Annotated in this window: 97 protein-coding genes (1 of these 97 running past the window's edge); 45 read left to right on the forward strand and 52 right to left on the reverse strand. The window is 62.0% G+C overall.

Annotation, left to right across the window (positions count from 1 at the left end):
• From serC to P7A97_RS11675, 14 genes are all read left to right on the forward strand, one after another.
• Positions 1–1,069: the 3' portion of a 3-phosphoserine/phosphohydroxythreonine transaminase gene (gene serC, locus P7A97_RS11610; RefSeq protein WP_277690101.1), read on the forward strand. The gene continues 17 nt to the left of window position 1, outside the view; 1,069 of the gene's 1,086 nt are visible here — the last part of the coding sequence; its start codon lies off the left edge, out of view; it ends in the stop codon at positions 1,067–1,069.
• On the forward strand, positions 1,069–2,166 hold the full coding sequence (gene pheA, locus P7A97_RS11615) for a prephenate dehydratase (protein ID WP_277690103.1): 1,098 nt from the start codon (positions 1,069–1,071) through the stop codon (positions 2,164–2,166). Before serC ends, pheA begins: the two co-directional genes overlap by 1 nt.
• A 26-nt stretch (positions 2,167–2,192) precedes the next feature.
• The gene (gene hisC / locus P7A97_RS11620; RefSeq protein ID WP_277690104.1) at positions 2,193–3,302 is read left to right on the forward strand and encodes a histidinol-phosphate transaminase; all 1,110 of its coding nucleotides are present in this window, start codon (positions 2,193–2,195) and stop codon (positions 3,300–3,302) included.
• The gene (locus tag P7A97_RS11625) at positions 3,295–5,538 is read left to right on the forward strand and encodes a bifunctional prephenate dehydrogenase/3-phosphoshikimate 1-carboxyvinyltransferase (RefSeq protein WP_277690105.1); all 2,244 of its coding nucleotides are present in this window, start codon (positions 3,295–3,297) and stop codon (positions 5,536–5,538) included. Before hisC ends, P7A97_RS11625 begins: the two co-directional genes overlap by 8 nt.
• Positions 5,535–6,200: a (d)CMP kinase gene (gene cmk, locus P7A97_RS11630; protein ID WP_277690106.1), complete on the forward strand. Its 666-nt coding sequence runs from the start codon at positions 5,535–5,537 to the stop codon at positions 6,198–6,200. Before P7A97_RS11625 ends, cmk begins: the two co-directional genes overlap by 4 nt.
• 142 nt (positions 6,201–6,342) lie before the next feature.
• Positions 6,343–8,022 carry a 30S ribosomal protein S1 gene (gene rpsA / locus P7A97_RS11635; RefSeq protein ID WP_277690107.1) on the forward strand — a complete coding sequence of 560 codons (1,680 nt, stop codon included), beginning with the start codon at positions 6,343–6,345 and terminating at the stop codon, positions 8,020–8,022.
• A gap of 167 nt (positions 8,023–8,189) precedes the next feature.
• Positions 8,190–8,474 (forward strand): integration host factor subunit beta, encoded by a 285-nt coding sequence (gene ihfB, locus P7A97_RS11640; RefSeq protein WP_277690108.1) that lies wholly within the window; start codon positions 8,190–8,192, stop codon positions 8,472–8,474.
• A 29-nt stretch (positions 8,475–8,503) separates the two neighbouring features.
• A complete protein-coding gene (locus tag P7A97_RS11645) occupies positions 8,504–8,761 on the forward strand; it encodes a lipopolysaccharide assembly protein LapA domain-containing protein (RefSeq protein ID WP_277690109.1) in 258 nt (85 codons plus the stop codon).
• Positions 8,762–8,849: 88 nt separating this feature from the next.
• Entirely contained in the window at positions 8,850–9,803 is a 954-nt protein-coding gene (locus P7A97_RS11650; protein WP_277690203.1) for an NAD-dependent epimerase/dehydratase family protein, read from the forward strand.
• The gene (locus P7A97_RS11655; protein ID WP_277690110.1) at positions 9,800–10,807 is read left to right on the forward strand and encodes a glycosyltransferase family 4 protein; all 1,008 of its coding nucleotides are present in this window, start codon (positions 9,800–9,802) and stop codon (positions 10,805–10,807) included. Before P7A97_RS11650 ends, P7A97_RS11655 begins: the two co-directional genes overlap by 4 nt.
• A 30-nt stretch (positions 10,808–10,837) precedes the next feature.
• On the forward strand, positions 10,838–12,835 hold the full coding sequence (locus P7A97_RS11660) for a nucleoside-diphosphate sugar epimerase/dehydratase (RefSeq protein ID WP_277690111.1): 1,998 nt from the start codon (positions 10,838–10,840) through the stop codon (positions 12,833–12,835).
• 86 nt (positions 12,836–12,921) lie between these two features.
• A complete protein-coding gene (locus tag P7A97_RS11665) occupies positions 12,922–13,239 on the forward strand; it encodes a ComEA family DNA-binding protein (RefSeq protein WP_277690112.1) in 318 nt (105 codons plus the stop codon).
• A gap of 93 nt (positions 13,240–13,332) precedes the next feature.
• Entirely contained in the window at positions 13,333–14,223 is an 891-nt protein-coding gene (locus P7A97_RS11670; RefSeq protein ID WP_277690113.1) for an NAD(P)-dependent oxidoreductase, read from the forward strand.
• Positions 14,220–15,005, forward strand: coding sequence for a TIM barrel protein (locus tag P7A97_RS11675; protein WP_277690114.1), 786 nt, complete (start codon positions 14,220–14,222; stop codon positions 15,003–15,005). Before P7A97_RS11670 ends, P7A97_RS11675 begins: the two co-directional genes overlap by 4 nt.
• A 38-nt stretch (positions 15,006–15,043) precedes the next feature.
• On the opposite strand, the gene P7A97_RS11680 is transcribed toward P7A97_RS11675, so the two are convergent.
• From P7A97_RS11680 to P7A97_RS11700, 5 genes are all read right to left on the reverse strand, one after another.
• On the reverse strand, positions 15,044–16,060 hold the full coding sequence (locus P7A97_RS11680) for an AbrB family transcriptional regulator (RefSeq protein ID WP_277690115.1): 1,017 nt from the start codon (positions 16,058–16,060) through the stop codon (positions 15,044–15,046).
• The gene (locus P7A97_RS11685; RefSeq protein WP_277690116.1) at positions 16,053–17,561 is read right to left on the reverse strand and encodes a tripartite tricarboxylate transporter permease; all 1,509 of its coding nucleotides are present in this window, start codon (positions 17,559–17,561) and stop codon (positions 16,053–16,055) included. The genes P7A97_RS11680 and P7A97_RS11685 overlap by 8 nt, the downstream gene beginning before the upstream one ends.
• A 4-nt stretch (positions 17,562–17,565) precedes the next feature.
• Positions 17,566–18,006 carry a tripartite tricarboxylate transporter TctB family protein gene (locus tag P7A97_RS11690; RefSeq protein ID WP_277690117.1) on the reverse strand — a complete coding sequence of 147 codons (441 nt, stop codon included), beginning with the start codon at positions 18,004–18,006 and terminating at the stop codon, positions 17,566–17,568.
• A gap of 147 nt (positions 18,007–18,153) precedes the next feature.
• Positions 18,154–19,128 carry a tripartite tricarboxylate transporter substrate binding protein gene (locus tag P7A97_RS11695; RefSeq protein ID WP_277690118.1) on the reverse strand — a complete coding sequence of 325 codons (975 nt, stop codon included), beginning with the start codon at positions 19,126–19,128 and terminating at the stop codon, positions 18,154–18,156.
• Positions 19,129–19,158: 30 nt separating this feature from the next.
• On the reverse strand, positions 19,159–20,409 hold the full coding sequence (locus P7A97_RS11700; RefSeq protein WP_277690119.1) for an OprD family porin: 1,251 nt from the start codon (positions 20,407–20,409) through the stop codon (positions 19,159–19,161).
• Between the two features lie 208 nt (positions 20,410–20,617).
• On the opposite strand from P7A97_RS11700, the gene P7A97_RS11705 reads away from it, so the two are divergent.
• Together P7A97_RS11705 and P7A97_RS11710 are read left to right on the forward strand one after the other, a co-directional pair.
• Entirely contained in the window at positions 20,618–21,289 is a 672-nt protein-coding gene (locus P7A97_RS11705) for a response regulator (RefSeq protein WP_277690120.1), read from the forward strand.
• A complete protein-coding gene (locus P7A97_RS11710) occupies positions 21,282–22,673 on the forward strand; it encodes a sensor histidine kinase (RefSeq protein ID WP_277690121.1) in 1,392 nt (463 codons plus the stop codon). The genes P7A97_RS11705 and P7A97_RS11710 overlap by 8 nt, the downstream gene beginning before the upstream one ends.
• 19 nt (positions 22,674–22,692) lie before the next feature.
• On the opposite strand, the gene P7A97_RS11715 is transcribed toward P7A97_RS11710, so the two are convergent.
• The 4 genes from P7A97_RS11715 to P7A97_RS11730 form a co-directional block, all read right to left on the reverse strand.
• Positions 22,693–22,968, reverse strand: a complete 276-nt coding sequence (locus tag P7A97_RS11715) for a hypothetical protein (protein ID WP_277690122.1) — start codon at positions 22,966–22,968, stop codon at positions 22,693–22,695.
• A 15-nt stretch (positions 22,969–22,983) separates the two neighbouring features.
• A complete protein-coding gene (locus tag P7A97_RS11720) occupies positions 22,984–23,448 on the reverse strand; it encodes a hypothetical protein (protein WP_277690123.1) in 465 nt (154 codons plus the stop codon).
• Positions 23,449–23,584: 136 nt separating this feature from the next.
• Positions 23,585–24,421 (reverse strand): HDOD domain-containing protein, encoded by an 837-nt coding sequence (locus tag P7A97_RS11725; protein ID WP_277690124.1) that lies wholly within the window; start codon positions 24,419–24,421, stop codon positions 23,585–23,587.
• A 110-nt stretch (positions 24,422–24,531) separates the two neighbouring features.
• Positions 24,532–25,473: a folate-binding protein YgfZ gene (locus P7A97_RS11730; protein ID WP_277690125.1), complete on the reverse strand. Its 942-nt coding sequence runs from the start codon at positions 25,471–25,473 to the stop codon at positions 24,532–24,534.
• A gap of 117 nt (positions 25,474–25,590) precedes the next feature.
• On the opposite strand from P7A97_RS11730, the gene P7A97_RS11735 reads away from it, so the two are divergent.
• Positions 25,591–25,845 carry a succinate dehydrogenase assembly factor 2 gene (locus tag P7A97_RS11735; RefSeq protein WP_277690126.1) on the forward strand — a complete coding sequence of 85 codons (255 nt, stop codon included), beginning with the start codon at positions 25,591–25,593 and terminating at the stop codon, positions 25,843–25,845.
• The gene (locus tag P7A97_RS11740; RefSeq protein ID WP_277690127.1) at positions 25,829–26,281 is read left to right on the forward strand and encodes a protein YgfX; all 453 of its coding nucleotides are present in this window, start codon (positions 25,829–25,831) and stop codon (positions 26,279–26,281) included. The genes P7A97_RS11735 and P7A97_RS11740 overlap by 17 nt, the downstream gene beginning before the upstream one ends.
• On the opposite strand, the gene nadB is transcribed toward P7A97_RS11740, so the two are convergent.
• Positions 26,250–27,866: an L-aspartate oxidase gene (gene nadB / locus P7A97_RS11745; protein WP_277690128.1), complete on the reverse strand. Its 1,617-nt coding sequence runs from the start codon at positions 27,864–27,866 to the stop codon at positions 26,250–26,252. The two genes, P7A97_RS11740 and nadB, sit on opposite strands and share 32 nt — an antisense overlap.
• A 334-nt stretch (positions 27,867–28,200) precedes the next feature.
• Here nadB and rpoE point away from each other — a divergent pair, with 334 nt between their 5' ends.
• From rpoE to pdxJ, 12 genes are all read left to right on the forward strand, one after another.
• Positions 28,201–28,782, forward strand: a complete 582-nt coding sequence (gene rpoE, locus P7A97_RS11750) for an RNA polymerase sigma factor RpoE (protein ID WP_277690129.1) — start codon at positions 28,201–28,203, stop codon at positions 28,780–28,782.
• Between the two features lie 31 nt (positions 28,783–28,813).
• Complete coding sequence (locus P7A97_RS11755; RefSeq protein ID WP_277690130.1) at positions 28,814–29,395, forward strand: RseA family anti-sigma factor; 582 nt, start codon at positions 28,814–28,816, stop codon at positions 29,393–29,395.
• A gap of 8 nt (positions 29,396–29,403) precedes the next feature.
• Positions 29,404–30,330, forward strand: coding sequence for a MucB/RseB C-terminal domain-containing protein (locus P7A97_RS11760; protein WP_277690131.1), 927 nt, complete (start codon positions 29,404–29,406; stop codon positions 30,328–30,330).
• Positions 30,327–30,770, forward strand: a complete 444-nt coding sequence (locus P7A97_RS11765) for a SoxR reducing system RseC family protein (protein ID WP_277690132.1) — start codon at positions 30,327–30,329, stop codon at positions 30,768–30,770. Before P7A97_RS11760 ends, P7A97_RS11765 begins: the two co-directional genes overlap by 4 nt.
• A 34-nt stretch (positions 30,771–30,804) precedes the next feature.
• Positions 30,805–32,226: a DegQ family serine endoprotease gene (locus P7A97_RS11770; RefSeq protein WP_277690133.1), complete on the forward strand. Its 1,422-nt coding sequence runs from the start codon at positions 30,805–30,807 to the stop codon at positions 32,224–32,226.
• 148 nt (positions 32,227–32,374) lie between these two features.
• Positions 32,375–34,174, forward strand: a complete 1,800-nt coding sequence (lepA, locus tag P7A97_RS11775; RefSeq protein ID WP_277690134.1) for a translation elongation factor 4 — start codon at positions 32,375–32,377, stop codon at positions 34,172–34,174.
• Between the two features lie 5 nt (positions 34,175–34,179).
• Positions 34,180–35,031, forward strand: coding sequence for a signal peptidase I (lepB, locus tag P7A97_RS11780; RefSeq protein WP_277690135.1), 852 nt, complete (start codon positions 34,180–34,182; stop codon positions 35,029–35,031).
• Between the two features lie 106 nt (positions 35,032–35,137).
• A complete protein-coding gene (locus P7A97_RS11785) occupies positions 35,138–35,515 on the forward strand; it encodes a DUF4845 domain-containing protein (RefSeq protein ID WP_277690136.1) in 378 nt (125 codons plus the stop codon).
• The gene (rnc, locus tag P7A97_RS11790; protein WP_277690137.1) at positions 35,512–36,201 is read left to right on the forward strand and encodes a ribonuclease III; all 690 of its coding nucleotides are present in this window, start codon (positions 35,512–35,514) and stop codon (positions 36,199–36,201) included. The genes P7A97_RS11785 and rnc overlap by 4 nt, the downstream gene beginning before the upstream one ends.
• Positions 36,194–37,093 carry a GTPase Era gene (gene era / locus P7A97_RS11795; RefSeq protein WP_277690138.1) on the forward strand — a complete coding sequence of 300 codons (900 nt, stop codon included), beginning with the start codon at positions 36,194–36,196 and terminating at the stop codon, positions 37,091–37,093. The genes rnc and era overlap by 8 nt, the downstream gene beginning before the upstream one ends.
• 3 nt (positions 37,094–37,096) lie before the next feature.
• On the forward strand, positions 37,097–37,795 hold the full coding sequence (recO, locus tag P7A97_RS11800) for a DNA repair protein RecO (protein ID WP_277690139.1): 699 nt from the start codon (positions 37,097–37,099) through the stop codon (positions 37,793–37,795).
• Positions 37,788–38,534, forward strand: coding sequence for a pyridoxine 5'-phosphate synthase (pdxJ, locus tag P7A97_RS11805; protein ID WP_277690140.1), 747 nt, complete (start codon positions 37,788–37,790; stop codon positions 38,532–38,534). Before recO ends, pdxJ begins: the two co-directional genes overlap by 8 nt.
• Positions 38,535–38,541: 7 nt before the next feature.
• On the opposite strand, the gene P7A97_RS11810 is transcribed toward pdxJ, so the two are convergent.
• The 4 genes from P7A97_RS11810 to P7A97_RS11825 all read right to left on the reverse strand — a co-directional run bounded on the left by P7A97_RS11810 (position 38,542) and on the right by P7A97_RS11825 (position 41,057).
• Positions 38,542–39,567 carry a GGDEF domain-containing protein gene (locus P7A97_RS11810; RefSeq protein ID WP_277690141.1) on the reverse strand — a complete coding sequence of 342 codons (1,026 nt, stop codon included), beginning with the start codon at positions 39,565–39,567 and terminating at the stop codon, positions 38,542–38,544.
• Between the two features lie 107 nt (positions 39,568–39,674).
• Positions 39,675–39,857 carry a hypothetical protein gene (locus P7A97_RS11815; RefSeq protein WP_277690142.1) on the reverse strand — a complete coding sequence of 61 codons (183 nt, stop codon included), beginning with the start codon at positions 39,855–39,857 and terminating at the stop codon, positions 39,675–39,677.
• Between the two features lie 72 nt (positions 39,858–39,929).
• Positions 39,930–40,139, reverse strand: coding sequence for a cold-shock protein (locus P7A97_RS11820; protein ID WP_277690143.1), 210 nt, complete (start codon positions 40,137–40,139; stop codon positions 39,930–39,932).
• Between the two features lie 228 nt (positions 40,140–40,367).
• Complete coding sequence (locus P7A97_RS11825) at positions 40,368–41,057, reverse strand: endonuclease I family protein (protein ID WP_277690144.1); 690 nt, start codon at positions 41,055–41,057, stop codon at positions 40,368–40,370.
• A gap of 168 nt (positions 41,058–41,225) precedes the next feature.
• Here P7A97_RS11825 and P7A97_RS11830 point away from each other — a divergent pair, with 168 nt between their 5' ends.
• The 4 genes from P7A97_RS11830 to P7A97_RS11845 all read left to right on the forward strand — a co-directional run bounded on the left by P7A97_RS11830 (position 41,226) and on the right by P7A97_RS11845 (position 45,970).
• Positions 41,226–42,017, forward strand: a complete 792-nt coding sequence (locus P7A97_RS11830; protein ID WP_277690145.1) for a protein phosphatase 2C domain-containing protein — start codon at positions 41,226–41,228, stop codon at positions 42,015–42,017.
• Positions 42,018–42,029: 12 nt separating this feature from the next.
• On the forward strand, positions 42,030–43,697 hold the full coding sequence (locus P7A97_RS11835; RefSeq protein ID WP_277690146.1) for a serine/threonine-protein kinase: 1,668 nt from the start codon (positions 42,030–42,032) through the stop codon (positions 43,695–43,697).
• Between the two features lie 17 nt (positions 43,698–43,714).
• Complete coding sequence (locus tag P7A97_RS11840; protein ID WP_277690147.1) at positions 43,715–44,572, forward strand: FHA domain-containing protein; 858 nt, start codon at positions 43,715–43,717, stop codon at positions 44,570–44,572.
• Positions 44,573–44,677: 105 nt separating this feature from the next.
• Positions 44,678–45,970, forward strand: a complete 1,293-nt coding sequence (locus P7A97_RS11845; RefSeq protein WP_277690148.1) for a phospholipase — start codon at positions 44,678–44,680, stop codon at positions 45,968–45,970.
• 3 nt (positions 45,971–45,973) lie between these two features.
• Here the strand turns inward: P7A97_RS11845 and P7A97_RS11850 are convergent, their stop codons facing one another.
• From P7A97_RS11850 to P7A97_RS11885, 8 genes are all read right to left on the reverse strand, one after another.
• Positions 45,974–46,825: a transporter substrate-binding domain-containing protein gene (locus P7A97_RS11850; RefSeq protein WP_277690149.1), complete on the reverse strand. Its 852-nt coding sequence runs from the start codon at positions 46,823–46,825 to the stop codon at positions 45,974–45,976.
• Between the two features lie 76 nt (positions 46,826–46,901).
• Positions 46,902–47,237, reverse strand: a complete 336-nt coding sequence (locus tag P7A97_RS11855; protein WP_277690150.1) for a DUF2025 family protein — start codon at positions 47,235–47,237, stop codon at positions 46,902–46,904.
• Between the two features lie 357 nt (positions 47,238–47,594).
• A complete protein-coding gene (locus tag P7A97_RS11860; RefSeq protein WP_277690151.1) occupies positions 47,595–47,726 on the reverse strand; it encodes a hypothetical protein in 132 nt (43 codons plus the stop codon).
• 125 nt (positions 47,727–47,851) lie between these two features.
• Positions 47,852–48,256 carry an NUDIX domain-containing protein gene (locus P7A97_RS11865; protein WP_277690152.1) on the reverse strand — a complete coding sequence of 135 codons (405 nt, stop codon included), beginning with the start codon at positions 48,254–48,256 and terminating at the stop codon, positions 47,852–47,854.
• Entirely contained in the window at positions 48,253–48,441 is a 189-nt protein-coding gene (locus P7A97_RS11870) for a hypothetical protein (RefSeq protein WP_277690153.1), read from the reverse strand. Before P7A97_RS11870 ends, P7A97_RS11865 begins: the two co-directional genes overlap by 4 nt.
• Positions 48,442–48,450: 9 nt before the next feature.
• Positions 48,451–49,152: a YebC/PmpR family DNA-binding transcriptional regulator gene (locus P7A97_RS11875; RefSeq protein ID WP_277690154.1), complete on the reverse strand. Its 702-nt coding sequence runs from the start codon at positions 49,150–49,152 to the stop codon at positions 48,451–48,453.
• A 208-nt stretch (positions 49,153–49,360) separates the two neighbouring features.
• Positions 49,361–49,747 carry a DUF3597 domain-containing protein gene (locus P7A97_RS11880; RefSeq protein WP_277690155.1) on the reverse strand — a complete coding sequence of 129 codons (387 nt, stop codon included), beginning with the start codon at positions 49,745–49,747 and terminating at the stop codon, positions 49,361–49,363.
• Between the two features lie 59 nt (positions 49,748–49,806).
• A complete protein-coding gene (locus tag P7A97_RS11885; RefSeq protein ID WP_277690156.1) occupies positions 49,807–50,130 on the reverse strand; it encodes a hypothetical protein in 324 nt (107 codons plus the stop codon).
• A 221-nt stretch (positions 50,131–50,351) separates the two neighbouring features.
• Between P7A97_RS11885 and P7A97_RS11890 the strand changes: the two genes are divergently transcribed.
• The gene (locus P7A97_RS11890) at positions 50,352–50,768 is read left to right on the forward strand and encodes an HPF/RaiA family ribosome-associated protein (protein WP_277690157.1); all 417 of its coding nucleotides are present in this window, start codon (positions 50,352–50,354) and stop codon (positions 50,766–50,768) included.
• 65 nt (positions 50,769–50,833) lie between these two features.
• Here P7A97_RS11890 and P7A97_RS11895 read toward each other — a convergent pair whose 3' ends face one another.
• The 3 genes from P7A97_RS11895 to P7A97_RS11905 form a co-directional block, all read right to left on the reverse strand.
• Positions 50,834–51,115 carry a peptidylprolyl isomerase gene (locus P7A97_RS11895; RefSeq protein WP_273812676.1) on the reverse strand — a complete coding sequence of 94 codons (282 nt, stop codon included), beginning with the start codon at positions 51,113–51,115 and terminating at the stop codon, positions 50,834–50,836.
• Between the two features lie 32 nt (positions 51,116–51,147).
• A complete protein-coding gene (locus P7A97_RS11900; RefSeq protein ID WP_277690159.1) occupies positions 51,148–51,729 on the reverse strand; it encodes a GNAT family N-acetyltransferase in 582 nt (193 codons plus the stop codon).
• 80 nt (positions 51,730–51,809) lie between these two features.
• On the reverse strand, positions 51,810–52,400 hold the full coding sequence (locus P7A97_RS11905) for an NAD(P)H-dependent oxidoreductase (protein ID WP_277690160.1): 591 nt from the start codon (positions 52,398–52,400) through the stop codon (positions 51,810–51,812).
• 150 nt (positions 52,401–52,550) lie between these two features.
• Between P7A97_RS11905 and P7A97_RS11910 the strand changes: the two genes are divergently transcribed.
• A complete protein-coding gene (locus P7A97_RS11910) occupies positions 52,551–52,856 on the forward strand; it encodes a putative quinol monooxygenase (RefSeq protein ID WP_277690161.1) in 306 nt (101 codons plus the stop codon).
• 318 nt (positions 52,857–53,174) lie between these two features.
• The gene (locus P7A97_RS11915) at positions 53,175–53,630 is read left to right on the forward strand and encodes a hypothetical protein (protein ID WP_277690162.1); all 456 of its coding nucleotides are present in this window, start codon (positions 53,175–53,177) and stop codon (positions 53,628–53,630) included.
• 206 nt (positions 53,631–53,836) lie between these two features.
• On the opposite strand, the gene P7A97_RS11920 is transcribed toward P7A97_RS11915, so the two are convergent.
• Positions 53,837–54,676: a class I SAM-dependent methyltransferase gene (locus tag P7A97_RS11920; protein ID WP_277690163.1), complete on the reverse strand. Its 840-nt coding sequence runs from the start codon at positions 54,674–54,676 to the stop codon at positions 53,837–53,839.
• 123 nt (positions 54,677–54,799) lie between these two features.
• On the opposite strand from P7A97_RS11920, the gene P7A97_RS11925 reads away from it, so the two are divergent.
• Complete coding sequence (locus P7A97_RS11925; RefSeq protein WP_277690164.1) at positions 54,800–55,648, forward strand: CAP domain-containing protein; 849 nt, start codon at positions 54,800–54,802, stop codon at positions 55,646–55,648.
• Positions 55,649–55,862: 214 nt separating this feature from the next.
• Here P7A97_RS11925 and P7A97_RS11930 read toward each other — a convergent pair whose 3' ends face one another.
• Both P7A97_RS11930 and P7A97_RS11935 read right to left on the reverse strand, forming a co-directional pair.
• On the reverse strand, positions 55,863–56,516 hold the full coding sequence (locus tag P7A97_RS11930) for a peroxiredoxin (protein WP_277690165.1): 654 nt from the start codon (positions 56,514–56,516) through the stop codon (positions 55,863–55,865).
• 64 nt (positions 56,517–56,580) lie between these two features.
• Positions 56,581–57,003 carry a helix-turn-helix domain-containing protein gene (locus P7A97_RS11935; protein ID WP_277690166.1) on the reverse strand — a complete coding sequence of 141 codons (423 nt, stop codon included), beginning with the start codon at positions 57,001–57,003 and terminating at the stop codon, positions 56,581–56,583.
• Between the two features lie 65 nt (positions 57,004–57,068).
• Here P7A97_RS11935 and P7A97_RS11940 point away from each other — a divergent pair, with 65 nt between their 5' ends.
• Positions 57,069–57,557, forward strand: coding sequence for a DUF2938 domain-containing protein (locus tag P7A97_RS11940; RefSeq protein ID WP_277690167.1), 489 nt, complete (start codon positions 57,069–57,071; stop codon positions 57,555–57,557).
• On the opposite strand, the gene P7A97_RS11945 is transcribed toward P7A97_RS11940, so the two are convergent.
• The 21 genes from P7A97_RS11945 to nirB all read right to left on the reverse strand — a co-directional run bounded on the left by P7A97_RS11945 (position 57,550) and on the right by nirB (position 77,176).
• Positions 57,550–57,999 (reverse strand): hypothetical protein, encoded by a 450-nt coding sequence (locus P7A97_RS11945; RefSeq protein WP_277690168.1) that lies wholly within the window; start codon positions 57,997–57,999, stop codon positions 57,550–57,552. The two genes, P7A97_RS11940 and P7A97_RS11945, sit on opposite strands and share 8 nt — an antisense overlap.
• 62 nt (positions 58,000–58,061) lie before the next feature.
• Entirely contained in the window at positions 58,062–58,436 is a 375-nt protein-coding gene (locus P7A97_RS11950) for an STAS/SEC14 domain-containing protein (RefSeq protein ID WP_277690169.1), read from the reverse strand.
• Positions 58,437–58,537: 101 nt separating this feature from the next.
• A complete protein-coding gene (locus tag P7A97_RS11955; RefSeq protein WP_277690170.1) occupies positions 58,538–60,553 on the reverse strand; it encodes a U32 family peptidase in 2,016 nt (671 codons plus the stop codon).
• An 89-nt stretch (positions 60,554–60,642) separates the two neighbouring features.
• Complete coding sequence (locus P7A97_RS11960; RefSeq protein WP_277690171.1) at positions 60,643–61,170, reverse strand: DUF2062 domain-containing protein; 528 nt, start codon at positions 61,168–61,170, stop codon at positions 60,643–60,645.
• Positions 61,171–61,354: 184 nt separating this feature from the next.
• A complete protein-coding gene (locus P7A97_RS11965; protein WP_277690172.1) occupies positions 61,355–61,654 on the reverse strand; it encodes a hypothetical protein in 300 nt (99 codons plus the stop codon).
• Positions 61,655–61,774: 120 nt separating this feature from the next.
• Complete coding sequence (locus P7A97_RS11970) at positions 61,775–62,467, reverse strand: GNAT family N-acetyltransferase (RefSeq protein ID WP_277690173.1); 693 nt, start codon at positions 62,465–62,467, stop codon at positions 61,775–61,777.
• A gap of 49 nt (positions 62,468–62,516) precedes the next feature.
• Positions 62,517–63,194, reverse strand: a complete 678-nt coding sequence (locus tag P7A97_RS11975) for a histidine phosphatase family protein (protein ID WP_277690175.1) — start codon at positions 63,192–63,194, stop codon at positions 62,517–62,519.
• Between the two features lie 384 nt (positions 63,195–63,578).
• On the reverse strand, positions 63,579–64,286 hold the full coding sequence (locus tag P7A97_RS11980) for an anti-sigma factor (protein WP_277690176.1): 708 nt from the start codon (positions 64,284–64,286) through the stop codon (positions 63,579–63,581).
• Positions 64,283–64,813, reverse strand: a complete 531-nt coding sequence (locus tag P7A97_RS11985; RefSeq protein ID WP_277690204.1) for a sigma-70 family RNA polymerase sigma factor — start codon at positions 64,811–64,813, stop codon at positions 64,283–64,285. Before P7A97_RS11985 ends, P7A97_RS11980 begins: the two co-directional genes overlap by 4 nt.
• A gap of 268 nt (positions 64,814–65,081) precedes the next feature.
• Entirely contained in the window at positions 65,082–65,618 is a 537-nt protein-coding gene (locus P7A97_RS11990; protein WP_277690177.1) for a DUF3455 domain-containing protein, read from the reverse strand.
• A gap of 101 nt (positions 65,619–65,719) precedes the next feature.
• On the reverse strand, positions 65,720–66,352 hold the full coding sequence (locus P7A97_RS11995; RefSeq protein ID WP_277690178.1) for a DUF502 domain-containing protein: 633 nt from the start codon (positions 66,350–66,352) through the stop codon (positions 65,720–65,722).
• Between the two features lie 208 nt (positions 66,353–66,560).
• A complete protein-coding gene (locus P7A97_RS12000; RefSeq protein WP_277690179.1) occupies positions 66,561–67,412 on the reverse strand; it encodes a DMT family transporter in 852 nt (283 codons plus the stop codon).
• 125 nt (positions 67,413–67,537) lie between these two features.
• Complete coding sequence (locus P7A97_RS12005) at positions 67,538–67,903, reverse strand: lysozyme inhibitor LprI family protein (RefSeq protein ID WP_277690180.1); 366 nt, start codon at positions 67,901–67,903, stop codon at positions 67,538–67,540.
• A gap of 90 nt (positions 67,904–67,993) precedes the next feature.
• Positions 67,994–68,770, reverse strand: coding sequence for a hypothetical protein (locus P7A97_RS12010; RefSeq protein WP_277690181.1), 777 nt, complete (start codon positions 68,768–68,770; stop codon positions 67,994–67,996).
• A 673-nt stretch (positions 68,771–69,443) separates the two neighbouring features.
• On the reverse strand, positions 69,444–69,971 hold the full coding sequence (locus P7A97_RS12015; RefSeq protein WP_277690182.1) for a M23 family metallopeptidase: 528 nt from the start codon (positions 69,969–69,971) through the stop codon (positions 69,444–69,446).
• 27 nt (positions 69,972–69,998) lie between these two features.
• Positions 69,999–70,997: an AraC family transcriptional regulator gene (locus P7A97_RS12020; RefSeq protein WP_277690183.1), complete on the reverse strand. Its 999-nt coding sequence runs from the start codon at positions 70,995–70,997 to the stop codon at positions 69,999–70,001.
• Between the two features lie 251 nt (positions 70,998–71,248).
• Positions 71,249–72,334, reverse strand: coding sequence for a molybdenum ABC transporter ATP-binding protein (gene modC, locus P7A97_RS12025; protein WP_277690184.1), 1,086 nt, complete (start codon positions 72,332–72,334; stop codon positions 71,249–71,251).
• A gap of 2 nt (positions 72,335–72,336) precedes the next feature.
• Complete coding sequence (gene modB, locus P7A97_RS12030; RefSeq protein ID WP_277690185.1) at positions 72,337–73,017, reverse strand: molybdate ABC transporter permease subunit; 681 nt, start codon at positions 73,015–73,017, stop codon at positions 72,337–72,339.
• 187 nt (positions 73,018–73,204) lie between these two features.
• Positions 73,205–73,957 (reverse strand): molybdate ABC transporter substrate-binding protein, encoded by a 753-nt coding sequence (modA, locus tag P7A97_RS12035; RefSeq protein ID WP_277690186.1) that lies wholly within the window; start codon positions 73,955–73,957, stop codon positions 73,205–73,207.
• A gap of 298 nt (positions 73,958–74,255) precedes the next feature.
• Complete coding sequence (gene nirD / locus P7A97_RS12040) at positions 74,256–74,618, reverse strand: nitrite reductase small subunit NirD (protein ID WP_277690187.1); 363 nt, start codon at positions 74,616–74,618, stop codon at positions 74,256–74,258.
• Entirely contained in the window at positions 74,618–77,176 is a 2,559-nt protein-coding gene (gene nirB, locus P7A97_RS12045) for a nitrite reductase large subunit NirB (protein ID WP_277690188.1), read from the reverse strand. The genes nirD and nirB overlap by 1 nt, the downstream gene beginning before the upstream one ends.
• A gap of 701 nt (positions 77,177–77,877) precedes the next feature.
• On the opposite strand from nirB, the gene aceK reads away from it, so the two are divergent.
• From aceK to P7A97_RS12070, 5 genes are all read left to right on the forward strand, one after another.
• Entirely contained in the window at positions 77,878–79,605 is a 1,728-nt protein-coding gene (aceK, locus tag P7A97_RS12050) for a bifunctional isocitrate dehydrogenase kinase/phosphatase (protein ID WP_277690189.1), read from the forward strand.
• 129 nt (positions 79,606–79,734) lie between these two features.
• Complete coding sequence (locus tag P7A97_RS12055; RefSeq protein ID WP_277690190.1) at positions 79,735–81,300, forward strand: PAS domain-containing methyl-accepting chemotaxis protein; 1,566 nt, start codon at positions 79,735–79,737, stop codon at positions 81,298–81,300.
• 52 nt (positions 81,301–81,352) lie between these two features.
• Positions 81,353–81,949: a DTW domain-containing protein gene (locus P7A97_RS12060; RefSeq protein ID WP_277690191.1), complete on the forward strand. Its 597-nt coding sequence runs from the start codon at positions 81,353–81,355 to the stop codon at positions 81,947–81,949.
• Between the two features lie 166 nt (positions 81,950–82,115).
• A complete protein-coding gene (locus tag P7A97_RS12065) occupies positions 82,116–82,709 on the forward strand; it encodes a flavodoxin family protein (RefSeq protein ID WP_277690192.1) in 594 nt (197 codons plus the stop codon).
• Positions 82,709–82,978 (forward strand): DUF2798 domain-containing protein, encoded by a 270-nt coding sequence (locus tag P7A97_RS12070; protein WP_277690193.1) that lies wholly within the window; start codon positions 82,709–82,711, stop codon positions 82,976–82,978. Before P7A97_RS12065 ends, P7A97_RS12070 begins: the two co-directional genes overlap by 1 nt.
• Here P7A97_RS12070 and P7A97_RS12075 read toward each other — a convergent pair.
• The 3 genes from P7A97_RS12075 to P7A97_RS12085 form a co-directional block, all read right to left on the reverse strand.
• Positions 82,944–84,302, reverse strand: coding sequence for an HlyD family type I secretion periplasmic adaptor subunit (locus P7A97_RS12075; RefSeq protein WP_277690194.1), 1,359 nt, complete (start codon positions 84,300–84,302; stop codon positions 82,944–82,946). The genes P7A97_RS12070 and P7A97_RS12075 overlap by 35 nt on opposite strands.
• Before the next feature lie 15 nt (positions 84,303–84,317).
• The gene (locus P7A97_RS12080) at positions 84,318–86,465 is read right to left on the reverse strand and encodes a type I secretion system permease/ATPase (protein WP_277690205.1); all 2,148 of its coding nucleotides are present in this window, start codon (positions 86,463–86,465) and stop codon (positions 84,318–84,320) included.
• A gap of 64 nt (positions 86,466–86,529) precedes the next feature.
• Positions 86,530–87,885, reverse strand: a complete 1,356-nt coding sequence (locus P7A97_RS12085) for a TolC family outer membrane protein (protein ID WP_277690196.1) — start codon at positions 87,883–87,885, stop codon at positions 86,530–86,532.
• A 457-nt stretch (positions 87,886–88,342) separates the two neighbouring features.
• Here P7A97_RS12085 and P7A97_RS12090 point away from each other — a divergent pair.
• Positions 88,343–91,235: retention module-containing protein (locus P7A97_RS12090; protein WP_277690197.1), on the forward strand; the 2,893-nt coding region annotated here is incomplete at its 3' end.

Consider the following 91,235-nt stretch of genomic DNA (forward strand, 5'->3'; position numbering starts at 1 on the left):
TAACTTCTGCGCCGGCCCGGCCGCGCTTCCCACCGCCGTGCTGGAGCGTGCCCAGGCGGAGATGCTCGACTGGCAGGGCAAGGGTTTGTCCGTGATGGAAATGAGCCACCGTAGCGACGAGTACGTGGCCATCGCCGAGAAGGCCGAACAGGATCTGCGTGACCTGCTGAGCATTCCTAGCGATTACAAGGTGCTGTTCCTGCAGGGCGGGGCCAGCCAGCAGTTCGCCGAGATCCCGCTCAACCTGCTGCCGGAAGATGGCGTGGCCGACTATATCGAGACCGGTATCTGGTCGAAGAAGGCCATCGAGGAGGCGCAGCGTTACGGCAGCATCAACGTTGCGGCCAGCGCCAAGGGCTACGACTACTTTGCCATTCCCGGGCAGAACGAGTGGCAGCTGTCGAAAGACGCTGCCTATGTACACTACGCCAGCAACGAGACCATTGGTGGCCTGCAGTTCGACTGGATCCCCGAGGTGGGCGATACCCCGCTGGTGGTGGATATGTCCTCGGACATCCTCTCCCGTGAGATCGACGTCTCCAAGTTCGGCCTGATCTACGCCGGCGCGCAGAAGAACATCGGCCCGAGCGGCCTGGTCGTTGCGATCATCCGCGAAGACCTGCTGGGCCGCGCCCGCAGCGTCTGCCCGACCATGCTCAACTACAAGGTCGCCGCCGATAACGGCTCCATGTACAACACCCCGGCCACCTATTCCTGGTACCTCTCCGGTCTGGTCTTCGAGTGGCTGAAGGAGCAGGGCGGCGTGACCGCGATGGAGCAGCGCAACAAGGCCAAGAAGGACCTGTTGTACAAGGCCATTGATGCCAGCGATTTCTACAGCAACCCGATCCAGCCGAGCGCCCGCTCCTGGATGAACGTGCCGTTCCGCCTGGCCGACGAGAAGCTGGACAAGGCTTTCCTGGCTGGCGCTGAAGCGCGCGGCCTGCTCAACCTCAAGGGGCATCGTTCGGTGGGCGGCATGCGTGCCTCCATCTACAACGCCACCGGCCTGGATGCCGTGGAGACCCTGGTGGCCTACATGGCCGAGTTCGAGAAGGAGCACGGCTGATGAGTGACGTCGATCAGCTCAAGGCGCTGCGGGTTCGCATCGACAGCCTCGACGAAAAGATCCTCGACCTGATCAGCGAGCGAGCGCGCTGCGCCCAGGACGTGGCGCGGGTCAAGATGCAGTCCCTGCCGGAAGGCGAGAAGCCAGTGTTTTACCGCCCCGAGCGCGAAGCCTGGGTGCTCAAGCACATCATGGAGCTGAACAAAGGCCCGCTGGACAACGAGGAGATGGCGCGGCTGTTCCGCGAAATCATGTCCTCCTGCCTGGCCCTGGAGCAGCCGCTCAAGGTCGCATACCTTGGCCCGGAAGGCACCTTCAGCCAGGCCGCGGCGATGAAGCATTTCGGCCACTCGGTAATCAGCGTGCCGATGGCCGCCATTGACGAGGTGTTCCGCGAAGTGGCTGCCGGGGCGGTCAACTTCGGCGTGGTGCCGGTGGAGAACTCCACTGAGGGTGCGATCAACCACACCCTGGATAGCTTCCTCGAACACGACATGGTGATCTGCGGCGAGGTGGAGCTGCGCATCCACCACCACCTGCTGGTCGGTGATACCACCAAGCCTGACAAGATCACCCGTATCTACTCCCACGCCCAGTCCCTGGCCCAGTGCCGCAAGTGGCTGGATGCACACTACCCGAACGTCGAGCGCGTAGCGGTGTCGAGCAACGCGGATGCGGCCAAGCGGGTGAAGAGTGAGTGGAATTCGGCGGCGATCGCCGGCGATATGGCGGCCAATCTCTACGGTCTGACCAAGCTGCAGGAGAAGATCGAGGATCGCCCGGACAACTCCACGCGCTTCCTCATAATCGGCAGCCAGGAAGTGCCGCCGACCGGCGACGACAAGACCTCGGTCATCGTCTCCATGCGCAACAAGCCGGGCGCCCTGCACGAGCTGCTGGTGCCGTTCCACACCAACGGCATCGACCTGACCCGTATCGAGACTCGCCCGTCGCGCAGCGGCAAGTGGACCTACGTGTTCTTCATCGACTTTGTCGGCCATCACCGTGATCCGCTGATCAAGGATGTGCTGGAAAAGATCAATGGTGAAGCCGTCGCCTTGAAAGTGCTGGGCTCCTACCCGAAAGCGGTTCTATGAGCCGAGTGACTGTTTGAGGTGAACAGATGAGCTGCGATTTTCTCGCCCAGGCCGTGCCGGGCGTGCAGAAACTTTCGCCCTATGTACCGGGCAAGCCGGTCGATGAGCTGGCTCGCGAGCTGGATCTCGACCCGGCCGGCATCGTTAAGCTGGCCAGCAACGAGAATCCGCTGGGCCCGTCGCCCAAGGCGCTGGAAGCCATTCGCGCCGAGTTGGCCGAGTTGACCCGCTATCCCGACGGCAATGGCTTCGAGCTGAAGTCCAGGCTGGCGGCGCGCTGTGGCGTGACACCGGCCCAGGTGACTCTGGGCAACGGCTCCAACGATATTCTCGACCTGGTCGCCCGCGCCTGGCTGGCGCCGGGCCTCAATGCCGTATTCAGTCAGTACGCCTTCGCCGTCTACCCCATCGCCACCCAGGCGGTCGGCGCTCAGGGCAAGGTGGTGCCGGCCAAGGATCACGGTCACGATCTGGAGGCCATGCTGGCGGCCATCGACGCCAATACCCGCGTGGTCTTCGTCGCCAATCCGAACAATCCGACAGGTACCTGGTTTGGTCCGGACGCGCTGGAACGCTTCCTCGCTCGTGTGCCGGAGAACGTGCTGGTGGTGCTGGACGAGGCCTATATCGAGTACGCCGAGGGCGACGAACTGCCGGACGGCCTCGACTACCTGGCGCGTTACCCGAACCTGCTGGTCTCGCGCACCTTCTCTAAGGCCTATGGCCTGGCTTCGCTGCGTGTCGGTTATGCACTGAGCTCGCCGCAGGTGGCCGACGTGCTCAACCGTGTGCGAGCTCCGTTCAACGTCAACAGCCTGGCCCTGGCTGCCGCCTGCGCGGCGCTGGACGATGCGGACTACCTGGCAGCCAGTCGCCGCACTAACGACGCCGGTATGGCGCAGCTGGAGGACGGTTTCCGCAAGCTGGGTCTGCAGTGGATTTCCAGCAAGGGCAACTTCATCGCCGTCGACTTCGGTCGCGACGCTGCGCCGATCAATCAGGCGTTGCTCAAGGCGGGAGTCATCGTGCGGCCGGTGGCCGGCTATGGCATGCCGACCTTCCTGCGCGTGTCCATCGGTACTGAGGCGGAGAACGCTCGTTTCCTCGCGGCGCTGGAGCAGGTTCTTCGTGGCTGATGCAATGCCGTTGCAACATGCGTCGGGCAAGCTCGGCCGCCTGGTGGTGGTGGGGCTTGGCCTGATTGGCGGCTCCTTCGCCAAAGGCATGCGCGAGAAGGGGCTGTTCAGTGAGGTGGTGGGTGTCGATCTGGACGCGGAGTCGCGGCGCCTGGCGGTCGAGCTGGGTGTGGTTGATCGCTGCGAAACCGAACTGGCGGCCGCCTGTCAGGGCGCTGCGGTGATCCAGTTGGCGGTACCTATCCTGGCCATGGAAAAGCTGCTGGGCCACTTGGCGCAGTGCGATCTGGGTGATGCGGTGCTCACCGATGTCGGCAGCGCCAAGGGCAATGTGTTGCGTGCGGCGCGCCTGGCCTTCGACGGCAAGGTGGCGCGCTTTGTCCCCGGCCATCCGATCGCTGGCTCCGAGCAGAGCGGGGTGGAGGCGGCCAACGCCGAGCTGTTCCGTCGCCACAAGGTGATCCTGACACCGCAGGAGTCCACCGACAGCGAGGCGCTGGCGCTGGTTGATGGCCTGTGGCGCGCCCTGGGGGCGGACGTGGAACATATGGAGGTGGAGCATCACGACCAGGTGCTGGCGGCCACCAGCCACTTGCCGCACCTGCTGGCCTTCACTCTGGTGGATTCGCTGGCCAAGCGCAGCGAGAACCTGGAAATCTTTCGTTACGCCGCCGGTGGCTTCCGCGATTTCACGCGGATCGCCGGTAGCGATCCGGTGATGTGGCACGACATCTTCCTCGCCAATCGCGAGGCCGTGCTGCGTACCCTCGACGCATTTCGCGATGACCTCGACGCCCTGCGCGGCGCGGTCGACGCAGGGGACGGGCATCAGTTGCTGGGCGTGTTTACCCGCGCTCGGCATGCCCGCGAGCATTTCAGCAAAATTCTGGCCCGCAGGGCCTATGTGGACGCTATGCATTCGAACGACCTGATCTACCTCGCCAATCCCGGTGGTTCTCTCTCCGGCCGTATCCGTGTTCCGGGCGACAAGTCCATTTCGCACCGCTCGATCATGCTCGGCTCGCTGGCTGAAGGCACCACCGAGGTGGAAGGCTTCCTCGAAGGTGAGGATGCGTTGGCCACCCTGCAGGCTTTCCGCGACATGGGTGTGGTCATCGAGGGGCCGCACCACGGCAAGGTGACCATTCATGGCGTCGGCCTCAATGGCCTCAAACCGCCGCCTGGCCCGCTTTACCTGGGCAATTCCGGCACGTCCATGCGCCTGCTCTCCGGCCTGCTGGCGGCGCAGCCGTTCGATACCGTGCTGACCGGCGACGCCTCGCTGTCCAAGCGTCCGATGAACCGCGTGGCCAAGCCGCTGCGCGAGATGGGCGCGCTGATTGAGACCGCGCCAGAAGGCCGTCCGCCGCTGACTATTCGTGGTGGTCGCCGCCTGGGTGGCATGACCTACGAGATGCCGATGGCCAGTGCCCAGGTGAAGTCCTGCCTGTTGCTGGCGGGGCTTTACGCGGCGGGCTCCACCACAGTAATCGAGCCGGCGCCGACCCGCGATCATACCGAGCGCATGCTGCAGGGCTTCGGCTATCCGGTGGTGGTCGATGGCAATCAGGCTACCGTCGAGTCCGGTCACAAGCTGAGTGCCACCCATATCGAGGTGCCGGCGGATATTTCCTCCGCGGCATTCTTCCTGGTGGCGGCCAGCATCGCTGAGGGTTCCGAGCTGGTGCTGGAGCATGTCGGCATCAACCCGACCCGTACTGGCGTGATCGACATCCTCAAGTTGATGGGGGCCGATATCTCGCTTGAGAATCAGCGCGAAGTGGGTGGTGAGCCGGTAGCGGATATTCTTGTGCGTGCCGCCAAGCTCAAAGGCATCGACATTCCCGAGGATCTGGTGCCGCTGGCCATCGACGAGTTCCCGGTGCTATTCGTCGCGGCTGCCTGTGCAGAGGGGCGTACGGTGCTGCGTGGCGCGGAAGAGCTGCGGGTGAAAGAATCCGACCGTATTCAGGTCATGGCTGACGGACTGATTGCTCTGGGTGTTAAGGCCGAGCCAACCCCGGATGGCATCATCATTGAAGGTGGCGCTATCGGTGGTGGTGAGGTGTGGAGCCATGGCGACCATCGTATCGCCATGTCCTTCAGCGTTGCCTCATTGCGTGCCGCGGCGCCGATTCGCATTCACGACTGTGCCAACGTCGCCACCTCATTCCCTAACTTCCTTGGTTTGGCGGCTCAAACCGGCATCCGCGTGGCGGAAGAGGGCAACTCATGAATGCCATGGTGATCACCATCGATGGGCCCAGCGGTTCGGGCAAGGGCACCATCGCTAGCTTGTTGGCCGGCAAGCTGGGTTGGAATCTACTCGACTCCGGCGCGCTCTATCGTCTGTTGGCGTTTGCTGCCAGCAACCACGGTATTGACTTGACCAATGAGGAGGCGCTGAAGACTTTGGCTGCGCATCTGGATGTGCAGTTTATCGACAAGCGCATCATCCTTGAGGGTGAAGAGGTTACCGACGCTATTCGTAACGAGCAGGTAGGTGCTGGTGCTTCCATGGTCGCTTCGCTTCCTGCGGTGCGTGAAGCGCTGCTGCAGCGCCAGCGTGCTTTCCGGGAGTTGCCTGGTCTGGTGGCGGATGGTCGCGACATGGGAACCGTGGTGTTTCCGGATGCGCCATTGAAGATTTACCTGACGGCTAGCGCAGAAGAACGTGCCCGCCGTCGCTACCTGCAGTTGAAAGGCAAGGTGGAAGGTGTTAGCCTGTCGAGTCTCCTAGACGAGATTCGTGCTCGTGACGAGCGTGATATGCAACGCGCGGTGGCTCCTCTGAAGCCTGCGGCCGATGCTATCCAGCTGGATTCCACGGAGCTCAGCATCGAACAAGTCTTGGAAAGAATTCTCAGCGAGGTCGCCAGTCGCGATCTCGCCGGGTAAGCCAGGCCGCAATGTTGCGGCCGACAAGGAGGCAGGCGGGAGACCAGTCATAGTCCCGCAGGCCTCTTTTTACATGAACGAACCCACATTGTCTGGAGTGTGGTTTGGGCAGTTTCCCTGCCCTTGATCGACAGGAATCAACATGAGCGAAAGCTTTGCAGAACTATTTGAAGAAAGCCTGAAATCCCTTGACATGCAGCCGGGTGCCATCATCACCGGTATCGTGGTCGACATCGACGGTGACTGGGTTACCGTGCATGCCGGTCTGAAGTCCGAGGGCGTCATCCCGCTCGATCAGTTCTTCAACGAACAAGGCGAGCTGACCATCAAGGTCGGTGACGAAGTCCACGTTGCTCTGGACGCGGTTGAAGATGGCTTCGGTGAAACCAAGCTGTCCCGCGAAAAAGCCAAGCGCGCTGAATCCTGGCTGGTTCTGGAAGCTGCGTTCAACGCTGAGGAAGTGGTCAAGGGCGTTATCAACGGTAAGGTCAAAGGCGGCTTCACCGTTGACGTTAATGGCATCCGTGCGTTCCTGCCGGGCTCCCTGGTTGACGTCCGTCCGGTGCGTGATACCACTCACCTGGAAGGCAAAGAGCTGGAGTTCAAGGTCATCAAGCTGGACCAGAAGCGCAACAACGTTGTCGTTTCCCGTCGCAGCGTGCTGGAAGCCGAGAACAGCGCCGAGCGCGAAGCTCTGCTGGAATCCCTGCAGGAAGGCCAGCAGGTCAAAGGTATCGTCAAGAACCTCACCGACTACGGTGCGTTCGTTGACCTGGGCGGCGTCGATGGTCTGCTGCACATCACCGACATGGCCTGGAAGCGCATCAAGCACCCGTCCGAGATTGTCAACGTTGGCGACGAGATCGACGTCAAGGTTCTGAAGTACGACCGCGAGCGCAACCGCGTATCCCTGGGCCTGAAGCAGCTGGGCGAAGACCCATGGGTTGCTATCAAGGCTCGTTACCCGGAAGGCACCCGCGTGACCGCCAAGGTCACCAACCTGACCGACTACGGCTGCTTCGCCGAGCTGGAAGAAGGCGTCGAAGGCCTGGTGCACGTGTCCGAGATGGATTGGACCAACAAGAACATCCACCCGTCCAAAGTCGTTAACGTCGGCGACGAAGTGGAAGTTCAGGTTCTGGACATCGACGAAGAGCGTCGTCGTATCTCCCTGGGCATCAAGCAGTGCAAGTCCAACCCATGGGAAGACTTCTCTGGCCAATTCAACAAGGGCGACAAGATCTCCGGCACCATCAAGTCGATCACCGATTTCGGTATCTTCATTGGTCTGGATGGCGGCATCGACGGTCTGGTTCACCTGTCCGACATCTCCTGGAACGAAGTAGGCGAAGAAGCCGTGCGTCGCTTCAAGAAGGGCGACGAGCTGGAAACTGTGATCCTCTCCGTTGATCCGGAGCGTGAGCGCATTTCCCTGGGCATCAAGCAGATGGAAGACGATCCGTTCTCCAACTACGCCTCCCTGAACGAGAAAGGCACCATCGTGCGCGGTACCGTCAAGGAAGTAGACGCCAAGGGCGCTGTTATCAGCCTGGGCGGTGAGATCGAAGGCGTTCTGAAGGCTTCCGAAATCAGCCGTGACCGCGTTGAAGACGCGCGCAACGTGCTGAAGGAAGGCGACGAAGTCGAAGCCAAGATCATCAGCATCGACCGCAAGTCCCGCGTTATCAGCCTGTCCATCAAGTCCAAAGACGTCGAAGACGAAAAGGATGCGATGAAAGAGCTGCGTAACAAGCAGGAAGCTGAAACCACCGGTCCGACCACCATTGGTGATCTGATCCGTGCGCAGATGAATCAGAACTAAGTTCAGGTACATCTGTGGAAAAGGGCGACTTCGGTCGCCCTTTTTCGTTTTGTCTCATTCTGCCGGGCTTCGTTTTCCTCTTGACATTTGGGCTACCAAAACATCGGTGGGCGTGCTAAAAACACCCCTACTAGATGATCTAGCCGCTTGAAAAAGAAGGGAAAACCATGACCAAGTCGGAGTTGATCGAGCGCATTGTTACTCACCAGGGGCTGCTGTCATCCAAAGACGTGGAGCTGGCGATCAAGACCATGCTGGAGCAGATGTCTCAAGCTCTGGCGACGGGCGATCGTATCGAAATCCGTGGCTTTGGTAGTTTTTCTCTACACTACCGCGCCCCACGTGTTGGTCGTAATCCTAAAACTGGCGAGTCGGTACGCCTGGATGGCAAGTTCGTGCCGCACTTCAAACCGGGAAAGGAGCTACGGGATAGGGTCAATGATGATGAGTGACTTTTGCCTGGATTTGCAGGAAGCTGCTTATGTTGAGCAGCATTAGACGTGTCTTGCTGGGTGCCGTCCTGATGATTTTGGGGGCGGCTATAGTGCTGCTAATCCTGCAAAACCCGCAGCATGCACAGTTTAATTTTCTCTACTGGACAACACCTGTTTTGCCATTTTCTATCTTTCTGGCCATGGCTTTTGGGCTTGGTTCGCTGGTTACTTTGTTGTTTAGCTTGAGTTTGCTTGGTCGCAATAGCCTACTCAAGCGGCGGCGCTCTCAGTCTTCATCCTCTTAAAAGCTGAGTAAGATCTTCGCTGAGTTAAGTGTTGTTTCTGTGCAGCTTTTTTATATCCTTTTTTAGAATGCTCGGCGAGTACATGGCCATGAATCGGGTGCTTGTAACTGGAGCCTCCGGTTTTGTCGGAAGTGCTTTGGTTTCCAGGTTAAAAACAGAGCCTGGTATTGATGTCGTTTCCGCTTTACGCAAAGCGCATGATGACAGTTGTTTAGAGCTGGGCGATTTGGAGAGGCCGCAATTTTCCACGAACCAGCTTAAGGGCTTCACCTCGGTAGTACATACCGCTGCTCGTGTGCATGTGATGCGTGATCAGGCGAGTGATCCGCTTGCCGAGTTTCGTCGGATAAATACCGCCGCTACCCTGGCACTTGCCGACGCGGCTGCGAAAGCGGGTGTTCGACGCTTTATCTTTATCAGTTCGATCAAGGTCAATGGCGAAACAACGCGCATGGGCGCCCCATTTCGTGCCGACGACCTACCGGCTCCCCAGGATCCATATGCTATCTCCAAGCTGGAGGCGGAGCAGGGGCTATTTCAGTTGGCGCAGCGCACGGGGCTTGAGGTCGTCGTTGTGCGTCCTCCGCTGGTATACGGGCCTGGTGTGCGGGCTAACTTTCAGAGCATGATGCGCTGGCTGCGGTTCGGTGTGCCTTTGCCTCTGGGGGGGATTGAGAACCGCCGCAGTTTGGTGGCTTTGGATAATCTCGTTGATCTGCTCGTGTGCTGCTTGGGTCATCCGGCCGCTGTAGGCCAGGTATTTTTGGTCAGTGACGGCAAGGATCTTTCGACTACAGAGTTGCTCAAACAGTTGGGCGCTGCGTTGGGTACGGTACCGCGGCTTTGGGGCTGGACAGGGCCGATGCTCAAATCGTGTTTGTTGCTCATGAATCAGGACGCATTGGTTCGGCGACTATTTGGGTCCCTGCAAGTGGACATCAGCAAGACACGAACACTGCTAGATTGGAATCCTCCAGTAGACACGTACAAGGCCCTAACTCAGACAGCCGAGCATTTCTTGAGGCAGCGGGAACAGATATGACGCTGCTGCTTATGTTCTTCTTTGTCGGCTCGGCTTCTTGGCTGGGTACTTGGCTGCTACGTGCTTATGCTCTGCGTCGCCGCATTTTGGATATTCCCAATCAGCGCAGCTCTCATTCCAGGCCGACCCCGCGAGGCGGTGGAATGGCCATAGTGCTGAGTTTTCTGCCGACTCTGCCCATATTGGTCTTAGGCGACTGGCTTACTCCCGCACAGGCAATAGCCCTGCTAGGGGGCGGCGGTGTTGTAGCTTTGGTCGGGTTTCTCGATGATCATCGCCATATACCTGCGCGCTGGCGCTTACTGGCTCATGTTTTATCTGCTGCTTGGGCGATCTACTGGCTGGGCGGGGTACCTGACCTGCAGCTGGGCGATACTGTTTTCAGCCTTGGTTGGGTGGGCGTACCACTAGGCATTCTGTATTTGGTCTGGCTGCTCAACCTTTATAACTTTATGGATGGCATAGACGGGATTGCTGCTGTCGAGGCCATCACCACCTGTTTGAGCGTTGCTGCCATCGCGGCGCTGTTAGGTAGCTGGCAGCTGGCTTTGCTCCCCGCCCTGTTAGCGACTGCGGTAGCGGGCTTTCTCTATTGGAACTTTCCTCCGGCGAAGATTTTCATGGGGGATGCCGGTAGCGGCTTTCTCGGTTTCATATTGGGAGTTCTCTCCCTGTCGATGGCTTGGGAGCGCCCAGAGTTGCTGTTTTCTTGGTTGATTCTGCTAGGCGTTTTTCTGGTAGATGCCAGTTGTACCCTGCTACGTCGTTTTTTACGCGGTGAAAAGGTTTATGAGGCGCATCGCAGCCATGCCTACCAACACGCTTCACGCATGGTTGGTAGTCATTTGCCGGTCACCTTGGCAGTGGCGTTGATTAATCTTTGCTGGCTACTACCTTTGGCCATATGGGTGGCGCTGGGAGGAAATGCCGTATTGTTGCTGATACTGGCATACGTACCATTGCTGGGGCTTGCCTTTAAGTATCGTGCAGGCCTTGGCGAGTAATTGTTGAATTTGATCAGGGGCATGGAGCCTATGAGTTTTCGCGCATGGCTGGTGAGCTGGCCTCGTCGCTACAAGCGGTTGCTTCAGGTGGGTGCCGATGTCCTCGTTTCTTGGCTGGCACTCTGGCTGGCTTTCTGGGTTCGATTGGGCTCCGATAAGCTGATCAACCCCTTCGGCGATCACTACTGGTTATTTTTGGCTGCCCCGGCCATTGCTATCCCTGTCTACGTCCGCTCCGGCATGTACAGGGCTGTATTGCGTTACATGGGCAATGATGCCCTGGTGAGTATCTTCAAGGCCGTCACGGTCTCTTCACTATTAATGGCATTGCTGGTGTATTGGTACCGTGATGCGCCTGCCATGGTCCCACGCTCCTTGGTGTTCAATTACTGGTGGCTGAGCTTGATCCTTGCCGGGGGGATGCGGTTGCTGATGCGGCAGTATTTCCTGGGGGACTGGTTCAACGGGCTCTCCGGGATGAGCATGGCAGGCTCTAGAGAGGATAGCTTGCCCCGTGTTGCCGTTTATGGGGCCGGGACGGCAGGTAACCAATTGGTTGCTGCGTTGCGTATGGGGCGCTCGATGCGCCCTGTTGCCTTTATCGATGACGATGGAGCTATCGCCACTCAGGTTATCGCAGGGCTCAAGGTCTACAAGCCCAAGCATATTGCGCAGATGATCAATGAGACTGGGGCCCAGGAAATTCTCTTGGCCTTGCCGTCCGCGAGTCGCTCCAGACGCAAGGAAATACTGCAGTACCTGGAGTCTTTTCCGCTGCATATTCGTTCGGTGCCTGGAATCATGGATCTGGCCAACGGCAAGGTCAGGGTCGACGATATCCAGGAAGTTGATATCGCTGATCTGTTAGGTCGTGATCCCGTACCGCCGCAGCCTGAGTTGTTCGAGCGTTGCGTGCGGGGCAAGGTGGTCATGGTGACCGGTGCTGGCGGCTCCATCGGCTCCGAAATATCTCGTCAGGTGATTGGTACACAGCCCAAGGTGCTGGTCTTGGTTGAGCATGCCGAGTTCAATCTGTACAGCATTCACGCCGAGTTGGAGGCCTCGATTCGCAGGGAATCGCTACCGATTCGGCTCGTACCGATACTGGCTTCGGTGCGTAACCAGCAGCTTATGCAGCATGTGATGCGGGCCTGGGGCGTGAACACTGTTTACCATGCGGCTGCCTATAAGCATGTACCCATGGTCGAGCACAACATCGCCGAAGGCGTGCGCAACAATGTGCTGGGTACTCTGGGGGCGGCGCAGGCAGCACTCAAAGAGGGAGTGGAGCACTTTGTGCTGATCTCCACGGACAAGGCCGTTCGCCCAACCAACATCATGGGCAGCAGCAAGCGCCTGGCAGAGTTGGTACTTCAAGGATTGAGCAAAGAAAGTGCCCCGGTGTTGTTCGGCGATCCCTCCGAATTGCATCAGGTCAATAAAACCCGCTTCACCATGGTGCGTTTCGGGAACGTGCTGGGTTCTTCCGGCTCTGTCATCCCCCTGTTCCGCGAGCAAATCAAGAAAGGGCAGGCCGTCACGGTCACCCATCCGTCTATCACCCGCTACTTCATGACCATCTCCGAGGCCGCCCAGTTGGTGATTCAGGCGGGAGCCATGGGGCAGGGTGGGGATGTTTTTGTGCTGGACATGGGGCAGCCGGTCAAAATCCTCGATCTCGCCGAGAAGATGATCCACCTCTCGGGCCTAAGTATTCGTTCTGAACGTAACCCACATGGCGACATCGAGATCGAGTTCACCGGCCTGCGGCCGGGAGAGAAGTTGTACGAGGAATTGCTGATTGGCGACAACGTCAGCCCTACCGAGCATCCGATGATCATGCGCGCCAGCGAAGAGCATCTCTCTTGGGAGGCCCTGAAGTCGGTTCTGGATGAGCTGCTGGCGGCCTTGCAGCGGGACGATTACGACAGGGTCAGGCAACTGTTGCGCGAGACAGTAAATGGCTATGCGCCGGAAGGTGAAATAGTCGACTGGATTCATGTGCAGAACCGCACAAAAGATCGATAGTGGCGGTTTGACAGCTATTGGTGGATGGCTAGCTTTGTTCGTGCGTGATGGGAATCGCGCTCATACTCACGAAATGGAGCTTTACCATGGCCAAGATGCATGTTGCTGCACTGCTGTTCTCCTGCTTGACCGCTTTCTCTTTCAATGCCACTGCCGTCGAGTCAAAGGCCCCGCCAGAGCCGGTTGTTGAAGCTCAGCAAGTCGCCTCCCAGGTCAACCTCAACACGGCAGATGCCGCCACGCTGCAGGCCGAGCTGGTCGGTATTGGCCAAGTCAAGGCTCAGGCGATAGTCGATCACCGAGACACCAATGGCCCTTTCGCTTCGGTGGATGAGCTGCTGGAGGTTAAAGGTATCGGCCCGGCGACGCTGGAGAAGAATCGGGCGCGCCTTAGCGTCAATTGACGCAGCCCTGCCAGGAGAAGCCGGTCACTGACCGGCTTTTTTGCTTTATGCGCGGGCTACAATGCCGGCTCTTATTCGAGCAGGAGTTCGCGCGTGCCATCTTCCCTCCCTTCTCTCGGCTTCGTCGGTATTGGCTTGATGGGGCTGCCCATGTGCCGGCGGCTACTGGCTGCTGGTCATCCGCTGCATGTGTGGAATCGCTCGCCGGACAAATGCTCCGAACTGCAGGCGCTTGGTGCGGTTATCGAGCACACCCCTGCTGCTTTGTGCGCCGAGGTCGATCTGGTCATGCTGTGCCTGGCGGATACGGCGGCCGTGCGCTCGGTGGTGTTCGACGCCGATGGTATCGCTGAACGTGCCAAGCCTGGGCAGCTGCTGGTGGATTTTTCCAGCCTGGAGCCTGCGGCCACTCGCGAAATGGCTGCGGCGTTGGAGTCGCGCACCGGCATGCGCTGGGTAGATGCACCCGTCTCCGGCGGTACTCCAGGCGCCGAGGCAGGAACTCTGGCGATCATGGCTGGTGGCCGCGAGGAAGACATCGAGCGTATCCGCCCGATATTAGCGCACCTGGGCCAACGCTTGACCCGCATGGGCGACGTGGGTGCGGGTCAGGTCACCAAGGTCTGCAACCAGATGCTGGTGGCGTGCAATGCCCTGGTGATTGCCGAGGTGGTGGCGTTGGCCGAACGGGCGGGAGTTGATGCTGCATTGTTGGCACCGGCTCTGGCTGGCGGCTTTGCCGACTCCAAGCCGCTGCAGATTCTGGCGCCGCAGATGGCCGACAGTCAGTTCGAGCCGATCAAGTGGCATGTACGCACCTTGCTCAAGGACCTGGACACCGCCGTCAAGCTGGCTCGTGAGCAGGGCGGGGCAACGCCGATGAGTGGCCTGGCGGCACAGCTGATGCGTCTGCACGGCAGCCAGGGTTATCTGGAGCAGGATCCTGCAACGCTGGTTCGCCTGTTTCGCGAGGCGTCGCAATGAAGATTTGCGCCAACCTGTCGTTGCTGTTCACTGAGTTGCCGCTGGCGGATCGAGTCCAGGCTGCCGTGGCGGCCGGGTTCGATGGCGTCGAAATCCAGTTTCCTTACGAATTGCCTGCACTGCGCCTGCAGGAGTTGCTGGTACGGGCCGGCTTGCCGTTGGTGCTGATCAATCTGCCAGCAGGCGATCTGATGGCCGGCGGCGCCGGGTTGGCGGCGGTACCCGCGCGGCAAACCCAGTTCGATGCAGCATTGCAGGAGGCGCTGACCTACGCGGCCATGGTGCGGCCACTGTGCGTCAATGTGCTGCCGGGGCGCTTGCTGGAGGGTGTGACGCGGGAGCAGGCGCTGGAGTGCCTGGCCGCCAACCTGAAGAAGGCTGCAGAGGCCTTTTCGCTGCTGGGGATTCGCGTGCTGTGCGAGGCCATCAATCCGCTGGATATGCCGGGCTTTCTGATCAACACCCCGGAGGATCTCGACCAGCTGCTGCGTCGGGTCGATCACCCCAACTGCCAGGCGCAGTTCGATCTCTACCATATGGCCCGGCAAGGGTTGGATATTGCGGCGGGCATCGACCTGCTTGCTGGACGTATCGGCCATGTGCAGTTTGCCGATTGCCCGGGGCGTGGTGCGCCGGGGGCGGGCACGCTGGACTTCGAGCCGCTGTTGCGCCGGCTCAAGGATACTGGCTATCAGGGCTGGCTGGGGGCGGAGTACAAGCCCTCCGGGCCAACCCCGGCAGGCCTGGATTGGCTGCCGTATTGGCGGGCTGTCACGGCATAGACAGACAAGAAGACCCGCCGAAATGGGTCAAAGCGTGCTCAGTGACGGCGTTGCCAGAGCCTGAATAGCGGTTCAGCGAGAAACAGCACGCACATCAGGCGCAGCACCTGCAGCCCGGTGATCAGTGGCACCGAGAGGGCCAGGGCTTCGGCGGTCAGGCTCAGCTCGGCGATGCCGCCGGGCATCATGCCCAGCATCAGCGAGCGCGGGTCGAGTTGGCCCAGCCAGCTCAGGCCCTCGGCGGCCAGTGCGGCGGCAAGCATGGCCAGGCCGGTGGCCAGCAGCAGCACTGCGACGAAACGTGGCGCGCCGCGAAAGAACGCGCGGTTGAAGTGGCAGCCCAAGGCGCTGCCGATCAGCCACTGTCCCAGTTCGCTGGTGCCCTGGGGCAAGCTCAGCGATGTATCCAGCAGCACGACGGCGATGGCACTGAACAGCAGTGGCCCGAGCAGCCAGGGGTTGGGTTGGCGCAGGCGCTGCCAGACCAGGGCGAATAGCGCGCCGCCAGCCAGCAGCGCGGCGAGCAGTGGCAGATCCGTCTCTCCGCCGCTGTGCGTCAGGGCCGGCGGTACGCCCAGCCACCACTGGAACAGCGCCGGCACGCAAAGCACCACCAGCAACAGGCGCAGGCTCTGCGCGGCAGCCACCTGGCTGGCGTTGGCGCCATTGCGCAGGCCCAGGTTGACCATTTCGCTGGCGCCGCCGGGCATGCTGGCGAAGAAGGCGGTGGCCCGGTCATGGCCGCTGCTGCGCAGCAGGGCGATGCCGATCAGGCAGGTGAGGCTGGTGAGCAGGGCGCCGGCGACCAGCAGCCCGGCATGAGCAACTACCTGTTCGACCACGGCCGGGCTGAAATGCAGGCCGATGCCGGTGCCGACCAGCCATTGCCCGGTCTTGCGCGCGCCCGGCACTTCGCACAGGTCGAGCCCGCCCAGGCAGCGCAGCAGGATCACCGCCAGCAGCGAGCCGACCATCCACGGCAAAGGCCAGCCGATCAGGCTGGCCAGGTAGCCGCCGGCGGCGCCGGCGAGCGGGGTGAGTAGCCAGTTAGGCATGCGAGGCGTGCAGGCGACGGCGGTTGCGCCACCAGCGCAGGCCCGGCATGGCCAGCATCAGCGCGGCCAGAGCCCAGAGCACAAGGCTGATCGGGCTGGCCCAGAGGATGCCCAGCTCGCCGTTGGAGATCGACAGGGCGCGGCGCAGGTTGTCTTCCATCAGCTCGCCAAGGACGAAGCCGAGGATCAGTGCCGACAGGGGGAAGTCCATCTTGCGCAGCAGGTAGCCGAACACGCCGAGGCCGATCATCAGCACCAGGTCGAAGGTGGTGCTGTGCACCGCGTACACGCCAACCAGGCTGACGATGATGATCGCCGGCACCAGTACCCAGTTGGGTACGCTGAGCATGCGCGAGAACAGACCGACCAGCGGGATGTTCATCACCAGCAGGATGACGTTGCCGATGAACAGCGAGGCGATCAGGCCCCACACCACGTCGGGCTGCTGCTCGAACAGCAGCGGGCCGGGGGTGATGTTGTACAGGGTCAGGGCGCCGATCATCACCGCGGTGGTGCCCGAGCCCGGCACGCCGAGGGTCAGCATGGGGATCATCGAGCCGCAGGCCGAGGCGTTGTTGGCCGCTTCCGGGGCGGCCAGGCCGCGCAGGTCACCCTGGCCGAAGCGACCCTTGTCACCGGCGATACGCTTCTCGGTCATGTAGGTCATGGCACTGGCGATGGTGGCGCCGGCGCCGGGCAGGGTGCCGATGACGAAACCGGTGAGGCCGCTGCGCACGGCGGTCCAGCCGACCGAGCAGAATTCCTTGAAATTGAACAGCAGGCGGCCGCTGGCCTTGATTGCCTGCTGGCCGCTGGCAGTCTTCTCCAGCATCAGCAGGATCTCGCTGACGCTGAACAGGCCGATCACCACGATGACGAACTGGATGCCATCGGACAGGCTGACGCTGTCAAAGGTGAAGCGGTACACGCCGGTGGTTGCGTCCACGCCGACCGTCGCCAGGCCCAGGCCCATCAGCGCGGCCATCAGGGTCTTGACCGGCTTGTCGCCGACCATGCCGCCGAGGCAGGTGATGGCGAACACCATCAGCACGAAGTACTCGGCCGGGCCGAAGGCCACCGCCCATTTGGCCAGCAGCGGGGCGAACAGCACCACGCCGATGGTGGCGATGGTGCTGCCGATGAACGAGCACACGGCGGACAGCGACAGGGCGATGCCGGCCTTGCCCTGGCGTGCCAGCGGGTAGCCGTCGAGGGTGGTCATGATCGCCGCGGCGTCGCCCGGCACGTTGAGCAGGATGGCGGAGATACGCCCGCCGTACTCGCAGCCCAGGTACACGGCGGCCAGCAGAATCAGCGCGGTTTCCGGCGGCAGGCCGAGGGCAAAGGCCAGCGGCAGCAGCAGGGCCACGCCGTTGATCGGGCCGAGGCCCGGCAGCATGCCGACGATGGTGCCGACGAAGGCGCCGAACAGGGCCATCAGCAAATTGATCGGGCGCAGGGCGACATCGAAGCCCTGGGCCAGGAAGTTCAAGGTTTCCATGTCGTTACTCCACCAGGAAAGAGAGGACGCCCAGCGGCAGCGGTACGTCGAGAGTCAGATCGAACAGCACGTACAGCAACACACCCATGAGCACGCCGGAAATCACACAGGACATTGGGCGCCCGCCGAACAACAGGCCGAGCACGGTGGCGGCCAGGGCGGTACTGGGGATGAAGCCAAGCGGCTCGAACAGCAGGGCGTAGGCCAGCAGTACCAGTACGCAGAGCAGGGCGCGCAGGCTCTGGTGGCGGGTCAGCAGGTGTTCGAGGTGGCTGGGGCGCAGGATCAGCCACAGCGAGCCGGCGGCCATCAGCACCAGCAGCAGCAGCGGGTAGGCACGCGGGCCGACCGGGTCGTAGGAGAACGGTGCCTGAAAACCCCAGGCGATCACGGCCAGTCCGGCGCACAGCAGCAACCAGACCGCGCCGAACAGGCGGTCGTACATGATGGAAGTCCTCGTGAAGATAGGGGCGGGAAGCGTCGCGAGCGACGGAAAGGCAAGGCGGGAGGCGGCGAGGCGAGGGAGTTGGGTTAACCCAATGACCGAGCCGAGCCGCCTGCCAACACCGCCTTTCCTAGCGCAGCAGCTTCCCTATTGGACCAGGCCGAATTCGCCGGCCAGCACCTTGTATTCCTGCACCTGCTTGAGCACGAAGGCCTTGAGCTCGTCGCCGGTCATGGCCAGGGGGAACAGGTCGCGCTGCTCGCGCAGCTGGGCGAAGTCTTCGCGGGCCAGCATCTGGTCGAACTGGCCTTTCCACCAGTTGAAGTCCTCGTCGCTGACTTCCGGACCCATGTAGAAGCCGCGGATCACCGGCCAGCTGATGGCGTAGCCCTGCTCCTTGGCGGTGGGCAGGTTGCTCAGCTTGCCCGGCAGGCGTTCGTCGGAGAGCACCGCCAGCACGCGGATCTTGCCGGCGGCCAGTTGCGGGGTGACTTCGCCGAGGCCGCTGGAGGTGACCTGTACGTGACCGCCGAGCATGGCGGTGAGGGTCTCGCCGCCGCCTTCGAAGGCCACGTAGCGCAGCTTCTGCGGCTCGATGCCGGCGGCGCGGGCGATCAGCGCGGTCTGCATCCAGTCCTGGCCGCCAATGGTGGCGCCAGCGCCGAAGACGATTTTGCCCGGCTCCTTCTTCAGCGCCTGTACCAGATCGTCGAGGGTCTGGTAGGGCGAGTCGGCGCGCACGCTGATGGCGCCGTAGTCGGTGCCGATGCCGGCCAGCCAACGCACGGCGTTCTCGTCATAGCGACCGAACTTGCCCTGGGCCAGGTTGAGCAGCGAGCCGGAGGAGAAGGCGGTGATGGTGCCGGCCTCCTTGGGGCGCTGGGCGACCACCGCGTTGTAGGCCACGGCGCCAACGCCGCCGGGCATGTAGGTGACGCGCATCGGAGCCTTGAGCAGGCCGCTGTCTTTCAGGCCGCTCTGGGCAAGTTTGCAGGTCAGGTCGAAGCCGCCGCCGGGCTTGGCCGGGGCGATGCATTCGGGGCGCTTGGGTTCGGCCAGCAGCTGGCTGCTCAGGGCCAGGGTACCGAGGGCCAGGGCGATACGGGACAGGGCAGTTTTCATCGTCTTTCTCCTGTGGAGTTTTATTGTGGCTTACCAGATGGGCAGGGAGTAACCGACGATCACGCGGTTCTCGTCGGCGTCACGGGCGAAGCTGGAACGGAAGCTGGCGTTGCGCAGACGCACGTAGAGGTCTTTCAGCGGACCGGTCTGCACCACGTACTTGAACTCGATGTCGCGTTCCCACTCGCGGCCTTCTTCCGTGCTGCCGGCGACTTCGGCGTTGTCGCCCTTGATGTAGCGGGTCAGGAAGCTCAGGCCGGGCAGGCCGAGGGCGGCGAAGTTGTAGTCGTAGCGGGCCTGCCAGGAACGCTCGTCGGCGTTGGCGAAGTCGTTGATCTGGACGAAGTTGACCAGGAATGGATCGCTGCCATCGAGGTAGGCGAAGCCGGTGTCGCCGTTCATCTGCTGGTAGCCGAGGCTGACCTTGTGGCCGCTGTGGGCGTAGCCGAGCATGCCGTTCCAGGCCTGGTTGTCGACGGTGCCGGCCTCGGCCGAGCCGCTGTCGTCACTGATCGACACGCGCAGGTCGGCGCTGAAGGTGCCGCCGCCCAGTGGCTGGCTGGCCAGCAGGCCGAAGAAGTGCTGGCGGTAAACGTCTTCCAGCTCGCCATAGAAATAGCGGCCGGTCAGGCCCTTGGCGAACTGGTAGTCGAGGCCGGCGAGTTTCAGGTGGTCGCCGCTCACGCCACTGGCGAAGCGCTTGTTCTTGCTGTTCAGTACCAGGTCTTCGGAGTTGGTCGAGGCGCGGTCGATTACCTGGTTGAAGCGCGCGCCGGTGAAGGTCAGGTTGCTGATTTCCTGGGAGGTCAGCAGGCCGCCTTCGAACACCTGCGGCAGCAGGCGGCTGTCGCTGGCCTTGACCACCGGCAGTTCGGGGATGTGCGAGCCGTAGCGGAACTCGCTCTGAGAAATCTTCACCTTGCCGGTCAGGCCCAGGCGGCCGAATTCGTCCGGGGTGCCGCCGTCGTCCTGCACGGGCAGCAGGTCGGTGCCGGTGCGGCCGCCGCCGGAGTCGAGCTTGACGCCGAGCATGCCGAGGGCGTCGACGCCGAAGCCGACGGTGCCTTCGGTATAGCCGGACTGGATGTCGAGCAGAAAGCCCTGGCCCCACTCTTCGCGCTTGTTCTGCCCGGCGTCTTCACGGAAGTCGCGGTTCAGGTAAATGTTGGTGGTGGTCAGCGTGGCGCTGCTGTCTTCGATAAAGGCGGCCTGGCTGTTGGCGGCGGCGCTGGCGGCCAGGATGGCCAGGGAGAGGCGTGAGGCAGGCAGTGCAATGCGCATTGCGGGTGGTCTCCGATTGTTGTTTTTGTTGTGCCGGAGCAACCACGCGTCCGGCACTCAGTGGGTGGTTCTTGCCACCCTGGCGGCGATCCTAGTGGGCGAAACTTTCACCAGGCTTTCAGGCTGAAAGAAATCGTCGGCGCCCTTCACAGGTGCGGCGCGGCCGTTAAACTCGGCGGCACAACGACAAGAATCCGGAGCGACTGCCGTGCGAATCCTGCTGGTCGAAGACCATCTGCCCCTGGCCGAGAGCGTGGCCCAGGTCCTGCGTGGCGCGGGCCTGACCGTCGATGTGCTGCACGACGGCGTGGCTGCCGAACATGCTCTGGCCAGCGAGGACTACGCCCTGGCGATTCTCGACGTCGGTTTGCCGCGGCGTGACGGCTTCGAGGTGCTGGCGCACACCCGCGCACGCGGCAAGGTGCTGCCGGTGCTGATGCTGACTGCGCGTGGCGAGGTGAAGGATCGGGTACATGGTCTCAACCTGGGCGCCGATGATTACCTGGCCAAACCCTTCGAGCTGAGCGAGCTGGAGGCGCGGGTCAAGGCGCTGCTGCGGCGCAGCGTGCTGGGTGGCGAACAACAACAGCGCTGCGGCGAGCTGGTCTACGACCTGGGCACGCGGCGCTTTAGTCTGAGCGGGCAGCCGCTGAATCTGACCTCGCGCGAACAGGGTGTGCTGGAGGCGCTCATCGCCAGGCCCGGGCGGGTCATGAGCAAGGAGCAGCTGGCCGACCAGTTGTTCGGCCTGGATCAGGACGCCAGTCCGGATGCCATCGAGATTTACATTCACCGCCTGCGCAAGAAGCTCGAAGGCAGCGGCGTGCGCATCGTCACCTTCCGTGGCCTGGGCTATCTGCTGGAGGCGGCCGATGGCTGAGCAGCGCGTCGGCAGCTTGCGCGGGCGACTGCTCTGGCGACTCGCCGCGTTGCTCGCTATTCCACTGCTGCTGGGCAGTCTGAGCGCCTACTGGAACGGTCGGGCCGCAGCCGATGCAGCCTATGACCGCACCCTGCTGGCCTCGGCGCGGGCCATCGCCGACGGCCTGTATACCGACGAGGGTAAGCTGCGCGCCGACGTGCCTTATGTGGCGCTGGACGTGTTCGCCTATGACAGCCAGGGACGCATCTTCTACCAGGTCAGCGATCTCGACGGGCACCTGGTGTCCGGCTACGAGGGGCTGCCGGCGCCCGCGGCGGACACCCCGCGCACCGACGACTACCCGGCGCTGGCACGTTTCTACGACGGCGAGTATCAGGGTTTCGGCGTGCGCGTGGTCAGCCTGCTGCAGCCGGTCAGCGAACCGGGCATGAACGGCATGGCGGAGATCCGCGTGGCCGAGACCGATGTGGCGCGGGTGCGCATGGCCCGTGGCCTGCTGCTCGATACCCTGTGGCGCATGGGCCTGCTGGCACTGGTCAGCCTGGCGCTGGTGTGGCTGGCGGTGAGTGCCGCGCTGCGCCCGCTGGAACGGCTGCGCACGGCGGTCGAGGAGCGTCGTCCGGACGATCTGAGCGCGCTGCCGATGGTGCAGGTGCAGGATGAGCTGCGCCCGCTGGTGGCCTCGCTCAACCACTTCACCGAGCGCCTGCGTCAGCAGTTCGAGCGCCAGGCGCAGTTCATCGCCGATGCGTCCCATGAGCTGCGCACGCCGCTGGCGGCGCTTAAGGCTCGGATCGAACTGGGACTGCGCGAGCGCGAGCCCGAGGCCTGGTACGGCACGCTGGAAAAGGCCGCGCAGAGCACCGATCGCCTGACCCACCTGGCCAATCAGCTGCTGTCGCTGGCACGTATCGAGCGCGCGGCGCGGGCGGTGGAGGAGGGTGGCGCGCAGCAGGTCGAACTTGCGCAGCTGGCCCGCGAACTCGGCATGGCCCTGGCACCTTTGGCGCACCAGCGCGGTGTCGCCCTGGCACTGGAGGCGGAGGCCGAGGTGTTGTTGAGCGGCGAGCCGATGTTGCTGCACGAGCTGATCTACAACCTCGTGGACAACGCCCTGGCGCATACCTCGGCAGGGGGCAATGTCATCCTGCGGGTGCAGGCTCCGGCTGTGCTGGAGGTGGAGGACGATGGTCCGGGCATCCCGCCGCAGGAGCGCGAGCGGGTATTCGAGCGCTTCTACCGACGCAATCCGCAGGGCCCAGGGGCCGGGTTGGGATTGGCGATTGTCGGTGAGATCTGCCGTGCTCACCGCGCGGAGATCGAGTTGGGGCAGGGCGCGCTAGGTGGGTTGCGGGTGCGGGTGAGTTTCCCGACGGCTTAGCGGTTGCCGCTCCATCTGGCTAGTGCGCCAGACTCATGGGCTGCTGAATCTCCAGCAGGTACTGGCTGACCTTGCCGCTGTCCTGCAGTACCTTGAGGCCGCGATTGAAGCGTGCCATGCGCTCGGCATTGCCCGGCACCTTGCGCGATAACAGCAGGTGCAGGCTATCGCTGCGCAGCGGCACGGGGTGAAAGCTAGGCTGTTCACGTTCTTCACGGCTGAATTGGCTGTAGAGCAGGTCGAAGGCCACCACCTTGTCTATCGGGAAGGCATCCAGTCTGTTCGCCAACAGCATGCGCAGGCCCTGTTCCTAATTGCTTAGGCGTTGCACCTGAAGCCGCCCCTGCTGCTCGGCCTGTTGAAAGGCCGGGCCGTAGTCGTAGTCGATGGCTGCGCCGAGACGCAGCGACTCGAGATCGCCGACCTCGCGCCAGTCGATGGGGTGATCCTTGCGGTGAAACAGGTAGTAGCCGCTGTCCACCACGGGTTCGCTGACATAGAAGGCCTGTTCGCGCTCAGTGCTGCGCAGCCAGATGGCGCTGCCGTCACTCTTGCCGCTCTCGGCATGCTGCAGCGCGCGGGCCCAAGGGTAAAACTGCCAGCGTACGCGTATAGCTTCCAGGGCAAAGGCCTCCTCGACGATGCGCGATGCGACACCGTGGTGGGGCAGATTCTGGCCAAGATAGGGACTCCACTCGCCATTGGTCAGGCGGATGTCTTCAATGGCCTGAGCAGGGAGTGCGAGAAATAGCAGGAGCAGCAGGAACGCAGGCATGAGCGCATCCTCATCCAGAGCTTCGCAAGCGAGGACCGTATCCATCGGCCTCGCGCGGCGTACTTCGCGGATCGCCCCCGGCCTGTGGCCGGGTTCGTTGCAAGTCTAGTCAGGATGAAGCTGCGTGGCTGCGTATTTATTGCAGCATGCTGGCGGCGGCTTCCATGGCGGCGGAGAGGTCTTCGTCGGCCTGCATGTCGACATTAGGGTCGAGGCCGAGCTTGGCGAAGGCAGGAATCTTGCTCCAGTCCAGCTGGGTATAGGGGTGCTCACTGCCCAGGTAGCTCTGCAGGGTGGCGACTTGCACGATGTCGACATAGTCAGCTTTGGCCGAGTCGCGGCTGAAGTCCAGATGCTGGCTCGGCACGATGGCGATTGGCTCGGGAAAGTCCCAGGAGCGCAGGATCTTGTCGCCGATGATCGGGTGGATGCGCTCGATCACATGGTTGAGACTGATGGAGTCAGCCAGCAGGGCGTTGTGCTCCTCGGCGTAGGTCAGGATCGGCAGCACGCCGATCTGGTGTACCAGACCGGCGAGAGTGGCCTGATCCGGCATCAGGCGGGTGTAGTGGCGGCACAGAACGTGGCAGATGCCGGCAATTTCGGTGCTCTTGTTCCACACTTCGCGCATCTTACGGTCCACCACGTCGCTGGTAGCCTGGAACATCTGCTCCATGGCCAAGCCGGTGGCCAGGTTGCAGGTGTAGTTGATGCCGAGGCGACCAACGGCCATTTGCAGGTCGGTGATCTCCTTGTTGGTGCGCAGCAGCGGGCTGTTGACCACCTTGATGATGCGTGCGGTCAGCGCCGCATCGTTGCCGATCACCTTGCTCAGAGCGGGAATGCTGATATTCGGGTCTTCCGCGGCCTCACGCACCTTCAGGGCGACTTCAGGCAGGGTCGGCAACACCAGTTCATCGTTCTCGATGGCCTGGATCAGTTCCTCTTGGACTTTTTCGGCAAGCTTGCTCATTTCATGTCTCGGGGCATTCGGCTGCTTCAGTTTAGGTGCTGAGGCAGAACTCTGTTCTGGATGTCCGGTTTTTACCGCGTTTGCAGGGGCTGATGCACCCGCTTTTTCATCTAGCGCTGGATTTCACGATCTGAGTTCAGCTCATAGGGCAAATCGAGCAGCTGCAGGCCAGGGCCTTCGGTGCTGCCGAGGCTCACGCGACCATCATTCTTGGCGTCTTCCTGAAGCACGGCCAGCAACTCGATGCCCTGGCGGGCTTGGGCGGCCAGTACGACCTCGCCGACGCTTGAGCCGTGCACGGGTGAGAATAGCTCGCTGCCCGGCACAGGTAACGCGTCTGCAGTCAGACTGAGACGGTAGAGACGGCGCTTGAGCTTGCCCAGGTACTGCATGCGCGCGACGATTTCCTGGCCGGTGTAACAGCCTTTCTTGAAACTGACGCCGCCCAAGGCCTGCAGGTTGATCATCTGCGGGATGAACAGCTCGCGCGTCTCGCCGAACACCTGGCCGATGCCGTCACGCACCTGGCCGAGCAGCCAGTCGTTGAGAGGTGCCTCATCAAGCTGGGCAGCCAGAAGGCTGCGCAGGGGTTCGCCTTGTGCGGCTGGTGCCCAAAGCTCTGCACGTACGTCGCTGACGCGCAGGGCAAGCAAGTCATTGGCGCGTACCAGGCTGCCAGCGGCTTGCGGTAGCTCCAGGCCAAGCGTCTGGAGAGCGGCGTCGCCACCGCTTAGGCCAAAGCGTACCCAGGCGCTGGTTTCATCGGCCAGGGTTGATTTGGAAAACACGGCATATTTTTTTAGGTCAGCCAACTGGGCTTCCAGCAACTCGTTGGCCATGGCCAACAGGTAGCCATCGCCCTCCTGCAGAATGCGAAAGCTGGACGTCATCCGGCCCTTGGGCGTGCAGCGTGCACCGAGGCTGCTGGTGTTCTCATCGAGATAATTGAGGTTGCAGGTGAGCTGGCCCTGGAGAAATTTGCTGGCATCAGGGCCGCGCACGGCGAGGAGGGCTTCGTGATTCAACAGGGTAAAAAAGGCGGAGTCGGCCATGGACGCTCGCAGGTTGTTCAGGTCAGGGCGTCATCATAGAGATCGCTCGTCGCCTTGTCAGCGTGCCCAGCGGCGGGCGCATCGTTATACTGCGCAACTTTGTACAGGAGCCCGCGCATGGCCGACGAAACCGAACTGAACCGACTCTTCTGGCACAGCCGCCGCGGCATGCTGGAGCTGGATGTGTTGCTGGTGCCCTTTGTTCGCGAGGTTTATTCCTCGCTGGATGCCGAGGATCAGGCTCGCTACCGCAAGTTGCTGGAGTGCGAGGATCAGGACATGTTCGGCTGGTTCATGCAGCGCGGCGAGCCGGAAGACGCCGACCTGCGGCGCATGGTTCGCATGATTCTGGATCGTGTCCAGCCCAAGTGATCACTTCGAGTGCCACTGGCAGGCTTCGCGCCTGCTGCTGGCGTTCTATCTGGCGGCGCTGTGCCTGGCGCTGCTTACGCTTTTGCTGATCGATATATCCCCATGGCTTCGTGCCGGTGGCGCTGCGTTATGTCTGGCTCATGCAGTCTGGGTAGTGCCTCGGCAGATTCTGCTGCGTCACTCGGGGGCTTTCACCGGGCTGCGTCGGGACGGGCAGGGATGGCAGCTCTACAGTACATCTGGCGGCTGGCAAGCCGTGCAGCTGCGTCCGCACAGTCTGGCCCTGCCTCTGGTCGTCGTGCTGTATTTCCGCCTGTCGGGCGAGTGCCGCGTGCGCAGCCTGTGTATTGCGCGTGATGCGCTGCCCCGCGAGGCGCATCGGCGCTTGCGCACGCGCCTGAAGTTCAGCCGGCGTAGGTGGGCGGCGCCAGGATAGTGTCCTGTGCCTCTGTCAGCAGGTTCGGGTAGTCCAGGGTGTAGTGCAGGCCCCGGCTTTCGCGACGCTGCATGGCCGACTCGATCATCAGCTCGGCCACCAGGGCCAGGTTCCTTAGCTCGATCAGGTCGCGACTGACCTTGTAGTTCGAATAGAACTCGTCGATCTCGTCCAGCAGCAGACGCACGCGATGCTGGGCGCGCTGCAGGCGCTTGTTGGTGCGTACGATGCCCACGTAGTCCCACATGAAGCGCCGCAGTTCGTCCCAGTTGTGCGCGATGATCACGTCTTCGTCCGAGTCGGTCACTTGGCTGGCGTCCCAGGCGGGGAGCTGGCCGGGCAGCTCGACCTGCTCCAGCTGGGCGAGAATGTCGTCGGCGGCCGAGCGGGCATAGACAAAACATTCCAGTAGCGAGTTGCTGGCCAGGCGATTGGCGCCATGCAGGCCGGTGAAGCTGGTTTCGCCAATGGCATACAGTCCCGGCACATCGGTGCGGCCGTTTTGGTCGATGACGACACCGCCGCAGGTGTAATGAGCGGCTGGTACGACTGGGATGGGCTGGCGGGTGATGTCGATGCCAAAGCCCAGGCAGCGTTCATAGACGGTGGGGAAATGACTCTTGATGAAGTCTTCCGGCTGGTGGCTGATGTCCAGATAGACGCAGTCGATCCCCAAGCGCTTCATCTCGTGGTCGATGGCGCGGGCGACGATATCGCGCGGGGCCAGCTCGGCGCGCTCGTCGAAACGCTGCATGAAACGCTCGCCATTGGGCAGGCGTAGTAGGGCTCCCTCGCCACGCAGGGCCTCGGTAATCAGGAAATTCTTGGCCTGTGGGTGGTACAGGCAGGTGGGGTGGAACTGATTGAATTCCAGGTTGCCCACGCGGCAGCCGGCGCGCCAGGCCATGGCGATGCCGTCGCCGCAGGCGCCGTCGGAGTTGCTGGTATAGAGGTAGACCTTGGCGGCGCCGCCGGTAGCGAGAACGACGAAGCGGGCGCTATGGGTGTCCACTTCGCCACTGGCGCGGTTCAGTACATAGGCGCCCAGGCAGCGATCGCTAGCCAGGCCGAGTTTGCGTTCGGTGATCAGGTCGACTGCTACGCGCTGCTCGAGCAGTTCGATGTTGTCGCGCTGGCTGGCTCGTGCCAGCAGGGTATTGAATATCGCGGCGCCGGTGGCGTCGGCGGCGTGGATGATACGCCGATGGCTGTGTCCGCCCTCGCGGGTGAGGTGAAACTCGAAGCCGCCGTCTTCGCGGTCGGGTTCTTCGTCGCGAGTGAAGGGCACGCCTTGCTCGATCAGCCACTGGATGGCTTCACGGCTGTGCTCGACGGTGAAGCGCACGGCGTCCTCGCGGCATAGGCCGCCTCCGGCGTTCAGGGTGTCGCCGACGTGAGACTCGACCGTATCGCTATCATCCAGTACGGCAGCGACACCACCCTGCGCCCAATAGGTGGAACCGTTGGCAAGATCGCCCTTGCTCAGCACGGCGATGCTCAGATGATCAGGCAGAGTAAGGGCCAGTGTCAGGCCCGCGGCACCGCTGCCGATGATCAGAACATCATGCTGGAAGTGTTGGCTCATCGACTGTGGTTTCTCTTCAGGTCGCTATCGAGTTGCGCTGCCTAGTATATAGACGGGGTGTTCAGCACAATAGCTGCCTTATGACTGAGAGAGATGTCTTGGAACTTTCTTAGTTGATCAGGTTCCAACGGGAGTTGCCGGGAGCGTGCATGGCCGCTGCTTGGCTGCAGAATAATCAGGCGGTGGCGAGAAGCCACTGCAGTTTTTCGCCAGAGCCGAGAGGCGGTGCGAAACGTGTTCGGAGGGGAGAACTTTTGCGCAGAGCCCGAGTCTATCCAGGCAGGCGAGTGGACTGGCCGCTAGCGAACTCCTTCGAGGCAAATGAGGAGTATCGATGCTAACCCAGGAAGACGATCAGCAGCTGGTCGAGCGGGTGCAGCGCGGCGACAAGCGGGCCTTCGATTTGCTGGTGCTGAAGTACCAGCACAAGATCCTCGGATTGATCGTGCGCTTCGTGCACGACAGTCATGAGGCTCAGGATGTGGCGCAGGAAGCCTTTATCAAGGCGTACCGGGCGCTGGGTAATTTTCGCGGCGACAGCGCTTTCTATACCTGGCTGTACCGCATCGCCATCAATACGGCGAAAAATTACCTGGTGTCGCGCGGTCGACGGCCACCGGACAGTGATGTCAGTGCCGAGGATGCGGAGTTCTACGATGGCGATCACGGCCTCAAGGACATCGAGTCACCGGAGCGCGTGATGCTGAAGGATGAGATCGAAGCCACAGTGCATCGGACTATCCAACAGCTGCCCGAAGACCTGCGTACGGCATTGACCCTGCGTGAGTTCGAGGGATTGAGTTATGAGGACATTGCCAGCGTCATGCAATGCCCTGTTGGCACGGTGCGGTCGAGGATATTCCGGGCGCGTGAGGCCATCGACAAGTCCCTGCAGCCTTTGCTGCAGGAAGCCTGAGACAGCGGCGATAGCCAAGAGAGGAACCACCATGAGTCGTGAAGCCCTGCAGGAATCGCTGTCCGCGGTGATGGATAACGAAGCGGACGAATTGGAACTGCGTCGAGTGCTGGCTGCCAGCGATGACGCTGAGCTGCGCGCTACTTGGTCGCGCTACCAGATGGCTCGTGCCGTCATGCACAAGGAGTTGCTGGAGCCGCGCCTGGATATCGCAGCAGCGGTGTCTGCGGCTCTGGCCGATGAGGCGCTCCCCGTGCGTGCGGCTCGTCCCTGGCGCACGCTGGGGCGTGTCGCGGTGGCCGCGTCGGTGACTCTGGCTGTTCTAGCCGGTGTGCGTTTCTACAATCAGGACGAACTCGCCGGGCCGCAGTTGGCTCAACAGTCGCCGGTTCCGGGACTGGCTTTGCCGCAGGTCCAAGGCCCTGCAGTTCTGGCTGGTTACAATTCGAGCGGCAGCAGTATGCCGCAGCAGTCGGTTGCTGAGCAGTCAGGCTCTGGATGGCACGAGCAGCGTCTTCCTATCTATCTGCGCCAACACGCACAACAGGCGGCTGTGAGTGGTGCTGACTCCGCTTTGCCCTACGCTCGTGCAGCCAGTCTGGAAAGCCGCTGAGAGGTTCCATGCGCGTTCTTCCACTATTCGCTTTGCTCAGCAGTTGCCTGGTAATTTCAGCGCATGCAGCCGAACCCCAGGTATGGTTAGGGCGTCTGGCTGCGGCCGATAAGCAGAGCTTTCAGGGTACCTTTGTCTACGAGCGCAACGGCAGCTTCTCCACTCATGCCATCTGGCATCAGGCTGGTGGGGCATCAGTAAGTGAGCGGTTGCTGCAGCTCGATGGCGCGTCTCATGAGGTGGTGCGTGTCGATGGGCGGCCACAATGCGTGAGTGGTGCTCTTGCCGATCAGGTCGCTGATGTGCAATGGCCGGCACGGCATTTGGACGCTACGCAGCTGGGGCAACATTACGAGATGCGCATGCTCGGTCGCTCGCGTGTGGCAGGCCGGGCGGCTGAGGTCTTGGCTCTGATTCCACGCGACCAGTATCGCTATGCTTTTGAGCTGCATCTCGATGAACAGACGGCGCTACCGCTCAAATCCCTGTTGATTAGCGAAAAGGGGCAGCTGCTTGAGCGGTTCCAGTTCGTTACGCTGGAGTCGGGCGATGATCTCGACGCAGCGATGCTGAAACCCAGTAGTGCATGTCAGGCGGTGAACTACAACAAGGTTGAGGTGCTGGCCTCTGTGTGGAAGGCAGGCTGGGTTCCTCCAGGTTTTCAGCTCAATCGCGCGTTGCAGCGAACGGCCTTGAACTCTTCTCAATCGCTGGTCAGTCTGCTGTATGACGATGGTTTGGCCCGCTTTACCGTATTTATCGAGTCGCTCGATGGTGCCGGTGTCGAGGATGCCCGTACCCAGTTGGGGCCGACTGCGGTGGTGTCTAGGCGAATCAGCACTGGCAGTGGTGACAGGATGGTCACCGTGGTGGGAGAGGTGCCTATGGGGACTGCTGAGCGTGTGGCTCTTTCCATGCAGGAGCCCGCACAGTGATTGAGGAGCAGGGGCGCGTGGTCGCTGTCGAGGCCGGCGCTGTCTGGGTGGAAACCTTGCGTAAAACGACCTGTTCCAGTTGTTCGGCCAGTGCGGGATGTGGTCAGGGTCTGATGGACAAGCTCGGTGTTGGTCGTGGTCGCGGCTTGGTGCGGGCGTTGTGCGGTCTTCAGCTTCAGGTCGGTGATGCCGTGATTATTGGTGTGCGCGAGGACCTGCTGGTGCGCGGATCACTGCTTCTATACCTGCTGCCTCTGACAGGCCTCTTCAGTATGGCCCTGTTGGTGCAGACGCTTGGCGCCAGTGAGCCTGGCATCATCATGGCGGGACTGTCTGGGTTGGCCTTGGGTTGGGCTCTGGTGCGCTGGCGCAGTCGGCAAACTGTGGATGACCCAGACTCGCAGCCCGTGGTGCTGCGAGCGCTGTTGGCGGTTGAGTGAATTCAAGTGTTCTGAGTGGATGGAGCTGAAGTCGATGTTGAGCCTGAAATCCCCGTTGTCCGGTTTGCTGGCGTTGTTCCTTCTTGGGCAGGCGTCTCTGGCCAGGGCCGAGTTACCGGAGTTCACTGAGCTGGTTGAACAGGCCTCACCGGCAGTCGTCAATATCAGTACACGGCAGAAATTGCCTCAGCGTGACGTGGCTGTGCAGGGGCAGATTCCCGACCTGGAAGGGTTGCCGCCCATGTTTCGCGAGTTTTTTGAGCGCAGCATTCCGCAGATGCCGCGTAGTCCGGGCGGTCGTCAGCGTGAGGCTCAATCTCTGGGCTCCGGATTCATTATTTCCGACGATGGGTATGTGCTGACCAACAATCATGTGGTGGCTGACGCCGACGAAATTATCGTGCGTCTGTCGGATCGCAGTGAGCTGGAGGCCAAGCTGATTGGTGCTGACCCTCGCACAGATGTCGCCCTGCTCAAGGTGGATGGCAAGGGTTTGCCGACCGTCAAGTTAGGTCAGTCCGATGAGCTAAAGGTTGGTGAGTGGGTGCTGGCGATTGGCTCGCCATTTGGTTTTGATCATTCGGTGACGGCCGGCATCGTCTCGGCCAAGGGGCGCAGCCTGCCTAATGAGAATTATGTGCCGTTCATTCAGACCGATGTGGCGATCAATCCCGGTAACTCCGGTGGTCCGCTGTTCAATCTGGATGGTGAGGTGGTAGGCATCAATTCGCAGATTTTCACTCGCTCCGGTGGCTTCATGGGGCTTTCCTTCGCCATTCCAATCAGCGTGGCGATGGATGTCGCCAATCAGCTCAAGGTCGATGGCAAGGTCAGTCGCGGTTGGCTGGGGGTAGTGATTCAGGAAGTAAACAAGGATCTGGCGGAGTCTTTTGGTCTGGATAAACCCGCAGGCGCTCTTGTGGCTCAGGTGTTAGAGGGTGGGCCGGCGGCGAAGGGCGGTCTGCAGGTGGGTGATGTGATTCTCAACCTCAACGATCAGCCGATCATCATGTCGGCAGACTTGCCGCACTTGGTGGGCGCGTTGAAACCCGGCAGTCGGGCTGAGCTGGAAGTGGTCCGCGATGGAGATCGTAAAACCATCAAGCTGGATATCGGTGCTTTGCCGGAGGATGGCGATGAGATCGCCATCGGAGACGCCTCTGGCGTCGAGCGCAGCAGCAATCGTCTGGGGGTGTCGGTCGTGGAGTTGAGTGCCGAACAGAAGAAGGCGCTCGATCTTCGTGGGGGTGTGGTGATTAAAGAGGTGCAGAATGGCCCAGCTGCGTTGATTGGTCTGCGTCCTGGTGATGTCATTACGCATCTGAACAATCAGGCTATCGATTCGGCCAAGGCCTTCGATCAGGTTGCGAGCAAGCTTCCTGCCAACCGTTCCGTATCGATGCGTGTGCTGCGTCAGGGGCGTGCGAGTTTCATCACCTTCAAGCTGGCTGAGTAGCCTGGGCTATCTCCAGAGGGCGACTACGGTCGCCCTTTTTTGTGCGCGCAGGATGCGCGGTGTGCGTGACGGCCAAGTCGCCGATCGGGTAGAATCCCCGGCTATTTTTCGGCGGGCAGCCTGCCTGCGCATTTTTGAGTGTTGATCCGTGAGTGACCTGAGTCATATCCGCAATTTCTCCATCATCGCCCACATCGATCATGGCAAGTCGACCCTGGCTGACCGCTTCATCCAGATCTGTGGCGGTCTTTCCGATCGCGAGATGGAGGCCCAGGTTCTTGATTCCATGGACCTGGAGCGCGAGCGCGGCATTACCATCAAGGCGCACAGTGTGACCCTGCACTATCCGGCGCAGGACGGTAAGACCTACCAGTTGAATTTCATCGATACGCCCGGTCACGTCGACTTCACTTACGAGGTCAGCCGCTCGCTGGCGGCCTGTGAGGGCGCGATCCTGGTGGTGGACGCAGGTCAGGGTGTTGAGGCCCAGTCTGTGGCCAACTGCTACACCGCTATCGAGCAGGGCCTGGAGGTCATGCCGGTGCTGAACAAGATGGACCTGCCTCAGGCTGAGCCGGAGCGGGTCAAGGACGAGATCGAGCACATCATCGGCATCGATGCTACCGACGCGGTGCCGTGCAGCGCCAAGAGCGGCATGGGCGTGATTGACGTGCTCGAGCATCTGGTCAAGGTGATTCCTGCGCCGGAAGGCGAAATTGATGCGCCGCTACAGGCGTTGATCATCGACTCCTGGTTCGACAACTACCTGGGCGTGGTTTCTCTGGTACGGGTCAAGCACGGGCGGGTGAAGAAGGGTGACAAGATCCTGGTCAAGTCGACCGGCAAGCTGCACCAGGTCGACAGCGTCGGCGTATTCACGCCGAAGCACACCGAGACTGCCGACCTCAAGGCTGGTGAGGTGGGCTTCATCATCGCCGGCATCAAGGACATTCACGGCGCGCCGGTGGGCGATACCCTGACCCTGTCCACCTCTCCTGACGTCGATGTGCTGCCGGGGTTCAAGCGCGTCAAGCCGCAGGTCTACGCAGGCCTGTTCCCAGTCAGCTCCGACGACTTCGAGGACTTCCGCGAGGCCCTGCAGAAGCTGACCCTCAACGACGCCGCCCTGCAGTACGAGCCGGAAAGCTCCGATGCCCTGGGCTTCGGCTTCCGCATTGGTTTCCTCGGCATGCTGCACATGGAGATCATTCAGGAGCGCCTGGAGCGTGAATATGACCTGGACCTGATCACCACCGCACCGACCGTTATCTTCGAAGTGGAGATGAAGAACGGCGAGACAATCTACGTCGATAACCCGTCCAAGCTCCCTGATCCGGCCGGTATCCTTGATATGCGTGAGCCGATCGTGCGCGCCAATATCCTGGTGCCGCAGGAGCATCTGGGTAACGTCATTACCCTGTGCATCGAGAAGCGTGGTGTGCAGCGCGATCTGCAGTTCCTCAGCAGTCAGGTTCAGGTGTCCTACGACCTGCCGATGAACGAAGTGGTGCTGGACTTCTTCGACCGTCTTAAGTCGGTGAGCCGCGGCTATGCCTCGCTGGACTACAGCTTCGATCGCTTCCAGTCGGCCAACCTGGTGCGCCTGGACGTGATGATCAATGGCGAGAAGGTCGATGCGCTGGCGCTGATCGTGCACCGTGATCGTGCTCACCAGAAAGGCCGTGTGCTGACCGAGAAGATGAAAGAACTGATTCCGCGGCAGATGTTCGACGTGGCGATCCAGGCGGCCATTGGCGGCCAGATCATCGCCCGGACCACTGTCAAGGCGCTGCGCAAGAACGTATTGGCGAAGTGCTACGGCGGTGACGTGAGTCGTAAGAAAAAGCTGCTGGAGAAGCAGAAGGCCGGTAAGAAGCGGATGAAGCAGGTCGGCAGCGTGGAAATTCCCCAGGAAGCCTTCCTTGCCGTACTCAAGGTGGATAGTTAAGTCCTATGTCGTTCAATTTCCCGTTGATTCTGGTGATCGCCGTTGCAGTCTGCGGCGCTCTGGCTCTGTTGGATCTGCTGGTATTGGCCCCGCGCCGACGAGCAGCTATTGCTGCCTACGAGGGCCAGGTAGGCGAGCCTGATGAGCAGGTTCTACAAGGACTCAATCGGGAACCGCTGCTGGTGGAGTACGGTAAGTCGTTCTTCCCTGTGTTGGCGATTGTTCTGGTGTTGCGCTCATTTCTTCTGGAGCCTTTTCAGATTCCATCAGGTTCGATGAAGCCGACTCTGGAAGTGGGTGATTTCATTCTGGTCAACAAGTTTGCCTACGGTATTCGTCTGCCTGTAATCGATACCAAGATCATTGAAGTGGGGAACCCTCAGCGCGGCGATGTGATGGTGTTCCGCTATCCCAGTAATCCGAGCATCAATTACATCAAGCGCGTCGTAGGGTTGCCGGGCGATACCGTCGCCTATACCGCTGACAAGCGTCTATTGGTCAATGGCCAGCCAGTAGCCGAGCAGTTCCTGGGGGAAGAGGAGGGTTCGCTAGGGCGCAGCCTCCTCTATAAGGAAAAGCTGGGTGAGATCGAGCACATGATCCGCAAGCAGCTGCGTCGCAACATCATGCCGGGGCGCCAGTGGACTGTCCCGCAGGGGCATTACTTCATGATGGGCGATAATCGCGACGACTCCAATGACAGTCGCTATTGGCACGATACTCATATCCCCCAAGAGCTTTGGGGCATGGTTCCTGACCAGAACATTGTCGGTAAGGCCTTTGCTGTCTGGCTGAGCTGGCCTGACCCCAAGCTGAACCATTTGCCGAATCTTTCGCGGGTTGGTCTGATTCATTGAATCCGTGATTCTGTGGCGTGCTGTTCAATCCCGAACCGCCTGCTTATATATAGTCATGCCCTTCGCCTACGGGCATTGAAAACAACACTGATAATTGAGGTTGATCATGACATTTGCGCGCTCGCAGAAGGGCATGTCTATGCTGGGGTGGATGGTGGTGCTGGCTTTGGTCGCCTTCTTTGCTAGTACAGGCTTCAAGATGTTTCCGCATTACATGGACTATTGGTCTTTGGAAAAGGCCATCATGAGTGTTGAGACTGACCGTGCTTTAGATATCAATACGGTTCAGGACTTTTACTCTCATGTGAGTAAAAGCATGCAGATAAATAGCATTCGTGACCTGGACTTGAAAGAAATTCTCGATATCAAAACGGAGGGAGGCGACTTCTTGGTTCATTTGAAATATGAAAAGAGAGAGCCGCTGATCGAAAACCTCGACCTCGTTGCCAACTTCGATAAAGAATTCCGAATCAGAGCCCAGTGAGCCAGTCCCTTTCCCGTCTAGAGCGTCAGCTCGGCCATGTCTTCCAGAACCAGGAGCTGATGCTCTTGGCACTTACCCACCGTAGCTTTGCCGGGCGCAATAATGAGCGCCTGGAATTTCTTGGCGATGCCATTCTCAATTTTGTGGCGGGCGAGGCCCTGTTCGAGCGTTTCCCGCAGGCGCGCGAAGGGCAGCTCTCGCGCTTGCGTGCGCGTCTGGTCAAGGGCGAGACTTTGGCAATACTCGCGCGCGGTTTCGATCTCGGCGATTACTTGCGTCTAGGCTCCGGCGAGCTCAAGAGTGGCGGGTTTCGGCGGGAGTCGATTTTGGCCGATGCGCTGGAAGCTCTGATCGGTGCCATTTATCTAGACGCTGGTATGGATGTGGCGCGTGATCGGGTGCTGGCCTGGTTAGCGGGTGAGCTTGATGGGCTCACCTTGGTTGATACCAACAAGGATCCCAAGACCCGCCTGCAGGAGTTCCTGCAATCGCGTGGCGCGGAGTTGCCGCGCTACGAGGTGGTGGATATTCAGGGCGAGCCGCATTGCCGTACTTTCTTCGTGCAGTGTGAGATCGCGCTGCTTACCGACAAGACCCAAGGGCAGGGCGCCAGTCGCCGTATCGCCGAACAAGTAGCCGCTGCTGCCGCGCTGGTGGCCCTGGGCGTGGAGAACAGCCATGACTGATATTCCTACTCGTTGCGGCTACGTCGCCATCGTCGGCCGCCCCAATGTGGGTAAGTCGACTCTGCTGAACCATATCCTCGGGCAGAAGCTGGCGATCACTTCGCGCAAGCCGCAAACCACGCGTCACAACATGCTCGGTATCAAGACCGAGGGTGAGGTGCAGGCCGTGTATGTCGACACTCCTGGCCTGCACAAACATAACGACAAAGCGCTTAATCGCTATATGAATCGCAGTGCTTCGACCGCCCTTAAGGATGTCGATGTGGTGGTGTTCGTGGTGGACCGTACGCGCTGGACCGACGAAGATCAGATGGTGCTGGAGAAAGTCCAGCATGTGAAATGCCCGATTCTGTTGGCGGTGAACAAAGCTGATCGTCTGGAAGACAAGAGCGAGTTATTGCCGCACCTGGAGTGGCTGGCCGGCCAGCTGCCGCAGGCCGAGGTGGTGCCGATCTCCGCTCTGCATGGGCAGAACCTCGATACCCTGGAGCGCTTGGTGGCAGACAACCTGCCGGAGTCGGAGCACTTCTACCCGGAAGACCAGATTACCGATCGCTCCAGCCGCTTCCTGGCAGCCGAACTCATTCGCGAAAAGATCATGCGTCAGCTTGGTGCTGAGTTGCCCTACCAGATCACCGTTGAGATTGAGGAGTTCAAGCAGGAAGGGCGTGTGCTCCACATTCACGGCCTGATTCTGGTCGAGCGTGATGGGCAGAAAAAAATCATCATTGGCGACAAGGGTGAGCGGATCAAGCGCATTGGTCAGGAGGCGCGCAAGGATATGGAAGTGCTGTTCGACTCCAAGATCATGCTCAACCTCTGGGTCAAGGTGAAGGGTGGTTGGTCCGACGACGAGCGAGCCCTACGCTCGCTGGGCTACACCGACTTCTGATCCATGCTTTCCGGCGCGCTTCCGGCCTTCGTCCTGCACAGCCGGCCCTACAAGGAAACCAGCGCGCTGGTCGATTTTCTTACTCCCCGAGGGCGCCTGCGCGCCGTGTTGCGCAATGCGCGAGGCAAGGCAGGCAGCCTGGCGCGACCGTTTGTGCCGCTGGAGCTTGAACTGCGTGGTCGTAGCGAGTTGCGCAATGTCGGGCGGCTTGAACCTGATGGCGTCTCCTACTGGCTTCAGGGGCAGGTTCTATACAGTGCCATGTATCTCAATGAGCTGCTGTTGCGCCTATTGCCGGCGGAAGATCCGCATCCCGCGTTGTTCGAATATTACGCTCTGACGCTGCAGGCGCTGGCGGCCAACCCGCCGCTGGAGCCGCTGTTGCGTGCTTTCGAGTGGCGTTTATTGGACGAGCTGGGCTATGGTTTCGCCCTTGCTTTCGATATGGCTGGCCAGCCGATAACCGCGGACGGACTCTATCGCCTGCAGCCGGATGCTGGCCTGGAACCCGTGGCGCATTTACAGCCCGGTCTTTTTCAGGGCGCCGACCTGCTGGCGATGGCTGATGCCGACTGGTCTTCCCCGGGCGCTCTGGCCGCAGCCAAGCGCCTGATGCGTCAGGCTCTGGCTCCTCATCTGGGTGGTCGACCACTGGCCAGCCGCGAACTTTTCATGACTTTCAAGGAACCTGCCCGTGACTGAAGCCTCTCGTATTCTGCTCGGCGTCAACATCGACCACGTTGCGACCCTGCGTCAGGCTCGCGGCACTCGTTATCCGGACCCGGTCAAGGCTGCTCTGGATGCCGAGGAGGCAGGTGCTGACGGCATCACCGTGCACTTGCGTGAGGATCGGCGACATATTCAGGAGCGCGATGTGCGCTTGCTCAAGGACGTGTTGCAGACCCGCATGAACTTCGAGATGGGCGTGACCGACTTCATGCTCGATTTCGCCGAGCAGATTCGTCCCGAGCACGTCTGCCTGGTCCCGGAGACTCGCCAGGAGCTGACCACTGAAGGCGGTCTGGACGTGGCGGGACAGGAAGAGCGGATCAAGGCTGCCGTGCAGCGCCTGGCCAAACTGGGCTGTGAGGTGTCGCTATTCATTGATGCCGAGGAGCGACAGATCGAGGCAGCCCGTCGCATTGGTGCGCCGGCTATCGAGCTGCATACCGGCCGCTACGCTGATGCCCGCACGCCCGAGGAGGCTGCTCATGAGCTGGCGCGGATCCGCGATGGCGTGGCCTGCGGTTTGGCCCAGGGTTTGATCGTTAACGCCGGTCACGGCCTGCACTACCACAACGTCGAGCCGGTTGCCGCGATTGCTGGCGTAAACGAGCTGAATATCGGTCACGCCATCGTGGCGCATGCTTTGTTCGTCGGCTTCAAGGCGGCTGTGGCGGAGATGAAGCAGCTGATCATTCAGGCCGCTGCACAGCGCTGATCTGGAGCTATTTGCCGGCTGCTACAGCGTTTAGGGCTTCCTGAGAGCTGTCGATGATGCAGCGGTTGCGTCCGCTGCTCTTGGCTTGGTAAAGGCACTGGTCGGCGCGTTGCAGCCAGTGGCTCCAGGTTTCGTTGCGGCGCAGCATAGCGCCACCGATTGAGACGGTGACCATGCCACCTGGGCTTCGCAGATGGGTGCTGATGCATTCGCGCAGATGATCTGCAGCGGTTTTCAGCCCCTGTGGGTCGGTATCCGGCAGGAGCAGGAGAAATTCTTCGCCGCCGAAGCGGAAAAGGCGGTCCTCTTTGCGTGAGTGGTTTTTGATCAGCTCGACGAACTCGACCAGCACCAGATCGCCTGTGTGGTGGCCGTGCTGGTCATTGATCTGCTTGAAGTGATCCAGGTCCAGCACAAGCACGCCGTACTGGCGCCCGTGGCGGCGCTGGCTGGATACGGCGATTTTCAGTTCTTCGTTCATGGCGCGGCGATTGCGAGCACCCGTCAGCGGGTCGTGGATGGCCAGTACCTGTAACTGATCGCGTTGTGTTCGCGTGCGATAGGCGAAGATGAAGGTCAGTACGCCTGCCATTGCATTGGTGACCAGGAAAGACACCATCTGGTAATGGCTATCGAAAACGCTGCCCGGAACCCAGATTGAGTGAGCGACCAGGCTCGTCAGCACGAGCAGGCTGGCTACTATCGCTTTGCCTGGTGAGACCATGAAGAAGTTGAAGAGGATCAGTGGGTAGATCCAGAACAAGCCGTTGACCCCAAGGTTGATGGCGATCAGGGTTGCGCCCACGGAGAATACGGCGCAGAGGTAAAGGCCTGGTTTCTCTGTGTCGCCGGTGCGCCAGGCGTAGATCACGGCGGCAATCGTGGAGAACACTATGATGCAGTCGGCAATGCCAACCAGGTAGTTGCCGTGGAGCAGGCGGTAGATGGCGTAGGGGCTGATGCCAAGTACGCCGATGATGCCCATCAGGGCAATGATGGATAGCTGGAAGTCGTTGCGTAGACGTTTGAACATCCGCACGGGCTCATAGTTCTTATGAGCGCAAGCATGCAGGGCTTTGGCGGGCGCGGCAAGGAAGTGCTTGGCAAAGTGCCAGTATTTCCGCCGCGCGGCGTTTTAGCTTACTTCTTGCCCAGGCTGATGTGGCGCGAGGGAGCGGACCAGGACTGGCCGCTGACGCCTTTGGCAATCTGCTCAATTTCTCCGCCGGATTTGAGGAAGGCGGCAACCTGTGCCTCCAGAGACTCGCGGGTTTCCACGGCCGGTGCTGGCTTGGCTTGCGGGGTGGCTTTCTTGGCTCTCATGGGTTACCTCGTTGGGAGAATTCAGAGATAAAAAAACCGGCCCGTGGGCCGGTTCTCTTGGAGCCGGGAAGGTCAGATAGCCTGAACTTCGTCGGCTTGCATGCCTTTCTGGCCCTGGACGGCGATGAAGGAAACCTTCTGGCCTTCCTGCAGGCTCTTGAAACCGGTGCTCTGGATGGAGCGGTAGTGAACGAACAGGTCAGCACCGCTTTCCGGGGTGATGAAGCCGAAGCCTTTCTCGTCGTTGAACCACTTGACGGTGCCAGTTTGACGTACGGACATGGGATATCTCCTTGAACAAAGTGAACATAGCACTGGAACAGCCCAGGCCATGACTGAGTGCAAAGAGTAAAGAAACCGAGGTGGGTCGGACCGAGATCTAAACCGGTCGATTTGCGGTGACACATGCAGCACAGTGCGATCACCCTACAGGTAAAGCTGGTTTTTACCTAATGGTTTCTGCTTTTTTCTGGCGGGCGGTCTGGGTGCAGAGTGGCATTGCGGTCGAAATTAACGGCATTGGCGCAGGTCAACCTCGCTCACGAAGGCGTTTCCCCAGCCCATGATGCAGGCGATGCGCTGATTGCGTTGGCGCTCCCAGCTCTGCGCTGGATATGCGCGATTCCAGGCTTCGAACAGCTGGCGCTCCTGCTTCGACAGGCGTAGCCCATAGCGTTGGCTCATGTAGAAGTAGGTACGTGCGATCATGCCGCGTACACGTGCCCGAGGCATGGCCTTGCGTGCCTTGAAGTCGACCACCATGGGGCAGGCTCCGTACTGATGGGGTTGCTGCGGCAGCCAGACAAAGGCGTAGTTGCTGCGGTCGCCATTGATCTCGCCAATCGCCGGCACCAGATTGAACAGATCGGCTTCGGCGCGGCGGAAGGTCTCGTCGTTGCGGGCGCAGTTCTGCCGGCCGCCTTGTTGCCAGCAACGGCGTTGGTGGCCGATGACCCAGGCGGGTACCACATGCTCCCATTCGATGCGTGCGGCGCGCCGGGGATTCTTGCGGGGTTGGTAACCGCAGCTCTGCAAATCCACTCGGTTGCCCTGATAACGGCAGCCACAATAAAACTCGATCGACTGCTGGGCGTAGAGTCGCCAGGCGATCTTCTTGGCTTCGCTGAAGGTGCGTGGTGGGGCGGCGAGGGCGGGCAGGGTGACGCAGAGCAGCAATAGCAGGGCACAGCGCAGGGGCATGGATACGGCATCCCGGAAAAAGCGCGGCATCATACCTGGCACCATGCTGGCGATGGGCTTGCAGCAGCAGAGCAAGCGCCGACTGCTTAACAGTTCGACTGGTCCGGGCTGACAGGCGCGAGCTGGCGCCGCATCATGCGCTCATGTAGTCAGGAGGTCGTTCGCCCCATGAGCCTGTCGCTCACTCAGCAGTCCCTCGGTTATTCGGCGCAGAGCGTCGCCGGTCAGGTGCGCGGGCACAACGAAGATGCCGTGCTGTGTCAGCCTCAGCTGGGGTTGTGGGCGGTGGCCGATGGCATGGGGGGGCATCAGTGCGGCGAGGTGGCCAGCGCGCTGGTGATCGAGACCCTGGGGCGTGAGGTCGCCACCGGCATGGCGCTGGATCAGGCGATTCTCAGTGCCCATCGTCAGGTATTGGCCGCCAGCAGGGATGCAGACGGACGCGCCATGGGCAGTACGGTGGTGGCCGTACAGTTTGTCGACGGCGAGTTCGAGGTGGCCTGGGTGGGTGACAGTCGGGCCTACCGCGTGAGCCTGGAGGGTATCGTACGGCTGACGCGCGACCATAGCTGGGTACAGGCGATGGTTGATGCCGGTGAGCTGAGCGCCGAGCAGGCGCGGGAGCATCCGCGGCGCAATATCGTCACTCAGTGCCTGGGCCTGGGTGAGCAGGAGCTTGAGGTCGGACGAGTGCGCGGCAGCTTGCAAGCCGGTGAGTTGCTGCTGTTGTGCAGTGATGGCCTGACCGGTGAATTGAGCGATGAGCAGATCCAGGCGGTCTGTGCCAGCGCGGCCACCCTCGACGAGCTGGTCGAGCAGCTGGTGGGGCTAGCCAATCAGCTGGGCGGCAGAGACAATATCTCCTGCATCGCGCTGGCTCACTCTCCGGCCGATTCCGCGCAAATCGCCACCCAATCGCGCAATTTCATTCGCCGCTGGCTCACCTCCCGCAAGCACTGACAGATCGACTCGATGAGCAACACTCTGCTTGAAATACCTGGTTATCGCGTACACGGGCAACTGGGCAAAGGGGGGATGGCCGAGGTTTATCTGGCAACCCAGCAATCCCTGCATCGCAAGGTGGCGATCAAGGTGCTGCGTAACGCCGAGGACGAAGCCTTCAGTAAGCGTTTCGTGCGTGAGGCGCACATAGTCGCCTCGCTCAATCATCCGTCGATCATCACCATCTATGACGTCGACCGCCTGCCCGATGAGCGCGACTACCTGGCCATGGAGTTTCTCTCCGGTGGGGACCTGGCGCGGCACAAGGGCGAGCTGTTCGCGCCCGAGCGGGCGCTGCAGATCGTTCGCCAGGTGGCCAGTGGCCTGGCCGTGGTGCACGACAAGGGACTGGTGCACCGTGATGTGAAACCGGCCAACATCCTGTTCCGCGAAGACGGCACGGCCGTGCTGACCGATTTCGGCGTGGCCAAGGATCTGGACATCGACAGCGAGCTGACCCAGTTCGGCGTGGCCGTTGGCAGCCCTGCGTACAGCAGCCCGGAGCAGGCCCAATGCCAGGCGCTGGATGCGCGTAGCGACATCTACAGCCTGGGCGTCATCCTGTTGGAGATGCTGACCGGGACCAACCCTTTCCGCGGCGGCAACTACACCCAGACCGTGGTCAATCATGTGCAGATGGAACTGCCGCCTCTACCGGTCAGCCTCGCGGCGTTCCAGAGCCTGCTGGCGCGCATGCTGGCCAAGGCGCCGGAGCAGCGTTTCAACGATTGCCGTGAGCTGTTGGTGGCCCTGGATGAGGTGGAGCTGAGCGATCTGGACGAGACCCAGTTGCGCCCCGCTGTACCGGTGGCTGTGCCTGAACCTGCGGCGCGTCGTCGCCGCTCAGCCATGCCCTGGCTGCTGGGCCTTAGCGTGCTGGTGTTGATGGGGACGCTGACCTCGACTGTGCTTTACCTCAAGGAGCGCCGGCAGATCGAGGCGCTGCTGGCCCAGGCCGAGCAGCGTTTTGCGACGGGGCAATTGATCGAGCCTGCGCAGGACAGTGCGGAGCATTACTTCAACCAGGTACTGCAGCTCGATGACGACAGTCAGGAGGCGCTGGCCGGTTTGCAGCGCATCCGCACGACGCGCATCGAGGCTTTTATCGCTCTGGCCGAGCAGCGTCTGGCCGATGGTCTGCTGACCGAACCGGCAAGCGATAATGCCGACTATTACTATCGCCAGGCCCTGGCCATCGACGAGCAGCATGCGGCGGCGCTAGCGGGCTTGCAGCGGGTACTGGATGCGCGCATCGAGCGCTACCTGCAACTGGCCGAGCAGAGCATCGCCGACAAGCGCCTGCTGCTGCCCGAAGAGAACAGTGCTGTGCACTATTACCGGCAGATTCTCGGTTGGGCGCCGGATAATCCGGCGGCCATCGAGGGTCTCAACCGCGTGGCGCTGCTGTTCCGCGACATGGCCAACGCCGAGTATCGGCGCAGCGACTTTCCCGGCGCGCTGGCGATGATCGAACGTGGCCTGGAGGCCGAGCCGAATAACCCGGAATTACTGAACATGCAGGCCGAGCATCAGCAACTGCTCGACGCTGCCCGAGCCTCCAGGGCGCGTGCCGCCGCCCGCGAGCAGCGTGAAGGCAACCCCCTCAAGCGCGCGTGGAACAACATCTTCGGTCGTTGATCGACAGGATCCGCATCATGCTCAAACTGCATTTCAAGGACGGGCGCCAGGCCCCGGTCTGGCTGGTCGAGGAACGCATTACCCTGGGGCGCGACCGGCGCAACCAGCTGGTCCTGGACGACGCCGGCATCGGCGCCTTCCACGCCGAAATTCGCCAGGAAGACGGGCTGTACTTCATTGCTGATTGCGACAGCGAACAGGGTACATTCGTCAACGACGAGCGCATCACGTCGCGTTACCAGTTACGCCATGGTGACCACCTGCGCCTGGGCGGTGTGGAGTTGACACTGAGCGACCCCAGCCGCGCCCAGGCGCGTGATGAGGCTACGCAGCGCTGGTTTCTGCAGGTGATGCAGGGCGAGCACGAAGGCAAGAAATTCCACGTCAGCGGCGCGATGACCTTTGGCCGTTCGACGCGCTGCGAACTGTGCTTCAGCGATGCGCAGCTGTCGCGCCGGCACTGTGAGTTCTTTCTGCGCGACGATGTACTGGAAGTGAAGGATCTGGCCTCGGCCAATGGACTGCTGGTCAATGGCGAGAAGGTCAGCCATGCGCAGCTCAAGCCGGGCGACCAGCTGCGCATGGGCTCGGTGGCCCTGCTGGTGATCGGTCCCAAGGTCGAGATCGAGCCCGTGGAGCACGTTGACGAAGACGCTACCCTGTTCGTGCGCGCCGTCGATCTGCCGCTACCCAAGCCGGCCAAACCGCCGCGCTCAGGGGTGGCGGCAGCACCTACCATCAACCCCCTGCATGCGGCAGCTCAGGCGCAGGCACAAACCGCTGCCACGCCAGCGAGCAACAGTCTGCTTCGCGCTGCGGCTGTGGCGCTGGGGCTGGTGCTGGTCATCGCGGCAGGTCTGGTGTTTCTCGCCTGAACCCGCGGTTACTCGATTGGTGAATGTCTCTGGCGCGACCTGACAGTGTCGGGCGCGCGCTGTCTCGTTAGGCTTGCTGCTCTTCGTGCCATTTGAGATGTCTGCGTGAGAGCTTCCGTATTGCTGGCCGGCATCGGCCTGCTGGCCCTGTCCTCCCAGGCGCTGGCCTGGTCCAATCATTCCCTGGGCAGTCTGCTGGCTCTGCGCGATCAGCCGCAGCTGCGCAGGGCGGTAACGGTGGAGCCCCTGGAGGCCTTTCTCGAGCGACAGGCACCTGCCATCGAGCAGTTGCTGGATGAGCAGGAGCGCTACGCCCGCGAGCATTTTGTCTACTATCCGCCGCGCCCTGAGGCGCTGCGCTGGCGGGCTGATGCCAAGGTCGACCGGCGAGCGGCCTTCCTCGCCGCGCTGCGCATCAACCCCGAGGTGCGCCTGGCCAGTTTCATCCAGCAGCTACCGGGGCAGGATGCAGGCGGGCGCCCGGTGCTGCCTAGCGAGCAGGTACTGGTGTTTCGCAAGGTCGGTCCCTGGACGCACTGGCGCTATCTGGCGTTGCAGCCCGGAGAGCAGGTTGCGGCCCTGCAGGTGCTGGCCAGCGCGGCCGACGAACCTGACTACGGCCATGACATCAATCTGTTCAACGACAATCCCGGCGAGGCCGGCCAGCGTTACAACTTCGGCCCGCAGCCTTTTGGCGATGCACGCTTCGAGTATTCCTCGCAGGCGCCTTTCCATATCGGTTACTACCACGAGTCGGCGCTGGTCTACGCAGCAGCGCCTTACCTGGGGCAGACCCTGCCGCACTGGCGCATCTATCAGTACACCGGCCTGGCGCGACTGGCCTTCAGCACGGGGCATGACTACTGGGGTTACCGCTTCCTCGGCTGGGCCATGCATTACCTGCAGGATCTGACCCAGCCTTATCACAGCCGCGTGCTGCCGGGGGTCGATCTGACCGATATGGTGTTGATCGAGGCGAAGGCCCTGGTGGGGCTGAGTGAGGCACGTGACGCGGCGATCAAGCGTGTCGCCGACCGGCACACGGCGGTCGAGCAGTATCAGTTCGAGCGTATGCAGGCTTTGCTGGCACGTGGACAGCAGCGCGTACCTTTGTTGACGGCCTATGCCGAGCCGGAGAGAGATGCCGGGTATCCAGCGTTCGATGTGGACTACGCCGCTGATGTGGTGGCTGCCGAGTCCAATGCGCGTGCCGACGAATTCGATGCCGTGATCGGTCAATGGCTGGCACGTGGCGTGGCCGGTCAGGGTTTCAGCGAGGGCAATCAGCTGCGGCCGGTAACGCCTGACCCGGCACTGGATGCCTTGCTGGTCGAGTTCTTTCGGCACTTCGGCAGCCACAGCCGTAATGCCTTGCGTGGAACCCTTGGCGCAGACTGAGGCTCAGGGGCGATACCACAGCTCCGGGCGCTGCAGGGGCGTCAGTGGTGGCAGCAAGGGGTTGCTCAGTTCGATGACCTGGCGTTGTTGCAGGTGGGCCAGGGCCAGGTCGGCTGCGTGATAGCGCTGGAACAGCGCTTCGAAACTGCCATCGGCAATGGCCAGTTCGAGGCCCTGGCGCACCGTTTCAGCCAGTTCCGGACGCTCGCGGGCGAAGAAGAAGTACAGGGCCGTGGGGTAGTGCAGGACCAGGTGGCGATCCATGACCAGATCGCTGGCGTTGATGTGGGCCAGTTCATCGCGCGCTTCCAGCACCGCCCTGGGGAAGTAGTCGAAGCGATCGGCGCGCAGCATCAGGAACAGGCTGTCGTAGCTGGAGCTGACCTCCACCGGCAGGCCGTGGTGACGCAGGATGTCCGTATCAGGCCAGTCGTGCCCCTGGCCGGCACGCAATTGGCGTAGTTCGGCCAGGCTATTGATGTTGTTCAACAGCTCGCTGCGGTTTTTGCGCACGAAGGCGACACGCCAGCCGTACAGGCCCTTGTCGATGGGGATGCGCACCGGCAGCAGACGCTGCTCGCGCTCGATGCTGGTCATGGTCCAGACCACATCGACTGCAGTGCCTTGCTCCAGGTTAAGCAGGGCACGATCCTGCTCCATGTGGTGGCGCGAGGGTTTGATGCGCAGAGGGCTGCCGGCCTTGTCCAGCGCCAGTTGCAGCAGTGCCAGCGGATAGCGCGGGCGGAACTCTTCGCCCAGTGGCGCGCGCGGATAGCGCAGCTCGCCTGTAGCCGCCAGGCAGGAGGTCGCACTCAGGGACAGAATGAGCAGCCAGTGAGAGAGCCGCAGGAGCATCGATTGCAATCCTTTCAATCGTGGCGTGGCGCGCCGAGGCGCGCATTATGCCAGCCCCAGCTGCTGTTGCCGTGCATTAGCTCCGTACGATCCCTGCCTTGCGTCGTTCGGCGATGATTTCTGGCAGGTCGCTGCGCTGCAGGTATACCCGCAGCGGTTCGGAGATGTTCAGGCGCTCATCGACCCTTTGCTCAAGCAGCAGGCCCAGCCTTGCCCGGCTAAGGGTCATCAGGTCCCCCTGGAGTGGTTGCCAGACGAATTCGCTACAGGGCTGGATGCTGTCTTCTTCCACGTCCATGCCGAAGGAGTCCTCACTGAAACGCACGATATGTTGCTGCTGTTTGCTGTGGTAGCCGACCAGGCCCTGCAACGCATCGGCGGCGCAGCAGATGGTGGACGATGTAATGCTCATACGAACCTCCTGTTGGTGAGTGGGGCTACACGCCAGGCCCATCTTGTTTGCCGGCCATCCTAGGCATGCCCGTTTCTGGGCGTGTTGCTCTGGATCAAGCGGCCGATCAGGCGAGGGTATGAGGGGGATCAAGGGGGGAGAAGGTGGCGCTGCTGTCTTCGCTGCGGCTGTTGTTCTGAACACAAGCGCCGGCCTTTAAGGCGAGCGGCGTGTAGCACCAGCGGGCGTTTTCCGAATGTGGGCCGGTCACGGGGCCCTACTGGCGTGCACTGCTGTCACTTTGCCGGTGTGAATACCGGCAGTTTGGGGGGCCAGGCTGAAACAAAGCACCCGGCGGAAGCCGGGTGCGGGGTTGGGTCAAGGTGAGGGAGCATGGCTGCCCAGCAAGGTGCTGCCGGACTTCTTGTTGCGCTTGGCCATGCGTTTTTCCTGGGCGCTTTTCAGGGGCTTTTTCTTCGCCTCCTTGTGCCTGTCCAGACCTTTGCTCATGGTGATGTCCTCCGCATTGAAGATTCAGCAGAAACAGCGTTTTTCAACGGTCATCACCACCTCCCAGACTGCGCCAGCCTGCGTTGCGTACTGTTTGCAGCATAGTCCCGCGCAGAGCGGCAGGCTTAGCCGCGTGTCAGTTCGCGCAGCCTGGGCAGCACATGCAGTAGCAGCAGAGGTGCCAGGTCGTCGCTGTCATGGCTGGCGGGGCAATGCCAGCGCAGTTCCTCCAACTCGGCGGCGGGGGCTACTGCGTGGGCAAGGGCGGAGATGAATACCTGAGCCTGAATCTCGGTATCGGCTTCGTTGGCGGCAGGCGCGCGGAAGTTGCCCAGTGGCTGCAACTGGTCGCTGGGCAGACTCAGCTGCAACTCCTCATGCAGTTCGCGCAGCAGGCCGGCGATGGCCGACTCACCAGGCTCCAGCTTGCCGCCGGGCAGCATGAAGGCTTGTGTGTCACGCTTGCGCACCAGGAGCAGGCGACCGTCCTGATCCAGCAGGCAGGCGGCGGCGATGGACAGCAAGGTCATGTGTCGCTTAGACGCTGCAGGTCGCGGCGCACCATGGCCGCGTATTCGGGCGGGGAAAGGCGGTACAGCTCGGCGGCCACCCAGTCCAGCCAGCGCGCGCCAAGGTTGGCGCGCTCGGTCAGCAGGCGCCGGGCTTCCGCCTCGGCGCGTGCAGCGTGCTGCTGGTGGAACTGGCTGCGGCTCACGCCGATGGCTTAGCCGGCCAGGCCGACGTAGACGTTTTGCACGTCGTCGTGGTTGTCGAGGGCTTCGAGGAAGGCTTCGACTTCCTCCATCTGCGCGTCGCTCAGGCCGCTCACCGGGTTCTTCGGCACGTAGCCGATCTTCGCCGAGTTGACGGTGAAGCCATGCTCCGGCAGGGCCTTGCACACGGCGTCGAGGTCGGTCATGTCGGTGATGAACAGGGTGTCGCCTTCCTCGGCCGGCTCGAAGTCCTGGGCACCGGCTTCGATGGCGGCCAGTTCCGGGTCGGCGCCACTGTCGGTGGAGGCCTCGATCAGGCCGACGTGGTTGAAGTCCCAGCTCACCGAGCCCGAGGCACCCATCTGGCCCTTGCGGAACAGCACGCGGATCTCGGCCACGGTGCGGTTCAGGTTGTCGGTCAGGCATTCGACGATGACCGGCACCTGGTGTGGGGCGAAGCCTTCGTAGGTGGTGCGCTCGAAGTTGACGGTCTCACCCAGCAGGCCCGCACCTTTCTTGATGGCGCGCTCCAGGGTGTCCTTGGGCATCGAGGCCTTTTTCGCGGCATGCACGGCCACGCGCAGCTTGGCGTTGGTGTCCGGGTCGGCGCCGTTACGTGCAGCGACCATGATCTCCTTGACCAGGCGGCCGAAGATCTTGCCTCTGGCGTTGGCTGCGGCTTCTTTAGGTTTGGCTTTCCACTGTGCGCCCATGGCGGTGTTCTCGCAGGTTGCGTCTAACGGAGCCCCGCACAGGCGAGGCGAACTAAAGGGAGCCGATTCTAACGGGTCTGCTTTCAGAGGGCGATGGTGGACATTGGCAGGTAGAGGCCGGCAGGGGCTCATCGGGCAGTAACGCCGAACGGCGCCTGAGCAGGCGCTTATCGGAGAAAGGCGCAGGTGCGCCTTTCCCGGTATTACCTCAATCGAGCAGGTCGGCCGGCACATTGCCGCCGTTGTCGGCCAGTTTCTGCAATACGGTTTTGTGCAGCCACATGTTCATCTGCGCCGAGTCACCCATTTTCTCGGCGGGGCAACCCAGCTCAGTGGCCAGTTCCTTGCGAGCGCCCAGGCTGCTGTCCAGGCCGAGCAATTTGAGCAGGTCGACGATGGAGACTTTCCAGTTGAGTTTCTCCGGGTGGCTGGCGGCCAGTCCTTCGAGCTTGGTCACCACATCGACTACCGCGATGGCCTGTGGCGCCGGCGCTGCGCTGGGTGCATCGGGCGCGGGGGCTGCGCTTGAGGTGGGGGCCGCTTGCGCTTCGTCGCCAAAGCCAAGCACTTGCAGAATCTTGTTGAACAGGCCCATGGGGGTTCCCTCCATTGTCATGATGTGGAAGGGGAGCTTAGTTCATGGGGCTGTAGTCATCAGTTGATGCGGCGGAATTCATGCAGACCGTTGCTCAGGTGGCCACTGGCCTGGTCGATATTCAGCCGCGACGGGCTTTGGCCGTTGCGCAGGATCAGCGCGCCATGGCGATAGATCGCGGGAATCTGTCTGGTTTCGGGTTGATCGTCGCTCATGGTGAAGCGGGTTTCGTTGACCATGAACTGATCTTCGTTGCGCACGATATTCAGGGTGATAGTGGTCGAGCGGGTGTCCTGCCAGGTGCCGAGGTATTGCTCGCCTGGCTGCTCGCAGCCGCCGAGCAGGGTGCTGGCCAGGAGCATGGATGCGGTGAGTCCTTTCATCTGCATTCCTTGCGTGGATGACTCGATGAGGCTGGAAGATGCCAGATAGAGCGGCTGCTGTCGACCGGGCAGCTCTCTTCAGGTGGCTGTGGAATATTGACCTGGCTCAGTCAAGAGTGTTTCTCGGTGCTTCGGGCTATCCATTTTGCTGCGAGGAGGCGTAGGCTGGAGTCGTCGCTGCAAGGCGACACATGGCTGAACGTTTGAATAAGGAAGGCTTTATGCAAATCCAGGTTCATAGCGATAACCACATCGAAGGCAGCGCCCGTCTCGTCAGCTGGGTCAGCGCCACCATCAACAGCCAACTGCAACGCTTCGAAGAGGAACTGACTCGCATCGTCGTTCACTTCAACGACGAGAATGGCCACAAGACCGGCAGCCACGACAAGCGCTGCCAGATCGAAGCGCGGCCCAAGGGCCTGGCGCCGATCTCGGTGACCCACCATGCCGCATCCCTTGAGCACGCTCTCGATGGCGCCATGGAAAAACTCACCCACGCCCTCGAACACCAGATCGGCAAGCTGCGCCAGCGGCGCGGGCCGAGTCACCGCGATACGCTGGAGGGCGGCAACAGCAGCGCCCAGGACCAGATGCTGGAAGAAGACTTCATGACCCAGCAGCTGCAACGTAGCGCCTAACTATTTCAAAGGCATAAAAAAGCCGCCGGTGGCTCTGCTACCGGCGGCTTTTTGTTGGGCGGCTATCAGTCCTGGCGGCTGGTAACTTCCACCAGGTGGTAACCGAACTGGGTTTTCACCGGACCTTGTACCACGCCGACCGGGGCACTGAAGACGACCTGGTCGAATTCGCGGACCATCTGGCCGGGGCCGAAGGAACCGAGGTTGCCGCCGTCACGGCTGGACGGGCAGGTGGAGTTGTCCTTGGCGACCTGGGCGAAGTCGGCACCACCTTCGATGGCGGCTTTCAGTTCGTTGCACTTGGCTTCGCTGGCAACCAGGATGTGACGGGCAGAGGCGCGGGGCATGGGAGTATCTCCTTTCAAGAAAGGTGCAGAGACTAGCTCAGGGCGAGCCTCGCTGCATCTAACTCCGTCTGTTGGCGTTGCCTTTGCCACTCCTCACGGCTGATCTCCCACACCTGGCTGGGCAAGCGGCCGCAGACATAATCGCTCTCGCCGGTGGCCACCAGGCGCATGCCGCTGCGCTCGGACATGCGTTGCGAGGCGGCGTTGGCCACGGCTTTCGGGGCTTGCAGCAAGGGTTTGTGCAGCGTCCCGAACCAATAGTCGGTGACCGCCGTGCAGGCTTCCTGCATCAGGCCCCGGCCTTGCCACTGCGGGTCGAGCCAGAAGCCGCGGTTGTTGCCGGCTTCTTCGTACAGGCTGATCAGACCGATCACCTGTTCGGGCTGCTCCAGCGGGCGCAGGGTCCAGTGCCACTCGCTGCCGCGCGCCATGCCGGCAAGCGCCACATCACGCACATACTTCAGCGCACCGTCGGCGGGGTAGGGCCAAGGCACCCGGTTGGCCAGGTAGCGGACGATTTCCCACTGCGCAAAGATGCGCTGGATGGCCGGGGCGTCGGCCAACTCCAGCGGTTGCAGGAGCAGGCGCGCGGTGCTGAAGGTGGGGAGGTGCATGGTCTTTCCTTGAGGCGGGGCCTATCCGTGGCAGGGGCGCCCAATCTAGATGCAGAGGGCTGCCCGCTCAAGGGGGATTGTCAGGCCGGCTGACCGAGCACCTGGCTCAGGTGCTGCTGGTAGCGCAGCACATCCGCCTCGATGTTCGGGCGCTTCATCACGTCGACGCAGAGGAAGGTCGGCAGCGCGCTCATGCCAAGGAACTGATTGGCCTTGTGGAAAGGGAAGTAGACCGCGTCCACGCCCTTGGCTTCGAAGAAATCGGTGGGGTCGTCGAAGGCCTGCTGCGGGGCATTCCAGGTCAGCGACAGCATGTACTGCTTGCCGTGCACCAGGCCGCCGCTGCCGTATTTCTGCGAGGCATCGGAGCGGGTGCGGCCATCGTTGGCGTACAGGCTGCCGTGGCCGGCGGTGAACACTTCGTCGATGTATTTCTTCACCGTCCAGGGGGCGCCCATCCACCAGCCGGGCATCTGGTAGATGACCACGTCGGCCCAAAGGAATTTCTCGACCTCTTCGGCAACGTCGTAGCCGCCATCGATAAAGGTCTGCTTGAGTTCGAAGCCGGCGCGGTCGAGGTGGGCGAGGGCTGTGTCGTGCAATGTCGCGTTGTAGCGGCCGTCGGAGTGGGCGAACTGTTTGCCACCGTTGAGGAGCAGGATTTTCTTCATGGCATGGGCCTCCGTAAACAATGGATGGCAGGCTACGGATTCGGCGGGCACAGAAAAACCCAGGCATAGGCAAATGATATTTGCCGAAAAGGCATGAATTTTACGAATAGGCTTGCGCTAGGGTTGATAAAAACCTTAACGGAGTCCGTCATGACCATGCCCTATGGCTTCATCCTGCATGCCCACGTTCGCCCGGAGATGGCCGAGGCCTTCGCCGAACTGTTCCTGGCCTATGTGGCGTCCAGTCGTGCCGAGCAGGGCTGTATTGCCTACCACATGCTGCGCGATGCGCAGGATCCCAATCTGTTCATCTTCTACGAGGTCTGGCAGTCCCGTGAGCATCTGGCGCAGCACAGTGCGTTGCCGCATATGCGCGAGTTCCATGAGCGGCGCATGGAGTACCTGAGTCGTGAGTTCGAGATCCGCGAGATCGAGATGCTCAGCCCGGCGCATTGATGGCTGCTGTTCACCTGACGGCATGTGGTCATGAGAGCGCGTGTTGCAATCATCCTTGTGGCCTAGTCAGGTTGCGGGTTCCACGGCCTGTGGCAGCGCGGGGCGGGTGTATGGCCCTTGGCATTTTGCACCGATGCCATTGGACGGCGCCGGTGGACGGGCACTCCGGACAGGGCGGCAAGGCCCTTCCCGCCAGCGGCAATACACTGCCATGAAAACAGTTGGCGTAATGGCTGTGGCCCAGTATTTTCAAGGCCTGCGTGGAAGTGGCGCGCATCCTGCTTGATAGGCATGCGTTGAATTTTCAGGAACTCGGCCATGACCACTATCAACAGCACTTCGCCGCTGACCAGCTATCTGGCCGGCATCAGCAAGTCGGCTGCCAGCAGTTCGAGCAGTGCCGAAGACAATACCAACAGCGATCCGGTGGCCGAGGTGCGTCGCCTGGCTGCGCAGATGGTGGCGCGCAGCGAGGGCGGCCTCTTGCGTGCGCTGAACAGCAGCAATCAGGCGTCGCCCTCAGCCTTGCGCAGTGATCGGGTCGACCAGAGCAGCGGTTTGAGCGGCTCATCCGCACAGATCCAGCTGCCCGACGTCTCGGTCATGGATCGCGACGATGCCGCCAAACTGCTGGTGCAGGTCGACAAGTTGATCGATGCCGGCCTTGGCGACAGCACCCGCTTCGTCGGCTTCAACGCTGGTCAGCAGACCGACTCGCTGGCGACCTACCGCGACTGGCTGCAGGAACGCGGCGGGATCAGCGTCTACGTTTGAGCCCCGTTAAGGCTCTCCTGACTGTCGTCCATACGGCGTTAAAAGCGGCATCGGCAAGTCGTTTGCGGCTCACGCACCTCAGTGCGGCCCCGCAGGGGCGAGCGAAGCGGGTCATGCTCCGTAAACTCGCGTGCGAGCCCAGCGCGCTTCCTCAGCCGTTTTTGTGGGGCCGCCTAGGCCTTGTCTGGCCTTAATTCAGAAGGCCCTTAGCGGGTTCGTCTCGCCTGCAGCGTATAGCTGAGCGGCACGCGTTCGCGGCCACTGCGCAGGCGCCATTCTTCGTCCGGCCCCATTTCCATCTGCCCTGGCAGCGCTTCCCAGGGCAGGCTGTCGTGCTCTTCCAGTGCGCTGATCTCCAGGCCGTGGCGGAGCAGGGCCGTGACGATTTCGCCAAGACCGTGGTTCCACTCGTGGGTTGTTCGGGCGCTCAAGGGACGAGTGGTTTGCACATAGGTGTGGGCGTCGTCCCAGACCATCGGCGCGACATGCTCGAAGTAGGGGTGGCGAATCACCAGCTCGTCCGCGCGCTCTTCATCCAGGCTGAACATCAGCGGATGTCCTTCACGCAGGAACAGACGCCCGCCCGGCTTGAGCAGGGCGGCCACGCTGCGGGCCCAATCGTCGATGCGCGGTAGCCAGTTCAGCGCGCCGATGCCGGTGTAGACCAGATCGAAACTGGCCGGAGGTAGGGCCGTGGCGGCGTCGTAGACCGAGGCTTCGACATAGTCGATGGCCATCCTGCAGCGCTGTGCCAGCGTGCGTGCCTGGGCCAGCGAGACGGGGGAGAAGTCCAGGCCGCTCATCCGTGCGCCGAGGCGGGCCAGCGACAGGGTGTCGGTGCCGATATGGCACTGCAGGTGCACGGCGCGCAGGTTGGCGATATCCCCCAGGCGCGGCAGGTCGAAGCGCACCACCGATGAAAGGTGGCTGGGGTCGGCGACAAAGACTTCGGCCTGGTAATCCGGTGAGGCGGCGTGCAGCTCGGCGCGATCATCCCAGTTGGCGCGATTCAGAGCGAACGAGTTCAATTCCTGAGACCTGTTCATGTAGGCACTCCATTGCTCGGGAACGCAGACGGTAGTCTGTGGGTCTTCAACCGACAAGCTTCGCATTTCCTGTCGCCTTGGTACGCGGCATGATGGCTCATAAGAAACATTTGGGGGATTTCAATGCATTCAAACCCGTCCGTCTTGGGCTGCGCACTGCTCGTGCTCGGCCTGTTCAGTTCGGCTGTACAGGCCGCCGATGAGGCGCAGCTGATCGAGGCGATCAATGCCTACCGCAATCAGGCCCAGCCTTGTGGCGAGCAGGCGTCGCCGGAATTGCCGCCGCTGGCGGTCGATGCGCGTTTGATCCTGCCGGCCAGCGGTGGTGTGGACCTGCAGGATGCCCTGGCGCGCGCCGCCTATCCCATGGTCAATGTGCAGGCCATCACCCTGTCCGGGCCGCGGGATGCGGCGGCGGCCATGCAGGCGTTGCAGGAGAGCTTCTGCCAGGTGGTGCTGGACCCGCAGTTCGTCGACATCGGTGTCAGTCGCGCCGACCGCGATTGGCGCATCGTGCTGGCGCGGCCATTGCTCGGCGGGCGGCTGGGCAGCAGCCAGGCGGAGGGCGAGAAGCTGCTGGAGCGGGTCAATCGCGCCCGCAGTCAGACCCGCCAGTGCGGCGGCAAGGATTATCCTTCAGCTCCGGCGCTGACCTGGAACGCCACCCTGGCGGGCACGGCCGAGGGTCATAGCCGGGCCATGGCCAATGGCAATTTCTTCGATCATCGCGACCCGGATGGCCGCACCCCGGGTGACCGGGCGGAACTGGCTGGCTATAGCGGCCAGCTCATTGGCGAGAACATCGCCGCCGGCCTGGATGAGGTGGAGAAGGTGGTTAGCGGGTGGCTGGCCAGCCCCGGCCACTGCGCCAACCTGATGAATGCTCAGTACAGCGAGCTGGGCGCGGCCTATGCGGTCGACCCGAAGAGCAACGCGGGGATCTACTGGACGGCGCTGTTCGGTGCGCCGTGAGGCGGATGCCGGCTCGTTGGGCTAGGCAACTGCTCAGACCGCTAATGCTGTTCACATAAGCCAAACTCGGCTCGGTTTGTTCCCTCTCCCTGTGGGGAGAGGGTTAGGGAGAGGGGCAGGGCTATTTCTCGATTGTTCGGCCCTCTCCCCCAGCCCCTCTCCCGTAAACGGGAGAGGGGAGACACGGGCTGGCGCCTAACTGAACGACATACGCTCAGGCCGGTGCCTTGGCGGTACGCAGGTAGGGCAGCTTGATGTCGAGGGCACCGTACTTCTGTTCGGCCTGCTCGTTGTTCAGCGCCAGGGCGACGATTACGTCCTGCCCCACCGCCCAGTTGGCCGGGGTGGCCAGTGGTACGTTGTAGGTCAGCTGCAGGGCATCCAGGGCGCGCAGCACTTCGGCGAAGTTGCGCCCCACGCTCATGGGGTAGGTCATCGACAGCTTGAGCTTCTTGTCGGGGCCGATGATGAATACCGAGCGCACTGTGGCGCTGTCTGCCGGGGTGCGGCCATCCGGCAGGTAGGCCTCGGCCGGCAGCATGTCGAAGAGCTTGGATACCTTGAGGTCGTCATCGGCGATGATCGGGAAATCGGCCGCGCAGCCGCCGAAGTGCTCGATATCGGCCTTCCACTTGCGGTGATCGTCCACACCGTCGACCGAGACACCGATCACCTTGGTATGACGTTTCTGCCATTCACCGGCCAGCTGGGCCACGGCGGCAAATTCGGTGGTGCACACCGGGGTGAAGTCCTTGGGGTGGGAGAACAGGATTGCCCAGCTGTCGCCAATCCAGTCGTGAAACTTCAGGCTGCCCCGATCGGTGTCGGCGGTGAAGTCGGGAACGCTGTCGTTGATGCGAAGTGTCATGTCCATCTGCTCCGTGTGAGTGAACCCGGGAAACTCTATATCAAGCTCGCCAGGCTGCCTGGCGTCAGCGCTCGCCGGTTGGTTTGCGCCTGCTGGAAGTTTTGCTGGCCAGGCTCATCAGGCGCTGGAACTTGGCACATTGCAGGTGATTTTCCGCTGGGCATTCGGCTGCGTGGCGCAAGCCGTCGCGTACAGCGCTGAGGCGGCGGATGGTGCGGTCCAGTTCATCGGCGCGAGACCGCAACTGGCTGCGGTCGATGGCCAGCTGACCGTCGGCGGCGAGCATGCTGGCGATATCGTCCAGGCAAAACCCCACCGCCCGGCCCAGGGCAATCAGTGACAGGCGCTCCAGCACCGACTCGTTGAATACCCGGCGCAGGCCATTACGGCCAATCGAGCGAATCAGCCCGCGTTCCTCGTAGTAGCGCAGCGTCGAGGCCGGCAGGCCGGACCAGTGCGCGACCTTGCCGATATCCATCTCTTTCATCACTTGACCTCAAGTCGACTTGAACTGGCAGGCTGGTTTCCGTTGACTTTACGAGGAGTTGGATCATGTTGCTACAGATCGTTCTGCTGGGTTTGGGTGCCACCCTGGTGATGGATGCGTGGGCGCTGCTGCGCAAGCGGCTTTGGGGGATGGCATCGCTGGACTACGCGCTGGTAGGGCGTTGGTTGGGCCATATGCCGGCGGGGCGCTTTCGTCACCCGGCCATTGCCCAGGCGCGACCAGTGGCCGGCGAGCGGGCGCTGGGTTGGGTGTTCCACTACCTGACCGGGTTGGTGTTTGCCGCGCTGTTCGTCTGGCTGAGCGGCGCGTCATGGTTGTGCCAGCCGCACCTGCTGCCTGCGCTGGGCTTTGGTGCCGTCACGGTGTTGCTACCCATGCTGCTGATGCAGCCGGGTTTTGGCATGGGCATCGCCGCCAGGCGTACGCCCAGGCCCTGGCTGGCTCGGCGTCGCGCCTTGCTGACGCATCTGGTGTTCGGGCTGGGGCTCTATCTCACGGGCTGGCTGCTGAGTCACCTGGGCTGCGTCAGTTGATGTCGCCGCAGAAGATGTCCAGTGCGCCATCGGATGGGGCTGTGCGCAGTACCAGCGCGTGAGGTGTGGTGCGCAGGGTGGCTAGCGTCACGTTGGCGCTGCGCGACAAACGCCAGCCATCGACTGCGCCCAGGCGCGAGGTCGTCAGGGTGCGGTTCAGTGCATAAGCCGGGTTGGCGCCCGGCTGCGCACAGGTACCGGGGTAGATGTAGGCGGCCAGGCGCGGCGGCAGCGTGATACCGAAGGGCACGCCGCTGATGAAGGCCGACAAATCGGTCTGCTCGCCGCGTGCGTTGAGCGTGGCCTGGCCGATCCTGCCGGCATTGTGCGAGGTGGCGACGAGTTGCACCGCGGCGCTGTCCGCGCCGCCTTGGTGCTGGCTGCTGCAGCCACTCAACATGCCGCCCAGCAGTAGAGCGGCCAGATACCCGGATGCGTTCATCACTCGTCCTTCGCCAGAGAGCCTGGCGAAGGAGTTTAGGGGGTATTGCCGTGCACGGGCCGCTATTTGAACGGGCTGAGCAGCCAGGTTTCGGCACTGGCTTCCTGGCTACGCTCGAAAGCCTTGATCGTCAGGCCGGGAATCAGCGCGCCTTCTATCTGGCTGGCCTTGCGTACCCAGGGCTTGTCGGCGATGACCGCCATGCGCTCGAAGCGCCGGGCGAAACGGATCATCTGTGGCAGGCGCGACATTTCAACGCCGATGGCACCGAGCGTCGGCAGCTGGAACTCGCCGATGCGGTAGAGCATGCGGCCGTGTTCGATGCCTTGCGCCTTCTGCTCCAGCTCATCGAGTGCGCTGCGCATCTCGCTGCTGTCGAGCTTGCCGGCGAAGTCCACGTCGAGACGGTTTTCGCCGGTACGGGTTACCTGGAACATGAGCATTCCTCCGTTGGGCTGTAGGTTCACCATACGCCTGTCGGGAGGCTGCGGGGCGGCGCTGGATAACCGGTCGAGCCAGCGCGCCCCAGGCAGGTGCCTCAGTGGCTGTAGCCGCTTGGTTTGTGGCGGATGGTCTTGAGCAGGTCTTCCGGGCTGATGCTGGCGACCATCTTGCTGTGCGCCGCGCTGCCCGGCTGCGGCTGATTGAGGATATGGCCCTTCATCTTGCCGATGATGTGCATCTCGCACGGCTTGCAGTCGAACTTCAGGGTCAGCACCTCGTCGCCCTGGATCAACTGCATCGGCGCGACCTTGGTCTTCACCCCGGTGACACCCTTGGCCTGCTTGGGGCACAGGTTGAAGGAGAAGCGCAGGCAGTGCTTGGTGATCATCACCGGCACTTCGCCTTCTTCTTCGTGGGCCTCGTAGGCCGCGTCGATCAGCTGCACGCCATGGCGGTGGTAGAAGTCGCGGGCCTTCTGGTTGTACACGTTGTAGAGGAACGACAGGTGCGACTCCGGGTACACCGGTGGCGGTGTTGTCTCGGCCTTGCGGCTGCCGCGTGGGTGAGCCGCGACGCGTGCTTCGGTCAGTTTCTCGATGGCCTCGCGGCGCAGGGCCTTGAGCTGCGAGTTGGGCACGAAGAAGGCCTGCGGGGCGTCCAGCGCCACATCCAGCGCGTGGTAGTCGGTGGTGCCGAGCTGGGTCAGCAGGTCGCGCAGGCCATCGAGCGCCTGCTCTGGCTTGTTGGCCACGCCGAACGGGCCGGGCAGGGCGACGTCGACGGCGATGCCTTCCTCGCTGGTGGCGGTCAGCTTGAGCTGCTCTTCGCGTAGGGAAACCTTCCAGCTCACGCCGATACGGCGCTCGGCGCTGGTCTTGAGCAGCGCCTGCTGCCAGTTGTGGTCGAGGTTGCGCGACAGCGGATGGTTGGGGCGCAAACGGAACAGGCCCTCGGGCATCTCGTTGGGCTCGACGCGGTAGCGGTAGCGCTGCTTGCCGTCTTCCTCGAATTCGCCTTTGAGTTCGGCGATATTGGCGCGGAAGCCCACCACCTCGCGCTTGACCAGCACGTTGAGGCCGTCGCCGTTGGACAGCGGAGTGTCGGTGACGGCGATCAGGTCGCGTTTGCCCACCTTCTCGACATGGCCTACCGGCAGGCCGGTGAAGGTCGGCGAGTCGAAGGCGCCGATGTCGATCTTGCGATCCTGGACGAAGTAGTCGGTGCTGCCGCGGTGGAAGGTCTTGTCCGGATCGGGCAGGAAGAAGTGTGCGGTGCGGCCGCTGGAGGCGCGGGCCAGGTCCGGGCGGTCTTCGAGGATGGCGTCGAGCTCGCGGCGGTAGTGGGCGGTGATGTTCTTCACATAGCCCATGTCCTTGTAGCGCCCCTCGATCTTGAACGAGCGCACGCCGGCCTCGACCAGCGCGCGCAGGTTGGCGCTCTGGTTGTTGTCCTTCATCGACAGCAGGTGCTTTTCGTAGGCGATCACGCCGCCTTTTTCGTCCTTCAGGGTGTAGGGCAGGCGGCAGGCCTGCGAGCAGTCGCCACGGTTGGCGCTGCGCCCGGTCTGCGCGTGGGAGATGTTGCACTGGCCGGAGAAGGCCACGCAGAGCGCACCGTGGATGAAGAACTCGATGGCGGCGTCGGTGGCATCGGCGATGGCGCGGATTTCCTGCAGGTTCAGCTCGCGCGCCAGTACCAGCTGGGAGAAGCCGGCCTGGTCGAGGAACTTGGCGCGGTCCAGGGTGCGGATGTCGGTCTGGGTACTGGCGTGCAGCTCGATCGGCGGAATATCCAGCTCCATCACCCCCATGTCCTGCACGATCAGCGCATCGACGCCGGCGTCGTACAGCTGGTGGATCAGCGTGCGCACCTGCTCCAGCTCGTCGTCGTGGAAGATGGTGTTGAGGGTGGTGAACACCCGCGCGTGGTAGCGGCGGGCGAACTTCACCAGCTCGGCGATATCGCTGACCTCGTTGCAGGCGTTGTGCCGCGCGCCGAAGCTCGGCCCGCCGATGTAGATGGCATCGGCCCCATGCAGGATGGCCTCGCGGGCGATGGCCACATCACGGGCAGGGCTGAGCAGTTCCAGATGATTCTTGGGCAGGGACATGGTGTTTCTTCTTTATCAGGCGCGGCACGGTGAGGCGCGCATTGTAGCGGCCTGCGCAGAGGGTGGCAGCAGAAGGTGCCAGGCGGTGCTCAGGCCCGGCGCTGGCGCCGTTCGCGCAGGTGCTCGACCAGCGCCCATATCAGGCTGATCAGCAGGTACATGCCCAGGCCACCGATGCAGGCAAACAGCGCCAGGCCGGTGATCAGTGGCGCACCCACATCGCTGAGGCGCTGCCAGACCGAGCGGCTGTCCGTATCCGCCTCCAGCGGCACCGGCAGGTCTGGCGCGGCCTCGACCTCGGCTCCGGTGAGGCGGGCGCCGACCCGGTAGGCGGCGTAATAGACCGGGGCAAAGGTCACCGGGTTGGTGACCAGGGTGCTGGCAGCGGCGGCCGGCACGTTGGCGCGCAGTACCACGGCGGCACCGACCGAGAAGGGAATCTGCGCGATGGGGATCAGCAAGCCGAAGAAGATGCCGATGCTCACCCCCAGTGCCACACCATGACGCGACCACACCCACAGGTGGGTGTGGTGCAAGAAAGGCTCTAGCCAGCGCAGGAAACGATTGCGTGCAAGCTGTTCGCGGGTGGGCAGGTGGCGGGCGAGAAAAGGAGGCATGACGGACAACGATTGGCAGGCGGCAGGCGCCCCTTTTACCGCAAACGCCTGACGGCGGCATGTAAGGTTGGTCGCACAAAAGTTACGGCATATTACGGCGCGGAGCGCAGCAAGCCATCAACGGCACGGCTGATGCGCCGCAGCATTTTATGTTCGAGCCGGCCCGTCGATCCGAGCGGGCCATCTATTGCACGCTGCTCAGGCGTTGGTCGGTGAATACGCAGACTACCCCGGCGCGGTTGTGCATGACCGGATGATCGAAGTCGCAATAGGCGGCCGCCACGCTGAGGGCCATCTGTTCGCTGATCAGTTGACCGTCGTCCGGGCGGAACCAGGCCATTTGGCCGGCCTTGCATCGTTCGGCCTGTGGGTCGGTGTTGTAGATACAGATCTTGCTCTGTACTTCATTGGGTTCGTCATTGAAGCAAGCTGCCAGCGGCAAAGTGGTGGCGCAGAGCAGGCTGAGGCGGGCAAGAATGTGCATGGATGGACACTCGTATGCTGGGACAGGAGCGTCTTAGGGTGACCAAGGCAAAGAAGGTTCATGTGCGTGGCTGCGATTTATGCCAAGTGTGATGCCTGCACGGCCTGGCGAGGGTTGGCCTCAGTGGGTACGCCTGGCCTGGCGCTCTTCGACTGCAGCTTCTGCCTGCCGCGCCAACTGGTCGAGCAGGTAGTCGCGCTGCTTCTCGGCATCGCGCAGGGCTTTTTCGCCGTGCTGTTTGACCAGGTAGGCATGGATCTGCCGGACTTCCTTGGACTGGAATATCGGCGCCAGATCCTGCACCGCCACCCAGCCGTCGGAGGCGTGGTTGCGGGTGTTCATCAGGACCTGCTGACCGCGGGCGCCGAGCACACCGAAACCGAGCGCTTCGAAGGTCGGCACCCGGCTGGCCACGCAGGCCAGTGCGGCATGCGGGTGCAGCAGTTGAATCTGCCCCAGCATGGCGCGGGCGATACCGCGGCGGCGGTGGCTGGCGACTACCGCGAGGTAGACCAGGGTGCAGGCGTCGGCATCGTCCGGGCTGGGCAGATAGAGGGCGAAGCCCAGAACTCGGGACGGGTCTTCATCGTCCAGCGCCAGAACCAGCCGGGCGCTGCTGGCGGCATCGCTGCCCATCGCTTGCAGATACAGATGCACCTCGAAACCGATCACGTACTGGTACAGCTGGTACAGCGGGTTGCTCGGTGTCAGCGGGGCCGGACTGATGTCGGTGAAGTAGTCCACCACCATCTGCAGCACCTGACTCTTCAGCGATTCCGGCGGCGGGGTGGTCAGGTGGCTGAGGGTGAACATCGGGACGCGGGCTCCGGGCAGGGCGACGAGGTCGCCATTGTAACGCCCTCTAGCCTTGGGTTTCCCCGACAAAACGCTGCAGGTCTTCGGCATTCATGTAGCCGAGCAGACGCGGGCGGCCACTGGCCCTGTCAACGAAGACGAACAGGGCACTGGTGTATTCGCTGTCGTGTTCGGCCCTTGAGTCACCCAGGGCTTTGGCCACGCCCTCGATGCAACCGCTGTGGGTGACCAGCAACAGGTTACGGTGCGCCTGCTTATGGTCGAGCATGTTCTGCGTCAGAGTGCTGCGGCAGTTGGCCAACCAGTCGCGGGTGGCGATGCTGATGTCGAACATGGAGTTGGCGGTTTGCACCGTGCGCAGCCGTGGGCTGGCGAAGATATCGACATTGCCCAGGCCGAGGGCTTTGAAGGCGCTGCCTACGCCATCCGCCGCTGCATTGCCCGAAACGGTAATACCACTCTTGTCGCCCAGGCAGGGGCCGCTGGAACGGTCGCAACGCTCGGCATGGCGTACCAGCACCACCACGTCGCCCTCATCCCAGTTGGCGAACAGGCCGGATTTGCCCATGCGGTTGTCTTCGCCCAGGTTCTCCAGCGGCTCGCGCTGCAACCACAGACTCATCAGTGCGCTCAGGGCTATCAGGCTGGCGCCGAGAATGAGCAGGTGTCTTTTGCGCAAAGACGTTGCAACCTTGGCTGCATTGGCATGAGGAATGATTGGCATCGGCCGCTCCAGAAAATATCAACGAGGGGCGGCAGGAGCTATTCCCTGCGCAATGCCGCAAACCCGGGCCACTCTAGACAGCCGGGGGTTAACGAAAGATGAAAGCGCGGTGAGCAAATCTGTTACGGAATATGCCGGCCGGCGGTGTAATGGCCTGACACAAGGCTGCCCGCGTAAAGCCGGATAAGGGCGACCTTTTCGTCTCGCCTGCGCCCGGTGGCCCCATGGCAATCAAGGCCAGCTTCTCGACAACCTCCGTCTCGACGCCAGGTTCGATGACATCACGGTGATTGCCGACCAGCCCATCCGCTGCCAGGGCGATGGCTGTGCGCCGCGCCCTGGCCGGGCTGTTCAGCCTGGCGGCCTGGAGCGCGCAAGCGCCACTCAGATCACTTTCACCGCACGGCCGATGAACTGGATCGGCCCGGTCGGCTTGCCGGTGGGCGAGCCCGTGCTCTTCTCCAGCGTCAGCTCGAACAGCTGGTTCGACTCCAGCGGCGGTAGCTGATCCAGCGGCACTTCCAGGCGCTGGCCCGGTTGCACCAGGCCGAGGGAGACCGGCCCTTGCCAGCTGTCGGCCTTGGTCCAGAACTGCAGGGCCATGTCGGCGGGGATTTCTACGCTGGCCAGGGGGATCAGCTGAATCTGCCGATCATCGCTGGCCTGTACCACCCAGCCGGGGGCCTTGTCCTGCGGCGCCACCAGCACCACCACAAAGCTCGGGGCGGCAGGTTGGGGCGGCAAGGTCAGCATCGTGACCAGTAGCGCCAGGCTGGCCGCGAGGCCCGCTGCCGCCAGGCCGCGCCAGAAACCGAGCAGATTCCACCAGGGCGTAGGCGCGTGGCTGGCCGTCGCTTCCAGGCTACGGGCGATGCGTGCCCACAGATAGGGCGATGGCGTTTGCGGCGGCACCCGCTCGGTGAGGTGGTGCAGGCGTCGTTCCCAGGCATCCACGGCATCGCGCAGGGCCGAGTCCTGCCCCAAGCGCCGCTGGACCTCGCGGCGTTGTTCCGCTTCCAGCGTGCCCAGTACGTATTCGCTGGCCAGCGTATCCAGGTCCGGTTGCCGGTCATCGGGGTGTGACGTGTTCATCCCATGCACTCCCGCAGTGCTGTGAGGCTGCGCTTGATCCAGGCCTTCACCGTGCCCAGTGGCGTACCCAGTTTGTGGGCGATTTCCGCGTGCGAGTAACCCTCGACATAGGCATGCACGATGCACTCGCGGCGCTCGGGCTCAAGTTGCTGCAGGCAGCCGTCGAGGCGGCCGCTGTGCATCAGCGCGTCCGTGGCATCGGTCTGCGCCAGCGCCTCATCGTCGGCGGCTGGCGGCAGCTCCCTGGCGTGGTCGCGTACGAAGTTCAGGGCCAGGTGCCGGGTGATGCTGTAGATCCAGCCGCGCGCGCTGCCGCGTTTGGCGTCGAAGCTGCCGGCAGCGGCCCAGACCTTGATGAAGGTGTCGTGCACGATGTCTTCGGCCAGCGCGTGGTCACGCACGATGCGCTTGGCCACGCCCAGCAGGCGGCCGCCCTCATGCTCGTACAGGCGCTTGAGTGCGTGCAGCTCGCCGCGCGCGCAGGCGCTCAGGCAGGCTTCGTAATCGAACGGATCGGGCTCGGGCAGGGACAAGTTCGGGTCGCCATTCAGGTTGCTCGGCAATGCGCCGGCATTGGGTCAAGGGAGCCTAGACGACCCCGCGCGAGGTCGGCCAGGCCCGTGATGCAGCGCGAAGCTTTATCTTCCCTCTCCCGTTTACGGGAGAGGGGGTGGGGGAGAGGGTCGAAAACCGAGAAACTGCTCAGCACTTCCCCTCTCCCTAAGGGGCGTCATGCTGCTCGCGCCAGCTGACGCGTGTGTGAGCAGTCTGACGCCCAGGCTCAAGTGCTTTAGCCTATTTGGCCGTCCAGAAGATGTAGTCCGCCTGGTACTTCACCACCTGCGACTCACCTTTGTTGGCGCTGGTGCAGGGTGTGCCCGGCGCCACGCCGCCCTTGAGCGCCACGCGCTGGATGTAGGTCACGCCCTCCATCGCGCCTTTGCCCTCGGCAGGATTGGCCTTGACCAGCTGGAAGGGAATGCTGCCTGGCGAGGAGGGCGCCACGGCGAGCTGGGTGCCGGTGATCTTCGAGCCATCCAGTGCCTGCCAGGTGGCCGGCGGGCCGTAATAGGTGCCGACCTGTTTGCCGCTGCGATCGTTCAGCGCAGCTTTGGGGCCGACGAAAACCCATTCGGTCTGGTCGGCGGCGTCGGCCTTGGCGCGGCACTCGTAGGTGATTTCGCCGACCCCGACCGTTTCCAGGGCCACTTTGTTGCCCTCGGGCACCTGGATGCTGGCAGGCACGTCCATCGCGACCACCGGCAGCGCCGCCAGCAGGCAGGAGGCGGCCAGGGAAGTGCCGGTACGGCGAAGCAGAGATTTAGCGTTCATTCGATTCGCTCCTGAAAAGTAAAATCAGCCAGGCGACCACGAGGTCGCTGTACTGATTACCCGCCAGGGGGCGATCTGGATGCAGCCGGCGATAAATATTTTCAGGGCTTGGGCGGAGTAATGCCCATCGACACATAGATGCTGGTAAAGCGGTCCATGCCTATTTCCGCCGGCTTGACCCATTCCACCGGCACATACAGCAGGCCGCCGCCCACCGGCACCGGCGCGCTTGGTACCAGGATGGCGTAGTAGTCGCGGCCGTCGATCTGCAGCGGCTCGGGGTTGGGACGCAAGGCCAGCACGGCGGCACCGTCGCCACCGAAGAAGCACCACACCGGGCTCATGGCGGCCAGGTCGGCGCTGTCTTTCTGGTCCAGCAGACCGACGAAGCGATCCGCCAGCCCATACAGATTGCCCAACAGCGGAATGCGCCGCAGCGTGCGGTCGGACAAACGACGCAGCGGGCCCTTCAACCCCAGCTGCACGGCCAGCCCCAGCGGATACAGCGCCGCCAGCAACACCAGGGTGCCCAGCAGCCAGGCCAGCAGGTGGCTGCTGACGAAGGGGTGGCCCAGCTCGGCAAACAGCCTGCCGACAAAGCTGCCAGGGCCGACCAGGGTGTTGAGCAGGCTCACCAGCCAGGCCAGAAAGGCCAGCGACAGGGCCAGTGGCAACAGGGCCAGCAAACCGGCCAGCCAGGTGGTGGCGATGGAGTTGAAGCTGCGTCTGAACATGGGCGGGCTCCTGTGGCGGCCGGCTAGGCTATGACAATCCGCCATCGGCGCCTATCCGCAAATGCACGCTGAACGAGGCGCGCGACAATCTCGCACGGGCTCAGGCTTCGCCACTCATTCGCTGAGCGCAGTACCTGTAATGGCAGGCGTGGCGCTTGGACTGGCGGCGATTCTTCTGGCGATGTTTACCCACCTCGCCCAACCTACGTCAGCTCCGCTGCGGTGCCTGCTTGTTCACTATCACCAGCGCGATGCCGCCGAGGATGGCCAGCGAGGCCAGCGCCAGGCGCAGGCTGATGGCCTCGCCGAGAAACACCACGCCGGCCAGCGCAGCGATCACCGGCACGCTCAGCTGGATGGTGGCCGCCGTGGTGGATCGCAGCAGCGGCAGCACGCGATACCACAGGGCGTAGCCCAGCCCGGAGGTGATCGCCCCCGAGGCGATGGCATAGAGGACGCCGGCCAGGTCCAGCGACGTGTCGCGGTACATCAGCAGGCTCAACACCACGGCGAACGGCACCGCCAGCAGGAAATTGCCCGCCGTCACGGCGGTCGGGTCGCTGGCGCCCTTGCCGCGCAGCGAATACACGCCCCAGGCCACCCCGGCCAGCAGCATCAACAACGAGCCGAACAGCGGCGGCGCGGAAAGCCCCGGCAACAGCAACCCGACCAGGCCCGCCAGCGCCACCGCCAGGCCGCACAGCTGCAACGGCCGCATGCGCTCGCCACGGTACATCGCCCAACCGAGCATGGTTGCCTGTACCGCACCAAACAGCAGCAACGCCCCGGTGCCGGTTGGCAGGCTCAAATAGGCATAGGAAAAGCCCGCGGCATACAGGAACAGCATCGCCGCCGACAGCCAGCTGCCTTGCCGAGGGCCATGCTTGGCCTTGGCCCTGACCAACCCTCCCAGCACCAGCGCGCCGGCGAGCAGACGAATGCCGGTGAAGCTGGCGGCATCGATGGCGCTCTGCGCCAGCGCCAGCCGGCACAGCACCGAGTTGCCGGCGAAGGCGAGCAGAGTAAGGAGGGTCAGGGTGAAGAGCTGGGGAGTGGGCATTGAATATGAGCCTGGGGCAAGAGCGACGGCCGAATTATTCAGCGTTTGCCAAGACGCGGGTTTTAGCCGGTCCCGAGTGCGTGAAGTGAACGGCTTGAATTGCGAGAGGGCGCTCGATATCAAACTTAATAACCATATTGGCTCATGTCTTCTGTAAAAGACTTTGTGAGTCGCTCCCGACAATCAGACTCGTTTGCGCTCTCCCACTCACCGCCATAGGTTTCGCTCATTGAAAGGCAGAATGTACGCCTGAATTCCTCCCAATGTAGTTTGGCTTCCTTTAGGTTTTTTAAGGCGCCTTTACCATCCCGGCCAGGCTCCTGCTCGGCCTCTTTCACTAATTGAGCAAACTTTATGTTCATGGCGTGCTCAGTTGCTTTCCAACGTTCGAGACGGGCTTCAGCGTATTCAGCCTGCGATAAGGCAAAAGCTGAACCAGACACGAGAAAAATAAGCGCAGCTATTACTTTTTCTGTGCAAGACCATGCCATAGCGGATAGCACCCTATAACGGTTGGTTAGGGGCGGGCTTTAGCCCGTCCCAGTGAGCGAAGCGAACGGTTTTAACCAATTGTTATGAATTTACGTGGCGCATGATGATTTTAGATATTTGTCTAAATATTTTTTTACGATACCGCAAGCTGGGAATATATCTTTTTCATATTGCGCCATTAATACCCATGATAGGTAGCGCGTATATAGCGACGCAAAGGTTGAAAACTCAATAGCCTCATTAATTCCGTTTTCACTAAAAGTGAATGCCGACTCTGGTCCGCCATGGACGCATGATGATAGCTCAGAATAGCGAGGCAAAACTGCATTTAATATAGGTAAAGACTCTCCCTTATTTATTCTTTCGGATATATAGAAAGTCATGCTCTTGTAGGTAAATTGCTCTGTTCTTTTTTTAATTTGGCTCGCTGACGACTCGTTTGAGATAATGCCTAGGCCTTGTAGCGTTTCTAGTGCTGATTTAATGCTAGATATGCCTAGCATTTTATAAGTCTGAGAAAGAGCCTTAGCATAATCGATTTTTTCTTGTTGTCCGCCAAATACCCAGTAATCAATGCCTATTTCGTCGTTGCTATTTTCGACGGTTTTCATCCATAGATATTGAAATTTAAGAAATTGCTCAATTGATGAGCGAAACAAAATATTTAATGAGTAATATTCTTCTGCTTTTGCCAGCTCAAATATCCCTATGCGTAAGCTTTCAATTTTGGGGATAAATGATGTTGTAGAGAAGATTGATAGTGGCTTGTCAGTTTCTTTAAGATTTTCTAAAAATTTAGATATAGTTTCTATGTGGGGATCTATTTCTCCAGCTAAATCATTAAGTAGTTTTTCGGTTTTTTTCATATTGTCATAACGTTAGGTTAAGGGGCCGTCTTTAGCCGGTCCCGAGTGAGCGAAGCGAACGTGCTTGAACCGCTTGTTATGCCTTTGCACAATTTTTATTGTAGTCATGAGTCGCAGCCAAGTTGGATATTGTTAAGTTGATTAACTCTTTCATTGTTAAACTCTGTTACGCAGGCTTCAAAGAATAATTGCCCTTGTGCCGTGGGGTTTTGAAATGCGCTGGAACTTACAGAGCGTAAGTTGCATTCGCTTTTTCTAAAGGCAAGCCATTTTTCCTGAGTGTCAGTTAGCAGGGCGCTGTCTCGCTTGACCTTAGATGATATGCGTTTAAACGTGGTGTCTAGTGCTTCTTGAGACTCACTATGGAAATGCTCTATACAGTTATATGTGCGCAGACTGTCAAATTAAAGCACTTTTCTGGCGAGTCGGCCGAGAACTCAATGCCGCTGACATTTTCAAAATAGCCGCTAGCGTAGATGCTTGGTGATAATGCAAGGGCTGCAATAATTGCGAGTAGCTTCATGGTTCGTTTCTTAATGGCGCATAACATGCTTTGCTTCGTATCAAAGCCTTGATTTTTCTCGCCACGGGTGCGGCCAGCGGAGCGTGCCGGCAGAACTGAAAAATGACAGGCAATGAAACGCAGCGGTTTTTCCCGACGCTACTGTCTTGCTTATGGGCTGTCCACAGCGCTTTCCCTCAGGAGTTGGTCAGGGTCAAGGTAGAAGATTTTCTTCCACCCCTGGGTGCTGTTGTCCCAGCGCCAGGGGTAGGGCAGCAGGGTGACGATGGCGTAGTGCAGGTGGGGTGGTTTGCCACGGGCGTTGCCGGTGTCGCCGACGCGGCCGAGTGGGGTGCCGGGCAGTACGGGTTGGCCGGGCAGGGCGCTGTAGTCGGCGAGGTGGGAGAAGTAGTGCAGGCGCCATTGGGGGCCGAGCATTAGCAGTACGTTGCCGCCGATGCCGAGTTCGCCGCGGAACAGCACCAGGCCGTAGGTAGGGGCAACGACCGGGGTGCCGTGGCGGGCGAAGATGTCGATGCCCTTGTGGGTGCCGGAGCGGCCCCAGGGTTCGAACCAGAAGCTTTGCGGGTTCCAGTCACGCGGGCTGGCGCCCTGTACCGGCACCTGTAGCCACTGCGGGGCGAGCAGCCAGGCCAGCAGCAGGGCGATGAGCAGGTGGCGTTTACGTAGCTTGTTCACGGGGCGGCATCCTTGCGCGGAGGTGTGTCAGTTTTCCTGGGCGCGGTAGGCGCCGGGGGTGAGGCCTGTCCATTTCTTGAAGGCGCGGTGGAAGGCCGAGGGCTCGGAGAAGCCGAGTTGTTCGGCCAGGGCCTGGATGGAGAGTTCGTCACGGCCCAGGTGGTAGATGGCCAGGTCGCGGCGCAGGTGGTCCTTGAGTTCCTGGAAGCTGGAGCCTTCTTCGCGCAGGTGGCGGCGCAGAGTTTGCGGGCTGATGTGCAGCTGGCTGGCGACGCTGTCCAGGTCGGGCCAGTGGGCGCAGTCGCGGCCGAGCAGGCGGCGGATGCGGCTGGTCAGGCTGTCGCCGCCATCGGGGCGGGCCAGCAGGTCGGCGGGCGAGTGTTCGAGGAATTGCTTGAGGGTGCGTTCGTCCTGTAGCAGCGGCAGGGCCAGGTAGCGGCTGTGGAACAGCAGGCTGGTGCTGGCGGCGTCGAAGCGCCGTGGGCAGGGGTAGAGCAGGTCGTACTCGGCGCTGTGGGCCGGCTCGGGGTAGGCGAACGTCGCTTCATCGAGGCGGATGCGCTGGCCAATCAGCCAGCTACCGAGGCGGTGCCAGATCACCAGCAGGCTTTCGGTGAGGAAGTGATCCGGGTCCCACAGGGCTGAGCTGTCGATGCTCAGGCGTACCTGTTCGCCCTCGTGCTGCAGGGCGACGCGCGGGGCATCGGGGAACAGTCCGTAGAACAGCATGCCGCGCACCAGGGCTTTCTCCAGGCTGCGGCAGTGGATGATGGCGTGGCACATCATGGCGAAGGTGCCGCGCTTGCTGCGGGTGTGGCCGAAGCCCATGTATTCGTCGTCGAGCAGCGCCCAGAGGCCTTGCAGCAGGCGGGTGAACTGTTCCGGCGCCAGGCGGGCGCGTGGCTCGGCGAGCAGCGCGGGCTGGATGCCCACCTCGGCAAGCAGGGCGCTGTAATCACAGCCCTGGCGCTCGGCGCCGCGCAGGGCGGCGCGGATGAAGTGGCTGGCGATGGTGCGTTCGCGCATGGGCTGGCTCGTCAAGGGCGTGGCCGGATGGTAGGCGCTGGGGCGGGAAGGGGACAAGCGGCGTTGCCGGCAGGCCCGTGCCCTGCGCGAGAGGCGGGTGTGGCGTGGATTCCTGGCGATGAGCCAGAAGCATCGCGACTGAAGTCGCTCCCACAGGCATAGGCCGGGGCATGTGTGGGAGCGGCTTCAGCCGCGATTGGCGCCACTTGAACGTGCCGTGGACCGGGTTCTGTTACGCACAGCAGGAACTGCTAGGCCAGCAGCGCGACTGCCTTGACCTGGGCCCACAGCTGCTGGCCTTCGTGCAGGCCGAGCTGGTCACGCGAGTAGCGGGTGATGCGCGCCAGCAGCGGTGTGCCGGCCATATCCAGGCGTACCAGTACATGGGCGGGGTTGTCGGCCTGGCGCTGGCTGTGCACGGTCACCGGCAGCCGGTTGAGGATGCTGCTGTGCTCGGGCTTGTCCAGGCTCAGGCTGACGTCGCGGGCGTGCACCTTGAGGCGCATGGGCTTGCCTGCCGGCAGCGGCGCATGGGCGACACGCAAGGGCTGGGGGCAGCCCGGCAGGCTGAGCTGCAGCAGCTGGTATTCGGCGTCGTGGCCGCTGACCTGGGCGTGCAGCACCACCGCGGCGTCATCGCCCTGGGCCAGTGGCAGGTCGAGGCGGGCGAGCAGTTGCTCCACCGGGCCGCTGGCCTGCACGCGGCCGTGCTCCAGCAGCACCAGATGGTCGGCCAGGCGCGCCACTTCATCCGGCGAGTGGCTGACGTAGAGCATGGGCATGTCCAGTTCGTCGTGCAGGCGCTCCAGGTAGGGCAGGATTTCCTGTTTGCGCTGTGGGTCGAGGGCCGCCAGCGGTTCGTCCAGCAGCAGCAGGCGCGGGCTGGTGAGCAGGGCGCGGGCAATGCCGACGCGCTGGCGCTCACCACCGGAAAGGCGGGCCGGCATGCGTTCCAGCAGGTGCTCGATGCCGAGCAGGGCCAGGGCCTGGTCCATGTCGATGCGGCGCTCGTGGGCGGGAATGCGTGTGAAACCGTATTCCAGATTGCCGCGCACGCTGAGGTGCTCGAACAGGCTGGCCTCCTGGAACACGTAGCCCAGGGCGCGTTGGTGTGGCGGCAGGAACAGCTGACTGTCCTGCCAGACCTCGCCGTTGATGTTCAGCAGGCCCTCGGCCGGACGCTCCAGCCCGGCCACGCAGCGCAGCAGGCTGGTCTTGCCGGAGCCGGAGGGGCCGAACAGGGCCGTGACGCCACGGCCGGGCAGGTCGAGATCGACCTCCAGCTGGAAGTCGCGGTAGGGCAGGCGCAGGGCAATGCGCAGGCGGCGTTCCGTCATGTTCAGTACCGGGCCGGTTGCACGCGGCCGCGCCAGTGCAGGGCGAGCAGGATGAGGAAGGAGAACAGCAGCATGCCGCCGGCCAGCCAGTGGGCCTGGGCATACTCCTGGGCTTCGACGTGGTTGAAGATCTGGATCGACACCACGCGGGTCTGGTCGGGGATGTTGCCGCCGATCATCAGCACCACGCCGAACTCGCCCAGGGTGTGGGCGAAGCCGAGTACCGCGGCGGTGAGAAAACCCGGCCTGGCCAGTGGCACCACGACCGTGAAGAAGCAGTCCCAGGGGCTGGCGCGCAGGGTGGCGGCGACTTCCAGCGGGCGCGGCCCGATGGCTTCGAAAGCGTTCTGGATGGGCTGCACGACGAAGGGCAGGGAGTAGAACAGCGAGCCGACCACCAGGCCTGCGAAGGTGAAGGGCAGTACGCCCAGGCCGAGGCTCTGGGTCAGCTGGCCGACCGGGCCGTGCGGGCCCATGGCGACCAACAGGTAGAAGCCGATGACCGTGGGCGGCAGCACCAGGGGCAGGGCAACCAGGGCGCTGATCGGGCCTTTCAGCCGCGAGCGGGTATGCGCCAGCCACCAGGCGATGGGCGTGCCGAGCACGAGCAGCAGCACGGTGGTCAGCGCCGCCAGTTGCAGGGTCAGCCAGATGGCGCCGAAGTCGGCACTGGTCAGGGGCATTGTCGGTCTCTTCTTCGTTTGCTGGCGCGGCCTGCGCATGTTTCTGGGCGCGTTACAGCTTTCAGTGGGAGCGGCTTCAGCCGCGACGCTTCTGCGTGGCCTTATCGCGGCTAAAGCCGCTCCCACTGAAGTCGTTCATCTGGAATTCAGTGTTCGAGTGACACTAGCGGAGTTGGTTAGCCGAGGGCTACAGCTGATAACCGTAGGCACGGATCACCTCGGCCGCCTTGGCGCCTCGCAAATACTCAACCAGCGCCCTGGCGGCCGGGTTGTCCTTGCCTTTGCTGAGAATCAGCGCGTCCTGCCTGATCGGGTCGTGCATCTCGCTCGGCACCAACCAGGCGGAGCCGCCGGTGATCCGCCCGTTCTGGTAGATCTGCGAGAGGGCGACGAAGCCCAGTTCGGCATTGCCGCTGGCGACGAACTGGTGGGTCTGGGCGATGTTCTGGCCTTCGACCAGCTTCTTGGCCAGGGCCTGCTTCAACCCCAGCCTGGTCAGCGTCTGCAGGGCGGCGAGGCCGTAAGGCGCGGTCTTCGGGTTGGCCACGGCCAGATGCTGGAACGCGGCGTCACGCAACACCAGGCCCTGACGGTCCACATAACCTTCCTTCGCCGACCACAGTGCCAGAGTGCCGATGGCATAGGTAAAGCGGCTGCCGGGCACAGCATGGCCTTCGCGCTCCAGCTTGGCCGGCGTGCTGTCGTCGGCGGCAAGGAACACTTCGAACGGTGCGCCATTGTGGATCTGTGCATAGAACTGGCCGGTGGCGCCGTAAGCGGCCTTCAGCGTATGTCCGGTGTCCTTCTCGAAGTCGGCGGCCAGTGCCTTCATCGGCGCGGTGAAGTTGGCGGCGACGGCGACCTGTACCTGCTCGGCCAGAGCGGTACCGGAGCAGGCCAGGCTCAGGATCAGGAAGCTGCGTTGCAGTGACGCGATCATGGAATGTCCTTGTCAGCGGATGCGTGAGCCGCCGGGCACCTTGATCCAGGCTGATTCAAGGCGCGTCGGCGGCGCGTTCACCGCTATAGCGTTACCGGTATGACGATACCCGAATTCCGCTGGCCCGGATTTTCAGGGTGGATTCATATGAGGCGGCAAGGAGCAGCGGGCCAGCCGATAGCGGCGCATCAGGCCATAAGCTGACTTTTAGGTCAATAAAGACAAAAACCGCGGCCGAGGCCGCGCAAAGGAGCTTATCGATTCCGCAACCGCCGTTTGCCGGCAGTTGCGGGGTAGGTCAGAGCTGCACTTCTACCTGCTCGCCATTGAGGCGCACGGGCCACACCGGCAGGTGCTGCTCGGGGTATTCCAGGCAGCCACCGTCGTTCAGGCGGAAGTGCTGCTTGTACAGCGGCGAGGCGATCACCAGTTCACCCTGCAGGTGGCCGACGATGCCGCGACCGATCACGTTGGCGCCGGACTTGGGGTCACGGTTGCCGATGGCGAACACCTGCTGCTCGGTGTCCGGCAGGTAGATCAGTGCGACCTGCTGACCGTCGACGCAGGCCACCACGCCGGAGTTTGGCACCAAGTCGGCGCGGGCGCACAGGGTTTTCCAGGATGCCTGGACGGGAGTAGCAAGGGCGTTGGTCTGGCTCATCACACGGCCTCCACGTTTACGGGGATCAGTTCGAGTTCGCCTTCGCGGGCGGGGCGGCGCTGGCCGCGTTCCTTGACGAAGTGGATGTCCGGGTCGCCGCCGTGCTCGTTGACGAAGGTGCGGAAGCGCTTGAGCTTCTCCTCATCCTGCAGGGCGTTGGCCCATTCGCACTCGTAGCGGTCGACCACCAGCTGCATCTGCGCCTCCAGCTCGGCGGCCAGGCCCAGGCTGTCGTCGATGACCACGGCCTTGAGGTAGTCCAGGCCGCCTTCCAGCGACTCGCGCCATACCGAGGTGCGTTGCAGCTTGTCGGCGGTGCGGATGTAGAACATCAGCAGGCGGTCGATGTAGCGGATCAGGGTTTCGTCATCCAGGTCGGTGGCGAACAGCTCGGCGTGGCGCGGGCGCATGCCGCCGTTGCCGCACACGTAGAGGTTCCAGCCATTCTCGGTGGCGATCACGCCGATGTCCTTGCTCTGCGCCTCGGCGCATTCGCGGGTGCAGCCGGAGACGGCGAACTTGAGCTTGTGCGGCGAGCGCAGGCCCTTGTAGCGGTGCTCGATGTCGAGGGCCATCTTCACGCTGTCCTGCACGCCGTAGCGGCACCAGGTGCTGCCGACGCAGCTCTTCACGGTGCGGGTGGACTTGCCGTAGGCGTGGCCGGTTTCGAAGCCGGCGTTGATCAGCTCGGCCCAGATCTCCGGCAGCTCGTGCAGCTGGGCGCCGAACAGGTCGATGCGCTGGCCGCCGGTGATCTTGGTGTAGAGGTCGTATTTCTTCGCCACCGCGCCGATGGCGATCAGCCCGTCCGGGGTGATCTCGCCGCCGGGGATGCGTGGCACCACCGAGTAGGTGCCGTTCTTCTGCATGTTGGCCATGAAGGTGTCGTTGGTGTCCTGCAGCGGCACCAGACTCGGGTTCATGATCGGGCGGTTCCAGCACGAGGCGAGGATCGAGCCCACCGCCGGCTTGCAGATGTCGCAGCCGACATGGCCTTTGCCGTGCTTGGCCAGCAGTTCCTCGAAGCTCTCGATGCCCTCGACGCGGACGAAGTGGTAGAGCTCCTGACGGGTGTAGGCGAAGTGTTCGCACAGACTCTTGTCGACCTCCACGCCGCGGGCAGTCAGTTCGTGCTCGAACACCTGCTTGAGCAGCGCCGCGCAGCCGCCGCAGCCGGTGGCGGCCTTGGTGCAGGACTTGATGCCGGCCAGATCCGTACAGCCGCCGTCGATGGCCGAGCAGATCGCGCCCTTGCTGACGTTGTGGCAGGAGCAGATGGTGGCGGTGTCGGGCAGGGCATCGGCGCCCAGGGCCGGGGCGCCGTCGCCGACCGGCATGATCAGGCTGGCCGGATCGTCCGGCAGCGTGATGCCGTTCTGCGCGTATTGCAGCAGGGTGTCGTAGTAGCTGTTGTCGCCGACCAGCACGGCGCCGAGCACCTGTTTGCCGTCGGCGGAGACGACTAAACGGCGGTAGCTGGCCGTGGCCTCGTCGATGTAGCGGTAGCTCTTGGCGCCGGGCATGGCGCCGTGGGCGTCGCCGATGGAGCCGACGTCGACACCGAGCAGCTTGAGCTTGGTCGACATGTCCGCGCCGATAAAGGGCTGGCCTTCCTGGCCGCACAGCTGGGCGGCGACCAGGCGGGCCATCTGGTAGCCGGGGGCGACCAGGCCGAAGATGCTGCCGTTCCAGGCGGCGCACTCGCCGATGGCGAAGATGTGCGCGTCGCTGGTCAGGCACTGGTCGTTGATGGCGATGCCACCACGCGCGCCCAGCTCCAGGCCGCAGGCGCGGGCCAGGGCGTCCTGCGGGCGGATGCCGGCGGAGAACACGATCAGGTCGGTTTCCAGGAAGTCCTCGCCGGCGAAGTTCATCCGGTAGCGGTACTCGCTGCCGGCGCTGATGCTCTGGGTGGCCTTGGACAGGTGCACGCCGACGCCCAGGTCCTCGATGCGCTGTTTCAGCGCGGCGCCGCCGAAGTCGTCCAGCTGTACCGGCATCAGGCGTGGGGCGAATTCCACCACGTGGGCTTCCAGGCCGAGGGATTTCAGGGCGTTGGCCGCTTCCAGGCCGAGCAGGCCACCACCGACCACCACGCCACGACGCTTGCCCTGGGCGGCGGCGCGAATGCCGTCGAGGTCTTCCAGGGTGCGGTAGACCAGGCGCGAGTCGCCCTCGGCGCCGTCGATTGGCGGCACGAAGGGGTAGGAACCGGTGGCCATGACCAGCTTGTCGTAAGCGAAGGCGCCCTTGGCGGTGATCACCTCGCGGCGCTCGCGGTCGATTGCCTGGACCGGGGTGCCCAGGTGCAGGGTCAGGCCGGGTGTCTCGTACAGCGCCGCATCGCTCATCGCCAGGGACTCGGCATCGCGGCCGCCGAAGTACTCGGACAGGTGCACGCGGTCGTAGGCACGCTGATGTTCTTCGCCGAACACCAGGATCTGGTAACGCTCCAGGGCGCCGCCCGCGAGCAGTTGTTCGACGCAGTGGTGGCCGACCATGCCGTTGCCGACGACGATCAGCGTGTGCTTGTCAGTAGAGGCGACTGTGGTGTTCATAGGAGTTCCCGGCCAAAGCTCATCAGGTTTTTCCGCGGCAATAAAAAAGGCGCCTGAAACCTTGCGGTCTCAGGCGCCTTTGCCTGTTCTGTGCGATCTCGTCGGAGAGACCGTTGTTGCCCGCCGCCTGAGTGCGGCTGCTCGATCGCCTTTGATCGATGGGCGGCCCGGTGTGCTGGGCTTGGGCAAGTTTCTGCATCGTCTGTGCCAGATTTGCCTGGAGCCAGCAAGCATGGGCGTTACAGGGCGTTTAGGTCGAATGCGCTGGCCTGCCGGGGGCACGGTATCGGAGCCAAAACGGTGCATGATTCGCGTCCTTGCCCCGCGCTGAGGCTTCCGTCGTGGCGGGATAGGCTTTGGACCAAGTGCCCGACCACCGCACACAGCAGGACGACGATCAGGCTCGAAGGGGGCTGACCGTAACGGCAGGAGCCTGGCTGGTCAGGGCGCATGGCGTTTCGCCTGGCTGCCGCCGTGCCTGCATCGCGCATCTCGGGCTGCAGCCCGGCACAGGTGTGCGCTGATCGAGGCGTTCTGGGGGCATGTGCAGGTGGCGCCTGCAGCTCGACCAGCCGGCGCAGCTGTTGGTCGATGCCGAGCCGATCATTCCCAGCGCCTGATGCGGACGACCGGTGGGCGGCTTCCCCTCTGCCGCGTCGCTGGCTAAGCTCGGGTTCCGTACACGCAGCAGAGGCTTTCCCATGTCGCAGCAACGGCCGGCCGCCGATATCGCGCGGATGATCCTTGAGGGGTTCGACGACTACCGCACGCATTTTCGCGAGATCACCAACGGTGCCCGGGCGCGCTTCGAGCAGGCGCTGTGGCAGGAGGCCCAGGCAGCCTCGGCGGCGCGCATCAATCTCTACGAGGAGAAGGTCGCCGAATGTGGCGAGCGCCTGCGCCAGGGCTTTGCCGTCGAGCAGTTGCTGGACATCGATCTGTGGCCGCTGGCCAAGAGCGCCTACATCAGCCTGATCAACCTGCGTGACGACGATGAGCTGGCCGAGACCTGGTACAACTCGATCTTCTGCAGCCTGTTCAGCCATGACCAGATCAGCGATGGCTGCATGTTCATTCACACGACCCGGCCTTCGCTGCGGGCTCAGGAGCGTACACCACAGACGCGTATCTACCACCCGCGTGGCGACCTGCAGCAGGCGCTGCGGCAGATCTTCAGCGATTACAGTTATGGCGTCGGCTTCGAGGACCTGCAACGCGATCTGGATAGCCTGGAGCAGCAGCTGCGCGCCAATCTGCCGGACTGGGTGTGCAAGGATCGGGCGCTGACCATCGAGCTGTTCGCTTCGACCCTGTACCGCAACAAGGGCGCCTATCTGGTAGGGCGCATCTACACCCCGGACGAGCAGTGGCCGCTGGTGTTCCCGTTGCTGCACCGTGAAGGGCAGGGCATCCAGATCGATACCCTGATCACCGACGAGTCGGAGGTGTCGATCATTTTCTCCTTCACCCGCTCCTACTTCATGGTGCGGGTGGATATCCCGGCGGAGTTCATCGGTTTTCTCAAGCGCATTCTGCCGGGCAAGCACATCGCCGAGCTGTACACCTCGATCGGCTTCTACAAGCACGGCAAATCGGAGTTCTACCGTGCGCTGATCAACCACCTGGCCAACACCGACGACCGCTTCATCATGGCGCCCGGCGTGCGTGGCATGGTCATGAGCGTGTTCACCCTGCCGGGCTTCAATACCGTATTCAAGATCATCAAGGATCGCTTCTCGCCATCGAAGAACGTCGACCGCAATACGGTGATCGAGAAGTACCGCCTGGTGAAAAGCGTCGACCGGGTCGGGCGCATGGCCGATACCCAGGAGTTTGCCGACTTCCGTTTCCCGTTGGCCAAGTTCGACCCTGAGTGCCTGGCCGAGCTGCTGGAGGTGGCGCCCTCCACCGTGGAGATCGAGAACGGCAATACCGTGCTGATCCGCCACTGCTGGACCGAGCGGCGCATGACGCCGCTGAATATCTACCTGGAGCACGCCAATGAGGCGCAGATCAGGGACGCGCTGGAGGACTACGGCCTGGCCATCAAACAGCTGGCGGCGGCCAACATCTTCCCCGGCGACATGCTGCTGAAGAACTTCGGCGTCACGCGGCACGGGCGCGTGGTGTTCTACGACTACGACGAGATCAGCTTTCTCACCGAGGTGAACTTCCGCCATATCCCGCCGCCGCGTTACGAGGAGGACGAGATGTCCAGCGAGCCCTGGTACTCGGTGGGGCCGAATGATGTGTTTCCCGAGGAGTTCCCGCGCTTTCTGTTCGTCGATCTCAGCCAGCGCCGCCTGTTCAGCACGCTGCATGGCGAACTCTACGACGCCGATTACTGGAAGAGCCTGCAGGAGGCGATACGGGCGGGTAAGGTCATTGACGTTTTCCCTTATCGACGCAAGGCCGACCGCATCGCCTGAGGTACGCAAGGCCCTATTTTTTGCAGGTTATTCTGTGATGGCCTTGTGCTGTATCGGTACGCATGTGCTAGACCCTAATAACTGTAGTTGTGTCACTCATCGCCACCACTCTTCCAGGGATGGTCAGCCATGCGTCAGAACCTGCCTGTTACTCAGCGCGAGCGCACCTTTACCGATGCCGAGCGCCTGATTTCCACCACCGACCTCAATAGCAAGATCACCTACGTCAACGATGCCTTCGTGGCCATCAGCGGTTTCTCGCGTGAGGAACTGGTGGGCGAGCCACACAACCTGGTTCGCCATCCCGATATGCCGCCGGGTGTATTCGGCCATATGTGGGAGACCATCAAGCAGGGCAAACCCTGGATGGGTATCGTCAAGAACCGTTGCAAGAATGGCGATCACTACTGGGTCAGTGCCTATGTCACGCCCATCTACGAGAACGGCAAGCTGGCCGGCTACGAGTCGGTACGCTCGGTGCCCAGCGAGGCGCAGAAACGCCGTGCCGAGGCGCTCTATGCACGGCTGCGAGCCGGTAAGCCGCCGGTTTCGAAGGTCGAGTACTGGACCTATGACCTGGTGCGTTCATGGCCTGTGATGCTCGCCACGCTGATCATCTTGGCGGGGGCCTTCACGCTCAGTGGTTGGCCGCTGGCGGCCCTGATCGTGCTGAGCATGTTTGCCCTGGGTTCCTTCCAGCTGTACAGCAAGCGCCAGCTGATTCGTAAAACTCTGGCCGAGCACCCCAAGGCCTTCACCAGTGCTCTGGTCGCCCTGACCTACAGTGACAACCGTGGTGCCCAGGCCCTGCTGGACATGGCCATGATCAGCGAGGAGGCGCGCCTGCAGACGGCGCTGACCCGATTGGAGGATGCGGGCGAAAACGTACGCAAGCGTGCCGCGCAATCGGCAGAGATATCCCGCTCCGGCGCCGAGATGCTGGAGCAACAGCGCAGCGAGACGGATCAATCGGCCACCGCCATCAACCAGATGGCAGCCACCATTCAGGAGGTGGCGCACAACGTGCAGAACACTTCTCACGCTGCGGAGGAAGCGGACCGCCTGGCCCAGCAAGGTCGCAGCTTGGCCGGCGGCAGCCTGCAGGCCATGCAGCAGATGGCCGGTGCAGTGCAGGAGATCGGTCAGGCGGTGAACGAGCTGGCTGCTTCGACCCAGTCCATTGGCAGCGTTGCCGACGTCATCACGTCCATCGCCGAACAGACCAACCTCCTGGCGCTCAACGCTGCCATCGAAGCGGCGCGTGCCGGCGAGCAGGGCCGCGGCTTCGCCGTGGTGGCGGACGAGGTACGCGCTCTGGCGGGGCGTACGCGCGAGTCCACCGAGCAGATTCACCAGATCATCGCCTCGCTGCGCAGTGGTGCGGACAAGGCAGTGAATACCGCTAGCAAAGGCGAGGAGATTTCCCGCGACAGCGTGCGCAGTGTCGAGGAAGTGCGCGAAGCGCTGGATGGCATCAGCCAGGCGGTGACCCGTATCACCGGCATGAGTCAGCAGATGGCAGCGGCTTCCGAGCAGCAGGCCCATGTGGCGGAGGACATCAGCCGGCAGATCACCCGTATCGCCCAGCTCTCCGACCACAGCGCCGGCCAGGCCCAGCAAGGTGTGGGCATTAGCCAGGAGCTGGAGCAGATGGCGGCTTATCTGCATAGCCTGGCGGAGCGCTTCAACCGTTAGCGCCAAGATTCTCCGCCGCCTGTGGCACACTGCGCGGCGGAGGTTCTTCACCATGCCCCGTGTTCGCTGCGAGCGTTGTTTACGCCCGCAAAGTCATTGTCTTTGCCACCTGATTCCCTGCCTGCCCAGCCGTAGCCGGGTGCTGATCCTGCAGCACCCGGACGAGGTTGGGCATGCCCTCAATACCGCGCGGTTTGCTGCTTTGGGGTTGGCGAATGCGCAGCTCGAAGTCGGCGAGACTTTTCCCGAGCTGGAACGTTGGCTCGATCCGGCCTACCGTGCCTGCCTGCTTTTTCCTGGCGATGATGCACAGACGCTGCCTCTCGGCCGCGTTGACGATGACGACAGGCCTTTGCTGCTGGTCGTGCCGGATGGCACCTGGCGCAAGGCGCGCAAGCTGCTGTATCTCAATCCACTGTTGAACCGCCTGCCCTGTGTGAGCCTGCCGCCAGGCCCAGGCTCGCGCTACCGGTTGCGCAAGGCACCGGGAGAAGGCGCGTTGGCGACCATCGAGGCGATAGTCGCGGCCCTTGAACTGCAGGAGGCGCCACAGTGCTACGACGCGCTACTGCGACCTTTCGAGGCGCTGATCGAAGGGCAGATTGCGGCGATGGGGGAGGAGATATTCCGGCGCAACCACGGCGGCTGAGGGCTTACGGTATCTGCTCCCGTATTTTTCTGCTCGATGCCGCCATGGGAGCGGCTCACCTGTGACGCCCGCAATATCTGCTTGACCTCAAGTCAACTTGAATTTGTAGCCTCAATAAACGCCTTCTCAGAGGCTTTCATAGGATCAGATTCTTGGAGTGCACGTCATGAAGAAAGTCGCCATCATCTACCACAGTGCCCATGGGCATACCGAATTCATCGCCGAACAGATTCTCGCGGGGATTGCCGCTATCCCCTCCATCCAGGGGGACCTGCTGCATGCACCGGCGCTGCTGAAAAAAACGGATGTCTTGTTGGAATATGACGGCTTCATTCTTGGCTCTCCCACCTATTTCGGTGGGGTTAGCGCGCCGTTCAAGGCTTTCATGGATGCCACCGGGCCGTTGTGGCGTCATCAGCGTCTGCGTGGACGCCTGGCCGCTGGCTTCAGCGTTTCGTCACTCGCATCCGGCGACAAGCAGTCCACCTTGATGTCGCTGTTTGTCTTCGCTATGCAGCATGGCCTGATCTGGGTGGGTAACCCGATTCTCCCCGAGCAGCTCAATGGCATTCCCGAAGACGAGGCGGCTAATCGCCTGGGTTCCTGGTCCGGGCTGATGGCGCAGGCCGAGAAAGCCTCGCCTGGCCACGCTTTTGTGCCGGGAGATATCAAGGCGGCCCAACTGTTTGGTACGACCTTCGCGCACACGCTGCTGCGCATGCAAGACACCGCAGACCACAAAGGCGAGGAGGTGGCGTGATGATTCCTACCAGATTCTCGCCTTTGCTGTTTGCCCTGATTCTTTCCGGGCTCATGTCGCTGCTGGTCTCTGCCGTGTCCACGTTGCGCGTACTGGGCGCAGGGCCGGGCTTCGTCGAGGCCTGGTTGAGCGCCTGGCTGGCGGCATGGCTGTTCGCGTTTCCGACTGTGTTGCTGGTTGCCCCGCTGACGCGTCGTCTAGTCGGTCTGCTGACCTGCGAGGAGCACGCTGCCGCTAACGCTCGCGCAGTGCCTCCGAGCGAGCCTTGAGCACCGGCTTGAGCAGATAGTCGAGCACGCTCTTCTCGCCGGTGACGATGTCCACGGTGGCCACCATGCCCGGAATGATCAGGAGTGGGTGTTCGCTAGTGCCCAGATGGCTTTTATCGGTACGTACCTGGATCAGGTAGAAGCTGTTGCCTTCCTCATCCGTGATGGTGTCGGCGCTGATCAGTTCCAGCTTGGCCTTGAGCCCACCGTAGATGGTGAAGTCGTAGGCGGTGAACTTGACCATGGCCTTCTGCCCGGGATGCAGGAAGGCGATGTCCTGAGGGCGCACGCGGGCTTCGATCAGCAGGTTGTCTTCCAGCGGCACAACTTCGACCATCGGGTCGCCGGGTTGTACCACGCCGCCGATGGTGTTGACCTTGAGCAGTTTGATCACTCCATTCACGGGCGAGACGACGGTGGTGCGGCTGACCCGGTCTTGAATGGCTACGCTCGTGGAGGTGATTTTTTTCAGCTCGGTACGAACTTCGTTGAGCTCTTTCAACGCCTCGGTGCGGAAGTTCAGGGCAGACTCGTTGAGTTTGCTCTCGATTTCCTGCATCGCCGCTTCAGCGCGGGGGATAGCCAGGTTTGTGGCCTCCAGCGAACCACGCATTTCCACTGCGCTGCGGCGCAGGCGCAGGATTTCGACCGCGGAGATGGCGCCGGACTCTACCAGTGGTTGTGACATGTTCAGTTCCTGCTGAACCAGGCCGAGGCTGGAGCGGTACTGCTGGGCCTTGGCGCGAAACTCGGCCAGCTCCTGGGTCTTCTGTCTCAGTTGCTCCTTGAGGGTGTTCTGCTCGCTTTCCAGACGCCGCTGGCGTGAGCTGTACAAGGCCATTTCGTCTTCAGCCAATTGCGGCGCCTGCTCGATCAGCTCCTGCGCAAGTGAGAGCGGAATACCTTCGGCCTCTGCGCTCAGGCGAGCGACTCTGGCCTCCAGAGCCAGGCGGTCAGCTTCGGTTTCGCCTTTGTTGGATATGAACCGAGTGGCATCCAGGCGCAGCAACACATCCCCCTTGTTCACTACCTGGCCTTCACGCACGAAGATTTCGGTGACGATACCGCCCTCCAGGTTCTGGATGACTTGCACCTTGCTGGAGGGAATCGCCTTGCCTTCGCCAGTGGTGACTTCTTCAAGCACCGCGAACTTGGCCCAGATCAGCGCCACTACCAGACAGATGCAGACTGTCCAGACGGTGGCGCGTGCCAGCCATGGAGAGTCCTCCTGCATCACGCCGTCCACTTCCGGCATGAACTCCGTGTCCGGCTTCTGCTTGCCCAGGCTGGAAAAATAGTCGCGCAGGGACTGGCTCATATCCATGGTTTCGTCTCCCGGCTAGACCGCCGCAGGGCCAACGCGGCCCTTGCGCAACGCATCGATGACAGCCTCTTTAGGCCCGTCGGCGACCACGTGGCCGTAGTCCAGCACAATCAGGCGGTCGACCAGGCTGAGCATCGAGTTGCGATGGGTAATGAGCAGCAGGGTTTTGCCTTGCGTCCAGTTGTGCAACTTGAGGCGAAGGGTATCTTCGCTGGAGTTGTCCATCGCGCTGGTAGGCTCGTCGAGCAATAGGATCGGTGGGTCCAGCAGCATGGCACGGGCTAGCAGTACGGCCTGACGCTGGCCTCCGGAGAGCAGCTGGCCGCGCTCCCCCACAGGCCTGTCGAAGCCCTGGGGATGCTGCCTGGCCAGATCAGAGACGCCACAAAGGTCAGCCACTTCGAGCATGCGCGCATCGCTGACATAGCGAGCACCCAGGGTGAGGTTGTCGCGCAGGCTGCCGGCCAACAGGGGAAGATCATGGGCTACATAGCCGATCTGGTGGCGTAGGTCGGCGACATCGAGTTGGCGTAGGTCGAGCCCGTCGAGCAGGATCTGGCCTTCACTGGGTTCGTAGAAGTTCATGATCATGCGTGCGAGGCTGCTCTTGCCTGAGCCGCTACGGCCAATAATCCCAACCCGTTCCCCAGGTTTGATGTGCAGGCTGATCTTGTTGAGTGCCGGTGTGCTCTGGCCGGGGTAGCTGAAGCTCATCTGCCGGATGTCCAGTGCGCCTTTGAGGCGTGTGCGTTCCAGCGGACGCTGCTTGGCGTCGCGCTCCTGCGGCAGGGTCATCAGGGCGTCGGTACTGGTCATGGTCAGGCGCGCCTGCTGGTAGCGGGTGATCAGCCCGGCGATCTGCCCCAGAGGCGCGAGCACACGGCTGCCAAGCATGTAGCAGGCCACCAGCGCGCCAACGCTGAGCTGACCGGAAATGATGATGTAGACCCCTGCGACTATGGTGGCCATGCCGGCGAACTGCTGAAAGAACATGGTGCCGTTAGTGGCCAGCGAGGCCAGAAAGCGTGCGTGGCTATCCAGGCGGGTGAGGGCGCCGTGGGTCTTTTCCCAGCGGTGTTGGCGCTCGCTCTCGGCGCTGCAGGCTTTAAGGGTTTCCAGTCCGCCGAGGGTTTCGATCAGCAGGGCTTGGCGTTCTGCGCCAAGGGCCAGGCTTTTTTGCACAGTGTCGCGCAGGCGGGCCTGGATGATCAGAGCAAAGATGGCGGTGATAGGAAACGCCAGCAGGGGAATGACGACCAGCCAGCCACCGAGGAGGCCGATGACCAGAATCATCAGTAACGAGAAGGGCAGGTCGATCAGACTGGTCAGGGTAACCGCGGTGAGAAACTCACGTAGCCCCTGGAAGTCATGGATGCTCTGGGCAAAGCCGCCGACCGTGGCCGGACGCGCCTTCATCGACATGCCGGTGATGCGCTCGAACAGCGTGGCGGACAGCACTACATCGGTTTTCTTGCCGGCCACATCCAGCAGGTAAGCGCGCAAGACCCTCAATAGCAGCTCGAAGCCAGTGCCGATGAACAGCCCGATGGCCAGCACCCAGAGGGTGGCAGTGGCCTGATTGGGCACCACCCGATCGTAGGTCTGCATCACGAACAGCGGCACCATCAGGCCTAGCAGGTTGATCAGCAGGCTGGCGAGTACGGCATCGGTATACAGCCAGCGCGACAGCTTCAGGGTGTCGCGGAACCAGGCTTCGACCCTGGGGACTAGCGGGGTTCTGACTTCTTCCAGCTCATGGCGCGGTTTGGCGAAAAAGGCCTGGCCGCTGTATTCCTCTGCCAAGTGTTCGCGGCTGACCCACTGCTCGCCCCCTTCAGCCTCGCAGGGCAGAATCAAGAGCTGGTTCTTCGCGCCCATCTTGCTCAATACGGCGCTGCGACCATCTTTCAATAGCAGCAATACCGGCAGATTGAGAGGCGAGATAGCGCTCAGCTCGCGCCGCAGAATGCGCCCCTGCAGGCCGGCGCGCGCGGCAGCGCGAGGCAATAGATCCGGGCTTAAGCGCTGCTCTGGCAGCGGCAGCCCTGCCGTGAGGCTGGCCCTGCTGGCAGGGCAGTCATGCAGGGTGCAGAGTATCAATAGGCCATCGAGCAGGGGGTCATCGTGACTCTGCCGCTGGTCATCGGACGGTCTCCGTTCCATGGTAGTCAAATGCACGACTCCTGAGAGGCTACCCGGCGTAGGCCGGGCAGCTTCTTCGCCGGGATTACTTCATTTCCGGCAGGCGGGCCTCGCTCTTCACTTCAGTGAGGGCTACAGCTTCGGCCGGTAACACGATGTTCTGCTTGCTCAGCAAGCTGCCCATTGCGGACAGCAGGCGGTACATCGAGAACTCCTCGGTGTAACGCACCTCGACATAGCGGCGGTTGGCGGTGAAGAGTTCGTTTTCACTGTCCAACAAGTCGAGCAGGGTGCGCTGGCCAAGGCCGAATTGTTGCTGATAGGCCTCGCGCGAGCGTGCGCTGTAGTCGGCGTAGTCGCGGGCCTTATCGGTTTGCTTGCGGGCGTTTTCCATCGCGTTCCAAGCCAGCATCAGGTTCTCGTTGAGTACCCGCAGGGCATTGTTGCGAATGTCCATGGACTGATTGATCTGGTGTGCTGCCGATTGCAGGCGGGCCTTGTCACGCATGCCGTTGAACAGGTTGTAGTTCATCACCACCGCAGCGCGCCAGGTGTTGTAGTGCCCCTCATCGCCCTGGACGTTGTCATCGGCGGTGGTCGCCAACTCAAGGTCGAAGCGTGGGTAGAAAGGGGCCTTGGCTACTTCGTATTGCTTCTCGGCGGCATACACGTCGGCCTGAGCCGACTTGAGGTAGGGGTTGTTGTCCATGACCCCCTGGCGTGCTGCAGCCAGATCCTCTGGGATTTCACCTTTAATGCTGGCCGGTGTTTCCAACTCATCGGGCATGCGCCCGGTGGCACTGAAGAAGTTGGCCTCGGCATCGGCCAGGTTGACCTGTTCCGTGTAGAGGTTGTTCTCGGCCAGGGCCAGACGGGCTTTGGATTGGTCAAGATCGGCGTTGCTACCCACACCCTGTTCACTGCGCAGGCCAATCTGGTCATTGACCCTCAGGTGTGCCTGCAGGTTGTTCTCGGCCAGGGCCACCATTTCACGGCGTTTGAGTACGTCCAGGTAAACCTCGACGGTGCGCAGTGCAAGGCTTTCGGAGGTGCCTTGCACGTAGTAGGCGCGGGAGTCGACCACTGATTTGGTGCGTGCGACTTCGTTGGGTGTGTTGAAACCGTCGAACAGCATCTGCCGTAGACGCAGTTCGGCGTCGCGATAATTCAGGGTTTCCTTGTTGTGATCGCCGAGCGCGCGCGTGCTGGGGCTGTCTGTCTGCTCACGGCCATAGCCAGCCAGCAGATCGACGGTCGGCAGGTAGCCACCCTTGGCGACTTTCACGTCCTCGTCCGCGGACAGGCGATCATTCATGCTGGCGTGTAGCTCGGGGTGATTGTCGATGGTGCTTTGAATGGCTTCCGACAGAGTCATTGCCTGGGCCTGGCTGCAGGCAATGGCCAGCAGAATGCTGCTGCATAGCGGTGTTAGAGCGCGCATTGGATTTCTCCTTTATTTATATGCTCTGTTCCTGTCGCCAAAAAAATGGCGATTCTTGCCCGCGTTGGCTGAGCGGACTCTTACCATCACAGCTAAGAACATCCATAAGCGTAGCTAAGAAAAAATTGGCACAACGTTTATGAGAAATAAGTCTTATGCAGACTGTGAGAACGGGCACATTGTTTTCTCTGTAAGCCGCGAAAAACGGGCTTTTTAAGCCATTTCGCAGTTAGTGCAGATGGTCAAACAAGATTTTGAGAATAAGGGGCGGGGATGTAGCTGGTTGAGTTGTTCGGTGCTGTAAGGGCGACACTTTTTTGTCGCATTGAAAAGTGTGTAATCGCGCCGTCTAATTTCTCAGCGTTTTCTTCGCACGTAATCCCCGGTTCGAAAGGTGGTTTGGCCCTTTTGAAACGTGTCGGCGGTGGTCGGCAGTTGTAGTGCGGAGGAAGGAATCATGGCTACTTTGATTGGTGTCGTCAGTCAGGTTGTCGGCGAGGTCTTTGCGGTAGCAGGCGATGGAACGCGCCGGCCGCTGGTTGAAGGTGATCGCGTCTACGCAGGTGAACAACTGGTAACCGGTGCCAGTGGTGCAGTTGCGATTGCCCTGAGCAATGGTCAAACGCTGACGTTGGGCCGCGACAGCAGCATGGGCCTCAATGAGCAGATGCTTGCCGGTACCGATGCCTCCAATACGGCATCCGCCCAGGATCAGGCGCCGCCTGCCCCTTCCGAATCCGACCTTACTGATATCGAGCAATTGCAGGCCGCCATTGAGGCAGGCGTCGACCCGACGCTGGAGGGTGAGGCAACCGCTGCAGGGCCCGGCGCTGGCGGAGCGGGTGGTGCAGGCGGCGTTGGCGGCGGGCACAGTTTCGTACTGCTGGGTGAGGTCGGGGGCGCTCTCGACCCGGTGATTGGTTTTCCGACTGCGGGCTTGAACACCGGGCCTAATTTTCCTGACCCTGAACCCATCGTATTCGATGATCCCGTACTGCCTGATTTCACCCCGGAAATTGAAGTTGAGTATGAGGATGCCAGTGGCACGATCACGACCGGCCCGGCCATTGTCGATGAAGAGGGGTTGGCGAACGGAAACAATCCTGGCAGCAATGCTGAGCAGGCGTCCGGGAGCCTGGTGATCAACTCTCCTGATGGCGTTTCTGCCATCGAGATTCAGGATGCCAACGGCGTGTGGGTCAACGTCACCGGTGGCGGCGTGGTGCAGGGGCTTTACGGCACCCTCACCGTCGATGCGGCCGGCAACTGGGTCTATACCCTGACCAGCAATACCCTCAATCACAGCAACCCCAACGCAACCGGCGCTGGGGATCAGGTCGGCGAGAGCTTCCTGGTGCGCATGTTTGACCTGGATGGCGATGTTTCGCCGACGGTCTCTCTGGATGTGTTGGTCAATGACGATGGCCCGAGTCTTTCGCTGGCCGTCAATGCAGAGGCTGCCGCCGAGGCCCTACAGGTAGAGCTGGATGAGACTGTTGGCGGCGCGGACCGCTATGCCGCCAACGATGCCGACGATGGCTACAGCAGTGATGATGTACCGGGCGCTCTGGCACAGGCCACGACAGCGGTCGCGGGTGGTTTGGCGGCACTATTTTCTATCGGTGGCAGCTTCGGTGCAGATGGCGCTGGAAGCACGGTAGGAGTGTTTAGCTTTGCCGGTGTGCCTCAGGCTGGCTTGGCGACCAATCTCAGCTCGACCGCTGGCGGTGCCATCACCCTGTTCCTGGAGGGTGGCATTCTGGTCGGCCGCGATGCCAATGGTGGCGATCCGGTGCTGACAATCGAGATCATCAATACCGGCACACCGAATGCCCCGGTCTATCAGGTGCAGACCACGCTGTTCGAGGCGCTGGAGCACGGCAATAACAACGACGTTTTCGATGAAACCGTCAACCTGCTGATTACCGATGGCGGTTCTCTTGCGTTGCAGTATGCCGTGACCCGTACAGACGGCGATGGAGACTCCGTTAGTCAGACCCAATCGATTGTGTTGGCGAATGGTGAAACTTCCTCGTTTAGCTTCGACGATGACGGCCCCACCTTGGCGGTTCGTGCAGACGTTTCGCGTGAAGAGCTGCTGGCTCTGCAGGTCAATGTGGATGAGACCGAAGGTGAGGAGCGTCTAGCCGTTGGCGAAATCGACAGTGATGGCAACACCGATGATGCCGGCCCGGGGCTTGGTCAAGTCACCACGAATGTATCTGGTGGTCTGGTTAGTCTGTTTGCCATCGCCAGCTCGAGCTATGGCTCGGACGGTCTCGGCTCTACCACTGGTAGCTTCAGCTTTACTGGTTTTCCAGACAGTGGCGAACTGGCCACAACCTTGATGGCGATTGATGGTGGCTCGATCTCCCTGGAACGCGTTAGCGATACCTTGCTGCGTGGCTTGGATGAAGACAGTCAGACGGTATTTACCATCGAGATTGTTGATGTGGGCACACCGGGTAATCCGGTCTACCAATTGCAGACGACGCTGTATGAGCCGCTGGTGCATGGCAATAATGCCCTGCACGACGAAGCTGTGAGCTTGCTGCTGGCTGAAAATGGTGCCGTACAGTTGCAGTACAGCGTGACGGTCGAGGATGCCGATGGCGATACGGTGACCCGTTCGGCCACGGTTGACCTGATTAGCCGTAGTTCGGATGGTGAAGAAGTTATTCAGGACAGCGTCTTTAGCTTTGACGATGATGGTCCGGCGGTGACCAGCTTTGGTTTCAAAACCCAAGACATCAAGTTGTTCGTGGATGAATCGGTAGGCACTACCGGTTCAGTCAAGGATGAGGATGCAGGCCAGGCGACCAACAACGATGAAACGGCAGTTGGTGCACCGGTGGGTGCACTGGGCTACGCCACGATCAGTGGCGCAAACCTGTTCAGCCTGGTGGTCGATGCCGGTCAGGACCTGCAAGACACCAGCAAGACCAAGTACGAGCTGACTCTGACCCTGGCGCAGGGTGCGACCGATGTGGACTCGGGGCTGGATGCCACCGCGGGTGGCGACATCATGCTGTCGAAAGAGGCCGGCACGGGCGACATTCTTGGTATCGCCAATGGCGTCACCGTGTTCCGTATCCATATGGATGGCAGCACAGGCGACTTGAGCCTGACGCAGTACAAGGCGATCAAGCACACCGACGTCAATAACAACCACGACTTCCTGGCGCAAATCAGTGCCGGTCTGGTGGGTGCCAAGGTCACGGTATACGACAAGGATGGTGACTCGGCCACGTCCGGCACCCTGGATCTGGGCTCTGTGCTGGGCTTCGAAGATGACGGTCCGGCGGTGACCAGCTTTGGTTTCAAAACCCAAGACATCAAGTTGTTCGTGG

Source organism: Pseudomonas sp. GOM6, assembly GCF_029537485.1.
In the GTDB taxonomy this organism is placed as follows: Bacteria; Pseudomonadota; Gammaproteobacteria; order Pseudomonadales; family Pseudomonadaceae; genus Aquipseudomonas.

Bases quoted from the DNA above. Each gene is read 5' to 3' on its own strand.
- pheA (WP_277690103.1), top strand. From the start codon at position 1,069: ATGAGTGACGTCGATCAGCTCAAGGCGCTGCGGGTTCGCATCGACAGC.
- hisC (WP_277690104.1), top strand. From the start codon at position 2,193: ATGAGCTGCGATTTTCTCGCCCAGGCCGTGCCGGGCGTGCAGAAACTT.
- cmk (WP_277690106.1), top strand. From the start codon at position 5,535: ATGAATGCCATGGTGATCACCATCGATGGGCCCAGCGGTTCGGGCAAG.
- rpsA (WP_277690107.1), top strand. From the start codon at position 6,343: ATGAGCGAAAGCTTTGCAGAACTATTTGAAGAAAGCCTGAAATCCCTT.
- ihfB (WP_277690108.1), top strand. From the start codon at position 8,190: ATGACCAAGTCGGAGTTGATCGAGCGCATTGTTACTCACCAGGGGCTG.
- P7A97_RS11645 (WP_277690109.1), top strand. From the start codon at position 8,504: ATGTTGAGCAGCATTAGACGTGTCTTGCTGGGTGCCGTCCTGATGATT.
- P7A97_RS11650 (WP_277690203.1), top strand. From the start codon at position 8,850: ATGAATCGGGTGCTTGTAACTGGAGCCTCCGGTTTTGTCGGAAGTGCT.
- P7A97_RS11655 (WP_277690110.1), top strand. From the start codon at position 9,800: ATGACGCTGCTGCTTATGTTCTTCTTTGTCGGCTCGGCTTCTTGGCTG.
- P7A97_RS11660 (WP_277690111.1), top strand. From the start codon at position 10,838: ATGAGTTTTCGCGCATGGCTGGTGAGCTGGCCTCGTCGCTACAAGCGG.
- P7A97_RS11665 (WP_277690112.1), top strand. From the start codon at position 12,922: ATGGCCAAGATGCATGTTGCTGCACTGCTGTTCTCCTGCTTGACCGCT.
- P7A97_RS11675 (WP_277690114.1), top strand. From the start codon at position 14,220: ATGAAGATTTGCGCCAACCTGTCGTTGCTGTTCACTGAGTTGCCGCTG.
- P7A97_RS11680 (WP_277690115.1), bottom strand. From the start codon at position 16,060: ATGCCTAACTGGCTACTCACCCCGCTCGCCGGCGCCGCCGGCGGCTAC.
- P7A97_RS11685 (WP_277690116.1), bottom strand. From the start codon at position 17,561: ATGGAAACCTTGAACTTCCTGGCCCAGGGCTTCGATGTCGCCCTGCGC.
- P7A97_RS11690 (WP_277690117.1), bottom strand. From the start codon at position 18,006: ATGTACGACCGCCTGTTCGGCGCGGTCTGGTTGCTGCTGTGCGCCGGA.
- P7A97_RS11695 (WP_277690118.1), bottom strand. From the start codon at position 19,128: ATGAAAACTGCCCTGTCCCGTATCGCCCTGGCCCTCGGTACCCTGGCC.
- P7A97_RS11700 (WP_277690119.1), bottom strand. From the start codon at position 20,409: ATGCGCATTGCACTGCCTGCCTCACGCCTCTCCCTGGCCATCCTGGCC.
- P7A97_RS11710 (WP_277690121.1), top strand. From the start codon at position 21,282: ATGGCTGAGCAGCGCGTCGGCAGCTTGCGCGGGCGACTGCTCTGGCGA.
- P7A97_RS11715 (WP_277690122.1), bottom strand. From the start codon at position 22,968: ATGCTGTTGGCGAACAGACTGGATGCCTTCCCGATAGACAAGGTGGTG.
- P7A97_RS11720 (WP_277690123.1), bottom strand. From the start codon at position 23,448: ATGCCTGCGTTCCTGCTGCTCCTGCTATTTCTCGCACTCCCTGCTCAG.
- P7A97_RS11725 (WP_277690124.1), bottom strand. From the start codon at position 24,421: ATGAGCAAGCTTGCCGAAAAAGTCCAAGAGGAACTGATCCAGGCCATC.
- P7A97_RS11730 (WP_277690125.1), bottom strand. From the start codon at position 25,473: ATGGCCGACTCCGCCTTTTTTACCCTGTTGAATCACGAAGCCCTCCTC.
- P7A97_RS11735 (WP_277690126.1), top strand. From the start codon at position 25,591: ATGGCCGACGAAACCGAACTGAACCGACTCTTCTGGCACAGCCGCCGC.
- nadB (WP_277690128.1), bottom strand. From the start codon at position 27,866: ATGAGCCAACACTTCCAGCATGATGTTCTGATCATCGGCAGCGGTGCC.
- rpoE (WP_277690129.1), top strand. From the start codon at position 28,201: ATGCTAACCCAGGAAGACGATCAGCAGCTGGTCGAGCGGGTGCAGCGC.
- P7A97_RS11755 (WP_277690130.1), top strand. From the start codon at position 28,814: ATGAGTCGTGAAGCCCTGCAGGAATCGCTGTCCGCGGTGATGGATAAC.
- P7A97_RS11760 (WP_277690131.1), top strand. From the start codon at position 29,404: ATGCGCGTTCTTCCACTATTCGCTTTGCTCAGCAGTTGCCTGGTAATT.
- P7A97_RS11770 (WP_277690133.1), top strand. From the start codon at position 30,805: ATGTTGAGCCTGAAATCCCCGTTGTCCGGTTTGCTGGCGTTGTTCCTT.
- lepB (WP_277690135.1), top strand. From the start codon at position 34,180: ATGTCGTTCAATTTCCCGTTGATTCTGGTGATCGCCGTTGCAGTCTGC.
- P7A97_RS11785 (WP_277690136.1), top strand. From the start codon at position 35,138: ATGACATTTGCGCGCTCGCAGAAGGGCATGTCTATGCTGGGGTGGATG.
- era (WP_277690138.1), top strand. From the start codon at position 36,194: ATGACTGATATTCCTACTCGTTGCGGCTACGTCGCCATCGTCGGCCGC.
- recO (WP_277690139.1), top strand. From the start codon at position 37,097: ATGCTTTCCGGCGCGCTTCCGGCCTTCGTCCTGCACAGCCGGCCCTAC.
- P7A97_RS11810 (WP_277690141.1), bottom strand. From the start codon at position 39,567: ATGTTCAAACGTCTACGCAACGACTTCCAGCTATCCATCATTGCCCTG.
- P7A97_RS11815 (WP_277690142.1), bottom strand. From the start codon at position 39,857: ATGAGAGCCAAGAAAGCCACCCCGCAAGCCAAGCCAGCACCGGCCGTG.
- P7A97_RS11820 (WP_277690143.1), bottom strand. From the start codon at position 40,139: ATGTCCGTACGTCAAACTGGCACCGTCAAGTGGTTCAACGACGAGAAA.
- P7A97_RS11825 (WP_277690144.1), bottom strand. From the start codon at position 41,057: ATGCCCCTGCGCTGTGCCCTGCTATTGCTGCTCTGCGTCACCCTGCCC.
- P7A97_RS11830 (WP_277690145.1), top strand. From the start codon at position 41,226: ATGAGCCTGTCGCTCACTCAGCAGTCCCTCGGTTATTCGGCGCAGAGC.
- P7A97_RS11835 (WP_277690146.1), top strand. From the start codon at position 42,030: ATGAGCAACACTCTGCTTGAAATACCTGGTTATCGCGTACACGGGCAA.
- P7A97_RS11840 (WP_277690147.1), top strand. From the start codon at position 43,715: ATGCTCAAACTGCATTTCAAGGACGGGCGCCAGGCCCCGGTCTGGCTG.
- P7A97_RS11850 (WP_277690149.1), bottom strand. From the start codon at position 46,825: ATGCTCCTGCGGCTCTCTCACTGGCTGCTCATTCTGTCCCTGAGTGCG.
- P7A97_RS11855 (WP_277690150.1), bottom strand. From the start codon at position 47,237: ATGAGCATTACATCGTCCACCATCTGCTGCGCCGCCGATGCGTTGCAG.
- P7A97_RS11860 (WP_277690151.1), bottom strand. From the start codon at position 47,726: ATGAGCAAAGGTCTGGACAGGCACAAGGAGGCGAAGAAAAAGCCCCTG.
- P7A97_RS11865 (WP_277690152.1), bottom strand. From the start codon at position 48,256: ATGACCTTGCTGTCCATCGCCGCCGCCTGCCTGCTGGATCAGGACGGT.
- P7A97_RS11875 (WP_277690154.1), bottom strand. From the start codon at position 49,152: ATGGGCGCACAGTGGAAAGCCAAACCTAAAGAAGCCGCAGCCAACGCC.
- P7A97_RS11880 (WP_277690155.1), bottom strand. From the start codon at position 49,747: ATGGGCCTGTTCAACAAGATTCTGCAAGTGCTTGGCTTTGGCGACGAA.
- P7A97_RS11885 (WP_277690156.1), bottom strand. From the start codon at position 50,130: ATGAAAGGACTCACCGCATCCATGCTCCTGGCCAGCACCCTGCTCGGC.
- P7A97_RS11890 (WP_277690157.1), top strand. From the start codon at position 50,352: ATGCAAATCCAGGTTCATAGCGATAACCACATCGAAGGCAGCGCCCGT.
- P7A97_RS11895 (WP_273812676.1), bottom strand. From the start codon at position 51,115: ATGCCCCGCGCCTCTGCCCGTCACATCCTGGTTGCCAGCGAAGCCAAG.
- P7A97_RS11900 (WP_277690159.1), bottom strand. From the start codon at position 51,729: ATGCACCTCCCCACCTTCAGCACCGCGCGCCTGCTCCTGCAACCGCTG.
- P7A97_RS11905 (WP_277690160.1), bottom strand. From the start codon at position 52,400: ATGAAGAAAATCCTGCTCCTCAACGGTGGCAAACAGTTCGCCCACTCC.
- P7A97_RS11910 (WP_277690161.1), top strand. From the start codon at position 52,551: ATGACCATGCCCTATGGCTTCATCCTGCATGCCCACGTTCGCCCGGAG.
- P7A97_RS11915 (WP_277690162.1), top strand. From the start codon at position 53,175: ATGACCACTATCAACAGCACTTCGCCGCTGACCAGCTATCTGGCCGGC.
- P7A97_RS11920 (WP_277690163.1), bottom strand. From the start codon at position 54,676: ATGAACAGGTCTCAGGAATTGAACTCGTTCGCTCTGAATCGCGCCAAC.
- P7A97_RS11925 (WP_277690164.1), top strand. From the start codon at position 54,800: ATGCATTCAAACCCGTCCGTCTTGGGCTGCGCACTGCTCGTGCTCGGC.
- P7A97_RS11930 (WP_277690165.1), bottom strand. From the start codon at position 56,516: ATGACACTTCGCATCAACGACAGCGTTCCCGACTTCACCGCCGACACC.
- P7A97_RS11935 (WP_277690166.1), bottom strand. From the start codon at position 57,003: ATGAAAGAGATGGATATCGGCAAGGTCGCGCACTGGTCCGGCCTGCCG.
- P7A97_RS11940 (WP_277690167.1), top strand. From the start codon at position 57,069: ATGTTGCTACAGATCGTTCTGCTGGGTTTGGGTGCCACCCTGGTGATG.
- P7A97_RS11945 (WP_277690168.1), bottom strand. From the start codon at position 57,999: ATGAACGCATCCGGGTATCTGGCCGCTCTACTGCTGGGCGGCATGTTG.
- P7A97_RS11950 (WP_277690169.1), bottom strand. From the start codon at position 58,436: ATGTTCCAGGTAACCCGTACCGGCGAAAACCGTCTCGACGTGGACTTC.
- P7A97_RS11955 (WP_277690170.1), bottom strand. From the start codon at position 60,553: ATGTCCCTGCCCAAGAATCATCTGGAACTGCTCAGCCCTGCCCGTGAT.
- P7A97_RS11960 (WP_277690171.1), bottom strand. From the start codon at position 61,170: ATGCCTCCTTTTCTCGCCCGCCACCTGCCCACCCGCGAACAGCTTGCA.
- P7A97_RS11965 (WP_277690172.1), bottom strand. From the start codon at position 61,654: ATGCACATTCTTGCCCGCCTCAGCCTGCTCTGCGCCACCACTTTGCCG.
- P7A97_RS11970 (WP_277690173.1), bottom strand. From the start codon at position 62,467: ATGTTCACCCTCAGCCACCTGACCACCCCGCCGCCGGAATCGCTGAAG.
- P7A97_RS11975 (WP_277690175.1), bottom strand. From the start codon at position 63,194: ATGCCAATCATTCCTCATGCCAATGCAGCCAAGGTTGCAACGTCTTTG.
- P7A97_RS11980 (WP_277690176.1), bottom strand. From the start codon at position 64,286: ATGAACACGTCACACCCCGATGACCGGCAACCGGACCTGGATACGCTG.
- P7A97_RS11990 (WP_277690177.1), bottom strand. From the start codon at position 65,618: ATGAACGCTAAATCTCTGCTTCGCCGTACCGGCACTTCCCTGGCCGCC.
- P7A97_RS11995 (WP_277690178.1), bottom strand. From the start codon at position 66,352: ATGTTCAGACGCAGCTTCAACTCCATCGCCACCACCTGGCTGGCCGGT.
- P7A97_RS12000 (WP_277690179.1), bottom strand. From the start codon at position 67,412: ATGCCCACTCCCCAGCTCTTCACCCTGACCCTCCTTACTCTGCTCGCC.
- P7A97_RS12005 (WP_277690180.1), bottom strand. From the start codon at position 67,903: ATGGCATGGTCTTGCACAGAAAAAGTAATAGCTGCGCTTATTTTTCTC.
- P7A97_RS12010 (WP_277690181.1), bottom strand. From the start codon at position 68,770: ATGAAAAAAACCGAAAAACTACTTAATGATTTAGCTGGAGAAATAGAT.
- P7A97_RS12020 (WP_277690183.1), bottom strand. From the start codon at position 70,997: ATGCGCGAACGCACCATCGCCAGCCACTTCATCCGCGCCGCCCTGCGC.
- modC (WP_277690184.1), bottom strand. From the start codon at position 72,334: ATGACGGAACGCCGCCTGCGCATTGCCCTGCGCCTGCCCTACCGCGAC.
- modB (WP_277690185.1), bottom strand. From the start codon at position 73,017: ATGCCCCTGACCAGTGCCGACTTCGGCGCCATCTGGCTGACCCTGCAA.
- modA (WP_277690186.1), bottom strand. From the start codon at position 73,957: ATGATCGCGTCACTGCAACGCAGCTTCCTGATCCTGAGCCTGGCCTGC.
- nirD (WP_277690187.1), bottom strand. From the start codon at position 74,618: ATGAGCCAGACCAACGCCCTTGCTACTCCCGTCCAGGCATCCTGGAAA.
- nirB (WP_277690188.1), bottom strand. From the start codon at position 77,176: ATGAACACCACAGTCGCCTCTACTGACAAGCACACGCTGATCGTCGTC.
- aceK (WP_277690189.1), top strand. From the start codon at position 77,878: ATGTCGCAGCAACGGCCGGCCGCCGATATCGCGCGGATGATCCTTGAG.
- P7A97_RS12055 (WP_277690190.1), top strand. From the start codon at position 79,735: ATGCGTCAGAACCTGCCTGTTACTCAGCGCGAGCGCACCTTTACCGAT.
- P7A97_RS12060 (WP_277690191.1), top strand. From the start codon at position 81,353: ATGCCCCGTGTTCGCTGCGAGCGTTGTTTACGCCCGCAAAGTCATTGT.
- P7A97_RS12065 (WP_277690192.1), top strand. From the start codon at position 82,116: ATGAAGAAAGTCGCCATCATCTACCACAGTGCCCATGGGCATACCGAA.
- P7A97_RS12070 (WP_277690193.1), top strand. From the start codon at position 82,709: ATGATTCCTACCAGATTCTCGCCTTTGCTGTTTGCCCTGATTCTTTCC.
- P7A97_RS12075 (WP_277690194.1), bottom strand. From the start codon at position 84,302: ATGGATATGAGCCAGTCCCTGCGCGACTATTTTTCCAGCCTGGGCAAG.
- P7A97_RS12080 (WP_277690205.1), bottom strand. From the start codon at position 86,465: ATGGAACGGAGACCGTCCGATGACCAGCGGCAGAGTCACGATGACCCC.
- P7A97_RS12085 (WP_277690196.1), bottom strand. From the start codon at position 87,885: ATGCGCGCTCTAACACCGCTATGCAGCAGCATTCTGCTGGCCATTGCC.